The organism is Pseudomonas frederiksbergensis (genome assembly GCF_003732705.1).
GTDB lineage: Bacteria > Pseudomonadota > Gammaproteobacteria > Pseudomonadales > Pseudomonadaceae > Aquipseudomonas > Aquipseudomonas frederiksbergensis_F.
The window spans coordinates 171,983-271,796 of record NZ_MOBR01000007.1 but is presented as its reverse complement, the minus strand read 5'-3'; the positions used below and the strand labels follow the sequence as shown (position 1 = coordinate 271,796).

At 59.7% G+C, this 99,814-nt stretch carries 89 protein-coding genes and 2 pseudogenes (1 of these 91 only partly in view); 64 read left to right on the top strand and 27 right to left on the bottom strand.

Annotated elements, in window-relative coordinates:
• Both BK667_RS09060 and BK667_RS09055 read left to right on the top strand, forming a co-directional pair.
• A pseudogene (locus BK667_RS09060) lies at positions 1 to 116 on the top strand (SAM-dependent methyltransferase); the annotation flags it as partial.
• Between the two features lie 124 nt (positions 117 to 240).
• The gene (locus BK667_RS09055; RefSeq protein WP_123597400.1) at positions 241 to 1,083 is read left to right on the top strand and encodes an NAD-dependent protein deacetylase; all 843 of its coding nucleotides are present in this window, start codon (positions 241 to 243) and stop codon (positions 1,081 to 1,083) included.
• Positions 1,084 to 1,526: 443 nt separating this feature from the next.
• Here BK667_RS09055 and BK667_RS09050 read toward each other — a convergent pair whose 3' ends face one another.
• Positions 1,527 to 2,423: a LysR family transcriptional regulator gene (locus BK667_RS09050; RefSeq protein WP_123597399.1), complete on the bottom strand. Its 897-nt coding sequence runs from the start codon at positions 2,421 to 2,423 to the stop codon at positions 1,527 to 1,529.
• Positions 2,424 to 2,643: 220 nt separating this feature from the next.
• On the opposite strand from BK667_RS09050, the gene BK667_RS09045 reads away from it, so the two are divergent.
• The 3 genes from BK667_RS09045 to BK667_RS09035 are packed head-to-tail and all read left to right on the top strand — an operon-like array spanning position 2,644 to position 5,237.
• A complete protein-coding gene (locus BK667_RS09045; protein WP_123513530.1) occupies positions 2,644 to 3,342 on the top strand; it encodes a CoA transferase subunit A in 699 nt (232 codons plus the stop codon).
• A 36-nt stretch (positions 3,343 to 3,378) separates the two neighbouring features.
• Positions 3,379 to 4,044 carry a CoA transferase subunit B gene (locus BK667_RS09040; RefSeq protein WP_123513528.1) on the top strand — a complete coding sequence of 222 codons (666 nt, stop codon included), beginning with the start codon at positions 3,379 to 3,381 and terminating at the stop codon, positions 4,042 to 4,044.
• Between the two features lie 11 nt (positions 4,045 to 4,055).
• Complete coding sequence (locus BK667_RS09035) at positions 4,056 to 5,237, top strand: acetyl-CoA C-acetyltransferase (protein ID WP_123597398.1); 1,182 nt, start codon at positions 4,056 to 4,058, stop codon at positions 5,235 to 5,237.
• Between the two features lie 223 nt (positions 5,238 to 5,460).
• On the opposite strand, the gene BK667_RS09030 is transcribed toward BK667_RS09035, so the two are convergent.
• Positions 5,461 to 6,063, bottom strand: coding sequence for an NADPH-dependent F420 reductase (locus BK667_RS09030; protein ID WP_123597397.1), 603 nt, complete (start codon positions 6,061 to 6,063; stop codon positions 5,461 to 5,463).
• Positions 6,064 to 6,176: 113 nt separating this feature from the next.
• On the opposite strand from BK667_RS09030, the gene BK667_RS09025 reads away from it, so the two are divergent.
• A complete protein-coding gene (locus BK667_RS09025; RefSeq protein WP_123597396.1) occupies positions 6,177 to 7,070 on the top strand; it encodes a LysR family transcriptional regulator in 894 nt (297 codons plus the stop codon).
• Positions 7,071 to 7,182: 112 nt separating this feature from the next.
• Here the strand turns inward: BK667_RS09025 and BK667_RS09020 are convergent, their stop codons facing one another.
• Positions 7,183 to 8,505, bottom strand: coding sequence for an Nramp family divalent metal transporter (locus BK667_RS09020; protein ID WP_123597395.1), 1,323 nt, complete (start codon positions 8,503 to 8,505; stop codon positions 7,183 to 7,185).
• A 173-nt stretch (positions 8,506 to 8,678) separates the two neighbouring features.
• Complete coding sequence (locus BK667_RS09010) at positions 8,679 to 9,212, bottom strand: chalcone isomerase family protein (RefSeq protein WP_123513515.1); 534 nt, start codon at positions 9,210 to 9,212, stop codon at positions 8,679 to 8,681.
• 166 nt (positions 9,213 to 9,378) lie between these two features.
• Here BK667_RS09010 and BK667_RS09005 point away from each other — a divergent pair, with 166 nt between their 5' ends.
• The 3 genes and pseudogenes from BK667_RS09005 (at position 9,379) to BK667_RS08990 (ending at position 11,115) form a co-directional block, all read left to right on the top strand.
• The gene (locus BK667_RS09005; protein ID WP_123513513.1) at positions 9,379 to 10,164 is read left to right on the top strand and encodes a hypothetical protein; all 786 of its coding nucleotides are present in this window, start codon (positions 9,379 to 9,381) and stop codon (positions 10,162 to 10,164) included.
• Between the two features lie 29 nt (positions 10,165 to 10,193).
• A pseudogene (locus tag BK667_RS33825) lies at positions 10,194 to 10,331 on the top strand (glutathione S-transferase family protein); the annotation flags it as partial.
• Between the two features lie 217 nt (positions 10,332 to 10,548).
• Positions 10,549 to 11,115, top strand: a complete 567-nt coding sequence (locus tag BK667_RS08990; RefSeq protein ID WP_123597393.1) for a DcrB/PsbP domain-containing protein — start codon at positions 10,549 to 10,551, stop codon at positions 11,113 to 11,115.
• A gap of 4 nt (positions 11,116 to 11,119) precedes the next feature.
• Here BK667_RS08990 and BK667_RS08985 read toward each other — a convergent pair whose 3' ends face one another.
• The 3 genes from BK667_RS08985 to aotJ form a co-directional block, all read right to left on the bottom strand.
• Complete coding sequence (locus BK667_RS08985; protein ID WP_123597392.1) at positions 11,120 to 11,836, bottom strand: alpha/beta hydrolase; 717 nt, start codon at positions 11,834 to 11,836, stop codon at positions 11,120 to 11,122.
• A 167-nt stretch (positions 11,837 to 12,003) separates the two neighbouring features.
• Positions 12,004 to 13,116 (bottom strand): M14 family metallopeptidase, encoded by a 1,113-nt coding sequence (locus BK667_RS08980; RefSeq protein ID WP_123597391.1) that lies wholly within the window; start codon positions 13,114 to 13,116, stop codon positions 12,004 to 12,006.
• Between the two features lie 204 nt (positions 13,117 to 13,320).
• A complete protein-coding gene (gene aotJ / locus BK667_RS08975; protein WP_123513505.1) occupies positions 13,321 to 14,100 on the bottom strand; it encodes an L-arginine-binding protein AotJ in 780 nt (259 codons plus the stop codon).
• A 354-nt stretch (positions 14,101 to 14,454) separates the two neighbouring features.
• Here aotJ and BK667_RS08970 point away from each other — a divergent pair, with 354 nt between their 5' ends.
• Positions 14,455 to 15,096 (top strand): type 1 glutamine amidotransferase, encoded by a 642-nt coding sequence (locus BK667_RS08970; protein WP_123597390.1) that lies wholly within the window; start codon positions 14,455 to 14,457, stop codon positions 15,094 to 15,096.
• 83 nt (positions 15,097 to 15,179) lie between these two features.
• On the opposite strand, the gene BK667_RS08965 is transcribed toward BK667_RS08970, so the two are convergent.
• Positions 15,180 to 15,614, bottom strand: a complete 435-nt coding sequence (locus BK667_RS08965; RefSeq protein ID WP_123597389.1) for a rhodanese-like domain-containing protein — start codon at positions 15,612 to 15,614, stop codon at positions 15,180 to 15,182.
• 100 nt (positions 15,615 to 15,714) lie between these two features.
• Between BK667_RS08965 and ftrA the strand changes: the two genes are divergently transcribed.
• Positions 15,715 to 16,689: a transcriptional regulator FtrA gene (gene ftrA, locus BK667_RS08960; RefSeq protein ID WP_123597388.1), complete on the top strand. Its 975-nt coding sequence runs from the start codon at positions 15,715 to 15,717 to the stop codon at positions 16,687 to 16,689.
• Between the two features lie 141 nt (positions 16,690 to 16,830).
• Here the strand turns inward: ftrA and cobF are convergent, their stop codons facing one another.
• Both cobF and BK667_RS08950 read right to left on the bottom strand, forming a co-directional pair.
• Positions 16,831 to 17,586: a precorrin-6A synthase (deacetylating) gene (cobF, locus tag BK667_RS08955; protein WP_123597387.1), complete on the bottom strand. Its 756-nt coding sequence runs from the start codon at positions 17,584 to 17,586 to the stop codon at positions 16,831 to 16,833.
• Positions 17,586 to 18,158 carry a histidine phosphatase family protein gene (locus BK667_RS08950; protein ID WP_123597386.1) on the bottom strand — a complete coding sequence of 191 codons (573 nt, stop codon included), beginning with the start codon at positions 18,156 to 18,158 and terminating at the stop codon, positions 17,586 to 17,588. The genes cobF and BK667_RS08950 overlap by 1 nt, the downstream gene beginning before the upstream one ends.
• 406 nt (positions 18,159 to 18,564) lie before the next feature.
• Here BK667_RS08950 and BK667_RS08940 point away from each other — a divergent pair, with 406 nt between their 5' ends.
• The 12 genes from BK667_RS08940 to BK667_RS33225 all read left to right on the top strand — a co-directional run bounded on the left by BK667_RS08940 (position 18,565) and on the right by BK667_RS33225 (position 29,278).
• Positions 18,565 to 19,419, top strand: a complete 855-nt coding sequence (locus BK667_RS08940) for a MurR/RpiR family transcriptional regulator (protein WP_123513491.1) — start codon at positions 18,565 to 18,567, stop codon at positions 19,417 to 19,419.
• Between the two features lie 2 nt (positions 19,420 to 19,421).
• Positions 19,422 to 20,066: a cysteine hydrolase family protein gene (locus BK667_RS08935; RefSeq protein ID WP_123513489.1), complete on the top strand. Its 645-nt coding sequence runs from the start codon at positions 19,422 to 19,424 to the stop codon at positions 20,064 to 20,066.
• Positions 20,063 to 21,394, top strand: coding sequence for a type I glutamate--ammonia ligase (locus tag BK667_RS08930; RefSeq protein ID WP_123597385.1), 1,332 nt, complete (start codon positions 20,063 to 20,065; stop codon positions 21,392 to 21,394). The genes BK667_RS08935 and BK667_RS08930 overlap by 4 nt, the downstream gene beginning before the upstream one ends.
• On the top strand, positions 21,378 to 22,130 hold the full coding sequence (locus tag BK667_RS08925; RefSeq protein ID WP_123513485.1) for an N-formylglutamate amidohydrolase: 753 nt from the start codon (positions 21,378 to 21,380) through the stop codon (positions 22,128 to 22,130). The genes BK667_RS08930 and BK667_RS08925 overlap by 17 nt, the downstream gene beginning before the upstream one ends.
• Positions 22,131 to 22,208: 78 nt before the next feature.
• A complete protein-coding gene (locus tag BK667_RS08920) occupies positions 22,209 to 23,558 on the top strand; it encodes an APC family permease (protein ID WP_123513484.1) in 1,350 nt (449 codons plus the stop codon).
• A 120-nt stretch (positions 23,559 to 23,678) separates the two neighbouring features.
• The gene (gene astA, locus BK667_RS08915) at positions 23,679 to 24,695 is read left to right on the top strand and encodes an arginine N-succinyltransferase (RefSeq protein ID WP_123597384.1); all 1,017 of its coding nucleotides are present in this window, start codon (positions 23,679 to 23,681) and stop codon (positions 24,693 to 24,695) included.
• A 61-nt stretch (positions 24,696 to 24,756) separates the two neighbouring features.
• Positions 24,757 to 25,791, top strand: a complete 1,035-nt coding sequence (locus BK667_RS08910; protein ID WP_123597383.1) for an arginine N-succinyltransferase subunit beta — start codon at positions 24,757 to 24,759, stop codon at positions 25,789 to 25,791.
• Between the two features lie 353 nt (positions 25,792 to 26,144).
• Entirely contained in the window at positions 26,145 to 27,014 is an 870-nt protein-coding gene (locus BK667_RS08905) for an oxaloacetate decarboxylase (RefSeq protein WP_123513478.1), read from the top strand.
• A 288-nt stretch (positions 27,015 to 27,302) separates the two neighbouring features.
• A complete protein-coding gene (locus tag BK667_RS08900) occupies positions 27,303 to 27,482 on the top strand; it encodes a hypothetical protein (RefSeq protein WP_123513476.1) in 180 nt (59 codons plus the stop codon).
• A 171-nt stretch (positions 27,483 to 27,653) separates the two neighbouring features.
• Positions 27,654 to 28,427, top strand: coding sequence for a hypothetical protein (locus tag BK667_RS08895; RefSeq protein WP_123597382.1), 774 nt, complete (start codon positions 27,654 to 27,656; stop codon positions 28,425 to 28,427).
• Entirely contained in the window at positions 28,424 to 29,065 is a 642-nt protein-coding gene (locus tag BK667_RS08890; protein WP_123597381.1) for a transposase, read from the top strand. The genes BK667_RS08895 and BK667_RS08890 overlap by 4 nt, the downstream gene beginning before the upstream one ends.
• A 36-nt stretch (positions 29,066 to 29,101) precedes the next feature.
• Positions 29,102 to 29,278, top strand: a complete 177-nt coding sequence (locus BK667_RS33225; RefSeq protein ID WP_185058187.1) for a hypothetical protein — start codon at positions 29,102 to 29,104, stop codon at positions 29,276 to 29,278.
• 43 nt (positions 29,279 to 29,321) lie between these two features.
• On the opposite strand, the gene BK667_RS08885 is transcribed toward BK667_RS33225, so the two are convergent.
• Positions 29,322 to 30,545: a M20/M25/M40 family metallo-hydrolase gene (locus BK667_RS08885; RefSeq protein ID WP_123513470.1), complete on the bottom strand. Its 1,224-nt coding sequence runs from the start codon at positions 30,543 to 30,545 to the stop codon at positions 29,322 to 29,324.
• A 209-nt stretch (positions 30,546 to 30,754) separates the two neighbouring features.
• Positions 30,755 to 31,828, bottom strand: a complete 1,074-nt coding sequence (locus BK667_RS08875; protein WP_123597380.1) for a diguanylate cyclase — start codon at positions 31,826 to 31,828, stop codon at positions 30,755 to 30,757.
• 299 nt (positions 31,829 to 32,127) lie between these two features.
• Between BK667_RS08875 and BK667_RS08870 the strand changes: the two genes are divergently transcribed.
• From BK667_RS08870 to hglS, 6 genes are all read left to right on the top strand, one after another.
• Positions 32,128 to 33,582: a flavin-containing monooxygenase gene (locus BK667_RS08870; protein WP_123597379.1), complete on the top strand. Its 1,455-nt coding sequence runs from the start codon at positions 32,128 to 32,130 to the stop codon at positions 33,580 to 33,582.
• A 23-nt stretch (positions 33,583 to 33,605) separates the two neighbouring features.
• Positions 33,606 to 34,532, top strand: a complete 927-nt coding sequence (locus BK667_RS08865; protein ID WP_123513464.1) for an alpha/beta fold hydrolase — start codon at positions 33,606 to 33,608, stop codon at positions 34,530 to 34,532.
• Between the two features lie 70 nt (positions 34,533 to 34,602).
• A complete protein-coding gene (gene glcD / locus BK667_RS08860; RefSeq protein ID WP_123597378.1) occupies positions 34,603 to 36,102 on the top strand; it encodes a glycolate oxidase subunit GlcD in 1,500 nt (499 codons plus the stop codon).
• Positions 36,102 to 37,151, top strand: a complete 1,050-nt coding sequence (glcE, locus tag BK667_RS08855; protein WP_123597377.1) for a glycolate oxidase subunit GlcE — start codon at positions 36,102 to 36,104, stop codon at positions 37,149 to 37,151. Before glcD ends, glcE begins: the two co-directional genes overlap by 1 nt.
• A gap of 1 nt (position 37,152) precedes the next feature.
• The gene (glcF, locus tag BK667_RS08850) at positions 37,153 to 38,373 is read left to right on the top strand and encodes a glycolate oxidase subunit GlcF (protein WP_123513458.1); all 1,221 of its coding nucleotides are present in this window, start codon (positions 37,153 to 37,155) and stop codon (positions 38,371 to 38,373) included.
• Positions 38,374 to 38,461: 88 nt separating this feature from the next.
• Positions 38,462 to 39,844, top strand: a complete 1,383-nt coding sequence (gene hglS, locus BK667_RS08845) for a 2-oxoadipate dioxygenase/decarboxylase HglS (protein WP_123597376.1) — start codon at positions 38,462 to 38,464, stop codon at positions 39,842 to 39,844.
• A 67-nt stretch (positions 39,845 to 39,911) separates the two neighbouring features.
• Here hglS and BK667_RS08840 read toward each other — a convergent pair whose 3' ends face one another.
• Positions 39,912 to 40,592: a type 1 glutamine amidotransferase domain-containing protein gene (locus BK667_RS08840; protein WP_123597375.1), complete on the bottom strand. Its 681-nt coding sequence runs from the start codon at positions 40,590 to 40,592 to the stop codon at positions 39,912 to 39,914.
• A 445-nt stretch (positions 40,593 to 41,037) separates the two neighbouring features.
• Here BK667_RS08840 and BK667_RS08835 point away from each other — a divergent pair, with 445 nt between their 5' ends.
• The 12 genes from BK667_RS08835 (at position 41,038) to BK667_RS08775 (ending at position 54,089) form a co-directional block, all read left to right on the top strand.
• Positions 41,038 to 41,559, top strand: coding sequence for an Hcp family type VI secretion system effector (locus tag BK667_RS08835; protein WP_123513451.1), 522 nt, complete (start codon positions 41,038 to 41,040; stop codon positions 41,557 to 41,559).
• Positions 41,560 to 41,965: 406 nt separating this feature from the next.
• Complete coding sequence (locus BK667_RS08830) at positions 41,966 to 42,481, top strand: Hcp family type VI secretion system effector (protein ID WP_054051032.1); 516 nt, start codon at positions 41,966 to 41,968, stop codon at positions 42,479 to 42,481.
• 131 nt (positions 42,482 to 42,612) lie between these two features.
• A complete protein-coding gene (locus BK667_RS08825) occupies positions 42,613 to 44,655 on the top strand; it encodes a type VI secretion system Vgr family protein (protein ID WP_123597374.1) in 2,043 nt (680 codons plus the stop codon).
• Positions 44,600 to 45,385, top strand: coding sequence for a DUF4123 domain-containing protein (locus BK667_RS08820; protein WP_375539166.1), 786 nt, complete (start codon positions 44,600 to 44,602; stop codon positions 45,383 to 45,385). Before BK667_RS08825 ends, BK667_RS08820 begins: the two co-directional genes overlap by 56 nt.
• Positions 45,382 to 50,241, top strand: coding sequence for an RHS repeat-associated core domain-containing protein (locus tag BK667_RS08815; RefSeq protein WP_259697976.1), 4,860 nt, complete (start codon positions 45,382 to 45,384; stop codon positions 50,239 to 50,241). The genes BK667_RS08820 and BK667_RS08815 overlap by 4 nt, the downstream gene beginning before the upstream one ends.
• Before the next feature lie 15 nt (positions 50,242 to 50,256).
• On the top strand, positions 50,257 to 50,685 hold the full coding sequence (locus BK667_RS08810; RefSeq protein WP_123597372.1) for an SMI1/KNR4 family protein: 429 nt from the start codon (positions 50,257 to 50,259) through the stop codon (positions 50,683 to 50,685).
• A gap of 552 nt (positions 50,686 to 51,237) precedes the next feature.
• Complete coding sequence (locus BK667_RS08805) at positions 51,238 to 51,459, top strand: hypothetical protein (RefSeq protein WP_123597371.1); 222 nt, start codon at positions 51,238 to 51,240, stop codon at positions 51,457 to 51,459.
• A gap of 126 nt (positions 51,460 to 51,585) precedes the next feature.
• Complete coding sequence (locus BK667_RS33935) at positions 51,586 to 51,915, top strand: HYD1 signature containing ADP-ribosyltransferase family protein (RefSeq protein WP_375539165.1); 330 nt, start codon at positions 51,586 to 51,588, stop codon at positions 51,913 to 51,915.
• Complete coding sequence (locus BK667_RS08795) at positions 51,915 to 52,208, top strand: hypothetical protein (RefSeq protein WP_123597370.1); 294 nt, start codon at positions 51,915 to 51,917, stop codon at positions 52,206 to 52,208. The genes BK667_RS33935 and BK667_RS08795 overlap by 1 nt, the downstream gene beginning before the upstream one ends.
• Before the next feature lie 524 nt (positions 52,209 to 52,732).
• Entirely contained in the window at positions 52,733 to 53,119 is a 387-nt protein-coding gene (locus tag BK667_RS08785; RefSeq protein WP_123597369.1) for a hypothetical protein, read from the top strand.
• A gap of 330 nt (positions 53,120 to 53,449) precedes the next feature.
• Entirely contained in the window at positions 53,450 to 53,785 is a 336-nt protein-coding gene (locus BK667_RS08780) for a hypothetical protein (RefSeq protein ID WP_123597368.1), read from the top strand.
• Positions 53,786 to 53,825: 40 nt separating this feature from the next.
• Positions 53,826 to 54,089 (top strand): hypothetical protein, encoded by a 264-nt coding sequence (locus tag BK667_RS08775; RefSeq protein WP_123597367.1) that lies wholly within the window; start codon positions 53,826 to 53,828, stop codon positions 54,087 to 54,089.
• 445 nt (positions 54,090 to 54,534) lie between these two features.
• Here the strand turns inward: BK667_RS08775 and BK667_RS08770 are convergent, their stop codons facing one another.
• The 6 genes from BK667_RS08770 to BK667_RS08750 all read right to left on the bottom strand — a co-directional run bounded on the left by BK667_RS08770 (position 54,535) and on the right by BK667_RS08750 (position 59,875).
• On the bottom strand, positions 54,535 to 55,119 hold the full coding sequence (locus BK667_RS08770) for a hypothetical protein (protein ID WP_123597366.1): 585 nt from the start codon (positions 55,117 to 55,119) through the stop codon (positions 54,535 to 54,537).
• An 86-nt stretch (positions 55,120 to 55,205) separates the two neighbouring features.
• On the bottom strand, positions 55,206 to 55,373 hold the full coding sequence (locus BK667_RS33220; protein ID WP_185058186.1) for a hypothetical protein: 168 nt from the start codon (positions 55,371 to 55,373) through the stop codon (positions 55,206 to 55,208).
• Positions 55,374 to 55,383: 10 nt separating this feature from the next.
• A complete protein-coding gene (locus BK667_RS08765; protein ID WP_123597365.1) occupies positions 55,384 to 55,626 on the bottom strand; it encodes a hypothetical protein in 243 nt (80 codons plus the stop codon).
• Between the two features lie 62 nt (positions 55,627 to 55,688).
• Positions 55,689 to 56,744, bottom strand: coding sequence for a lipocalin-like domain-containing protein (locus BK667_RS08760; protein ID WP_123597364.1), 1,056 nt, complete (start codon positions 56,742 to 56,744; stop codon positions 55,689 to 55,691).
• The gene (locus BK667_RS08755; protein ID WP_123597411.1) at positions 56,734 to 59,205 is read right to left on the bottom strand and encodes an FtsX-like permease family protein; all 2,472 of its coding nucleotides are present in this window, start codon (positions 59,203 to 59,205) and stop codon (positions 56,734 to 56,736) included. Before BK667_RS08755 ends, BK667_RS08760 begins: the two co-directional genes overlap by 11 nt.
• A gap of 1 nt (position 59,206) precedes the next feature.
• Positions 59,207 to 59,875: an ABC transporter ATP-binding protein gene (locus tag BK667_RS08750; protein WP_123597363.1), complete on the bottom strand. Its 669-nt coding sequence runs from the start codon at positions 59,873 to 59,875 to the stop codon at positions 59,207 to 59,209.
• A 186-nt stretch (positions 59,876 to 60,061) separates the two neighbouring features.
• Here BK667_RS08750 and BK667_RS08745 point away from each other — a divergent pair, with 186 nt between their 5' ends.
• The gene (locus BK667_RS08745) at positions 60,062 to 61,012 is read left to right on the top strand and encodes a YncE family protein (RefSeq protein ID WP_123597362.1); all 951 of its coding nucleotides are present in this window, start codon (positions 60,062 to 60,064) and stop codon (positions 61,010 to 61,012) included.
• Between the two features lie 122 nt (positions 61,013 to 61,134).
• Here BK667_RS08745 and BK667_RS08740 read toward each other — a convergent pair whose 3' ends face one another.
• A complete protein-coding gene (locus BK667_RS08740) occupies positions 61,135 to 62,832 on the bottom strand; it encodes a sulfatase-like hydrolase/transferase (protein ID WP_123597361.1) in 1,698 nt (565 codons plus the stop codon).
• Positions 62,833 to 63,221: 389 nt separating this feature from the next.
• Between BK667_RS08740 and BK667_RS08735 the strand changes: the two genes are divergently transcribed.
• The 17 genes from BK667_RS08735 (at position 63,222) to BK667_RS08655 (ending at position 82,031) form a co-directional block, all read left to right on the top strand.
• Positions 63,222 to 64,574, top strand: a complete 1,353-nt coding sequence (locus tag BK667_RS08735) for a UDP-glucose dehydrogenase family protein (RefSeq protein WP_123597360.1) — start codon at positions 63,222 to 63,224, stop codon at positions 64,572 to 64,574.
• Positions 64,571 to 65,617 (top strand): NAD-dependent epimerase, encoded by a 1,047-nt coding sequence (locus tag BK667_RS08730; protein ID WP_123513420.1) that lies wholly within the window; start codon positions 64,571 to 64,573, stop codon positions 65,615 to 65,617. The genes BK667_RS08735 and BK667_RS08730 overlap by 4 nt, the downstream gene beginning before the upstream one ends.
• Positions 65,618 to 65,637: 20 nt before the next feature.
• Positions 65,638 to 66,384, top strand: coding sequence for a sugar transferase (locus tag BK667_RS08725; protein WP_123513418.1), 747 nt, complete (start codon positions 65,638 to 65,640; stop codon positions 66,382 to 66,384).
• Positions 66,385 to 67,032: a CpsD/CapB family tyrosine-protein kinase gene (locus BK667_RS08720; RefSeq protein ID WP_123513416.1), complete on the top strand. Its 648-nt coding sequence runs from the start codon at positions 66,385 to 66,387 to the stop codon at positions 67,030 to 67,032.
• A gap of 22 nt (positions 67,033 to 67,054) precedes the next feature.
• Positions 67,055 to 68,077 (top strand): polysaccharide biosynthesis/export family protein, encoded by a 1,023-nt coding sequence (locus tag BK667_RS08715; protein WP_123597359.1) that lies wholly within the window; start codon positions 67,055 to 67,057, stop codon positions 68,075 to 68,077.
• 17 nt (positions 68,078 to 68,094) lie between these two features.
• Positions 68,095 to 69,690 carry a GumC family protein gene (locus tag BK667_RS08710; RefSeq protein ID WP_123513412.1) on the top strand — a complete coding sequence of 532 codons (1,596 nt, stop codon included), beginning with the start codon at positions 68,095 to 68,097 and terminating at the stop codon, positions 69,688 to 69,690.
• Positions 69,687 to 70,781 (top strand): glycosyltransferase family 4 protein, encoded by a 1,095-nt coding sequence (locus BK667_RS08705; protein ID WP_123597410.1) that lies wholly within the window; start codon positions 69,687 to 69,689, stop codon positions 70,779 to 70,781. Before BK667_RS08710 ends, BK667_RS08705 begins: the two co-directional genes overlap by 4 nt.
• Positions 70,778 to 72,145 carry an O-antigen ligase family protein gene (locus BK667_RS08700; protein ID WP_123597358.1) on the top strand — a complete coding sequence of 456 codons (1,368 nt, stop codon included), beginning with the start codon at positions 70,778 to 70,780 and terminating at the stop codon, positions 72,143 to 72,145. Before BK667_RS08705 ends, BK667_RS08700 begins: the two co-directional genes overlap by 4 nt.
• Entirely contained in the window at positions 72,142 to 73,110 is a 969-nt protein-coding gene (locus tag BK667_RS08695) for a glycosyltransferase family 2 protein (RefSeq protein WP_123513408.1), read from the top strand. The genes BK667_RS08700 and BK667_RS08695 overlap by 4 nt, the downstream gene beginning before the upstream one ends.
• The gene (locus BK667_RS08690) at positions 73,103 to 74,239 is read left to right on the top strand and encodes a glycosyltransferase family 2 protein (protein WP_123597357.1); all 1,137 of its coding nucleotides are present in this window, start codon (positions 73,103 to 73,105) and stop codon (positions 74,237 to 74,239) included. The genes BK667_RS08695 and BK667_RS08690 overlap by 8 nt, the downstream gene beginning before the upstream one ends.
• A gap of 9 nt (positions 74,240 to 74,248) precedes the next feature.
• Entirely contained in the window at positions 74,249 to 75,250 is a 1,002-nt protein-coding gene (locus tag BK667_RS08685; protein WP_123597356.1) for a polysaccharide deacetylase family protein, read from the top strand.
• The gene (locus tag BK667_RS08680; protein WP_123513402.1) at positions 75,247 to 76,551 is read left to right on the top strand and encodes a lipopolysaccharide biosynthesis protein; all 1,305 of its coding nucleotides are present in this window, start codon (positions 75,247 to 75,249) and stop codon (positions 76,549 to 76,551) included. Before BK667_RS08685 ends, BK667_RS08680 begins: the two co-directional genes overlap by 4 nt.
• Complete coding sequence (locus BK667_RS08675; RefSeq protein WP_123597355.1) at positions 76,548 to 78,470, top strand: hypothetical protein; 1,923 nt, start codon at positions 76,548 to 76,550, stop codon at positions 78,468 to 78,470. The genes BK667_RS08680 and BK667_RS08675 overlap by 4 nt, the downstream gene beginning before the upstream one ends.
• An 85-nt stretch (positions 78,471 to 78,555) precedes the next feature.
• Positions 78,556 to 79,245, top strand: coding sequence for a GNAT family N-acetyltransferase (locus BK667_RS08670; RefSeq protein ID WP_123513398.1), 690 nt, complete (start codon positions 78,556 to 78,558; stop codon positions 79,243 to 79,245).
• Between the two features lie 4 nt (positions 79,246 to 79,249).
• Positions 79,250 to 80,455: a GNAT family N-acetyltransferase gene (locus tag BK667_RS08665; protein WP_123597354.1), complete on the top strand. Its 1,206-nt coding sequence runs from the start codon at positions 79,250 to 79,252 to the stop codon at positions 80,453 to 80,455.
• Positions 80,427 to 81,218, top strand: coding sequence for a ChbG/HpnK family deacetylase (locus tag BK667_RS08660; RefSeq protein ID WP_123597353.1), 792 nt, complete (start codon positions 80,427 to 80,429; stop codon positions 81,216 to 81,218). The genes BK667_RS08665 and BK667_RS08660 overlap by 29 nt, the downstream gene beginning before the upstream one ends.
• A gap of 114 nt (positions 81,219 to 81,332) precedes the next feature.
• Positions 81,333 to 82,031 carry a GNAT family N-acetyltransferase gene (locus BK667_RS08655; protein WP_123597352.1) on the top strand — a complete coding sequence of 233 codons (699 nt, stop codon included), beginning with the start codon at positions 81,333 to 81,335 and terminating at the stop codon, positions 82,029 to 82,031.
• Positions 82,032 to 82,808: 777 nt separating this feature from the next.
• On the opposite strand, the gene BK667_RS08650 is transcribed toward BK667_RS08655, so the two are convergent.
• Entirely contained in the window at positions 82,809 to 83,615 is an 807-nt protein-coding gene (locus BK667_RS08650; RefSeq protein WP_123597351.1) for a class I SAM-dependent methyltransferase, read from the bottom strand.
• Between the two features lie 177 nt (positions 83,616 to 83,792).
• Here BK667_RS08650 and BK667_RS08645 point away from each other — a divergent pair, with 177 nt between their 5' ends.
• On the top strand, positions 83,793 to 84,179 hold the full coding sequence (locus tag BK667_RS08645) for a hypothetical protein (protein ID WP_123597350.1): 387 nt from the start codon (positions 83,793 to 83,795) through the stop codon (positions 84,177 to 84,179).
• Positions 84,180 to 84,182: 3 nt separating this feature from the next.
• Here the strand turns inward: BK667_RS08645 and BK667_RS08640 are convergent, their stop codons facing one another.
• From BK667_RS08640 to BK667_RS08615, 6 genes are all read right to left on the bottom strand, one after another.
• Positions 84,183 to 84,725, bottom strand: a complete 543-nt coding sequence (locus tag BK667_RS08640; RefSeq protein WP_123597349.1) for a hypothetical protein — start codon at positions 84,723 to 84,725, stop codon at positions 84,183 to 84,185.
• Between the two features lie 121 nt (positions 84,726 to 84,846).
• Positions 84,847 to 86,271: a sigma-54-dependent transcriptional regulator gene (locus BK667_RS08635; protein ID WP_123513758.1), complete on the bottom strand. Its 1,425-nt coding sequence runs from the start codon at positions 86,269 to 86,271 to the stop codon at positions 84,847 to 84,849.
• Positions 86,240 to 87,733: a sensor histidine kinase gene (locus BK667_RS08630; protein ID WP_123513760.1), complete on the bottom strand. Its 1,494-nt coding sequence runs from the start codon at positions 87,731 to 87,733 to the stop codon at positions 86,240 to 86,242. The genes BK667_RS08635 and BK667_RS08630 overlap by 32 nt, the downstream gene beginning before the upstream one ends.
• Before the next feature lie 101 nt (positions 87,734 to 87,834).
• The gene (locus BK667_RS08625) at positions 87,835 to 88,875 is read right to left on the bottom strand and encodes an SCO family protein (protein ID WP_123597348.1); all 1,041 of its coding nucleotides are present in this window, start codon (positions 88,873 to 88,875) and stop codon (positions 87,835 to 87,837) included.
• Positions 88,872 to 91,679 (bottom strand): multicopper oxidase domain-containing protein, encoded by a 2,808-nt coding sequence (locus BK667_RS08620; RefSeq protein WP_123597347.1) that lies wholly within the window; start codon positions 91,677 to 91,679, stop codon positions 88,872 to 88,874. Before BK667_RS08620 ends, BK667_RS08625 begins: the two co-directional genes overlap by 4 nt.
• Positions 91,680 to 91,862: 183 nt before the next feature.
• The gene (locus tag BK667_RS08615) at positions 91,863 to 93,311 is read right to left on the bottom strand and encodes a sensor histidine kinase (protein ID WP_123597346.1); all 1,449 of its coding nucleotides are present in this window, start codon (positions 93,309 to 93,311) and stop codon (positions 91,863 to 91,865) included.
• Positions 93,312 to 94,329: 1,018 nt separating this feature from the next.
• On the opposite strand from BK667_RS08615, the gene BK667_RS08610 reads away from it, so the two are divergent.
• The 4 genes in view from BK667_RS08610 to BK667_RS08595 are tightly spaced (at most 60 nt apart) and all read left to right on the top strand, a layout consistent with a single transcriptional unit that may run on beyond the window.
• Positions 94,330 to 95,676 carry a hypothetical protein gene (locus BK667_RS08610; RefSeq protein ID WP_123597345.1) on the top strand — a complete coding sequence of 449 codons (1,347 nt, stop codon included), beginning with the start codon at positions 94,330 to 94,332 and terminating at the stop codon, positions 95,674 to 95,676.
• A 35-nt stretch (positions 95,677 to 95,711) separates the two neighbouring features.
• The gene (locus BK667_RS08605; protein ID WP_123597344.1) at positions 95,712 to 97,958 is read left to right on the top strand and encodes an Ig-like domain-containing protein; all 2,247 of its coding nucleotides are present in this window, start codon (positions 95,712 to 95,714) and stop codon (positions 97,956 to 97,958) included.
• A gap of 60 nt (positions 97,959 to 98,018) precedes the next feature.
• Complete coding sequence (locus BK667_RS08600; protein ID WP_123513772.1) at positions 98,019 to 98,480, top strand: curlin; 462 nt, start codon at positions 98,019 to 98,021, stop codon at positions 98,478 to 98,480.
• Between the two features lie 27 nt (positions 98,481 to 98,507).
• On the top strand, positions 98,508 to 99,814 hold the 5' portion of the coding sequence (locus BK667_RS08595) for a curlin (RefSeq protein ID WP_123597343.1). It continues 142 nt past the right edge of the window; the window shows 1,307 of its 1,449 coding nt (coding positions 1-1,307); it begins with the start codon at positions 98,508 to 98,510; its stop codon lies beyond the right edge, outside the window.

Genomic DNA, 99,814 nt, shown 5'->3' with positions numbered 1-99,814 from the left:
TCGGCGCCCAGGCCGGTGAGGCGCGGTTGCGCAAGGTGTTTACCGAGGCTGGGTTCAAGCATTTCCGCCGGGCGACGGAAACGCCGTTTAACTTGATTCTGGAAGCGCGTAAATAATTGTGGGAGCAAGGCTTGCCCGCGATGGCGTCCTTGAGATCGCCATCGCGGGCAAGCCTTGCTCCTACAGGGGGATCGGCAAATGCTACCCTGCAAACACTCAAGGCCTTCCGGAGTGTTGAACATGCTCGACAGCCCCATCCGCGAACAACTCGACCGACTTCAGCAGTTGATGGCCGACCAGCCGTTCGCGGTGCTGACCGGCGCCGGCATCAGTACACCGTCGGGCATCCCGGATTACCGCGACAACCAGGGCGTACGCCGGGGCCGGCAACCGATGATGTACCAGGAATTCCTCGCAGCCCCCGAATCCCGGCGCCGTTACTGGGCGCGGGCGATGCTCGGTTGGCCGCGGGTGCGTCTGGCCAGTCCGAACGGGGCCCATGAGGCGCTGGCCAGTCTGCAGAGCGCACGGCAGATCGGCGGGCTGATCACCCAGAACGTCGACACCTTGCACGACCAGGCCGGCAGCCACGACGTCATCGAACTCCACGGCAGCCTGCACCGCGTGCTGTGCCTGGACTGCGGCCAGCGCAGCGAACGGGATGCGATCCAGCAGTTGATGGAAGCACAAAACCCGTACCTGGCCGGGGTCGATGCGGTGCAGGCGCCGGATGGCGACACCCTGCTCGACCCGGCGTTTGAAGCGCGGTTTCAAGTGCCGCACTGCCCCCATTGCGGCGAAGAGCGGATGAAACCGGACGTGGTGTTTTTTGGCGAGAACGTCGCGCAGGTCACGGCGGCCAAGGCCATGGCGGCGGTTGAGAAAGCGGCGGGGTTGTTGGTGGTGGGGTCGTCGTTGATGGCGTATTCGGCGTTTCGGTTGTGTCGGGCGGTGGTCGATCAGGGGAAGCCGTTGATTGCGATCAATCTGGGCAAGACGCGGGCGGATGACATTTTGCAGATGAAGATTGAAGGTTCCTGCGAACAACTCCTCCCCCTGCTGACACAACGCCTCAATCGTTGATACCGTTAGCAGGGTGTCAAGCTCAAGATCCACCCCTCACCCCAGCCCTCTCCCCAGTGGGGAGAGGGGGAAAGGGAGCAGACCGCATGCTTTTCAAATCGGGTGTTCGACTCGGTTTTTCAGGTCGATGTAGCTCCAAGAACACCCCGGTCAGTACCCTCGCCCCTCTGGGGAGAGGGGGAAAGGGAGCAGACCGCATGCTTTTCAAATCGGGTGTTCGACTCGGTTTTTCAGGTCGATGTAGCTCCAAGAACACCCCGGTCAGTCCCCTCGCCCCTCTGGGGAGAGGGTTAGGGTGAGGGGTGGTTCCAACTGCCTACCCCAATCTTTCTCCTTGAAAATCGATCGTTCCCACGCTCTGCGTGGGAATGCCTCTAGGGACGCTCCGCGTCCAGTGACGCGGAGCGTCACGGGCTGCATTCCCACGCGGAGCGTAGGAACGATCAGTTGAGACGCTGGCCCAGGTTGGCTTCCTTGAAAATATCAAACAACGCCTGCGCCGCCGCCGACAGTTCATGCCCCGGTTTGGTCAGCACGCCAATCGCCCGTTCCACCACCGGGTCGCGCAAGGTAATGCAGTGCGCGCCCACTTCCTGCATCTGCCGCACGCACAACGCCGGCACCGCGCTCACGCCCAGACCGCTGGCCACCATTCGTCCGACCGTCGCCAGTTGATGGCTTTCAAACTCCACCGGCAGTTTCATACCGCGCGCCTGCAAATGCTCTTCCAGCATCACCCGCACCGTGGACGGCCGTTGCAAAGTGATGAACGGCTCCTTCAATAAGGTCTGCCAGTCGATATCGTCGAGTTTCGCCAGCGCTGAATCATGGGGCACCACCGCGACAAAACGGTCGATGTACAACGGCGTAAACTCCAGCGACGTGCTGTGGGCCGGTTCAAACGACACGCCGAGTTCGACCTGGCGGTCGCGGACCATTTCCAGTACCTGCTCGTTGATCACGTCGTTCACCGTGACGTTGACCTTCGGGTAGCGGGCGCGGAAAGTCTTGAGGATCGGCGGCAGCAGATTGCCGGCGAACGACGGCATCGCCGCGACGGTTACGCGTCCGCGTTGCAGGGTGAAGCGCTGGCGCAGTTCGTCTTCGGCGTTGTCCCAATCGGCGATCAGCCGACGGGCCAGCGGCACCAGGGATTCACCTTCCGGCGTCAGCGCCACGTTGCGCGTGTTGCGGCTGAACAGGCGCCCGCCCAGGCCTTCTTCCAGGGCCTTGATGGTCAGGCTTAGCGCCGATTGCGACAGGTGCAAACGCTCGCAGGCCACGGCGAAACTCAGGCTTTGGGCCACGGCCAGGAAGGCGCGGATCTGCTTGACGGTCATCTCGCTTCGCTCCAGTTGTAAGCTGTAGGAGCAAAGCTTGCTCGCGATGGCGATTTCAAGGACGCCATCGCGGGCAAGCCATGCTCCTACAAAGAAGATTGATTGGTGAGTTTTATCTATCAATCAACCTTAAAAATCAACTTAACAAATGAATACGCCAGCGCGACACTCATTCCCACTACGGCTAGCCAGCCGCCCATAAAGAATAAAAGAGGTGCATATGGCAGGTTTCGACAAGCGCGTGAGTTCCTACGAGGAAGCCCTTGCAGGTCTTGAAGACGGCATGACCGTGATCGCTGGCGGCTTCGGCCTGTGCGGGATCCCGGAAAACCTCATCGCCGAGATCAAGCGCAAAGGCACCCGCGACCTCACCGTGGTTTCCAACAATTGCGGCGTCGACGGTTTCGGCCTCGGCGTGCTGTTGGTAGACCGGCAGATTCGCAAGGTGGTGGCCTCCTACGTCGGCGAGAACAAGCTGTTCGAAGAGCAACTGCTCAGCGGCGTCATCGAAGTCGACCTGACCCCCCAAGGCACCCTCGCCGAAAAAATGCGCGCGGGCGGCGCCGGTATCCCGGCCTTCTTTACCGCCACCGGCGTCGGCACTCCGGTAGCCGAAGGCAAGGAAGTGCGCGAATTCAAGGGTCGCAAGTACTTGATGGAAGAGTCCATCACCGGTGACTTCGCGATCGTCAAAGGCTGGAAAGCCGACCATTTCGGCAACGTCATCTATCGCCACACCGCCCAGAACTTCAATCCGCTGGCCGCCACCGCCGGCAAGATCACCGTGGTCGAAGTCGAAGAAATCGTCGAACCCGGCGAGCTGGACCCGTCGCAGATCCACACCCCTGGCATCTACGTCGACCGGATCATTTGCGGCACGTTCGAGAAGCGCATCGAACAGCGCACCGTGCGTAAGTGATCCCCTGCCCCCGGACCGAATGAAGGAATAACAACAATGGCACTTTCCCGCGAACAAATGGCTCAACGCGTCGCCCGCGAAATGCAGGACGGCTACTACGTGAACCTGGGCATCGGCATTCCGACCCTGGTCGCCAATTACATCCCTGAAGGCATGGAAGTCATGCTGCAGTCGGAAAACGGCCTGCTCGGCATGGGTCCTTTTCCTACGGAAGAAACCATCGATGCCGACATGATCAACGCCGGCAAACAAACCGTGACCGCACGGATCGGCGCTTCGATCTTTTCCTCGGCCGAGTCCTTCGCGATGATTCGCGGTGGCCATGTCGACCTGACGGTGCTCGGCGCGTTTGAAGTGGACGTCGAAGGCAACATCGCCTCGTGGATGATCCCCGGCAAACTGGTCAAGGGCATGGGCGGCGCCATGGACCTGGTGGCCGGCGCAGACAACATCATCGTGATCATGACCCACGCGTCCAAGGACGGTGAGTCCAAGCTATTGGCCAAATGCAGCCTGCCGCTGACCGGCGCCGGGTGCATCAAGCGTGTACTGACCGACCTCGCCTATCTGGAAATCAAGGACGGCGCGTTCATTCTCAAAGAACGTGCGCCTGGCGTGAGCGTCGAAGAAATTGTCGCCAAGACCGCCGGTAAACTGATCGTGCCGGATCACGTTCCGGAAATGCAGTTCGCTGCCCAGTGAGGAATCATTCCATGCAAGACGTCGTTATTGTTGCCGCCACCCGTACCGCGATTGGCAGTTTCCAGGGTGCATTGGCCGGTGTGTCCGCCGTTGACCTGGGCGCTGCGGTGATCCGTCAGTTGCTGGCGCAAACCGGGCTCGACCCGGCGCAAGTCGATGAAGTGATCATGGGCCAAGTGCTGACCGCTGGTGCCGGGCAGAACCCTGCACGCCAGTCGGCGATCAAGGCTGGGCTGCCGTTCAGCGTGCCGGCCATGACGTTGAACAAGGTCTGCGGTTCGGGCTTGAAAGCCCTGCACCTGGCGACCCAGGCGATTCGCTGCGGCGATGCCGAGGTGATTATTGCCGGTGGCCAGGAAAACATGAGCCTGTCCAACTACGTGATGCCGGGCGCGCGCACCGGTCTGCGCATGGGTCACGCGCAAATCGTCGACACCATGATCAGCGACGGCCTGTGGGATGCGTTCAACGATTACCACATGGGCATCACCGCCGAGAACCTGGCTGAGAAGTACAGCCTGACTCGCGAACAACAGGATGCCTTTGCCGCCGCCTCCCAGCAGAAAGCCACGGCCGCCATCGAAGCCGGGCGTTTTGTCGATGAAATCACGCCGATCCTGATCCCCCAGCGCAAGGGCGATCCACTGTCCTTCGCCACCGACGAACAGCCACGGGCCGGCACCACCGCTGAGTCCCTGGGCAAACTGAAACCGGCCTTCAAAAAGGACGGTTCGGTGACGGCCGGCAACGCATCTTCGCTGAACGACGGCGCGGCTGCGGTGATCCTGATGAGCGCCGACAAAGCCAAGGCCCTGGGCCTGACGGTTTTGGCAACAATCGCTGCTTATGCCAACGCAGGCGTTGATCCGGCGATCATGGGCATCGGCCCGGTATCCGCCACTCGCCGCTGCCTGTCCAAGGCTGGCTGGTCCATCGACCAACTGGACCTGATCGAAGCCAACGAAGCCTTCGCCGCGCAATCGCTGGCAGTGGCCAAGGACCTGGAATGGGACCTGGACAAGGTCAACGTCAACGGCGGCGCCATCGCCCTCGGCCACCCGATCGGTGCTTCGGGCTGCCGAGTGCTGGTGACCCTGCTGCACGAAATGATCAAGCGCGACGCCAAAAAAGGCCTCGCCACCCTGTGCATCGGTGGTGGTCAAGGCGTGGCACTGGCGATCGAACGGGCTTAACCCCACACGATCGTTCCCACGCTCTGCGTGGGAATGCAGCCCGGGACGCTCCGCGTCCCAAAGCGGACGCAGCGCGTCCGGTGAGGCATTCCCACGCAGAGCGTGGGAACGATCAACGATCAAGCGTTCAACAGATAGCGCGGGGACCCACGAATATCCGTTCGCTGTCTGGCACAACACCCGGTGCGATTCACATCGCACCGGGTTCTTTTTGCGTGGCCCGTTAGCCAAACTTCACCAGATTCAAAACCGGCAGCGGCCCACCCGGGAACTGTGCCAGCCGTGCGCCAACGCTCAGCGCCCCAAGATCAATCCCGAAGAACCCCAAGCGCTCGATCAACTCAGCCACTTGAGCTTTCGCCTCAGCATCATCCCCCGACAAAAACAACACCCGCTTGCCCCCCTCTGCCGCCGGATCGCTCTCCAGCAACCGCGCCGCCAGATGATTGAACGCCTTCACCACCCGCGCCCCTGGCACCCACTCAGCGAAAACTTCGCTGGAGGTACGACCCTGCAAATCCACAGCCTTGAACGCTGGCGCTTCAATCGAGTTGTTGGCATCGATAACGATCCGCCCGCCAAAGTCCGGCAGATCCGCCAACGCCGTCGGCAATTTCGACCAGTTGACCGCGACCAGCACAATGTCCTGCGCCGCCGCTTCTTCGCGGGTGCCGGCACGGGCGGTTGGCCCGAGTTCCTGCACCAGCGCCGCCAGGGTTTGCGGCCCGCGACTGTTGGCGATGACCAATTTAATTCCCTGACGGGACAGGGCCCGGGCGAAGGCTGAGCCGATGGCGCCAGCGCCGATGATTCCGATAGTGCTCATGGATGTTCACTCCAAGTGGGTTGTCGTTGGAGTGAATACTGCACTTGCCATTAGCGCTTGATTAGCCGGTAATGATTTGAATGATCTTCAAGCATTACTAGCAGGTGCCTGCCATGGAAACCCTCGCCAATCTCGAATCCTTTGTGCGCAGCGCCGAAACCGGCAGCTTTTCCGCCGCGGCAAGATTGCTGGCGCTGACACCCGCCGCCGTCAGCCGCAACGTGGCGATGCTGGAGCGCAACATGGGTGTGCGGCTGTTCCAGCGCTCGACCCGCAAGCTGTCCCTGACCGAAGCCGGGGAAGGTTTTCTGGCGAGTATCGGCGGCAATCTGGAGGCGTTGCAGGCAGCGATCAGTGCCGTGAGCAGTGATCGCGGCGAGCCGGCGGGGCTGCTCAAGGTCAGCCTGGCGCCGACGTTTGGCATCGGGCATGTGTTGCCGCTGCTGCCAGCGTTTCTGGCACGTTATCCGTTGATTCGGCCGGAGTGGCATTTCGAAAATCGTCAGGTGGACCTGATTGCCGAAGGTTATGACGCGGCCATTGGCGGCGGCTTTGAACTGACGCCTGGGGTTATCTCGCGCAGGTTGGCGGCGGCGGATATCGTCACCGTTGCCTCACCGGCCTACCTGGCCGGACGCGCCCTGCCCGCCACCCCGGCGGACTTGCTCGGACACACCGGTATCGTGATGCGCGGCATTCGTACCGGGCGGATTCGTCAGTGGGTGATGCGCGATGAGGCGGGCCAGGAAGCGAACGCCGTCCTGAATGAAAACATCATCCTCAATGACCCGGCGGCCATGCGCGAGGCTGCCTTGTTGGGGCTGGGCGTGACGCTGCTGGTGCTGCCCGATGTGGTCACGCAGATCCAGCGCGGTGAATTGGTGCGCCTGTTACCCGACTGGCACGCCGATGCAGGGCCAATCTCGCTGTACTACCCAAGCCGCACCTTGATGCCGGCCAAAACCCGGGTGTTTATCGATTTTGTGATGGCGGCGTTTGGCGGATGACGCGCTCGTTCCCACGCTCCGCGTGGGAATGCAGCCCGGGACGCTCTGCGTCCCACTGGAACGCGGAGCGTCCCTTGAGGCATTCCCACGCAGAGCGTGGGAACGATCGGCGTCAGACCACCAACTGCAAAATCAACCACGCATTCGCCGCGCTGATCACCGTAAACAATCCCCACGCCAGCACCCGCGTCGGCAGCCGATTCACAAACGGCCCCATCAGCTTCTGGTCGTTGGTCATGCTGATCAACGGGTACAACGCAAACGGCAGTTGCAGGCTCAGCACCACCTGACTCAGCACCAACAACTTGCCAATCGCGTTGTCGCCCATCAGCCACACGCCGATGAACGCCGGGATCAACGCCAGTCCACGGGTGATCAAACGCCGTTGATAGCAAGGAATCCGCAGGTTCAGGTAACCCTCCATGATCACCTGACCGGCGATGGTCCCGGTAAAGGTCGAGCTCTGTCCCGAAGCCAGCAGCGCCACACCAAACAGCACGCTGGCCAAGGCCCCGCCCACCAGCGGATCGAGCAGGTGATAGGCGTCCTGGATGTCCACCACGTCGCTGTGCCCGGTACTGTGAAACGCAGCGGCTGCCAGAATCAGGATCGCCGCATTGACCAGCAACGCCAGGGCCAGGGAGCCAATGGTGTCGATGCGCGCCAGTTTCACCGCATCCTGCTTGCTCGCCAGGTCCTTGCCAATCATCCGGGTTTGCACGATCGAGGTGTGCAAGTACAAGTTATGCGGCATCACCGTGGCCCCGAGAATGCCGATGGCAATGTACAGCGGCGCGGCATCGCCAATGGCCGACAGTGACGGGGTAAAGCCACGGGCAACGTCCGGCCAGTAGGGTTTGATCAGCAGCAATTCGACGAAGAAACACGCGCCGATGGTGCCGACCAGCACCAGCATGATCGCCTCAAGACGACGGAAGCCCCGGTTTTGCAAGGCCAGCACCAGCAACGTGTCGAACGCGGTCAGCGCAATGCCGAAGGTCAGCGAGCAACCCAGCAGCAAATGGAACGCCAGGGCGCAGCCGAGCACTTCGGCCAGATCGGTGGCGATGATCGAGATTTCCGCCAGCACCCATTGGGTCCGTGCAGTGCGGGTGCTGTAGCGCTCCCGGGACAATTGCGCCAGATCACGCCCGGTGGCGATACCCAGGCGCGAACACAGGCACTGCACCACCATCCCGGCCAGGCTCGCCAGCAACACGACAAACAGCAAGCTGTAGCCAAACCGCGAACCGGCCTCGATGGCGGTGGCCCAGTTGCCGGGGTCCATGTAGCCGATCGACACCAGCAAACCGGGGCCGGCAAAACGCAGCAGGCGCTTGAAAAACGACGCGCCCGGATCAACCGCAACACTGCCGGCCACTTCCGGCGGGCAAAACGGCGCCGTGGCGATTTTGGGCAAAAACCTGAAATTCACTCAAACATCCAGAAACAATTGGAAAGGCGCAGCTTAGACGTTTCGACCACCCCCCGGCCATACGCATAACCTGCGTAGGAGCTGCCGAAGGCTGCGATCTTTTGATTTTGCTTTTTAAGATCAAGATCAAAAGATCGCAGCCTTCGGCAGCTCCTACGAGGATTACGATGTCCTCAAGGCTTCGTAGTACCCAGCAACTGCTGGCGCAACTCGGGATTACGGGTGCGCGGGTCGAGCCAGATGTCGAAGAAAGCGCGGGCGAATTGCGGGTCTTTCACTTCGTGTTGCAGTTGTTGACCGACAAAGAATCGCGCGCCCTGCCCCGGCAAATAAACCCCAGTGATACGGGTGCCGGCCTGGACATCGACGAACGACTGCTGCATCTGCGTCTGCCAGCCGGCCAGTTGCTCGGCACTGACCGAGGTGCCGGACAATCGCTTGATTTCATCGACGCTGGCCTTCACCAGATCGTCTCGGGAAATGCTGCGCTGGTAGATCAGCTCCAGGGCAAACGGCTGGTCCGGCGCCAGCGGCCGCGCCACACTCCAGAGCCGGGCGTTGTAGACATCGAAGCCGAATACCCGAAACTCGCCGGCACCCACGATATGCGCACCGGGCAGCGCATCTTGCCAATTGGCCAGCGCGTGAGTGCCGATCAACGCGAGTAACCAGAGGCTGCGACGAAAACGCGATCCTGATCTGTTCATGGCGACTCGATTGACGCTCAATACCTCTTTAAAACCTATACGCAAAATCAAGTTCTGTACAATTTTCAAAAGCGAGGTTTTTTGTATACAAAACCTGTCCATCCCTAGAGCAATCCACCGCGCGCAATGCTAACGTGGCCGCCTCACACAGGTCGGAGGTGCGTGCGTGCTGCTGCTCAAGTTGCTGGTGATTCCGGGATTTCTGCTGCTCATTTCCCTGGCGGGTAAACGTTGGGGGCCTAGCGTGGCCGGGTGGTTGTCGGGGTTGCCGGTGGTGGTCGGGCCGATTCTGTTTTTCCTCGCCATCGAGCAGGGTCTGGTGTTCGCCGCCCAGGCTGCAACGGCGGCCTTATCCGCGATGTTCGCGATGATTGCCTTCTGCGTGACCTACGCCCAAGTGGCGCAACGGGCCGGTTGGCCTTGGGCGCTGGCGGTGTCCATGCTGGTGTGGGCCACGGTAGCCGTCGCGCTCTCGCTGATCCCGCCGTCCCTGACGTTCTCGGTGATCGCCGCTGCGACCGCTCTGCTTGCCGCGCCTTACCTGTTCCCCCAGGTACAGCCGATTGTTTCAGGTCCCAAACCCAAGTCCGACAAACTGCTGCTGCGCATGGTGGCCGGCGCGCTGCTGACGTTGGCCGTCACACTGCTGGCCAGCACCGTGGGCGAACGCTGGAGTGGTTTGCTGGCGGTATTTCCGGTATTGGGTAGCGTGATGGCGGTGTTCTCCCAGCAAACCCGTGGCCCGGCGTTCACCGCAGCGCTGTTGCGCGCCACCGCCACCGGCATGTATTCGTTCGCGGCGTTCTGCCTGGTGCTGGCGCTGACCTTGCCCAGCCTCGGCATGACCGCGTTCGCCCTCGGCATTGCAGTGTCCGTGGGCATGCTCGGGGTGACCCGGCGCTTGCTGGCGAAACCGGCACCGACAAATCGTTCGATTACATCGAACGAGTAGACCAACTAACTTGCACGTCAATCGAACAAGTTGCGCGCCTGTTCAACGAAATCAGCGCCCGCCCGGCGACCCGGCCCGCCCATGGCCTGAAAGAGAAACGGGTGCTCAAGGCTGAATTCGACGAAGAAACCCGGCGTAATCTGTTTCCGCAGAATCAGGTGCAGTAATAGATTCAACAGATGCCCGCATCCTCTGTGGGAGCGAGCTTGCTCGCGAAAGCGGTGTATCAGTCAACGATGATGTCGACTGACACGGCCCCTTCGCGAGCAAGCCCGCTCCCACAGGTTTTGTATTTCTGCAGGTTGGTCGTCGAAACCGGGCTGGATGCCATTCAACCTCCATGGGATGATCGCCCCCTAGCGCGACCATCCCCGGAGAGTTTCAATGTCATTGTTTAGTAAAAAAGCCGTTGTCCTGTTGCTGATGGCGGTTGCCAGCCTGGGGGCGTTGGATGCTTATGCCGCCAAAGCCAAGCCCGGCGACGCCGCGCCGATCAAAGTTTCGATGCTCAGCGGCAAGTTCACCTTCACTCTGCCCAAAGGCTTCGTCGCCAATCCGCTGCCGCCAGGCGCAACCGGGGCGACGGGCACCATGTACGCCAACGAAACCACCAAGACCGTGGTGATCGCCGCTGAAAACAACCTGGCGCCGGGCGTCACCGTCAAAGACAACGACGGCGAGTTCCTCGACAGCACCGCCGCCGACTTCGATGTGGCCGAACACAAGAACCTGCCGGATTTCACCAAGCTCAGCGAAAAAAGCCTGACCATGAAAGGCACCGGCCTGGGCCTGCGCCAAGTGGACAGCACCGCCACCCAAGGCGGCGGCAAGACCCTCAACACCACGCTGATGGCCGGTTCCGGCAACCGGATGGCGGTGATTCAGATCATCTCGCGCCCAAGCGACAAGGATGGCCATGACACGCTGGTCAAACAGATCACCGGCAAGTAAAAACTCAGGGATTGAGCCGTTGTAACCAGGCGTTCAAATCCTGGATTTCGGCGGCGCTGATGCTGTGGCCCAGGCCTTCGTAGGAATGAAACTCAGGCTTGAGTGACAGCTTCTGCAACAGGCTGTTGGCCGCCGTGCCGTCGACCAACGGCAAGCGTTTGTCCTCGGTGCCGTGACCGATGAAAATCGCCAGTGGCTGGCGTTTTTCATCCGGTTTCAGCTCGGCTTTGAGCACAGGCAATATCCGTCCGCTCAACGCGGCAATCCCGCCCACCGCTTCGGGATGACGCAACGCCACCTCGTAGGTCATGATCGCGCCCTGACTGAAGCCCACCAGGAACACCTTGTTGGCGTCGGTGTGATATTTCTTCGCCGCTTGTGCGATGAAATCCAGCAACACCTTGGCGCTGGTCTTCAGGTCATCGGTCTCACCGTTGTAGGCGCCTTCGCCTTTCTTGCGAAACCACTGGTAACTGTCGGCATCCAGGGCCACCGGCGCCTGCACCGACAGGTAGTTGTACTGCGCCGGCAATTCGTCCTTGATCCCGAACAGATCCCGCTCGTTACTGCCATAGCCGTGGAGGAAAATCACCAGAGGCTGGTTGGACGAATCAGGGTTGGCTTGCTCCAGGTATTTGAGCGGCAGATCGGTGTGCAGCGGGGTTTGAGCGTGGGCCGTGGCGGATGCCAGGAGCATGAACAGAGCGAGAAACTTCAGCATAAACCTTCCTTCACAGGGGGCAGGATTCGGGGGTTACCCTAACATTGCCGAGATTTTTGGTGTGGCTGATACCGCCTTCGCGGGCAAGCCTCGCTCCTACAATGTATCCCCCGTAGGAGCGAGGCTTGCCCGCGAAGAGGCCATCACAGCCAACGAATTAATCTGGATCAATCGTTAGTCAACTTCCCAACCCGAAATGGCTCGCGCCCCGCGACTTTCGCCTGCCAAGTCCCCGGCTGGGTGTAGCGCCCACGATCAATCGCAAATAACACACCGCTGGTGCCGGCGCGCACGGTCGTCACTCGGTCACTCAACGGATCGACCACTTCAAACAGTGCATCGCCCTGCTCCACCCACTCGCCCGCCTCGCGCAGGAAGCTGACCACGCCGTGGTGCGGGGCGAACAGGTATTCGGTGCCCGCGAATGGCATGCCTTCGCAGCATTCGCTGGGTGCCGCCGGCCAGGTGCCTTTGATGAAACCCTGTTCGGCGAGAAAGCCCAGAATCGCCTCGCAATGGGCCTGGGCCTGATCGACCCGGGTGTCGCCCATGCTGCCCAGCTCCACGGTCGTTGCCAGGTTCGCCAGCGGAATCGCCGCCTCAGGGAAGGCCTGCGCCAGGCGCAACCACGGCGTCGAACAGGACTCGTCGAACGAACTGCCGCCGGAATCTTCACTCAACAATCCCACGCCCGCCCTCAAGCGCGCGGCCAGGGATTGCCACTGCGGCCACTGTTGCGGCAAGGCGTAAATGTGAATCGCCGCGTCGAAATCGCAATGCAAATCCAGGGTGATGTCGGCATCGCAGGCATGGCGCAACAGCAAGCGGTGCATGGCTTCCAGTTGCGACGCGGGCGCCGGCAAACCCTCGAATACCTGCCCCATGGCTTGGCGAATCAGCGCGATATTGGCCTCGGCATCGTCGCCCAATTGAGCACCGATCAACGCGGCCACCGGCGCGCTCAGTTCGACGAACGCGCGGTTGAAGTTCTTGCCGCTGCCGAGTTCGAAACGCCCCATGTGCGCGCCTTGCAGGTGCTGGTCGAGGCCGATCGGGTTGGCCACCGGCACCAGCTCGATAACGCCTTGCAACTGACCCTGGGCTTCGAGTTCGGTCAGGCGCTGCTTCAGCTCCCATGCCGTGCGCATGCCCGGCAATTCGTCAGCGTGCAGGCTGGCCTGGATGTACACCTTGCGGGTGCCGGCGCCAAAACGAAACACGCTGAGGCTGCGTTCGGTGCCCAAATGGCTCCAGGGCAGCGGGTGGTCGATGCGTTGCATGGGTAACTCCTGAATATCAGGGTAGTGAGGTCCCCTGTGGGAGCGAGCTTGCTCGCGATGAGGCCCTGTCGGTCAACATTGATATTGCCTGACAAACCGCCATCGCGAGCAAGCTCGCTCCCACAGGGGATCTCATTCCAATTGAAAAGGGCACAAAAAAAATGGCCACCGCGTCAACGGTAGCCACTTTTTCATTCGGCTGGATTATTCGCCGTAAACATCAAAATTGAAGTACTTGTCCTGTACTTGCTTGTACTTGCCGTTGGCGCGGATCTCGGTGATGGCGGTGCTGAATTGGTCTGCCAGCGCCTTGTCACCCTTACGCACGGCGATGCCGGCACCGCCGCCGAAGTACTTGGCGTCTTCATAGGTCGGGCCGACGAAAGCGAAACCTTTACCGGCGTCGGTTTTCAGGAAACCGTCGTCCAGGTTGACCGAGTCGGCCAGCATCGCGTCGAGGCGGCCGGAGACCATGTCCAGGTTGGCTTCCTGCTGGGAACCATAACGCACCAGGATAATCCCGGCCGGTTGCAGCACTTCAGTGGCGAAGCGGTCGTGGGTACTGGCGCGCAGAACACCGACTTTCTTGCCCTTGAGCTCGGTCAGCGGATCCTTGACGTCGGTGCCTTCCTTCATCACGAAGCGCGCCGGGGTGTGGTAGTACTTGATGGTGAAGTCGACGTTTTTCTTGCGGTCGTCGGTGATGGTCATGGACGACAGGATCGCGTCGATTTTCTTCACTTTCAGGGCCGGGATCAGGCCGTCGAACTCTTGCTCGACCCACACGCACTTCACTTTCATCTGCTCGCACAGCGCGTCGCCGATATCCACGTCGAAACCGGTGAGTTTGCCGTCAGGGGTTTTCATCGAGAATGGCGGGTAACCGGCTTCGATACCGATGCGAATCGGCTTGGCGTCTTCGGCCACAGCGGTCAGGGACAACATCGACAGTGCCAGGGCACCGAACATCACTAGCTTCTTCATTTATAACTCCTGTGTGCGGAGGCTTTTATTGGCAGCTTTCGATTGGCAGTTTCGGCGGTGCTCTTATTGGAGAACCCCGAAGAGGCCGGCAGTCTAGAGCGGCTACAGGCGGGCAAATTATGTTTAAGCGACAAATACTTATAGAAAAGTAACTGACCGATTGGACTGTTTAAAAGCGTGCGCCATGGCGGTGCAAAGACTGTAGGACAAGTCCTGTTTTCAGATAAAACCTACGGGATTTCGGTGGTAATCCGACTCATAAGTCCTACAGCCAATGACGTCTCGAGGTCACTGGCGATGAAGGCTGTTTTGCGGCACATTGAACGCCACCTGCCGCCCGCAAGAGAACCCCCGATGCCCGAGCTGAACCTGATCCAGCACCACCCCGCCGAAGGTCCCGGTGCCATTGCTGAATGGGCGCAGTTGCGAGGGATCACACTGAACGTCTTTCGTGCCGATCTGGGGCAGTTGCCGACCGTGGGTGCGGGGCCGGTGATTGTGCTGGGTGGGCCTTATGAATCCAACGCCGGGCCCCGGTGGCTGGAAGCTGAGCGCCAGTGGCTGGCGGCCAGCCTGGAGCAAGGCGCGGCGGTGTTCGCCATTTGTCTGGGGGCGCAGCTGCTGGCGTTGAGCCTGGGCGGGAAGGTGCGGCGCATGGCTCGTCCTGAAACCGGCTGGACTCGTGTGAGCTTCGCGGATGGCCAGCAGTTGAACGTGCTGGAATGGCATGAGGACGCGATTGATTTGCCGCCCGACGCGCAGTTACTGGCCAGCAGCGAGGCGTGTGAGCAGCAGATGTATCGGGTTGGGCCGACGCGGGTGGGATTGCAGTTTCACCCGGAGTGGAATGCTGAATCAGTGAAGCTGCTGAACGAGCATTTTGGCGATGAGTCGCCGTTGCCACGGGGGCAGGATGACAGCGCGGCGCATGCGGCGGTGTTTGGCTGGTTGCAAGAGACGCTGGATCATTGGTGGGTAGCGCCAGGCTTTTCGTAGGAGCAAGGCTTGCCCGCGATAGCGATCTCAAGGACGCCATCGCGAGCAAGCTTTGCTCCTACGGGTACGGTGTTGTGTCTATGTCAGCACTCGCAACTGACCACCGCGCCGGCCGGCCGCGCTACCTCGACACTCAATTCAAACCCCTCATCCAGCCACCCCGTCACCCCGCCGATCATCTCCTTGACCGGGTAACCCAGCGCCGCCAGTTTCACCGCAGCCTTGTTCGCGCCGTTGCAGTGCGGGCCGGCGCAATAGACCACGAACACCGTGGACGTGGGATAAACCGCCAACGCATCAGCAGTCATCAGCCGCCCCGGAATATTGATTGCCCCCGGCACATGCCCCCGCTCATAGGCCAGCGGGCCGCGCGTATCCACCAGAATAAAATCCACCTCGCCGGCCTGCTGGCTGCCGTTCACGTCGGAACAATCGGTTTCAAAGGTCAGGCGATTGCTGAAATGCATCAGGGCAATGGCGGACGGGGCTGCAGGAATGGCGCGAACCAGGCTGGTCATGGGTGTAGTCCTAAGTCTCAGTGGGTGTAGGCAGACTTTATCTGTGCGGCACTTGCCGCTACAGTGGCGCACAAGACACTCACCGGGAACTTTCCGCCAAATGCAGCCCAACCCTGGATTAGTCGCGATCCTGGCCTACGACGGCCTGTGTACATTCGAGTTCGGCATCGCCGTGGAGATCTTCGGCCTGGCCCGGCCGGAGTTCGATTTCCCGTGGTATGAACATCAAATCGTCGCCGTGGATGCGGGCCCGATGCGCGCCATGGGCGGCATTCAGGTGCTGGCCGACGGCGGCATGGAATTGCTGGAAAGTGCCCGGACCATCATCGTCCCCGGTTGGCGCGATCGGCAGGCGCCCGTGCCCGAAGCATTGCTCGCCGCGTTGCGTCAGGCCCATGCACGCGGCGCGCGGTTACTCTCGATTTGCTCCGGGGTGTTTGTGCTGGCGGCCACCGGTCTGCTGGACGGCCACCGCGCCACCACCCATTGGCGCTACACCCGCGAACTGGCCGAGCGCTTCCCGAACATTCTGGTGGACCCGGACGTGCTCTACGTTGATTCGGGCCAGTTGATCACCTCGGCCGGCAGCGCTGCGGGCATCGATGCCTGCCTGCATCTGGTGGCGCGGGACTTCGGCACCCAAGTGGCCAACTCGGTGGCGCGGCGACTGGTGATGTCGCCGCAACGCACCGGCGGTCAGGCGCAGTTTATTCCTACACCCGTCAGTCCGACGCCCCGCAGCGATTTGTCTCGTGTCATGCAATGGGCGCGGGAACGCTTGCACGAACCGCTGGAAGTGCGCGACCTGGCCAGCGAGGCGGCGATGAGTGAACGCACCTTCCTGCGCCGCTTCACCGAGGTCAGCGGCCAGTCACCCAAGACCTGGTTGCAGCATCAACGCCTGGCCCGGGCCCGAGAGTTGCTGGAGAGCACGGGCGACAACACCGAGCAGATTGCCGAACGTTGTGGTTATCGGTCGGTGGAGAGTTTTCGGGTGGCGTTTCGCAGCGTGGTCGGGGTGCCTCCGTCGGTGTATCGGGAGCGGTTTGGGCGCGGCGAACAGGCTGTTTTTTGAGGTGTTCTCTCAGGCCTCTTCGCGGGCAAGCCTCGCTCCTACAGGATCACCGCCAACCCGTACGAATGCGTCAGCCCAGACACCGCCAACCCGTAGGAGCGAGGCTTGCCCGCGAAGGCGTCAGCCCAGACACCGTCAACCTCACGGCTTACGCAGCAAATAGGTATCCATAATCCACCCATTTGCCAACCGCGCCGCTTTGCGCACCCGCTCAATCTCATCCGCCACATCCTTGAGCTTGCCCGAGATCAGGATCTCATCCGGCGTGCCCAGGTAGGCCCCCCAGTAAATCTCTGTCTCCTGATCCGCCACGTGATGGTAGGAATCTTCTGCATCAAGCATCACCACCAGACTGTCGGCATCACTCACCTGCCCCGCCGCCAGCCGCCGGCCCGTGGTGATTTCAATCGAGCGGCCGATGCGGTTCAGCGGCACTTTGTGTTGCGCCGCCAACGCCTGGACGCTGGTGATGCCGGGGATCACTTCGAACTCGAACTCACAACGACCCGAGGCCAGAATCGCCTGCAAGATGCGCACGGTGCTGTCGTACAACGCCGGGTCGCCCCACACCAGGAAACCGCCGCATTGGCCGTCGGACATTTCCTCGTTGATCAGGCGTTCGAAGGTGTGCTGCTTGGCGAGGTTCAGATCGTCGACACTGGCCTTGTAGTCCACATCCCCACGTTCCCGCTCAGGACTGTGGGCTTCGACGAAACGGTAATCGTGATCGGTGATGTAGCGTTCGCAGATTTCGCGGCGCAGGTCGATCAGTTTGTCTTTGCTCTGGCCCTTGTCCATGAGGAAAAACACGTCCGCACGATTCAACGCCTTCACCGCCTGCATCGTGACGTAGTCCGGGTTACCGGCGCCAATACCGATGACCAGCAACGTTTTCATCAAAAGCCTCCGTCAGCATCAGTGCTCATCAAGCGTAACCGCCAGCGTCCGGTGAACCGAAGTTCGATGGCCGATAACGGTTCGACGTCGATCAGGTTGAACGCCGTGCTTTGCAGCACATGGGTCAGCACGGCGCGCACAACATAGGGATGGGTAATGGCGATGATGTCGCCCGGCGTCGTCTCCAGTGTCGTCAACCATGCTGCCACACGCTCACCGAGTTGCACCACCGACTCGCCGCCGTGGGGTGCGGAATGCGGGTCTTCGAGCCAGGCGTTCAGCGACTCGGGCTCGGTTTTTTGCAGTTCACTGATGCGCTGACCTTGCCAGCGACCGAAATCGCAATCGCGCAAGGCATCGACAACCTGCGCATCACTGCCGAACAGTTCGGCGGTCTGGCGGGTCCGGGACTCAGGACCACACAACAGGCGTGGCGGAATTTTGGAGGTCCCGCGCCGGGAACACTTGGCCGATTGCCAGACCATTTCCACCGGTTCATCCGTAGGAAAACGCGCCAGTTTTTGTGCGACGGTTCGGGCGTGGCAAATCAGAGTCAATCGGGTCGCCTGCACGGGCAATTACTCTTTTTATTGGGTGGCAAACGGCAACACGCCGCAAACAATTACTCGATTGTGCCGCAAGACGTTCAGGTAAAGCACAAAACCTTGTGGGAGCGGGCTTGCTCGCGAAGGCGGTGAGTCAGACAACATCAACGGTGACTGACACTCCGCCTTCGCGAGCAGGCTCGCTCCCACAGGGATTTCGTCGTACTAAAAGGGCGATCTCCGACACTGAAATGGACAATGTCCTACACACCCAGTCGACATCCGTGTAGCCCTTATTACACGGACATTTCGCCTCATTTGGGGGCTTGCCCTCTGCTAGCAAAAATTCACTAGACATGTAGCGTAAGTTACATAAATACTGTTTTAGCGAATTGTGAAGCAAAATCGACACACCCATCCAGCAGGAGCCCGGATGCCCCCTCTCAGAGACCTGATCACCGATCCCGGCCTGGACCTTACGCCGTCGGAACGCAAAGTCATCCGCGCCTTGCTGGACCAGTACCCGCGTAACGGACTGGGCCCGATGTCGCGTCTGGCCGAACATGCGGGTGTCAGCGATCCGACCATCGTGCGATTGGTGAAAAAACTCGGTTTCGGCGGTTACGCCGAATTCCAGGACGCCCTGCTCAGCGACATGGATCATCGCTTGCGCTCCCCCAGCACCCTGTTGCAACCCCGCTCCCACCTGCAAAAAGACGATCCATGGAGCCATTATCTGGAGCAAACCCACCGCTCCATGGTGGAAACCCAGGCCCTGACGCAACCCGAAGATGTACGAATCCTGGTGGCATGGCTGCTCGACGTGCGCCATCAGGTGCATTGCTTCGGCGGGCGCTTCAGCAGTTTCCTCGCCAACTATTTACTCAACCATTTGCGCCTGCTGCGCCCCGGCTGTTTCGCCCTGGAAGACAACGCCCAGTTGCCAGACCGATTGTTCGACGTGCAGCGCCAGGACGTGGTGCTGGTGTTCGACTATCGCCGCTACCAGTCCCAGGCGCTGCGAGTGGCCAGTGCAGCGAAAAATCGCTATGCACGGGTGGTGTTGTTTACCGACATCTATACCTCGCCATTGCGGGAAATGGCCGACCTGATCATCAGTGCGCCGGTTGAATCCGTCTCGGCGTTCGACACCCTGGTCCCGGCACTGGCCCAGATCGAAGCACTGATCGCTTGCCTGACCGTACGCAGCCCCGAACTGGCCGATCGCCTGGAAGGCATCGATGCCCTGCGCGCCGACTTCGACACCCACCTGCTGGAGGAAAAATAAGGATGTTTACGCTCCCCCACCGCTCGCCACGTGACTTGCCCTTTGTCACCGGCCACACCGCACTGCTGCTGGTCGACATGCAACGGGCCTGGCTCGAACCGCAGTTCGACCCGCACCTCAACGACCCCGATGCCGAGTACTTCCTGACCCGCGCTCACATGCAAGTAGTACCGAATCAGCGACGGTTGCTCAGCGCTTTTCGCAGTGCCCGGCAGAACGTGTTGCACACCCTGATCGAAAGCCTCACTGCCGATGGCCGCGACCGCTCCCTGGACCACAAACTCTCGGACATGCACCTGCCCAAGGGCAGCCCGCAGGCGCGGATCATCGACGACCTGACGCCGACAGAAAACGAAGTCGTGCTGCCCAAGACCTCCTCAGGGGTCTTCAACTCCACCAACATCGACTACGTGCTGCGTAACCTTGAAGTCCGGCATCTGGTGATTGCCGGCGTCGTCACCGACCAGTGCGTAGACATGGCCGTGCGCGATGGCGCCGACCGCGGCTATCTGGTGACACTGGTGGAAGACGCCTGCGCGACCTACACCCCGGAACGCCATCAGGCCTGCCTCAACGCAGTCAAAGGTTACTGCTGGATCGCCGACACTCAAACCGTGCTCGGCCGCTTGCAGGAGATGCAGCCATGAGTGCGCGCCTGTTGCCAGTGCCGATGACCACGATCGTCACCACTGACCTGATCGGCGTGACCCGCGGCCGCTCCTTTCCCACTGACGAACTGGAACACTATCAAGCCGCCGGTTGCGGCTGGGTTCCGGCCAACAGTGCGTTGACCCCGCAAGACGTCATCGCCTCGACCAGTCCGTGGGGCGCCTACGGTGATTTGCGCTTGATTCCGGACTTGAGCAGTCGGGTGACGGTCAACAATGGCCCGGACGCCAGCGCCCCGGCCCTGGATTTCATCCACGGCGACCTCTGCGAAACCGATGGCCGCCCATGGGCGACTTGCCCGCGCACGCTGTTGCGCAACGAAGTGGAGCGTTATCGGGCCGAGCTGGGGGTGCAGGTCAACGCCGCGTTCGAACACGAATTCAACCTGGGCAGCGGCGATGCCGACCGTCGCGCGTTTTCCCTTGAGGCCCAGCGCCAGGGTGCCGAATTCGGCGGCTGGTTGCTCAGCGCCTTGCGTGCGGGCGGCGTGGAGCCCGAGATGTTCCTGCCGGAATACGGCAAGCATCAATACGAAATCACCTGCCGTCCGGCACTCGGTGTCGCCGCGGCAGACCGTGCGGTGAACGTGCGGGAGATCACCCGGGAAATCGCCCGGCAAATGGGCCTGGACCTGAGCTTCGCGCCCAAGACCTCCGAGCACGCGATGTGCAACGGCGTGCATCTGCACATCAGCCTGCAAGACCTGGCCGGGCAACCGCTGCTGTACGACGCGGGCACCACCAATGGTCTGTCGACTCTCGGCCAGCACTGGGCCGCCGGGATCCTGCATTACTTGCCGGCACTCTGCGCCATTACCGCGCCGACGCCCGTGTCCTACCAGCGTTTGCTGCCCCATCACTGGAGCGCCTCTTACGCCTGCCTCGGACAGCGCAACCGCGAAGCGGCGCTGCGGATCTGCCCGACAGTGAGCCTGGGCAGCAAATCCGTGGCGGCACAATACAACCTGGAATTCCGCGCCATGGACGCCACCGCCTCGCCGCATCTGGCCATGGCCGCACTGCTGATCGCCGGGCGACTGGGCATCGAGCAACGCCTGGCGCTGAACGCGATCACCGATGAAATCCCTGATGCCCTGAACGAAGAACAACGTCAGGCTCGCGGCATTGTTGCCCTGCCCGCTTCACTGCCCCAGGCCCTGGACTGCCTGCGCAACAGCGAGGCGCTGATCGAAGCCTTGCCCCAGGCACTGCTCGACTCTTATTTCGCCCTGAAAACCGAGGAACTGACGCTGACGGAACAGCTCTCGCCCGCCGAACTTTGTGAGCACTATGCCCGTTTGTACTGATTCCGTTGAACTGGGGCTGTATACCGAGCCCCCGTACACCCTGAGCCGGGAGGCCTCCGAGCACCCGTTGATTCTGGTGTGCGAACACGCCAGCCGTTTTATCCCGCCGGCGTTGAATGACCTGGGCCTGGACTTTGAGGCCGCCCGCGAACACATCGCCTGGGACATCGGCGCCCTGGCGCTGGCCCAGCGTTTGTCCGAAATCCTCGGTGTAACCCTGTTGGCGGCCAATTATTCGCGACTGCTGATCGACCTCAATCGACCGCGCCATGCCCCGGACAGTATTCCGGGCCAGAGCGAGATCTATCAGGTGCCGGGCAACCAGCATCTGGATGAAGCCACTCGGGAGCATCGTCGGCAGGCGCTGTTCAAGCCGTTTCACACGCGTTTGCAAACCTTGATCGATGAACGTGTTGCCCGAGGACAAGCGGTCCGCGTCGTGGGCATTCACAGTTTCACCCCGATTTATTACGGTCAGCCCCGGCCACTGGAAGCCGGAGTGCTGTTCGGCGAAGCCCGGCAATACGCCCAACGGGTAATAGACGGACTGAGCCGGCATCCGCTTAAAGTGGCCGGCAATCAGCCGTACAAGATTGACCCGCTCGGGGACATGACCGTGCCGGTACACGGCGATGCCCGTGGGCTGGAGTCGGTGTTGATCGAGGTGCGCAACGATCTGCTGCGCACACCCGAAGCGATTGAACGCTGGGCCGGCTACCTCGCCCCGTTGCTGTAGGAAAAAACTGAAACGCTGTGGTTGCACCGCTATAAAAACCAGAAAACCGACCGATGAGATGGCAAGGAGAGTGGCTTCATGGAAATAGAAGAATTCGGCTACAAGCAGGAGTTGAAACGTAGCCTGACACTGACGGATCTGGTGGTGTACGGGATGATTTTCATGATCCCCATCGCCCCGTTCGGCGTGTATGGCTACGTCAACGCCGAGGCACCGGGAATGGTGCCGCTGGCCTACATCATCGGCATGGTGGCGATGCTGTTTACCGCCCTGAGCTACGGCAGCATGGCCCGGGCCTTTCCGATTGCAGGTTCGGTTTATTCCTACGCTCAACGGGGTTTGAATCAACATGTCGGATTTATCGCCGGTTGGCTGATGCTGCTCGATTACCTATTGATCCCGCCGCTGCTGTACGTCTACGCAGCCATGGCGCTGAATCACCTGTACCCGGACATCCCGAAAGTCGGTTTCATCCTGGCGTTCCTGGTCAGCGCGACTTTCGTCAACCTGCGCGGCATCACCTTCACCGCGCGGATGAACATTGTGTTTCTGCTGGCGCAACTGGTGGTGCTGGGGATTTTCCTGTTCTACGCCTGGAATGCCCTGCACAGCGGCGGCGGTCACGGTGAACTGACCCTGGCGCCGTTGTACAACCCGGAAACCTTCAACTTCGCCCTGCTGATGCAAGCCGTGTCGATTGCGGTGTTGTCGTTCCTCGGCTTTGACGCGATTTCCACCCTGGCCGAAGAGATCAAGGGCGACCCGGGCCGCAGCGTCGGCAAGGCTGCGTTGATTACCCTGGTGGTGATGGGCGTGATCTTCGTCGTGCAAACCTGGATTGCCACCGACCTGGCCGCCGGCATGGGCTTCAAGTCCGCCGACACGGCGTTCTATGAAATTGCTGAAATCGCCGCCGGCAGCTGGCTGGCGACCCTCACTGGCGTGGCCACGGCATTGGCTTGGGGCGTGGCGGTGGCGATCACCTCGCAAGCGGCGGTGTCGCGACTGCTGTTCGGCATGGCGCGGGACGGCAAACTGCCGAAAGCGCTGGCCAAGGTCCATCCGAAACACAACACGCCTTACATCAGCATTTACCTGGTGGCGGTGTTGTCGCTGGTGATCTGCTACCTGTTCATCAACTCCGTGGACACCCTCACCTCCCTGGTGAACTTCGGCGCCTTGAGCGGTTTCATGCTGCTGCACCTGACCGTGATCAACTACTACTGGCGCCGGCAGAAATCCGGCCAGGTGATCCGTCACCTGCTGTGCCCGGTGGTCGGCTTCATCATCGTCGCCGCCATCATGTACAACATGGGCGTCGATGCACAGAAACTCGGTCTGATCTGGATTGCCCTGGGTCTGGTCTACCTGTTCTTCCTGAATAAGCTGGGCGCCAGCACGACGCTGCCCGACCCGAGCAACGTCTGACAAGAAAAAGGGCGGCGTCTGACAACAGTTCAGGCGACCGCCGCTTCCGCGCGTGGAAACCGACAGTGATAGTCAGGTTCGACGGCAAACCGCCGAACCCTTTGATACAGGAGTGCAGCCATGCTGGTCTTACGCCCAGTCGAGTTAACTGACCTGCCCCAGTTGCAACAACTGGCCCGTGACAGCCTGGTGGGCGTCACGTCCCTGCCGGATGACAGCGAACGCCTGCGCGAGAAAATTCTCGACTCCTGCGACTCGTTCGGCAAAGACGTTGAGGGCAATGGCCCGGAAAACTACTTTTTCGTCCTCGAAGACCTGACCACCCAGCGTTTGACCGGGTGCTCGGAAGTCCTCGCCACCGCCGGTTTCAGCGAGCCGTTCTACAGCCTGCGCAACCGCCACTTCACCAGCGCCTCCCGAGAACTGAACATCGAGCACGGCGTGCCGGCGCTGTCTTTGTGTCACGACCTCAGCGGCCACACCTTGCTGCGTGGCTTCCACATCGATGCCGAACTGGCGCGTACCCCGTTTTCCGAGCTGCTGTCACGGGCACGGCTGTTGTTCATCGCGGCGCACACGGCGCGTTTTTCCGATTCGGTGATCACCGAAATCGTCGGCTATAGCGACGAGCAAGGCCAGTCACCGTTCTGGGATGCCTTGGGCAAACACTTTTTCGACCTGCCTTACGTCGAGGCCGAAAGGCTCTGTGGTCTGGAAAGCCGGGCCTTTCTGGCCGAATTGATGCCGCAATACCCAATCTACGTACCGATGCTGCCCCAGGCCGCACAGGATTGCATCGGGCGGATCCATCCCGACGGCCAGGAAGCGTTCGACATCCTGGAACGCGAAGGGTTTGAAACCAACAGCTACATCGACCTGTTCGACGGCGGCCCGACGCTGTATGCGCGCACCGCCAACATTCGCTCCATCGCCCGCAGCCACACTGGCGCCGCGCAAGTTGTCGAGTCGATCGATGCCCGTGGCAGCTATCTGGTGAGCAATGATTCGCTGAAGGACTACCGGGCCATCGTTGCCGAACTGGCCTACACCGTCGGACAACCGGTGGGCCTGAGCGCCGAGATGTGCGCCGCCCTGAACGTGACCGACGGCAGCCCGATCCGGTTGATCACCCTGTGAGCATCACCTGGCCCCGTGCCCAACGACAGCGCCCGAGCACGCGCGCAATAGGAGTTGCATCATGATTGTCCGTCCGGTTCACGTCAGCGACCTGCCCGCCCTGCTGGCGCTGGTGCAAGAGGCCGGCCCCGGGTTCACCACCCTGCCGGCCAACGAGGAACGCCTGGGCCACCGTGTGCGCTGGTCCCAGCGGACCTTCGCCGAACAGGTCGAGCGTGCCGACGCCGATTACCTGTTTGTGTTGGAAGACGACGATCAGCGTGTGGTCGGGGTGAGTGCCCTGACGGGTGCCGTCGGTATGCGTGAACCCTGGTACAACTACCGGGTCGGGCTGACGGTCAGTTCGTCGCCGGACCTGGGCATCCAGAAACAGATTCCGACCTTGTTTCTGAACAACGAAATGACCGGCCAATCGGAACTTTGCTCGCTGTTCCTGCACCCCGAGCAGCGCTACGACAACAACGGTCGATTGCTGTCCCTGGGGCGACTGCTGTTCGTCGCCGAGTTCCCGCAACTGTTCGGTGAAAAACTCATCGCCGAACTGCGCGGCAGTGCCGACGAACAAGGCTGTTCGCCGTTCTGGGAGAGCCTGGGTCGGCACTTTTTCCAGATGGATTTCAGCTACGCCGATCATTTGTCGGGGCTGGGTCATAAATCCTTCATCGCCGAACTGATGCCCCGCCAACCGCTGTACACCTGCCTGCTCACCGAACAGGCCCAGGCCGCAATCGGCAAAGCGCACCCGAACACGCAACCGGCGCTGAAAATCCTCAACGCCGAGGGTTTTACCCACAAGGACTACATCGACATCTTCGACGGCGGGCCGGTGATCGAAGCCCAGGTCTCGAAAATCCGCAGCGTGCGCGACAGCCAGCCGCTGGTGCTGGGCATCGGCACCCCGGATGACCAGGCCCCGGTGTGGCTGATCCACAACCGACGCATGGAAAATTGCCGCATTACCACCGCCAAGGCGCGCTTGGTGGGCAACAGCCTGATCGTCGACCGCCTCACCGCCAAACGCCTGCAATTGCAACCGGGGAACTCGGTTCGGGCCGTGCCGCTGTTGAATCAGGAGCAACAGGCTGTGGCGGCCTGAGCGGATCTTGAGACCTCCCCACACCCTGTGGCGAGGGGGCTCGCCCCCCGTTTAGCTGCGTAGCGGCGCCAAAACCTGCCACCTCGTTCTTCAGTCATATCGCATTCACCGCTTGGCGACTGCTTCGCAGCCGAACGGGGGCAAGCCCCCTCGCCACAAGCACGCTCCCTCGCCACAGGTTATCCGTCTATTTCTCGATTGACTGCATCAGCCCCAGCCACATGCTGCGGTATCGTTTCACCCATCTGTAAATTCGTCATCCTATTGACCCCGCCCGCGTGATAGCCTTTTGTTCCTTCGGCGTTGACACTTTTGCTCAAGCCCTTCCATTCCAATGCAGTGGTGGAACTCATATGTCCAGGCTTTCCCATCAAGATTTGCGCCGTAACTTTCGCCAATTGCTGGCTTCCGACACGTGCTATCACACCGCTTCCGTGTTCGACCCGATGTCGGCACGTATCGCGGCTGACCTGGGTTTTGAAGTCGGGATCCTCGGCGGCTCGGTGGCTTCGTTGCAGGTATTGGGCGCGCCCGACTTCGCGTTGATCACCCTTAGTGAATTCGCCGAACAGGCCACCCGCATCGGCCGCGTGGCCCAGTTGCCGGTGATCGCCGACGCCGATCACGGCTACGGCAACGCCTTGAACGTGATGCGCACCATCGTTGAACTGGAACGCGCCGGCATCGCCGCGCTGACCATCGAAGACACCCTGCTGCCGGCCCAGTTCGGCCGCAAGTCCACGGACTTGATCGGCGTGGCCGAAGGCGTCGGCAAGATTCGTGCAGCGCTGGAAGCCCGGGTCGACAAGGAAATGGCCATCATCGCCCGCACCAATGCGGGGATCCTGCCGATTCAGGAAATCATCAGCCGCACCCAGCAATACCAGAACGCCGGGGCCGACGGGATTTGCATGGTCGGCGTACAAGACTTCGACCAACTGGAAAAAATCGCCGAACACCTGAGCGTGCCGCTGATGCTGGTCACCTACGGCAACCCGGCCCTGCGCGACGACAAACGCCTGGCAGAACTGGGTGTGCGCGTCACCATCGACGGACATGGCGCGTACTTTGCGGCGATCAAGGCCACTTACGACAGCCTGCGCGAACAGCGGCAGATCTTTACCCAGGCCTCGGACCTGAGCGCGACGGAACTGACGCATACCTATACCCAACCTGAGGATTACATTCGTTGGGCGGAAGAGTTTATGCGCGTCAAGGAGTGAGTCCTCCCGACCTCGGCGCCTGATGCAACTCGTGATTCGGTCGGTAGACGCAATGTCACCGACTGGGTTGCAAGGGCTCTTGGGCCAAATAACTTTTATCTGTTTCCAACAGGAAACACACACTTCAAAACAAACATCAATATTTAATAACAACTCCAGAGTTGATGTAAGACACCCCCTCCTTTAATCTTCAAATCGTTAAATAACAAAAACTATTTAACACTGAAAACACACCCCTAATAACGAGTAAAATAACTTCACTCCATCCAGAACGACAAGGAAGTACTGATGCAAACAACTACCAGCACCTGGCAAAATGTTCCTGTATTACGTGCCGAAACTAAAGTAATCACCACCCCGACACACTCCAGCCATGCCGCCAACTGCCCCGGCTGGGATGGGCTGCGTTTTAATATCGGGAACATCCACGAAATCAAGAAAATCAGGGACGTGACCGCCGGGCGCTAAGACCTCTATAAGGCTTATCTGGCTTGTGCCAGGTGTCAGCGGTCGCAGCACTCAACCGCTGACGCCTGGTTAAACCAACGGGGTTGATAAATGACAACTGAACGATTTTATTTTCTCAAGACACTCGTTCCGCCTCACTATTAAAACCCATAGAAACAAAGAAAAATCTTCATGATAAAAACTTTGCTCAACCCTGAGATGACGCCTTCACAATTGATTAGCCGCATCAAGACACTGAACATGAGTGTCGAAATAAAAAAACTGACGGAACAGCTTCCTAAGCAATCAGCGATTATGGATTCGACGTATCGTGCCGACATCCTAAGGCTGACAAACACCCATACCGGGACGTTGACATTACATTACAACAACAGTGGCAATATCAGCCTCAAGGTGCCTGATAACGCACCGGCGTCTGAACATCTCTATTCCGTACCCGGCAACAGTGTTTTATTTGCGATCAACGCTGAATCGTTTTCCATTCAGCTGTACGAGCTCGAAGATGAACATCTGACCCCCGCACAGCGGGTCACTGTAGATGCCAGTAATCCGTTGTTTATCGATGGCACGAAGGTGCTGTTCGACAGCAATCCAACCGGAAACGGGCATCCGGCATTTATCGGCAGTATCAACCTGCCGGACAGGAGTGCGGACATCAGTGTCTTTGATCGCGCCACATTGAACAAAATCGCCTGGTTTCCCCATGACGATAGCGCCGCACGCTACCTGGTGAGCCTTGAGTTGCTTGAAGCCGCACAGGATCCAGGTTCACGCAAAGTGGCCGAAGAGTTGATCTATCACTACCACCCCGCCGTTGCCTGGAAGTCATTTCAAATGCTTCACCAAACGGATCCGCAGGCCGCACTGAGTTACGTGCCTATGTTGAAAAACCTGCAAAACAGCCGCTTGAATCTTTTACTCGACCCACTCAGTGACCCCACATGAAATTGAAGACGTTTGTCGAGCGTATGACCGCTTACCATTTGGAACGTGATAAACCAAAGATCATAGAAGATCTGCGTCAACTGGCCACTAACCGCACCTTATTGAGTGAACATCTTTATTCAACTATTCAGCAGCAAGGTTTCAGTACCAAAAGCAGCCTCTACAACGCTTACGCATTTGTACTGCACAGCAATGACGTGTTCACTGTTCGCTTGGGTTTCTGGGCACCGGTCTTGTCTCAAGACGAACGTGAAACGTTTATCTACGACCTGAATCACAGCCACGACTTCGAAATCTATGCCGTGGGTTATTGCGGCGACGGCTATACCACCGTCACACGAACAATACTTGATAAGACCCCCATTAAAATGGGAATAAAACCAAGACTCGGCGAGGAACGCATACTTAAACTCGCTCCCGGCGAAGTCATGCATATGCTGCCGCTGAAAGAAGTACACAAGCAACTTCCACCCCAAAGAATGTCTGCTTCGCTGAGTGTGATCATTCATCCTCCACGAACAACTAAAGCTGAAGAAGCCTGGTGCTTCGACGACAACCACGTGCCGACTTATCCCGGCATAGCAACGCAGGAAACAGCCCTCTACGAAGAGACGCTGTCACTACTAAATCGCGAGTAGCTTTCACTAGCGCACTTATCAGAAAAGGAAATCTGTATGAACAAGTCAATGAACAACTGGAACCAAACCCCGCTGCTGCGCGCCAGCACCAACGTGATTGGCACGCCAGTCAAAACAGCAATGGAAGCGCCATGTGCCGGGTTCATGCCTCGCTATAACGTGGCTAACATCCACAAAATCAAGGAAATGTGGGGGACGCCGGCCCAAGGCTGACGCACTCTCTGAGCGTTCCCACAGAGTGGGAACGCTCAGTGGCTTAGCGCTTGGCCAATTCCATAATCATCCGCGACAGCAGGTAAATCCGCGGCGTCACGCTCTCCACTTCCGCGTATTCCTCCGGCGTATGGATATTGCCGCCGACAATCCCGAACCCATCCAGCGTCGGCGTGCCAACACCGGCCGAAAGACTCGCATCCGCCGCCCCACCGCTGCCTTCTTCGGTCAACTTGCGGCCAATTTCGCCGTAAATGCCTTGGGCCATGGCCATCAGGCGATCCGATTCCGGCGTCTGCGGCATTGGCGGCAAGCCGCGTTGCAGGGTGGTGGTGACTTCGGTGTCCGGGATCAGTTTGTCCTTGGACACCCGCGCCAGGTCCTTCTCGATCCGGTCGAACTCTTCCGGCACCGCCGCGCGTACGTCGGCCTTGGCGGTGGCTTGGTCCGGGATCACGTTGGTGCGGTCTCCAGCCTTGAGCACGGTGAAGTTGATGGTGGTTTTTTTCGCTTCGTCACCGAGTTTGCCCAGTTGCAAAATCTGGTGCGCCGCCTCCATTGCCGCGTTACGCCCCAGCTCCGGCGCGACGCCAGCGTGGGCGGCTTTGCCTTTGACTTCGACAACAGCGGTGGCGCTGCCCTTGCGCCACACCACCAGGCCATCGGCCGGGCGACCCGGTTCGAGATTGAGGGTCACGTCGTGGCCCTTGGCGGTTTTCTTGATCAGGTCGGTGGCGACGTCCGAGCCGGTTTCTTCGCTGGCATCGAGCAGGAAGGTGATCTGGGCGTAGTCTTTGAAGTCGAGGTTTTTCAGGACTTTCAGCGCGTAGATCCCGGCGACGATGCCGCCCTTGTCGTCCATCACGCCCGGCCCGTAGGCGCGACCGTCCTTAATGTGGAACGGTCGCTCGGTGGCCGAGCCTTCCTTGAACACGGTGTCCATGTGCGCCATCAGCAGGATTTTTGCCTTGCCGGTGCCTTTGAGGGTGGCGATCACGTGGCTGCTTTTATCCGGGGTGTTAGGCACCAGTTCGATGCTGAAGCCGAGTTTTTTCAGCTCATCGACGGCGATGTCGCGGACTTGGGTCAGGCCGGGTTCATAGCCGGAACCGGAGTCGATGTTGACCAGTTTCTCCAGCAACTTCAGGGCGTCGGCCTTGTATTGCTCGGAATCGGCGAGGACTTGTTTGTTGGGTTCGGCGAAGGCGGCAGGGGCGAAAGCGCCGAGGGCGAGGGTCAGGGCGAGGCTGGTGAGTTTGAACGTCATGAATCGATCCTTGTTTCTTGTCGGGGGGTAGTCGAACCCTACCTGACTGTGGCGCAAGGCTCTATACCGGATGCGACATTGGGCATTCGGCTTTGGCCCCATGTGGGAGCGAGCTTGCTCGCGATGGCGGAGTGTCAGGCGACATCGATGTTGGATGTGAAGGCCTCATCGCGAGCAAGCTCGCTCCCACAGGGAATGAGTTGAACCCGTCAGACCGAGTCCAGCAACTCATGCCGGGGCTTGCCGTCGCTGCAGCAGATGACACGATTGCGCCCAGTGGTTTTGGCTTCGTAAAGCGCCTGGTCCGCATCGTTGAGCCACAGGGTCGCATCGGTATGCGCCGGGTTGAACGCCGCCAACCCAATACTCAGGCTGACTTTCAGCGCCGGATTTTGCTCGTAGCCGAGGGTGGCGAAGCGATCGCGCAAGGCGTCCATCGCAGCGGCGGCACTGTTCAGGGGCAAGTCCGGGAGGATCACGCAGAACTCGTCGCCACCGTAGCGCCCGGCGACATCCGCCGCGCGCAGGTTTTGCTTGAGCATTTTGCTTAGCTGACGCAGGACGATGTCCCCGGCGACGTGGCCGTAGGTGTCGTTGATGGTTTTGAAATGGTCGATGTCGATCAACGCAATCGCCCCGCCCTGGTTCTGCCGCTGACAGCGCTGGAATTCGACTTCCAGTTGATCCTTCCAGGCGCCGTGGTTCAGCAGGCCGGTGAGGCTGTCGGTGCGGCTCAGGGCCAGCAATTCACGTTTTTGCCGGCCGAGGGTAATGGCCTGGCGAAAGCAGATCCAGCCCAGCGCCAGCGGGTACAGGCACAACAAGGGTAAGCAGGCGTAGAGCTGCAACGGACTGGTGTGGGGGATAAACGCGGGGGTGAAAATCAGCAGGCCGACGCCAACCCCGAGGATTTGCGCCACGGTGCCGGCCAGGAGAAAACGTAAGCCGCCAATGGCCACGTTGTTCATCGCCATCATGGAAATGGTGGTGGCGCTGGGCAATGGATTGAACTGCATGGCCGCGACCCAGACGCCACCAAGAAAGGCGTCCACCAGCAGGTTACGGTGTTCGGCGTGGTACGGAAGTGTGGCGCGGCGGGCCCATTGGTAGGCCAGATGCGGCCAGACAATGGCATTGAACAGCATCACGACCCAGACCCACGGCGCCGGGTTGAGCGGGTACATCGCCGCGCTCACGCACATCAATCCCAGGGCCAAACCCAGGGTGCGCGACGTGTATAGCCTCCTGGCCAGTGAAAGTCCCTTTCCTCCCGTTTTTGCCATAGAGGCCTCTACCACTGAACGGAATCTGATCACACCGGGGGTTGCGGGTGTGAACGGAGTCTATCAGGGCAACGGCGAATAGCCATCACCGGCTGGCGGTGAATGCCCGGACATATGTCTCTCCCCATAACCCTGTGGGAGCGGGCTTGCTCGCGAAGGCGTAGTGTCGGCCAACCTCTATGTTGAATGTGACGGCCCCTTCGCGGGCAAGCCTCGCTCCTACAAAAGCGGCGGCATCGACTTACAGATTGGCTATACATGATGGGAGGGTTCGATAAACACCGATAAACAGGAGGCCCATGCAAACCTTTCAAGTGTTGATCATCGGCAGCGGTTTTGGCGGCCAGTGTGCGGCGATCAATTTGCTCAAGGCCGGCATCAGCGATTTTCGCCTGCTGGAGCGGCGGGACTTTTTCGGCGGCACCTGGTGCCAGAACACCTACCCCGGTGCGGCCGTCGACGTGCCCTCGCCGCTGTATTCGCTGTCCTTCGCGCCTTACCAGTGGACGCAGATGTTCGCCGAACAGGCCGAACTGCACCGCTACACCCAATACGTGGTGGAGCACTTCGGCCTGCGCGACAAGGTCGAGTTGGACACCAACGTTGAAGCCATCGAATGGGACGAAGCGAATAAACGCTGGGCCGTAAACACCGCCAGCAAGGGCACGTTCTACGCACAGTTCCTGATTAACGCGACGGGGCCGCTGAGCCAACCGGTTGTCCCACACTTCGACGGCCAGGAACGCTTCCAGGGCAAAACCATTCACACCAACAATTGGGATCATTCCTACGACTACAAAGGTAAACGCGTCGCCGTCATCGGCAGCGGCGCCAGTGCGGCCCAAGTGATCCCGGCGATTGCCCCGGACGTTGAGCACCTGCATGTGTTCCAACGCACGGCCCACTGGGTGCTGCCCCGTGCCGATCGTACCTTCGGCCCTTTCCAGCGCTGGCTGCTGGGACTGAAACCGGCCTACAAGCTGCTGCGCTGGACGATCTACTGGTTATTCGAAACCCGGGTGATTGCCTTCAAGTATTCAAAACCGGCGATTCACCTGGTTCAGCAACAGGCCCTGCGCTTCCTCAAGCGCCAGGTGCCCGATCCCGAACTTCGGCGCAAGCTGACCCCGGATTTCACCATCGGCTGCAAGCGCGTGGTGGTGTCCAGCACGTTGTACCCGGCGCTGGGCCGGCCCAATGTGACGCTGCACAGTCGCGAACAAGGCATCGTTTCCCTCGACGAAACCGGTATCAACACCCTGGACGGTCAGCACATCGACGTCGACCTGATCGTTTGGTCTACCGGTTACGACGCCACCGACGGGGTGATTTCCTACCCGGTCACCGGCAAACACGGCAAGCGCCTGAAGGACTTCTGGGCCCAATACCCACGGGCCTACCTGGGCACCAGCCTGCCGGACTTTCCCAACCTGTTTATCGTCACTGGCCCCAACACCGGCATAGGCCACACCTCGGCGCTGTTCATCATCGAATCCCAGATGAATTACATCCTCGGCTGTATTCGCATGCTAAAAGAACGGGGCCTGCACAGCATTGAAGTGCGCCCCGAGGCGGAACGTACCTACACTGAAATGATCCACCGGGAAATGCAGCGCACCGTGTGGAAGTCCGGTGGCTGCCACAGTTGGTATCAAAGCAAGAGCGGTCATGTCATCGCCATGTTTCCGGGGTTCAGTTTCAGTTATCACCGCTTGACCCGAACACTCAAACCCGCCGACCACATACTGTCCTGATCACGTCATAAGGAAGATGCCTGATGCTTTTGTTGGTAGTTGCGATTGCGGTTTTCGTCGCCTGGAGCTGGCTCAGTTACCCGGCCGTTGGCCATTGGATATACGACTTGAGCATGGCCCTGGAAGCCAAGCTGTACCGGCTGCACAAGATCGTCGTGCCGATCAGCGAAATGACTGTTTCGACCTGGCAAGGCGGCCCGTACGAAGCCTCCAGCAGCATCTTGATGCTGCACGGTTTCACCGCCGACAAGAACCTGTGGCTGCGCTTTGCCCGGCACTTTGTCGACGACCACCGGGTGATCATCCCCGACCTCGCCGGCCATGGTGAAACCGGGTTCAAGGCCGGTGGCGGCTACGACATCGGCCTGCAAGCCAAACGGATGATCCAGTTGCTTGACGTGTGCGGGGTCGAGAAAGTGCACGTGATCGGCAGCTCCATGGGCGGCTACGTTGCCGCGTGGCTGGCGGCGACTTACCCCGAGCGCATTGCCTCGCTGGCGCTGCTTGACCCGGCCGGCGTGACGGCCCCGGAAATCAGCGACATGGATCGCCAGATCAACAAGGGGCACAACCCGTTTTTGATCCACTCAAGAGAAGAGTTCGAGTACTTCTACAGCATGTCCATGGCCAATCCGCCGTGGGTGCCGGGTGTGGTGATGGCCGCCATCGCCCAGCGTTACGAACAAAGCCGCGATGCCTTTGCGGAGATCTTCAAGGACTTCCGCGCCAGCCCGCCGATGGAGCCAAAACTCCCCGACATCAAATGCCCGGCGCTGCTGGTATGGGGGCGCAAGGACCGGATGATCGATGTCAGTAGCGTTGCGGTGTGGAGCAAGGGTATTGATAACTTGCGGGTGGATATCTGGGAAGGAATTGGCCATCTGCCGATGGTTGAGCAACCGACGCGGGCGGCACGGTTGTATGAGGAGTTTTTGGGCAAGAAGAATTGATGAGATTTCCTGTGGCGAAGGGGCTTGCCCCCTCGCCACAAAAGTACAGGGTGACTAAAGGATCATCGCGATGAACATTCTTTATGACGAACGCATCGACGGCGCCCTGCCCGACGTGGACAAAGCCGCCCTGCTCAACCTGCTGCACCAGCAAGTTCCCGACCTGGATTTGCTGTGGCGCGAAGAGGAACTCAAGCCCTACGAGTGCGACGGCCTCTCCGCCTACCGCACCACGCCAATGCTGGTGGCCCTGCCCCGGCGTCTGGAGCAGGTGCAAAAACTCCTCGAAATCTGTCATGCCCAACACGTTCCGGTGGTCGCTCGCGGGGCCGGCACCGGGTTGTCCGGCGGTGCCTTGCCATTGGAAAAAGGCGTGCTGCTGGTGATGGCGCGCTTCAACAATATCCTGCACATCGACCCCGCCGCCCGCACCGCAAGGGTCCAGCCAGGGGTACGCAACCTGGCGATCTCCCAAGCTGCGGCGCCGTTCGGCCTGTATTACGCGCCGGACCCATCGTCACAAATCGCCTGTTCCATCGGCGGCAACGTCGCGGAAAACGCTGGCGGCGTGCATTGCCTCAAGTACGGCCTGACCGTGCACAACCTGCTGAAACTGGAAGTGCTCACGGTCGAAGGCGAGCGCCTGACCCTGGGCTCCGAAGCCCTCGACTCACCGGGTTTCGACCTGCTGGCATTGTTCACCGGGTCTGAAGGCTTGCTCGGGATCATCACCGAAGTCACGGTCAAATTGCTGCCCAAACCCCAGGTCGCCAAGGTCTTGCTGGCGAGTTTCGATTCGGTGGAAAAGGCCGGTCGCGCCGTCGCCGACATCATCGCCGCCGGGATCATCCCCGGAGGCCTGGAAATGATGGACAACCTGGCCATTCGCGCCGCCGAGGACTTCATCCACGCTGACTACCCGGTGGACGCCGAGGCGATTCTGCTGTGTGAATTGGACGGCGTCGAAGCCGATGTCCATGACGACTGCCAACGGGTGCGCGAAGTGATGCAACAGGCCGGCGCCAGCGAAGTGCGCCAGGCCCGGGACGAAGCCGAACGCGTGCGCTTCTGGGCCGGACGCAAAAATGCCTTCCCGGCGATCGGTCGCCTGTCGCCGGATTACTACTGCATGGACGGCACCATTCCTCGCCGTGAATTGCCCGGCGTACTGGAAGGCATCGCCCGCCTCGGCGCCGAACATGGCCTGCGAGTGGCCAACGTATTTCATGCCGGCGACGGCAACATGCACCCGCTGATCCTGTTCGACGCCAATCAACCCGGCGAACTGGCCCGGGCTGAAGCGTTGGGCGGGCAGATCCTCGAACTGTGCGTGAAGGTCGGCGGCAGCATCACCGGCGAACACGGCGTGGGCCGGGAGAAAATCAATCAGATGTGCGCGCAATTCAACAGCGACGAGTTGACCCTGTTTCACGCGGTAAAAGCCGCATTCGACCCGCAGGGGCTGCTCAACCCCGGCAAAAACATCCCGACCCTGCATCGCTGCGCAGAATTCGGCGCGATGCACATCCACGCCGGGCAATTGCCGTTTCCTGAACTGGAGCGTTTCTGATGGCGGACTTCGATGCCAGCGAAGCGTTGCTCGCCCAGGTCAACCAGGCCCGGGAGAACGCCACGCCGCTGCGGATCCAGGGCAGCAACAGCAAGGCATTTCTCGGCCGCGAGGTGGCCGGGGAAGTGCTCGATACCCGCGCTCATCGCGGCATCGTCAGCTATGACCCGACGGAACTGGTGGTCAGCGTTCGCGCCGGCACGCCGTTGAGCGAACTGCTGGCAGCGCTCGATGCCAAGGGACAAATGCTGCCCTGCGAGCCGCCGTCGTTCGGCGAAGGCGCCACGGTTGGCGGGATGATCGCTGCAGGACTGTCCGGGCCACGGCGGCCGTGGTCGGGTTCGGTGCGGGATTTTGTCCTCGGCACCCGAGTGATCACCGGCCTGGGCAAACACCTGCGCTTCGGCGGCGAGGTGATGAAAAACGTCGCCGGTTATGACCTGTCACGCTTGCTGGTGGGCAGTTATGGCTGCCTCGGCGTACTGACGGAAGTCTCGCTCAAAGTGCTGCCAAAACCCCGGCAATGCCTGAGCATCAGCCTGGAAATCGACAGCGCCCGGGCTTTGGTCAAACTCGCCGAATGGGGTCAGCAACCGTTGCCGACCAGCGCTGCGAGCCATGATGGTCAGCGCCTGTTTCTGCGGCTGGAGGGTGGCGAAGGTTCGGTGACGGCCGCCCATCAACGGCTGGGCGGCGAGCCGCTGGATTCGGGATATTGGGCTTCGTTGAACGAACAACAGTCAGGGTTTTTCGATGAAGGCATGCCTTTGTGGCGGCTATCGCTGCCCAACAATCTCGGACCTTTGTCGTTGCCCGGCGAGCAACTGATCGACTGGGCCGGCGCGCAACGCTGGTTGAAATCCGAGGCCAGTAACATTCAATCGTTGGCCCATGAGCTGGGCGGCCATGCCACCTGTTTCAGTCACGGCGTCAGCGACACACCGTTCCAGCCGCTGGCCCCGGCGCTGCTGCGCTACCACCGGCAACTCAAGGCGCAACTGGACCCGCAAGGGCTGTTCAACCCTGGCCGGATGTACGCGGAGTTCTAGCATGCAAACCACCCTCAGCGAACAGTCGCGCAAACTCCCGCGAGCCGAAGAAGCGGAGAAGATCCTGCGCACCTGCGTGCATTGTGGATTCTGCAACGCCACCTGCCCGACCTATCAACTGCTGGGGGACGAACTGGACGGTCCGCGCGGGCGGATTTATTTGATCAAACAAGTGCTGGAAGGCGCCCCCGCCACGGCGAAAACCCAACTGCACCTGGACCGTTGCCTGTCGTGCCGCAACTGCGAAACCACCTGCCCGTCCGGGGTCGATTATCACAACCTGTTCGACATTGGTCGGGCGGTGGTCGATCAAGCGGTGCCGCGTCCGATGGGTCAGCGGCTGTTGCGCGAAGGGTTGCGGGCCTTGGCGCCGAATCCGAACCTGTTCAAATCGCTGCTGCGGATCGGCGCGACGTTCCGTCCGTTATTGCCACGCAATGTTGAAGCGAAGCTGCCCCACGACTTGCCCGCCACCGGCGAGCGCCCTGCCCCTCGGCATTCGCGGCGCGTATTGATGCTCGAAGGTTGCGTACAACCCGGCCTGTCGCCCAACACCAACGCCGCCACGGCGCGGGTGCTGGATCGATTGGGGATCAGCGTCATCCCGGCGCCTGAGGCCGGCTGCTGCGGTGCGCTGGATTATCACCTCGACGCTCAGGCCAAAGGGCTGGACCGCGCCCGGCACAATATCGACGCCTGGTGGCCGCACCTGGAAAACGGCGCCGAAGCCATTGTGCAAACCGCCAGCGGTTGCGGCGCGTTCATCAAGGATTACGGGCATTTGCTGGAGGACGATCCGGCGTATGCGGCCAAGGCGTTGCGGGTCAGTGCGCTGGCGCTGGATCTGGTGCAAGTGTTGGCCGATGAACCGCTGGAGCGAGTCTGCGCCGCCACTGACCAACGCATCGCCTTCCATTGCCCCTGCACCTTGCAGCACGCGCAGAAACTCGGTGGTGCGGTGGAAGCGGTGTTGACCCGATTGGGCTTCAATCTCACGGCAGTTCCCGACAGTCATTTATGTTGTGGTTCGGCCGGCACTTACTCTCTGACCCAACCGGAACTGGCCCGGCAACTGCGGGACAACAAGCTCAACGCCCTGGAAAGCGGCCAGCCGTCCCTGATCGTCACCGCCAATATCGGCTGCCAGAGTCACCTCGCCAGCGCCGGGCGAACCCCGGTCCGGCACTGGATCGAACTGGTGGACCAGTCGCTGGGAGAATGAAGTCCGTAGGAATCTTCGTTTGTCGGCGCCGCAGAAGGCTGCGATCTTTTCCCCCATCCTCTCTGTCACCGCGCCAGGAATTTTTTTCATGAGCCACCCCGACTTCGTCAGCCCCGACCTGATCCGCCAACGCTTCTCCAAAGCGATGTCCGACATGTACCGCGAAGAAGTGCCGCTGTACGGCGCGCTGATGGAACTGGTGGAGCAAACCAACCGCCATGTGCTGGCCAGCGATCCACAGATTGTCCGTCAGCTCGAAAGCACCGGCGAAATCCAGCGCCTGGACCTGGAACGCCACGGCGCGATCCGCGTCGGCACCGCCACCGAACTGGCGACCCTGGCCCGCCTGTTCGCGGTGATGGGCATGCAACCGGTGGGTTATTACGACCTGACCCCGGCGGGCGTGCCGGTGCATTCCACGGCGTTTCGCGCGGTGCATGAAGCGGCGTTGCAGGTCAGTCCGTTCCGGGTGTTCACCTCGCTGCTGCGCCTGGAGCTGATTGAAGATCCGGAACTGCGGGCGTTTGCCCAATCGGTGCTGGATAAACGCTCGATCTTCACCCCGACCGCGCGGGTGTTGATCGAGCAAGCCGAAAACCAGGGCGGGCTCACGGAAAAGCAAGCCTGGGACTTCGTCGAACAAGCCCTGGAAACCTTCCGCTGGCACCACAGCGCCACCGTCACTGCCGCGCAGTATCAGCAACTCAGCGCCCAGCATCGACTGATCGCCGACGTCGTGGCCTTCAAAGGGCCGCACATCAATCACCTGACCCCGCGCACCCTGGACATCGATATCGTCCAGGCGCAAATGCCCGCCCACGGCATCACCCCCAAAGCTGTGATCGAAGGCCCACCGCGCCGCCAGTGCCCGGTCCTGCTGCGCCAGACCAGTTTCAAAGCGCTGGACGAGCCGATCGCCTTCACCGATCAAGACCAGACGCGCGGCAGCCACAGCGCCCGTTTCGGTGAAATCGAGCAACGGGGCGCTGCCCTCACGCCCAAAGGCCGGGCGCTTTACGATCGTCTGCTCAATGCGGCCCGGGATGAATTGAAGGATTTCCCGAATGAAGCCAATGCCGCGCGCTACAACGAATTAATGGCCCAACACTTTGGCGAATTCCCTGACACGCTTGAGGGCATGCGCCGACAGGAACTGGCGTACTTTCGTTACTTCGTGACGGAAAAAGGTTTGGCGGCGGATGGGTTGGACGGCGTGGCGCTTGAGGATTTGCTTAGCGCCGGGTACGTGCGGGTTGAACCGCTGGTTTACGAGGACTTTTTACCGGTGAGTGCGGCGGGGATTTTCCAGTCGAACCTGGGGGATGCGGCGCAAACGCACTACGGCGTGCACTCGAATCAGCAGGCGTTCGAGCAAGCGCTGGGGCGCAAAACGATTGATGAGTTGGGGTTGTATGCCGAGACGCAACAGCGGTCGATTGAGGAGTGTCTGACAGCACTTAAGCGCGGATAAAACCTGTAGGAGCACGGCTTGCCGGCGATGGCGCCCTTGAGATCGCCATCGCGAGCAAGCTCGGCTCCTACATTTTCAACTTCGCCAACAACGCCTCAGCCGTCGCCTCTGAAGACGCCGGATTCTGCCCGCTCAGCAACAACCCATCCGTCGTCACATAGCTCGCCCAATCCTCGCCTTTCGAATAAATCCCGCCCTTGGCCTTCAACTCATCCTCCACCAAAAACGGCACCACATCGGTCAACTGCACGGCCTCTTCTTCGCTATTACTGAACCCGGTCACCCGCTTGCCTTTGACCAACGGCTGACCATCCGCATCCTTCACATGCCGTAACACACCTGGCGCATGGCAAACGGTCGCAACCGGTTTGCCGGCCTTGTAAATCGCCTCGATCAGCGCGATGGAATGCTTGTCTTCTGCCAGGTCCCAGAGTGGGCCATGGCCGCCGGGGTAGAACACGGCATCGAAATCTTCAGCCTTGACGCTGCTCAGCACCACCGTGGATGCCAGTGCGGATTGCGCAGCCGAGTCCTTGTGGAAGCGATCGGTGGCGGCAGTTTGCGCGTCTGGCTCGTCGCTTTTCGGGTCCAGCGGTGGCTGGCCGCCCTTGGGTGAAGCCAGGGTCAACTGAGCGCCGGCGTCCTTGAACGTGTAATACGGCGCGGCGAATTCTTCCAGCCAGAAGCCGGTTTTCTTACCGGTGTTTCCCAATTGATCGTGGGACGTTAGAACCATCAGGATTTTCATGTCGTTCTCACTTGATATCAGGGATTGATCATGCGCTCAACGGCGCACCAGGGTCTGTGAAGCTGACCAACCGGCACGCTGGTTTGTTCACCGAAGACGCTGAATGGTCCCGTTAACTATCCGATTGCACGACCCGTTAGTGGCCGATGGCCTTGATGCGCAAGAGTTTGCGCAATTCCCGCCAAGAATTAACCACACGTTGCGCTGGATGCCTGATGCAGCAATGCCTCCAGCCCGGTGCGCAAGAAGTTGCACAAGGGTGCGCAACTTCTTGCACACATTTCCTGCCAATCCTCTGACGGCCGTTTAAAAACACACAACAAGATCACGCAACACCATGATTTAACTGTGTTTTTTTATCTTGGCACGCACCTTGCCATGCCTTGGACACCCTCAGAGGGCACCGCCTCTCGGGCTCTAATATGTAATTCAAAAAGGAGCAACCATGGCTACACCAGCGTACATGTCCGTCATTGGGGAAAAGTCCGGCAACATCACCGAAAACGCCTACACCCCTGACTCTGTCGGCAATACCTATCAGGAAGGTCACGAAAACGAGGTCATGGTTCAGGCTTTCAACCACAACGTCATCATCCCGCGAGACCCGCAGTCAGGTCAGCCAACCGGCCAGCGCGTGAACAATCCCGTTGTGATCACCAAAGTATTCGACAAGGCCTCCCCCCTGCTGATGGCCGCGCTGACGTCGGGCGAACGCATGACCACAGTTGAGATCAAGTGGTATCGAACCTCTGCCCAAGGCACCCAGGAGCACTACTACACCACCACCCTTGAAGACGCGATCATCGTCAACATCAAGGACTACATGCACAACTGCCAGGACCCGGCGCACGCGCATTTCACCCACCTGGAGGACGTGCATTTCACTTACCGCAAAATCACCTGGACCCATGAGGTATCCAATACCACGGGTTCCGATGACTGGCGTGCTCCGGTGGCGGCTGCTTGAGTTCGGCACAATCGCTTCGAGTATCGACCGGCTCTGCAGGCATTTCGGCAAGCTGCACCACAACAGTCGTAGAAAGAACTTGCTGAAACCCTGCAGTGATGGCTCATGGCCTTGATGTGCAAGAAGTTGCGCAGTTGATTCGCCAGAATGAACGCTCAACCTGCTGGAGACGCTGAATACCACGGCCTCCAGCGCAGTGCGCAAGAAGTTGCGCACCACTGCGCAACTTCTTGCGCACATTGGTGATTTTTCCTACAAGGAACGGGGGAAATTTCACACATAGCCCGCATAACAACTTGATTTAATTTGTTTTTTTATTGTTGGCACAAAGTTTGATATACCTCTGGCACCCACCGGGCGATACCGCCTCCCGGGCACCCTAAATTTTTCAGCAAGGAGCACATCCATGGCTACTCCAGCGTACATGTCCGTCACTGGCGAGAAACAAGGTCTGATCACTGCCGGCGCATTCACCGCCGACTCGGTTGGCAACACTTATCAAGAAGGTCACGAAGACCAGGTCATGGTTCAGGCTTTCAGCCACGACGTGATCATCCCGCGTGACCCACAGTCCGGCCAACCAACCGGTCAGCGCGTTCACAAGCCAGTTGTGATCACCAAGGTCTACGACAAGGCTTCGCCACTGCTGCAAGCTGCTCTGACCTCCGGCGAGCGCATGAGCGAAATCGTTATCCAGTGGTACCGCACTTCGGCTCAAGGTACCCAAGAGCACTACTACACCACCAAACTGGAAGACGCGATCATCGTCGCCATCAACAACAAAATGCACAACTGCCAGGATCCGTCGAACTCCCACTTCACGCACCTGGAAGAAGTACAGTTCACCTACCGCAAAATCACCTGGACCCACGAAGTATCCGGTACTTCGGGTTCCGATGACTGGCGTCAGCCAGTCGCTTAATCGCGGCTGACCGCTACACGCATCGGCCAGCTCTGCTGGTCGATGTTGTTTACGCCTTTCCAGAATTTTGCGTCTGCCGGTTCCTTATTCAGGTCTTGGCGAACGCCGCTGCACAGCACGAGGAACAAGGGATGTTCGCGCCGGCCAATCAGACTCACTTTGCCCTGACTATCGAAGGTCTGGATAACGATCTCCAGGTGCTTGCCCTGCAAGGTCGGGAAGCCATCAGCCAGCCTTTTGTGTTTGAGGTGGATCTGGTCAGTGAACAGCCGTCCCTGGACCTCGAGACCCTACTGCACAAACCGGCCTTTTTGCAGCTCTCGCCTGACGGCAGCGGCATTCATGGCCAGATCTATCGCGCCGCCCAGGGTGATTCCGGCAAACGCCTGACCCGCTACGCGGTGACCCTGCGCCCGCAACTGTCCTACCTCGCGCACCGCATCAACCAACGCATCTTCCAGAACCTCAGCGTGCCGAAAATCGTCGGCATGGTCCTCGAAGAGCATGGCATCCAAAGCAACGCCTACGAATTCAAGGTAGGGGCGACTTATCCCGAGCGCATCTACTGCGTTCAATACGATGAGTCGGACCTGCAGTTCATCCAGCGCCTGTGCGAGGAAGAAGGTATTCACTACCACTTCCAGCACAGCGCCACGGCCCACAAACTGGTGTTCGGCGATGACCAGACAGTGTTCCCGAAACTCGCGCCAGTGGCCTATCAGCAGGACTCCGGCATGGTCGCCAACGACCCGGTGATCAAGCGCTTCGACCTGCGCCTGGAAACCCGCACCAGCCGCACCACCCGCCGCGACTACGACTTCGAAAAACCACGCCTGACGCTGGAAAGCGAAAACCGCGGCGATGCCCTGCCCGACCTCGAAGACTACGACTACCCCGGTCGCTTCATCGACCGCGAGCGCGGCAAGCATTTGGCCAAACGCGCCCTCGAACGGCACCGCAGCGACTTCCAGCTGGCCGAAGGCCGCAGCGACCAGCCGATCCTGGTCAGCGGCCACTTCCTGGCCCTGACCCAACACCCGAAAGCCAAATGGAACGACCTGTGGCTGCTCACCGAAATCCTCCACGAAGGCAAACAGCCGCAAGTGTTGGAAGAATCGGTGACCAGCAACACCACCGCGTTGAAGGATGACTTCCATCAAGGCTATCGCAACCGCTTCCAGGCCACGCCCTGGGACGTGCCGAACCGCCCGCCGCTGAACCACCCCAAACCGCGAATCCTCGGCAGCCAGAGCGCCGTGGTCACCGGTCCCAAAGGTGAAGAAATCCACTGCGACCAGTACGGCCGCGTCAAAGTGCAATTCCACTGGGACCGTGAAGGCCAGGCCGACGACAAGACCAGCTGCTGGCTGCGCGTCTCCTCCGCCTGGGCCGGCGCCCACTATGGCGGCATCGCCATCCCGCGCATCGGCATGGAAGTGCTGGTGTCATTCCTTGAAGGCGACCCCGACCAACCGCTGATCAGCGGCTGCCTGTACCACAAGGAAAACGTCGTCCCGTACGACCTGCCGGCGAACAAAACCCGCAGCACCTTCAAGACCCTGAGCTCCCCCGGTGGCGGCGGTTACAACGAACTGCGCATCGAAGACAAAAAGGGCCAGGAACAAATCTTCCTGCACGCCCAGCGCGACTGGGACGAAAACGTCGAACACGACCAGAAAATCCGCGTCGGCAACGAACGCCACGACACCGTCGAGCAAAACAGCTACAGCGAATTCAAAGCCGAAGAACACCACACCGTCTACGCCGACCGCAAAGTCGAAACCCGCGCCAACGACCACCTCACCGTCGGCGTGAACCAGCACATCAAGGTCGGCACCGGCCAATTCATCGAAGCCGGCCAGGAAATCCACCTGAGCAGCGGCATGAAAGTCGTGCTCGAAGCCGGCAGCGAACTGACCCTCAAGGGCGGCGGCAGCTTCATCAAGATCGACGGCAGCGGCGTGACGCTGAGCGGGCCGGTGATCAACATGAACTCCGGGGGCAGCCCGGGGAATGGGACTGGCGCGGCACCGTTGATGCCCGGCGTGCTGAAACAGGCCGACGCCGACACCGCTGGCCAGGTACTGACCCCGGCGCAGATCAATACGTTGAAGCGCAATGCGCCGTTTTGTGAAGAGTGTGAAAAATGCAAGGCAGGTGCTTGTGCGATCTGATCTTTTGACCCCGCAGGCATGGCTTGCCGAGCGACCGTTACAAGCGGGTGAGCGCCTCTATTTGGTCATTAGCGCCGCCAGTGATGCCGAACCGCTCAAGGCCTTTTACCAACAGGACATGGCCCCGGAGTTGACTCCAATCTGGAGCGGCACGCCTTACGCCGATTGGCAGCCCGTCATGCCCTACCTTGCCGAACTAAAACCCAACGCTGGTTTTCTTCAGTGGATTGCCGAAACAGATGCCCAGGATTGGGGTTGGCTGGCGGTGTCCTCCAGCACCCCGGACGTCGTGTTTGAACATCTTCGCAGTTTGACTCAGGTGTTCATGCCTGACGGAACCGAGGTGTTTTTTCGGTTCTGGGATGGGCGGCATATTTTTCCGATTCTTGACGGACTCGGTGCCGGGGCTGGTGAAGTTTTGCCAGTGTTCGACCGCTACCTGATCAATGGCCAGGCACTGGACGTGGGACCGAGGGGCGTGCCACCGCCGAAGAAGTGGCCTTGGTGGGAAGTTCCACAGGCATTAGTCGACACGCTGGCCGAGAAAGACCACACCACCGTCGTCGAAAACTTGATGCAGTGGTTGGCAGAGGACTGCCCGGAGTTGTTCTTCGCCTTCCCCGAAAGAAATCTGCGCCACAAGGTCGAGCGCTTCGTGCGCCAACAATCCAATACAGAAGATATGGCAGAGCGTCTGGCTGCTGAGCTGACAAAGGAAGTCACGTCATGATTGATCCCATTGGTAATTTGGTCCTGCGCGTGCTGGACGCCAAAACCCCGGACGTGAGCCTGATTCTCAAGGACTTCAATAATTGCCTGAGTGACTACAAAGACTGGGCCGATGGTTTCTGGACCGGCTGGGCGCTGGATGTGGATCAGACCTTCAAGGTCGGCAACGAAGTGAGCGTCACCAAGCGTAAGACCAAGACGGGACCGGTTGAAACCTATGCCACCTGCCCGTTGGTAGGCGACTTCACGTTGATCCACATGTTCGAGTCGGCGCGCTTCGTGCCTATCGGTAACACGCCCGTACGCCTTGAGCCGGTAACCAAAGGCACCTTCTACGACGAAGTAACTGGTCCTGTCATTGAAACAACAATCGGCCCCAGCGGCATCAAGGTTATCGACGGCTGCAAGAAAGGCCAGATGTATCGCATCACCTTTTTCCCAAACGTATCCCAAAGTAATGTCAAAGCGCTCTATGACTCTTACCAGGGTGTCATCGGAAATCTCAATGGCTGGTTGCAAAGTGAATGGGCAGGCAAGTTTCAGCCACAGTGGGCCAGCTACTCCGCTGCTGATCGCTTGGGCCGTTCCGTTATCCTATTGAAACAAGCGATGGAAGGCTTTGAGAAAGCCCTACTCAGGCTGTGGGATGACATTAAAAGCCTGTTCGAACTGCTCGCGAACCCTGAAATAGAGGAAAACCTCAAAAGACTTCGCAACTTCCTGTCGGATGCCGACATTGAGAAGATTTATGCTGCATCCAAGGAATCGCTTGCCTCAGGCCTTTTGATCCTTAGTGACGAACCGCTGATGTTCATCTACGTTTCGGCGATAGTGGCGTGGGTCGGCATGTTGCCGCCGCAGGTCATCGTCGACGTGGTGAGCGCCATGGCATCGGAATTCCTGATCAACGTGGTAATGGGCATCTGCCTCACTGGCGGGGTTGGGCTCGCAGTTCGGGTGGGGACTAAAGCCCTCTCCACGGCCAAAACCGGTACAGCGATTAAATATCTTGAAGAGCTAGCGGCGAAACTGACGACGTTGAGCAGCAAGCACAGCCTGCCAACGCACGCCGAAGTGTCGAAGCCGTTGATTGCCAGCGCCAATAACGTGCCGATGAAGTCGGCTAAAACGGCGGCGCTAAAAATCGATGAAGCTGCGGCCAACGGATCTAAAAGTCAGGTTCCAAAAACCACAGATACACCGAAGCAAGAAGTGAAAGACGCTGCTTCGTTTCCTCGAAAAAAGGCAGAGCAGCAAACCAGCCTTCAACCAAAGGAGAAGCTGGACGACGTTTCGACTCAGTCCAAAACACCGGACGACAAAAGCACCACCTGCGCCAAGAAAACCTGCACCAACAACTGCCCTGTTTCCATGGTTACAGGAGAAGAGCTGCTGACCCTTACCGATGGTGAGCTCGGTGGACCGCTGCCGTTCAGCTGGACGCGCCTCTACCGCACCAGTGCCGCGGAAATCGATTGCGGTCTCGGTTACGGATGGAGCCATGCTTTGGCACAACGGGTTGAAATCAAGGACGACGAAGTCGTTTGGATCGACCACGAAAATCGCGTCACTACGTTCCCATTACCCAGTGTGCAGCGCCCAGCAATCACCAATATGCTCTCCGAAGCAGCGATTTTCATCGGTGACGATCCTTCCGAACTGATCCTCACTCAGGCCGACGAACGTACGCTGTTCTACCACTTTCGCTACAACAGCAAGGGCGCCACGCTGATCGCGATCAGCGACGACTATGGCAATCGCCTGTATATCACCCGTGATATTCACGGTCGGATCAAACGCGTCGACAACGGTGCCGGTCGTGGTCTGTTCCTTCGTTATGACCGCAAACACATCATCGCCGTCGATTATCAGCAGTTCAGCCCTGCGGACAATCTGGAAGATGGCTGGAGCAGTGTCCAGACCCTAGTCACCTATAGCTATGACGCTCAGCACCACCTGATCGAAGCCAAAAACGCTGCGGGCGAAGCCGAGCGTTATGCCTACAACGACCAGAATGTCATTCTTGAGCGGCAACTCGCTGGCGGCGCCAGTTTCTACTGGGAATGGGAAAAAGAAGGTAAATCGGCGCGATGCATCCATCACTGGGCAAGCTTCTCGCAAATGGACGCGCACTACGCCTGGGATGACAAAGGCAGCGTCACGGTTACCAATGCTGACGGCAGCGAAGAGGTCTACACCCACGACGATAAGGCGCGACTGGTCGCCAAAGTTGATCCGGACGGTGCGGAGCACCTCAAGGCCTACGACGACAAAGGTCGCCTGATCGCCGAAAAAGATCCACTTGGCGCAATTACCGAATACAAGTACAACGAAGCCGGTCGCCTGGTTGCGGTAATTCCTCCGGAAGACGTCGCCACCACTTATGAGTACTACCGAGGTTTTGTCCGTGTTGTGAACCGTGGCCCGGCAAAGTGGACTTACTGGCGCAACGATCAGGGCGACATCACCGAACAAGTCGATCCGAACGGCAACTCAACTCACTACAGTTACAATCGCCAAGGACGTTTGCTGGAGATCCGCCACCCGGATGGCAGTCGCCATCAGCTAGGCTGGAATAATCTCGGGCAATTGCTCGAAGAACACCTTCCCGACGGCGGCCAGCGCAAATATCGCTACGACGTATTAGGTCGGCTGATCACTCGTCAGGATGAGAACGGCGCGATAACCCATTATCAATGGGATGCTGCCAGCCGCCTTGCGCGCACAACCCTACCCGGCGGCGCCACTCGCGCCTTCACCTACAACGCCTACGGCAAAGTTACTGCCGAACGCGATGAGCTAGGGCGCGTCATTCGCTACGAATATGCCGACAATCTGCACTTGGTCAGCCGTCGTATCAACCCGGATGGCAGCCAGCTGCGCTATCACTACGACAACTCGCGACTGCTCCTTAGCGAAATCGAAAACGAACGGGGCGAACGCTACCACCTCGATTACTACTCAAATGGACTGATACAGCAGGAAACCGGCTTCGATGGTCGTCGCACCGCCTATGAGTATGACCTCAACGGTCAGTTGTTAAAGAAAATCGAATTCGGCGACGACGGCAGTGAGCTGATTACTGAGTTCAAACGTGACGCCACTGGCCGGTTGCTGGTGAAAACTCTGGCTGATGGTGAAGAGATTCATTACAGCTACGACGCCCTTGGTCGCTTGGTAAACATCGACGATGGGCACTGGCCCCTCGCCTACGAGTACGACCGGCAAAACCGCCTGATCACAGAACACCAGGGTTGGGGTACGCTGCGTTACGAGTACGACAAACTTGGCCAGTTGAGCCACTGCCGCCTACCCGATGGCAGCAAACTCGACTATCACCACCAAGCCGGCGGCCGCCTAAGCAGCATTGAGCTCAACGGCTCGCGCCTGACCACCCACCAGTTCAGCGCCGGTCGCGAGCAGCAGCGCCAACAAGGACTTTTGCTCAGTCAATACCAGTATGACGAGCAAGGTCGCCTGCAAGCCCACAGTGTTAGCCAACAGGATCGCAACCTGTTCCAGCGCCGATACGCCTACGATGCCAATGGCAACCTCGCCGGCATCGATGACAGCCGCAAAGGCAACCGCAGCTACCACTACGACCCGCTCGATCGGCTGATCAACGTCCGCGGCATCACTCCGGAAAGCTTCGCGCACGATCCAGCAGGTAACCTTTTAGGCCAGGGCAGCCAACCAACTGCGAATTTGGCCAACATCAAAGGCAACCGCCTGCTGATGCAAGGCGACCGTCATTACGACTACGACGCCTACGGCAATCAGATCCGCGAAAGCCGCGGCACGGGCCAGAAACTCGTCACCGAATATCGTTACGACTGCCAGCATCGATTGGTCGGCGTCAGCCTCCCCGGCGGTAGTGTTGCAAGCTACAAGTACGACGCTTTTGGCCGCCGAATCGCCAAAACCGTCGATGGCCAAATCACGGAATTCCTGTGGCAAGGCGAACGTCTCATTGCCGAAAGCGCAGAAAACCGCTATCGCAGTTACATCTACGAGCCCGGCACATTCCGTCCCCTCGCGATGCTCGACGGCGAAGGACCACTAAAAGCCGAGCCGTTTTACTACCAACTCGACCATCTCGGCACGCCACAGGAACTCACGGACTACAGCGGCGAGATCATGTGGTCAGCGAAGTATCGCGCTTATGGCAACCTCGCGACCCTCGACGTCGCCGAAATCGACAACCCCTTGCGCTTTCAGGGCCAGTACTTCGATGCAGAGTCGGGTTTACATTACAACCGGCATCGCTACTACAATCCAGGCATAGGGCGGTTTTTGACGCCGGATCCGATCAAGCTCGCAGGGGGATTGAACAACTACCAATATGTACACAACCCCACTGCATGGGTTGATCCGTTGGGGTTGGATCAGTGCCCTGGGGCTCCGGGTTGTAAGCCTAGTATTAAGGGGGCGGAGGATCCGCCAGCGTTAAACCGCGACGAAGCTTTAAGTGGTATGGCAACACCATTAGACCCCCATGCTTATAGCGTTTTGTACGAGACCAAAATTGGCCCAGATGTGCTATCTGTTCCAAATCGCGCAGAACACTTTAAGGTTGCAAATGAAAGCCTTTTAAAAACCGCCGATACCGATGCTGATTTCAATAAAATCATGGAAACCATGGTGCCAGGATTCAGGCGTGTGAAGGGCACCAAGATCCCTACCAAAGGCATTAGCCCTGGCAAAGAAGTCACATGGCATCACGTACCGGGAACAGATACACTCCAGCTGGTATGGCGCTATCAACATGAACAATCAAAAGGCCCTCAGTGGAATGCTCTTTGGCAGAAGCTATTTCATCCTGGAAACAAAGGGGGATTTGCAGATGGAAAAAAATAAATACGGGAGTCTGACATGAAATTCGACTGGAGCTCTTTTGGGATTGAACAAGGTTCCTCAGTGAACGGCAACACGATTACCCAAGTACAAAAATTACTTGGCGTAGCTTTTCCAGAGTCATACTTGGACTTGGTCAAGTATTCCGACGAAGCCTCTCCAGAAGTATCGTCATTCCCGTATGGGAACGAAGGTACCTGTATAAGTGAGTTCTTTTCGTTCTCGCCGGATGCAACTCCATATACCATTTCATGGTACTTAGGTGCGGGAACCCCCCCAGGGCTTCCCAACGGAATGGTCCCTATAGCAAGGGATGCAGGTGGATATCTGGTTTGCCTGAACTTTAAAGTGCCTTCAATAGCTGTTGAAATTTTTGATCCGAGTTCTGGTAGCACTTACTTTGTTGCTAGTGATTTTGACGAATTTGTTAATTTGTGGAGTGAATAGAGGGAGGAACAAAATTGTCACGCAAATCCTCGCTTCGGTTTTGCATACTTGTAGATGCCGATCGAAAGCTAACCCACTCTGCTTATTGCAATTTGATCTAGGGTGGGTTGCTGAAGGCAGATTTTATGCCTTGTGTCCTCTTGTTCGAAAGCGGAATGGAAAAAGTTGAACACTTAGGTCAGTTTTCAGTCGGTAGATCAGCCTTTACTAGGGTAGTTTTCGGTCAGCCACTACACTCTAAAGAACCGGAGCTAGCAGGTACCTAACCCTGCCATTGAGAGTGCATCGCCCAGCAAGCCGGTCACGGCAAAAAAAGGGGACAGATTTATTTTCTACCCACAGCTGGCTGACAAGTCTTTCAATATCTATCCAGCGACGAGAGATGAGCATCTTTACAGGTGGCACGGTGGTAATTTCCAAAATGAGACAATAGAAAAAAGGGACAGATTTATTTTTCTACACGAAAATAAATCTGTCCCCTTTTTTTTGCAAATCGGGTAATCCCACTGTTATCAAAGTGGATGAAGTCACGATTTTGCCGGAGAAGTAACAGTGCTGACCGATCTAGAAACGCGCGTAGCGCTCAAAGAACTAATTGAAAAATACCTCAAGGGACGTGATCCGGATTACGACCGCCTGATTGAAATTGTTCAAGACCCTACTCGACAAGTTCCTATCAGAGGTGTGCTTGAGGACATCAGGCGGTACAACAAAGCTCAGTACACACAACAGGAGCTTGAACTGATCGACGACCTTTTGTACATGTATGGATGAAGCACCCTCCGCCCTTAAGACTACCGTCCAGGAAGGAGGCTCTGTAGGCGAAACTTACAGCATAAAAGACCCAGCTAGAGCTGGGTCTTATTTTGCGAACTATTGCAGCGGCCAGTTGGTCTGGCCGTGCGCAATCACACTAGGCGTACGACCGTAGAAAAAAGAGGGACAGATTTATTTCTCTACACTGTCTCGTCCTGCGAAAATAAATCTGTCCCCTTTTTTTCTCAAGATAACAACCGAGTTTATGTTGAGCCTGCTAGCAAGAAAGCGCAAAACCAGCTCACTGCTGAAGAAAAATATCAAATAGGAAGAGGTCGGGGTCGAGACTACATCGAGACAGATGTGCCAAAATCCCAACTAGAATGGGTCAAGAACCCAAGATATGGCACGATGGAACTAACTATCAAAGGAAATGTAAAGCTAGAAAATCCAACTTTCATGAGAAGAAAATAATGTTAGAAACAAATAAGAAAATCGTAATACCTGGTGATTCTTTGCTAGAAGCGTTGGCCGAGATAGAGTTCATTTTAATTTCCTTGCACAAGATGGGCAGCTTTTACAGCGACAAACCAACGGAGGACTACCAACGTGCCACCACCGAGTTTATCGACAATGAGAAAGTCACCCAAAAACTTGCCAAAGTACGGCGAATCCTGAGCGAAAATTTCGACAACTCACTTGGCCCTGATGAAATGGACGATATCGAAAGACGGATGGAAAATATTGAGTTCTGGAAACCCCAATAAAAAACACAGACAGAACGAGAAAAAAAGGGGACAGATTTATTTTCTACACTCGAAAATAAATCTGTCCCCTTTTTGCACTATGAATATCTTCAGTTAAAGGAAGTGAATCGCCCCTGGTTTATTGGAGGCGTCCGACTGGTTCATTTGGCCAAAATCAGCCAGAGCCTTATTGTCGGATAGAAAAAAAGAAAAAAAGGGGACAGATTTATTTTCTACACTCAGGACAGGGCTACCATAACGAGGTTTATGCGAACAAACCGGTAAAACCACAGGATGCCATAGGAAAATGGCATGAGTTTTTAGGTGAAGGTCCGTATACCAATACCCATCCACGAACGGGGCTTCCAGATAATGACCGATTGGTTTCTGCTGATGGGAAAAGAAGCATTCGGTATGGAGCTCACGAAATGAACAGCAAGCCGAACAAACATCACTATCATGAAGAGACATGGACGCTTGACCTAACGAACAACGTTATGAATGTTGACAATACTGTTGTCCGCGTCCCTTTAGGTACTAAATAGATGAAGATAGCGATACTAAAAATCATCGAGCTAACCGATCTCGGTGCTTATGTAGAATTTTCTAGTCCTTATGGGATAGGATTATCTTTTTTTGTTGGATCAGACTTACAAGAAAACCAGACGCATGATATCGAGCTAAGTATCGACGACAATTTTGTTTGGGGTGACAACATCAAACTCTCTGATAAAACGTCACCCTCAATAGGATACCTATCGAAAGAGCTAAGCATCACCGCCGAAATAATCGCGATCGAAGATGATGGTTGTAGCGCATTAAGAATAGGAAGCTCGATCACGCTAATTTCTGTCGACAAAAAAAATCACCCACTACCTTTTTTCGTTGACCTAACTGCTGGGGAAACGTCGCTATATGGGACGAATATCTAACACGCTATTAAAGTGCCGCATCGACGCGTTGCTATGCCAACGAAATAAAAGAGACAAAAATAGCAAAGAAAAGCAAGAAAAAAGGAACACAGAAGGATCAACGAAAAAATAAATCTGTCCCCTTTTTTGAAAACAAAAAGCGTCTGCTACAAGACTGAAAAAGCATGGATGCACTACCGAACTCGAATCCCTTTGACGTTTGAACCAAATAAAACGAGTAAAGAAAATAAAGGGGGGACAAAATAAATGGACAGATTTATCTTCTACGCTCGAAAACAATTCTGTCCCTTTTTTCACACAGCTAATTTTCAGTAGAAGTCAGGATATCCAATGGACAATAATCCAATAAAAGCCTACGTCACCCAAGCAGACGGCAATTACATCCGCATAAAAGTTCTTGATAAATCCTTAATAACAATCCTGTTCAACCTTGGTTTTTCCTCTGAAACGGACGCCAGCGAATACGCCATCCCCACCCCAAACAACGCCACCAAAGCAACCATCTTCACTCAACTGCAAACCTTAAACGTATGCTTCACCAGCGGCCGAGAATGGTGCCCCTCCGAAGTATTCCAGCACCTTCGGGACCTCGGGCTCCTGAGCGGCGGCTTCAGGAAAATCAGTTGGACCCGCCCTAACCACTTCACCGTGACAGACGAAAAATAACCTCCTACCCTACCCGGCACCTAAAAACCCCGGCATCCAGATGAAATTCCAAGACATCGCCATCAACCACACGGAATATTTCAGCATCGGCCAGGAAGCCGACTCCGGCAAATTCTACCTGTCCATCCCGGTCAGTAACGGCCTCGTTGACTACGAGGAATATTATGAAATCGACAAGCTTTCCTTCGATCAATATCTGGAAGACTCATCCAAGGCGCTGGATTTTGTCGAACAGTGTCGTAACCGGCGAATGGACCATTTGCTGATGTTCCAGACGGGAAGCGACCGGGGATCTGCTTGCTGAACGGCGGCATATTCTTGATATGACAACCGCTATTTAAACCACTGCTCAACACTACACTGTCGACAGCAGCCACGACCGGTTTCAGGTTGATGTTGCAGCGCAACGTCGGAGTTAACGAGTTAGTGGATCAGTTTGAAGGAGTGGGATGGCAGTCGCGTAGTGTTCAAGGACAAGGCCTATCGCACTTAAAGAAGGTGTTCGCCCAGTGTAATGGCCTGGCAATCCATGCACCGGTAAAGAGCCCTGACACTGGGCGAACGAAAGCATTTTAATATAAGCCGCCGAATATGTCCGCATACATAAATATGAAATTTATGCACACAACTTCAGTGGATATTTATCGAGATCAAACTTACAAACACTAAACTCACCAGCTAGAACATTAGAGTGATTATTCTTATACAAGAATCTATACAAGAATAATCACCCTATATAGAGTTAATACTCAACTTTCGTGTTGACTTGTCACTTTCAAGATATCGGTGTAGGTCACAACAACACTTTGCCCGATTTTCAAATCCTTTAATTTCGCTTGAACTTCGGGTTTCACAACGTCGACGGTTTTCGATTGGCCGGCCGGGTTTTCGAAGGTGACCTGGTTTTTCTTCACGTCGATTTTGGTGATTTTCAGCTGCACTTGCACTTGGCGGAAGGCTTCGCCGCCGGGATTAGGGTTGTCTTTGGTGGCGCGGATGTCGCCGGTGCGTTCGGTGGAGCCTGGCAAGCCTTTGTCGACGTCGGTGTCGAGGTAGGCGGCCACTGAATGGATGACTTCAATGTTGACCAGGTCGCCGACCTTGAGATTGCCGAGGTCTTTGGCCTTGTCGCTAAGTTGTACATGAACTTGACGACCTTCTTTACCTTCCAGGACGACCTGGTGTTTGGCAGCATCGACAGACAGGACTTTAACCGTTTCCTGATCGGCTTCTACGGCAGCAGACAGTGGAATGTCGGCAGCGATGGCGCTGAGGCTGGCGGCGGACAGGAGTGTGGCGAGGGTGATGGCTTGGGCCAGTGTGTTGAGCTTCATAAACAGTACATTCCCTGTGATTGATGGCAGCGCACGGCTCTGGATCAAGGGTCCGCTCCGTGCGTGCCGATGAGCATAGACGCTGATCAGGGAGTGTTGGCAGTTTCTTGCGCGGTGGATTCGCCGCTGTCGGTGCCCTGGCTCTTTTCCTTGCGCTTGTTCGGATCGGTGGGGCGCAGGGCGTCATTGTCGCGCTCGGTTTCGCCGGGTGGCCGGGGTTCGTCGGGGTGTTCGGATTCGGTAATCGGTTTCATTGGGTGCTCCTCAGGCTTCGGGGTCGTCAACTTCCTGGGCGACGTTCACGGCGGGCGAGTCCTTGTGGGATTGCTCGGCCTTGGCTTTCAGGGTTTGCCATTGTTCGAGGTCGATGGCGCCCTGCCCCAGCAAGTCGTCGGCCATCCGCAGCAGTTCGGTGTAGTGGGCGTCAGGGGACTGTTGCCAGTAGGCCTTGTCGTCGAACAGGCGCTGCCATGTGTCGAGGTCTGGGGGTTTGAGGTCGTCGCTCATGACGGACTCCAGTGAACGGGGTTCATAACGTAGGAGGACGCCGTTCCGTCGAGAGTTCCGACTTAATACCCGGTCATCTCCAGATACCCCTGCCCCGCATGACTGCCACTCAGTCGCACCGGTCCTTCCCAATATGGAATGCGCAAATCCATCCATGCATTCGGATTCAGTGCCGTGGTGGTGATGTCGAGGTGTTTGCCGGGGATTTTGATCGACCAGCGCACTGGCATCGATCGCCCGGCGACTTTGGCGGTTTCCCCAGGCGCGAGGCTGATGTCGTCGCCGTGTAACAATTGAGTTTGCCCTTGGGCATCAATCCAGGTACCCGTCAGGTACGGCGCGCCGTCCTTTTGCCGCATGCGGTAGAGCATCACCTGTTCGCCGCTGTCCAGGTGCAGGGAAAACCAGTCCCAGCCGCTCTGGTTGGCGGTCAGGGGTTGGCTGCTCCATTCGCGATCGAGCCATGCGGGGCCGCTGATCGTGTAGGTTTTGCCATCGATTTCCAGCGAGCCATTGGCCTGGAAAAACGGCTGGCTGTAGTAGTACGACGCCTGGCCCTGTTCGGATTTCTGACTGAAGCCTTTATCCCCTTGCAGCACCAGCGGACGTGTGGAAACCAGCCGCAATTGATAGCTGAATCCCTTGTCCCGCGCGCTGAGATGCATATCCGCCAAAGGACCGCTGAACCGCCAATCATCGATCCACGCATTGAACGGCGCCACGCTCACCCCGGCCTGGCCCACACCGCCCCGAGCGTAACGTTCAGCCGCGTGATGCACCGTTGCAGACGTGACCGCCGCATGCCCGAGCCAGATCGTTTGATTGCTCCAACCGGCCACCTCCGGTGTCGCTTTCAACGCGCTACGAAACAACGTCCACTGCACGCCAAACTCGTGCCCCTGATCGTCCTTGAGGTTGGCGGTGACGTACCACCATTCGATGCGAAAACCATCGTGCGGCCCGTGATCCGCCGGAAAGCTGAACACGCGACCGGGCACCACCGGGGTAAATGCAGCAGCCTCCCCGCCGAGTCCCGCGAAGCCTTTTTCAACCGGCGCCGAGTTATCGCAGCCGCTCAACAATGCCAAGAGAATCAGCAACCCGACCTTAGTCCTCATGAGCAAACGTCCTCAGCAGATCCGCCGGTTGGGTGCGGTACAACGTGTACAACGGCCACGCCGACGCCAGTAACGTGGCGAGCAGCGCCAGCCCCATCAATTGCAAAAGTTGCAGGGGAAACACCCGCAACGGCAGGCGCCAGCCAAAAGCCTGGACGTTGATCACCGTGTCCAGACACCACGCCAGTGCGATGCCCAAGGGCAACGCCAGAATCAACGTCAGCAGCGCCAGCAGCCACGTTTGCCCAAGGTTGAGCAGCATCAGTTGCCGGCGCGTCACGCCCAGCGCCCACAGCGGCGCGAGTTGCCCGAGGCGGCTCTGGCTCTGGGTCAACAGACTGATAAACAGCGCCACACCGGCCACGCCGAGGGTCAGGCTGTTGAGGGCGGCGGTGGCGGCGAAGGTGCGTTCGAATACTTGGGTGGACCAGCCCTTGAGCCGCGCTTGATCGACGACTCGGCTATCGTCCAGCGCGAATCGCGCTTGCAGTGCCGTGAGGAACGGCGGGATGGCCGCCGGGTCGATGCGCAGGTTGAAACGGTTGGGCGTCAGTTGCGGCCAGCCGCGCAGCAAGTGGTTGACGTTGACCAGCACGTGGCCCTTGGGATTGCCGTAGTCGGCGTAGATCCCGACGACCCGTGGTGACCACGAACCGTTGGGCGTCGGGATGGTCAGGTGATCACCCAAGTGCACCTTCAGGCGCCGCGCCAGTTGTTCGCTGAGCATCAAGGTGTCGTCCTTGGCCAGGCGCTCCCACGGGTTGTCGCCCAAGGCTTCCAGCAGCGGCCAGTGTTGGCGATAGCTCGGATGATCGATCACGCCGTAGATGTCCGCTGGCCAGCCCTGCAACTGGATCGACACTTGCCAGTTAGGCAGCACCGCCGTGACCTGCGGCTGCTGTTTGAGCCAGGTGAGCAGTTCTCGGGCCTGGGCCGGGTTTTGTGGGTTGAGGTAGAGCTCGGCGGTCAGGCGTTGTTCGAGCCAATTATTGAATGTCTGACGGAAACCGGCGGTCATGCTGCCGGCACCAATGTTGGCCGCCAGCGCCAGTAGCAACGCCATCAGCGCCAGGCTCAGGGCCGGCAGTTGTTGCCGGCAATCGGCGAGAAACCATTGACCGAGCACGCTATGACTGCGGTGCAAAACCAGATTGAGCACGGTGTTGAGCAGCACCGGTAACGCCAGCGCGGCGCCGAGCAACAGCGCGGCCATTAACACAAAACCGCTGGCCAGGCTGTCGCCCCAGATCAGCGCCAGCAGCGCGATCACCGCCGCCGTCGCGGCGACCCAACCCTGACGCCGTAACCATCGCGCATGGGCCTGATGCCAGGCTTGTGGATTGGCCAGCGCCAGCAATGGCAAACGCGCCGCGCGTAACAGGCTGTTGGCGCCGGCCAGCAACGCCCCCAGCAGGCTCAGACCGACGCCACTGAGCCACCACAGCGGACTCAAGCTCAACTGCCCCCCCACTTCCGCACCGTACAAGCCGCGCAGGCTGGCGGCGACATCCGGCAACAACACGCTCGCCAGCAGATAACCGCTGATGACGCCGGCGATCCCGCCGATCAATGCCAGGGCACCCAATTCGACCGTGAGGCAGGTGATCAACATCCGCGCACTGACCCCGCAGGCGCGCAGGGTTCGCAGCAAGCCTCGGCGTTGTTCCAGTGCCAGGCCAATCGCTGCGTGCACGATAAACAGGCCGACCACGAACGACAGGAAACCCAAGGCATCGAGGTTCAAGTGGAAGCTTTCGGTCAGACGCGCGAGGTTGTTTTCTTCACCGCTGCTCTTGAGTTGGAGTTGGCCTTTGAATTGATCAGGTAACACAGCATTGAAATCCTTGGGCAGCAGCAGGCGCGAGAGTTGCTCCGGCAGGCCGAGGATCTGCTGGGCGAAGCCGATATCCACCAGTAGCACGCCGGGGGCCATGTCGGGCTGGGCGTGCAGCGGCGGCAAGGTCTGCCCGCTCTCCGAAACCGGCGTTTCACCTTCGTGCAAACCCAAGGATTGCAAAGTCTGCGGCGCAATCCAGGTACTGCCCGGCGGGCTGAAAAACTCGACGATGCGTTCCATGGCCAGTGCCTGCCCCGCCACCGCTGAACCGGCAGGCAACGACACCGGCTCGATGCCCATCAGTTGCAAGCGCTGATCGTCGTGGCCTTTGAGTGTCAGCCGACCTTGCAGCACCGGCGATACCGGCCAGCCCGCCCGACGCAGCTCGACAAACAATCGCTGGGAAAACACCCCGCCACCGGGCGCACTCAGGCTGGCCTGGGGTTCGCCGCCGATCAGTTGACTGGCCCGGGCGTAGCTTTCCCGCGCCTGACTGTTCAGCGCTTGCACGCCGGTCAGCAAACTCGTGGCGAGCCACAGGCCGGTCAACACGCTGAAAAACTGCACCGGGTGTTGACGCCAATGGCTCAGCAGCGCGCGCAAGGTTTCACGAAAGACCCGCACCTCAGCGCACGTCCGCGTCAGCCAGACGGCCATGGTGCAGCACCACTTTTTCCGCCAGGCGCGCAGCCACCCGTGGGCTGTGGGTGACCATCAACAAGGTCGTCGGCGTGTCGTCGAGCAGTTCCAGCAATAACTTCAACACTTCATCGCTGGTGGCTTCGTCGAGGCTGCCAGTGGGTTCGTCCGCCAACAGCAGTTTCGGTTGCGAAGCCAGGGCCCGACCGAGTGCAACCCGTTGTTGTTGCCCGCCGGACAACTGCTCCGGGTAACGCCGCAGCAAATCGCCCAAGCCCAGACGCCGCACCAGATGTGCTTGCCAACGCGCATCGTGGCGCCCGGCCAAACGTGCTTGGAATGCCAGGTTGTCCTCCACCCGCAAACTGCCGATCAGGTTGAATTGCTGAAACACCAGGCCAATTTCCGTGCGCCGCCAGTTCGCCAGCTGCCCTTCGTTCATCTGGTCCAGACGATGCTCGCCGCTGCTGATACTGCCGCGATCGACCTTGTCCAGTCCGGCGATCAAGTGCAGCAAAGTGCTTTTGCCACTGCCCGACTCGCCCATCAGCGCCAGGCTGCTGCCGGGTTTCAAGGTGAGGTCGATGCCTTGCAGCACTGGCAGCGGACCTTGAGGGGTGGCGTAGCTTTTGAAGACGCCCTGGACCTGCAGCATGGGGAAACCTGATTGATGAGCGTGAGCCAAGGATAGCGGACGAGGGCGTGCCCCATCGGCCACCTGTTAGTTCTTACAGTAGCGGTCGAACGGGTGCGGGTATCTAATAACATCACACAAGGAGTGTTTGATCGCGTTGATGGAACCGATTGCCTCATGGCGTTGCACAGGACAGGCGCGGGGATCATGAAAACCACGGTACAGAGTCCTCGAAGCCCCGACGCGGGAACCGTCGGCAAGGGACTGCGCACGCCCGTTATCATCGCTGTCGTTGAAGTCGGCCGTGAGCCAGCCTGCCTGGCGCTGGCCGCCCAGGGATCAGTGGCCTGCGTCTGCAACACCGAGGACAGCACGCTGATGCTGGTCGACACCACGGCCCATCGTGTGAGCGCCGTGATATCCCTGCCGATCCGCCCGCTGGCCGTGGTCATTGACCCTACAGGCACCCGTGCCTACGCGGCCGGGCTGGGCAAACCGCTGGTGGTGGTGATTGATATCCCGGCCCGTAAAGTCATCGGCACGATCGCCGCCAGCGAAGGGCAGGCAATGGCGATCAGTGCCGAGGGTGAGCGTATCTACATCAACGCCAACAGCCCCACAAACGGCCAGATAGGTGTCATCGATACCGCGTCTGCCAGGTTGCTCGATACGATCGACTCCGGGCCGTTTACCAGTGCGGCCGTCCTCAGCGAGGATGGCCGCCTGTTTCATTGTGACTACCTGCATCATGAACTGAAGGTGATGGATACGCTGACCGCCGAGGTCTCCACCGTACTGTCGCTACCCGAGCCTTTTGAGGAAATGGCCCTCAGTCCTGAGGGGGATTTTGGGTATGTGCCTTATCGCACAACTGCCGGGATTGTCGTGAAGATTGATCTGTCGAGCTACGACGTGGTGGATTGGCTACCCGTCCCTGCGTTGCCCCATGGCTTCACCCTCAGCCCGGACGGTGGCCTGGCGTGCTGTTGCAGTGCGGCTGAGCGGAGTGTCTCGATTATCGACACCGGCACGTGGCAGGTCATCAGCCGTTTTCAAGCGGGTGAATATCCGCAGGCGCCGGTGTTCAGTGCCGACGGCAAGCGTTTGTATATTTGTGATTCATCCGGGGATGCGGTTTGGGTGATTGCGCTGGATTGAATTGAACGACCTGTGGGAGCGAGCTTGCTCGCAATAGCGGTGGATCAGCCAACATCAGCTTTGAATGTACCGTCGCTATCGCGAGCAAGCTCGCTCCCACAGGTTTCAGGGTGATCCAAGACTCACTGCCCCACCGCCACACTGCTCGCCGCCTGCCCCGGCGTGACGATGGTCTTCAGATCAATATGCTTCCACTCCGGCTTCGCCCCCAGCCGCGCATTGAACCGATAGTTGAAGGTGAACTCATCCGCCGTCGCCACGCTCAGCGGTTTGCCATACACCGCCTCAACCCCCGCCAGGTCATAGCCCATCAACTGCAGCAACGTCGGGAAGATGTTGTAGTGACTCGACCGATCCTTGTTCCCGGCCAATTGCGCCGACCAGTCCAGCGTCTTCAATCCGCTGCCCTGGATCACCACCAACGGCACCAGCCCTTCCTCTTCCACCGGATCGCCACCGCAGTGGGTATTGAGCCCGGGGTTGCCGCGTTCATGCAGGTCCTGCCCGTGATCCGAGGTGTAGATCAACGTTGCGTTGCTTAAATCCGCCTGGGCAAACACCCGTGAGAAAAACTCCCCGACATTCCACAGCAGCGTGTTCTTGTAGGCGTTGCGGTACAGCACCCAGTCATCCGGCTGACCATTGAAGCCGTCACGTTTGCCGGTGTCCGCCACTTCGACAAACTGCCCACGGGGCAAGGTCGGGCGGTAGGCCATGAAGGCGTCCGGGTATTTGTCGTGCACCGGGAAATGCGCGCCCACCTTGTTGATCACCACCAGTTCCGGCTTGTCGTTATTCAGCAGCTCGATCAGCTTGGTCGCTGCCGCCATGTCGCGGTCGCGCACGCTGGTCTGATCGAATTGCACAAACTCGTCGACGTCCTTTTTCTCGGCAGCGTTCATCAGGTTCTGCAGGTTGCCACCGGTGCGCTGGGCGTCGATGTAGACAGTGCGCAGCCCGGCCGTTTTCGCGTACTGCCAGATCGACGGCAGCGTGGTGTTGATGCGCATGTAGTCGGCGCGGGTGCCACCGTAGCGCAGGGTGACGTTGGTGTCGGCGCTGCAATTGGCGATGGACGCGGCGTAGCCGTAATTGAAGATGTCCACGCCGGGGCGCGCTTCCTTGAGGTTGCTGTGCACGCCGAACGGCGTGTTGATGTCCAGGTAGTTGCCGGAAATGCTCTCGTCGATGATCAGCACAATGTCGTGGCCCACCGGTTGATCGTTACGCGCCAGTTTCACCGGTTCCCGCGGGCCGACGGTGTTGTGCAGCGACTCATAGGCAAACAGGTTCAGATAGGCCAGCGGCGTGTACATGATCGGCAGGCCCCGGGCGCCCTCGCCGGCCCGCACAAACAACACCGCGCTGAGCAGCAACACGCCCAACACGGGCGCCGCCACCAGCAACGCCCCCGGCAACGGCAACCGCCGACGGGGTTTGAGCCCGATCCCGAACAGCAGCAACAAGCCGCTGACCAGGCCACTGATCAGCGGGTCACGGTACTGATACGCCGCTTCCTGGATGAAACCGCCGGAATACACCAACGATACAAAGCTGCTGTAAGTCAGGTAATCGGCGGTCACCCGGGTATAAACGTCAAAGAACACGGCCGATACAAACAGCGTTATAGCGAATAGATGCCTAATAAGCGGCTGGCGGATATACGCGGTCATAAACAACGCCGCCGTCAGCACGATAAACATCGCGCCAAATAGCAGCACGGCAACGCCAATACCCATGGCATTCAGGCGTTCCAGGTAATAGTCGTAGTTCTTGAATAAATAGAGAACTAACAGCAGTTCTTTTAAGTATCGAATCATAGTATTTACGCTGCTCGTCGAAGGCATCTGGCCAATAGTTTGTCGGCCATTTTTTGACACTAGCACCGGGCCATCAAACCGCAAGAAATGCCCGACTTTTCTCCAAAGCGTCAAAAAAACGTTGACTCAAATCTGACACAGTCACGGCGCTACAGCCCTTGTAATTCAAGCCTCTCGACCGTTTATCGTTTTCTTCCAAATGTGAAAAACCCGTCAAAACCGCGGCAAAACCAGCAGCAGCAAGCCTTTGATGGCCAATCGCCCCCAAAAACGGGGGTGTTCTAGCATTGCAACATGTCATTTTGCTGACACGGTTTGCCACGGCTGGGCTATACCCCTTTTGACAGTCTAATTCCTGATCTTTCCACCGTCTTACGAGGCACGCCAATATGGACGTGAGCGTATTTGGTACGGGCTACGTTGGCCTGATTCAAGCAGCCGCACTGGCCGATGTCGGACATCGCGTGCTGTGTGTCGATATCGATCCGAACAAGATCAAGCAGTTGCAACAGGCAGTTCCACCAATCAGTGAACCTGGACTTTCCGGAACACTGGAAGAGAACATCAAGGCCGGCCGTTTGTTGTTCACGACCCAGGCCAGCGATGCGGTCGAACATGCCGAGTTGATCTTCATTGCGGTCGGTACGCCAGCCGATGAAGACGGTTCCGCCGACCTCAGCCATGTGCTGAACGTGGCCCGGCAAATCGCCAGTTTCATGGAAGCCGATCGCACCCTGATCATCAAGTCCACCGTGCCGGTCGGCACCGCGGACAAGGTCGCCGAAACCGCCAATGAAGAACTGCACCGCCGGGGCAAAGACGCGCTGACCGTTCGGGTGGTGTCCAACCCCGAGTTTCTCAAGGAAGGCAGCGCCCTCGCCGACTGCATGCGCCCGGACCGGATCATCGTCGGCACCAACGACGAAACCGCGCGCACCCAGTTGAGCGAACTCTACGCGCCGTTTTGCCGCAACCATGAAAAGCTCATGTTCATGGACAACCGCAGCGCCGAGCTGACCAAGTATGCAGCCAACGCGATGCTCGCCACCCGCATCAGCTTCATGAACGAACTGGCCAACCTCACCGAACTGCTGGGAGCCGACATCGAAGCCGTGCGCAAGGGCATCGGCTCGGACCCGCGCATCGGCTATCACTTTATCTACCCCGGTTGCGGCTTCGGCGGTTCGTGCTTCCCCAAGGACCTGCGCGCCTTGCTGCACACCGCCGAACACAACGGCATGCCATTGCGCCTGCTGCGCAGTGTCACTGAGGTCAACGACACGCAGCGGCACATCCTGTTCAGCAAACTCAAAGCCCAATTCCCCCAAGGCCTGGCCGGCAAATCCATCGCCGTCTGGGGCCTGGCCTTCAAGCCCAACACCGATGACATGCGTGAAGCGCCCAGCCGTTACCTGATGGATGCGCTGTGGGCCGAAGGTGCGAGTGTGCAGGCCTATGACCCGGAAGCCATGTCCGAATGCCGGCGCATCTACGGCTATCGCAATGATCTGCACCTGTGCGCCACCCGCGACGACACCCTGGAAGACGCCGATGCACTGGTGATCTGCACCGAGTGGAAGAATTTCCGGGTGGTGGATTTCGATCTGCTGGCGAGCAAGTTGCGCGCCAAGGTGATCGTTGACGGACGCAATCTCTACAACCCGGAACATGTCGCCGCCGCCGGTTTGCACTACAGCGGTATCGGCCTTCGGCACATCGTTCCAGAGGTGCTGCGCCCATGAATATTCTGGTGACTGGAGCGGCGGGATTCATTGGTGCCCATTGTGTGTTGCGGCTGTTGCGCGACGGGCATCGGGTGTGCGGACTGGATAACTTCAACGACTACTACGACCCGCAACTCAAGCACGATCGCGTGCGCTGGGTGCAGGAGCAAGTCGGCAGTTTCCCTCTCGCACAGATTGACCTGGCCGACGCCCCGGCCATCGAAGCCTTGTTTGCCCGTGAGCAACCGGACGCGGTGATTCACCTCGCCGCCCAGGCCGGGGTGCGCTACTCGCTGGACAACCCGAAGGCTTATCTGGACAGCAACCTCAGCGGTTTCCTGAACATTCTCGAAGGCTGCCGCCATCATCCGGTCAAGCACTTGATCTACGCCTCGTCCAGTTCGGTATATGGCGCCAACCAGCACACGCCCTACTCGACCCATGACGGCGTCAATCACCCGCTGTCGTTGTACGCGGCCACCAAGAAAGCCAATGAGTTGATGGCCCACAGTTACAGCCACCTGTTCGGCATTCCCAGCACCGGCCTGCGGTTCTTCACCGTTTATGGCCCCTGGGGCCGGCCGGACATGTCGCCCATCCGTTTCGCCCAGGCGATTGTCGAGGGTAGCCCGCTGAAGTTGTTCAACTACGGCCAGCACCAACGCGACTTCACCTACATCGACGACATCGTCGAAAGCATCGCCCGTCTGGTCGATCAACCACCGAGCACCGCGCCGGATTGGGACCGTGAACAACCGGACGCCGCCAGCAGCATGGCGCCGTGGCGGATCTACAACATCGGTGGCGAACACCCGGTGGAACTCAAGGATTACCTGGCCCTGATGGAAAAACACCTGGGCCGCAAAGCCAATGTCGAGCTGCTTCCCCTGCAACCGGGCGATGTGCTCAACACCTGCGCCGATGTCCACGAACTGGAACGTGACACCGGTTTCCACCCGCGCATCGAGCTCGACGAGGGTCTTCGCCGCTTCGTCGCCTGGTTCCGCGATTACTACCCATTGCACGCCCATGCGCCGCTTGCGGCTGAGCAACAGGGCTGAGAGCTACAGCGGAGGAGTCTATGACTGGACATGAAAAAGGTGTGCCACTCCAGAATTTGCGCCGTGACAAACGCCTGGACCCCGAGCACCGAATGCGCCTCGACACCGCGATCCACATGCAGGGTCGTGGTTGGATTACCGGTCGCGACGGTGGTCGGCCCTGGACGTTGTCACGCACCAATCGGGTCGTGGCCTGCTTCGGAGCCCTGGTCATTCTGGTGCTGATTTCGCCGCTGTTGCTGGGCCTGGCCCTGGCGATCAAATTCAGCAGCCCGGGCCCGATCATGTTCGTGCAAAAACGCACTGGCTATCGTGGCCGCGTGTTCGGCATGTACAAGTTTCGCACCATGGTGGCCAACGCCGAGGAGCTCAAGGAGTCCCTGCGCCACCTCAACAAACACGGTGCCGACGCCATCGATTTCAAGATCGACAAGGACCCGCGCATCACCCGCATCGGTGGTTTCCTGCGGCGCAGCAGCCTCGATGAGCTGCCCAACCTGATCAATGTCTTTACCGGCGACATGCGCCTGGTCGGCCCTCGGCCCACCTCGTTCAACGCCTACCGCTACAAGGATAACCACCTTGCACGCCTGAGCATCTACCCCGGCATGACCGGCCTGTGGCAGATCTCCGGACGCAGCAATATCGACTTCGACCAGCGCGTTGAGTTGGACCTCAGCTATATCGCCGAGCAGAGCCTTTTGCTTGATCTGAAGATCCTGTTGAAAACCCCCTTCAAAGTATTCAGCGGCCACGGAGCGAGTTAAATGGACGGTTCATCGAATAAAGCCCTAAGCATCGCCAACCCGAGCGAGTCCAACCTGACCTCGACCGTGCTCGATCAAGATCTGCGGATCCTCTTCCTGACCGCCGCCAACCCCGGCGCAGGCACCACCACCAGCGCCCTGGTGCTGGCCAGCCAACTGGCTCAGATGAGCAGCGGCCAAGTGCTGCTGGTCGACGCCAGCCAGTCGGCGACCAACCTCACGGCCCAGCTCAACCTGCAAAAAGAGCGCGGCTTTCGCGATCTGCTGTTCAGCACCGGCACCCCGCCGTTGTTGCAGGATTGCGTGATGCAGGTCTCCAGCCTGCCGTTCGATGTGCTGCCCAACGGCCGGCACGTGCGCGGCAACGAGCACTTGACGGCTGAACGTCTGAGCCCGCTGCTCGACCAGTTGGGCAGTCGCTATCGCTTTGTGGTGATCGACGGCGACGCGGTGTATTCGGCCGCCGACACCCTGGTCATCAGCACCCAGGTGGACGGCGTGATCATCGTCGTGCGCTCCGAGGACACCCGCTGGGAAGTGGCCCAAGCCGCCGTTCAGCGCCTGACCCAGGCCGGGGCGAAACTGGTCGGCAGCGTGTTCAACCGACGCAAGTACTACATGCCCAAATGGCTTTACAAAAACCTGTAAGCAACCAGAAAAGGATGACGCCATGAACGCCAGATTGCTTCTCCTGCTGTTGCTGCCGCTTGCGGGTTGCTCCAGCACTTCCGAAACCAACATGCCGGTGAATATCCTCACGGCCACGCCGGCCAATGCCCAGGCCACCGACATGCCCAAAGTCGAACAGACTTTGCGGCCCCAGGATGTGCTGGACGTGATTTTCCACATCAGCACCAGCGGCTCAAGCGCCTACCGCGTGCAGTCCGGTGACACCATCGGCCTGAACTTCACGGCCGCCAGCCAGCTCAACGGCAATCAACTGGTGCTGCCTGACGGCACCATCGAACTGCCAGGTGCGAATGAGGCGGTGAAAATCGAAGGGTTGACGTCCGAGGAAGCGAAGACCGAGATCCAGCGTGTGTATCAGCGCAAACAACTGTTCCAGCCCAACCGCAATCAGCTGACGGTGCAAATCATCAGCCCGCTGAGCAACGAGTCCAACCTCAAGAGTTCGCTGAACCACCCTGGCACCGGCATGAGCCGTGAGATCACCGTGGGCACCGACGGGTATGCGAGCTTCCCGGAAATTGGCGCCGTGCCACTGCAAGGCATGACGGTCAACCAACTGGAAACCTTCCTCAACAAACGCTACGCAACCTTGCCGGGGCGGATGACCGTCGATGTGCTGCTCAAGTCCACGGCGGGCAATGAAATCTACGTACTGGGTGAAGTCGGGCAACCGGGTTCCTACCCGATTCGCCGGCCGGTCTCGGTACTGGAGGCACTGACCCTCGCCCGTGGCGCCAACGTCAAGGCACGGCTCGATTCGGTGGTGATCATGCGCCGCAACGGCAATCAAGTTAAGGCCGTGCGCTACGACGTGGAAAAAGCGCTGTCCGGCGATGCCTCGCAGATCGCCTATCTGCAACCCGACGACATGCTCTACGTGCCCAAGACCAAACTGGCCAGCGCCGGTGAGCTCGCTCGGCAATTGGCGGACGTGGTGTTGTTCCAGGGTGTGGGCCTGAGTTTCGGCTACCGCCTCGACAACAAAAGCGATAACAGCAACTAACTCTCAGGTGATCTGACATGAATCCAAAAGAAAACTACCTGCACGAGTTCTTCAGGATCTTCTTCGCCAACAAGCAGATGGTGAAGCGCGTCTTCCTGGTCTTTGCAGTCATCGCCCTGCTCTTGCCCCTGGTGCTCAAGCAAAGCTTCGACATCACCGCGCAAGTGATCGTCCAGTCGAAAAAACTCTCCCAGGGCGACGCGACAACGTCCCTGACTCAGGAAAATGCCAGTTTCATCCCGCCGTCACTGGCGGACATGGAAACCGAGAGCAATATCCTGCGTTCGCCGGCGCTGATTCGCCAGACCATCAGCGAGCTGCGGGATAAAGGCGAGTACACCCCCAGCCCCGGCATGCTCAACAAACTGGTGTCCGAGCCACTGAAACGCTTTGTCACCGCGCCGCTGCGCCAATACGTGATCAACCCGGTGAAATCCGCCCTCGGAATGGAGACCGATCCGGTGCGCGACACGGTTCTGGATGGGCTGACCCAGGAGGCCATCGACAAGCTCAAAATCGAAACCCTGCCGGGCTCCAACGTGATCTCCATTACCTACAGCTTTGGCGATCCGGCGCAGGGCACCAAATTTGTCGCGGCGTTGCTGCAAAACTACCTGGTCAGCCGCCAGGAACTGCAGTCCATCGACCTGCCGCAAAGCTTCTATGAAACCAAGAAGCAACAATACGAGGTGCGTCTCGATGGCCTGGAAGGCAATCGGCTGGCGTTGCTGGAGGCCATCGGTTCGTCCGATCCGAAGGAAGAAATTACCTTCCGCCTCAACGCCATCAACACCGAGGAGCAAGCGCTCAACCTGTATCAGGATCGCCTGCTGCAAAGCCAGCGCTGGCTCGACTATCTGAAGTCCGCCCTGGCCGCCGCCAGCAGTAACTCCAGACTCAACGACTACACCTTCCCCTACACCTTTACGACCACAGTGGACAACGTCGCCTTTGAAGATCGCGAGATCAAACAGATGGGCGAGGCACTGACCACGCAAGTCAGCCGCTACATGAACGACCTGGCGGTGTTCCAGCCGGGCAGTGAACCGATGCTGCTGACCCGTGAGCAAATCTCCCGCACCCGCCAGCAGTTCTTGAAAGTGGTGAGCAACCGGATTCAGGAACGCACCACCGACCTGGCCGTTGTCAGCTCGGTGATCGCCCAGAAAACCGCGCGCATCGCCGACTTCAAGAACCGCATCCACCAGTTGCAGGAAACCCAGAGCAAGCTGCGGCAGATGGACACCGAGATCAACGCCTTGCACGCAGCGTTCGGTACCTACGCCCAACGCTTTGCTGAAAGCAGCTCGGTGCGCTCGCTGGACAACGACCTGTCGAACGCCCGGGTCCTCAGCCCGCCGTTTGAACCGACCGCCCCGGCGTTTCCCAAGCCGTTCCTGATCATTCCGTTCGGCTTGTTCACCGGGCTGTTGCTGGCGATTGCCCTGGTCTATGTGCGTGAGTTCTTCGATCACCGCTTCAAGCATCCTGCGCAAATCACCCACGAACTGGGCCTGCCGGTGCTGTTGGTGATCAACGAACAGAACATGCTGCCGAGCAATCCGCACAAAAACTGGACCGTGCCAAGCTTCGTGCATTGGGTGCGCAATTGAACGCGCCGCTCAATCCTTCCAGCGCCCTGCCGATCATTCATTTGCTCAGCAGCGGCGGCTTCTATGGGGCTGAGCGGATGCTGCTGGACCATTGCCTGGCGACGCCGGGGCAGCACCAGGTGCTGTTTCTCAATGCGCCGCCAGTCTTGATCGAACGGTTTCGCGAGGCCGGGGTGGACTGCCAGGGTTGCGCGGGGCTGGGGGCGTTGTTGGGGCATTTGCGTCAGCGGCGGGCGGAACAACCGCTGATCAATGCGCATAACTTCAAAGGCCTGTTGTTTGGCTGGGTCGGCGCGACGCTGTTGCGCTTGCCACTGGTGATTACCCAGCACGGTTTCACGCCGCGCAGCCGCAAGCAGAAATTCTACACCTGGCTGAGCCTGCAACTGTGCCGCACCGCGTCGGTGAACCGCGTGGTCTGCGTTGCTGAAAGCATCGCCACGTTATGCCGCCAGGCCAGTGTCCGGTCGGAGAAACTGCAGGTGATCCCCAATGGTTTGCCCGCAGCCAAAGGTCTGCTACCGCACCGCGTCAATCGCCAGCGTTGGCTGGCCGGTTACGTCGGGCGACTGAGCAGTGAAAAAGGCCCGGACCTGTTTCTCGATGCGCTGATTCCGTTGTGTCAGCAACACCCCCGACTGGACGCCGTGATGCTCGGCGACGGCCCGGAACGGGACAGCCTGTTGGCACGGATCAACGCCGCAGGTTTGCAGGACCGCATCACCTTGCCGGGTTATCAGACCGACATGACGGTGTGGTGGCGCCGACTCGATGCGCTGGTGATCAGCTCGCGCACTGAAGGCACGCCGATGATTCTGCTTGAAGCGATGCAGGCCGGAGTGCCGGTGGCCGCGTTCGGTGTCGGCGGGATTCCCGATGTGCTGCAAGAGCGGCACAACGGTTTGCTCGCCACGCCGGCCGACAGCATCGCCCTCGCCCACCAGATCGGCACCTTGCTGAGCGAACCGGCCCTGGCCCGGGAACTGAGTGACAACGCAAAACGTACGCAACTGGATCGCTACGACCTAAAGGCCCTCGCCGAACGTTGGTCGCAGCTTTATATCCGTACTGCACGGGAGGCACGCGCGTGATCTTTCCACTCTCGATCATCAGTCTGCTCGGCCTGGTCTGCCTCGGTTTGCTGGCCAGCCCTTATCCGTTTCTGGCACCGGGCGCGGTACTCGGCCTGGTGGGTGTCGCGGTGCTCTACCGCAAACCCACGTGGGGTCTGCTCGGCATTGTCGCGCTGTTGCCATTTGAAGGTCTCTTCAAGGACAGCGCGTTGTCCGGCTCCAAGTTTCTCGGCCTCTCACTGGTGCTGATCCTGATGCTGCAACTGGCCATTCACCAGCTTCCGCCCGAACGGCTGCGCAGTAACATCTGGCGCTACCTGATCTGGTTCATGCTGTTGTACCTGCTGAGCACGCTCAATACCGATGACATGGCCATGTCGATGGGGCATCTGCGGGAACTGAGCGTCGGCCTGGTTCTGTTTGTAATCGCGCTGCTGATCGGTCGCGATTTGAACCTGGACCTGTTCGCCAAACTGGTGACGCTCAGTGTCACGATGACCTGCGTATTGGCGATTTTTTCCATCAAGTACCAGGACCAGGGCCGCGCCACCGGCCTGCTGGAAGACCCGAACGGTTTTGCCATGCTGATTGCCTTCGCCGTTCCGCTCGGTTTGCTGCTGGTGATCCGCAGTCCGAACCTAGTGCACCGGTTGTTTTGGGGTGGGTGCTTCGTGTTGCTGCTGGGCGGCATGACCAAGACCGAATCCCGTTCAGGGCTGGTGGTGCTGTTTCTCAGTATGGCGATTGGCGCCTGGCACTACCGCGTCGAGCTCAAACGCATCCGCCCGCGGCATTTGGGGTTTGCCATGCTCGGCATGGTGATCGTGATTCCGCTGGCCATTTACGCGATGCCGCCCGGTTACATCGCGCGCATCCAGTCCTTGAGTATCTTGAGCGCCGGCGCCAAGAGCCAGGACGAATCCCTCGGTCGCCGCGCTTCGTACATCGTGGTCGGCAGCCAGATGATCAGCGAGAACCCATTGCTGGGGACCGGCCCCGGGACCTTCCCGATGCACTACGCCACCACCGGTTATGCCAAGGTTTTTTCGGCCAACCGCAAAGTCGGTGATCTGTACCGCCGCGCCCACAACACGTATCTGGAAATCTTCAGCGAGCTGGGAATTCCTGCCGGCCTTTTGTTCGTCGGCATGCTCGTCCTCGGCTTGTACAACCTGATTCGCGCCCGGCGCGCCTGGCTGCAGCGAAACAACCGCGAGCAGGCTGATTTGCTGACGCACCTGGGCATCAGTTTTCTATCGCTGACCCTGTTTTTGATGTTCCTCAGCGCACCGAACCAGAAGTACGTGTGGATCATGCTGGCCCTGACCAGCGTGCTGCGCCTGAAAGCGGAAGAAGCCCCAATGCAGGAGGCCAAGGCATGAATCGGATCAGCATTGTCATCCCGATGTTCAACGAAGCCCGACACATCGGCCGGACCTTGCTCGCCGCACAAAAGGCCGCCGATGCCGCGGGCCTGGACTGTGAGCTGATTGTGGTCGATAACGGCTCCAGTGATCAGGGCCCGCAGATTGCCCGGCAGTTCGGTGCACAGGTATTGGTGATGCCCGGTTTGCTGATCGGAGCACTGCGCAATCGCGGTACGGCCGTCGCCACCGGGGAATGGCTGGCCTTCATCGACGCCGACATCGAGCTGCCCGAAGACTGGCTGACTCTGCTGCTTGAACTCGAGGCCCAGGGCCAGGGTGAATTGTTCGGCCTGGACCTGCACACGCCAGCCCAGGCGCCGTGGTATGCCGATGCCTGGCAACGCCGCACACTGCACCCGACCAGCCACACCCTGCACCCGGTGCAATGGCTGCCCACCTCCAACCTGTTTATGCGCCGATCCTGGTTTGACAAGGTCGGTGGCTTTGAAGAAACCCTGCGCACCGGCGAGGACAAGGATTTCACCATGCGCCTGCGCGAAGCCGGCGCGCGCGTGCTGGCGGTCAATCAAAGCGTTGCCCTGCATTGGGGGTATGAAGCCAGTTGGCGCGAGTGGATGGGCAAGGAAATGTGGCGCCAGGGCAGTCATCTGCAACTGCTGCGTACCCACGGATTCAGCCTGCGCCTGCTGCGCTTTCCCCTGCTGTCGCTGGTGGTCTGGCTGCTGGACTTCATGGCGATCTCCGCGCTGCTGGACGGCTTCCCGCACCACGCGGCGATCATGGTGATGATCACCTCGCTGCCGGGGCTGATCCTCAGCGTGCGCCAAAGCTTCAAGCAACACGATATCCGCCTCACGCTGCAACTCTGGGGCCTGCATTGGGTGCGCCTGCACCTGGCCGGCGCCGCGTTCATTCTCAATCTTTGTCATTGGAATGCCAGGAGGCCCGCCCGTGGCTGAGTTCATATTCTGGTTGTGCCTGTTGCTACCGGTGTACGCCTACCTGGGTTACCCGCTGCTGCTGACAATCGCTGGACCGTTTTTTCCTCGACACACGCCGCCTCCCTTGCCTGCGCAACGGGTCAGCGTGGTGGTTGCCGCGCACAATGAGCAACGCAATATCGAGAATAAACTGCGCAATCTGCTGGCTCAGGACTATCAAGCCGCCCGTTTGCAGATCATCGTCGCCAGCGACGGCTCCACCGATCAGACCGTGGCCCTGGCGCGCACCTTCGACGACCCGCGCATCGAGGTGTTCGACCTGCCGCGCCAAGGCAAGAACAGTGTGCTCAACGCCGCTGTCAGCCACTGCACCGGCGATATCCTGGTATTCACCGATGCCGATGTTCACTGGATCGACGGTACGTTGCAGTGGCTGCTGGCGCCGTTTGCCGACCCTGAGGTCGGCGGTACCGTCGGCAACATGAACATCCCCGTCCCAGGCAAGGGCCTGAGCGTGGGCGAAAGTCTGTACCGCCACTACGAAGCCTGGCTGCGCCGGGTGGAAAGCCGCACCGGCTGCACGGTCTCGGCCGACGGCGCCCTGCAGGCGTTGCGCCGCGAGCTGTACCAACCGATTCCAGCCCTGGTCAACGACGATTTCTATATCAACACCTGCGCACCGGTCGCGGGCAAACGTGTGGTCTATGTCGACGACGCCAAGGTGCTCGATCAAGGCGTGGACGAGCCCGACCGCCAGTTCAGCCGCCGCCAGCGCGTCACCGTCGGCGGCCTGATCAGCCTGGCAGCCCGACGTGAACTGCTCAACCCGCTGCGCCATGGCCTGTACGCCATCGCGTTGATCAGCCACAAACTGATCCGCCGGCTGGCGCCGGTCCTGTTGCTGCCCTTGCTCGTGGCCAATCTCTGGCTGCTCGATGAGCATGGTTTCTATCGCCTGACTCTGGCCGCCCAGTTGCTCGGCTACGCCTTCGCCGTGGCCGGCCTGCTGGACGTACGTCACCGCTTGCCCAAGCCGTTCCGCCTCGCCGCGTTCGTGCTGGTGACGCTGGCCGGCATGAGCGTCGGCGTGTGGCAGTTCTTGCGCGGGCACAGCTACAACCAATGGAACCCCGACCAGACTCGATGAGTGCCTGACATGCCGATCAAGACCAGTATCAAACGTGCCAGTGGCTGGTTGTACCTGAATTCCCCACTGGGCCGCCGTCAGCTGCGCGGCTCCGGGGTGATTCTGATGTTGCATCGGGTGCTGGCCAACGACCGTGCCGCCGACCTGCCCCACCGCAATGAATTGTGCGTCGGGCCCAAAGCGTTCGAGCACTTGCTGGTCTGGCTGAAAAAACACTTCGACTGCGTGCCGTTGATGGACATCCTGCACCCCGGCACCCAACACTCGGAACGGCCCAGGGTGGCGTTGACCTTTGATGACGGCTGGCGCGACAACGCGGTGAACGCCTTCCCGCTGCTGCAAAAATACCAAGTGCCGGCGAGCATCTTTCTCTCCACCGATTTCATCGGCAGCCGCCAGCGCTTCTGGTGGGAAAGCCTCGGCGAAACCCTGTGGGGCAGCCATGGCGAACAGCCGCGGATGCACCTGATCGAATGCCTGCAACAGGTCGGCCGGCCCCTGCCGGTGTTGATGGATGACGTCGACGTGGACCGCCGCAGCCTGACCTTGCTGCACTACCTGCAAAGCCTGAAAACCCTGGCGCCGGACGACTTGAGCCGCCTGACCGATGAATGCCCCGAAGAGTCATTGCCCCAAGCGCTGGACTGGCAGCAAGTGCGCGCGCTGGAAGCCTCCGGGCTGGTGCGTTTCGGTCCCCACGGCGCGAGCCACGCGATTCTCACCGGCCTCGACGATCAACGTCTGAATGAAGAACTGAGCCGCAGCCATGATGCGCTGTTGAACGGCTGCAACCGGCCGCTGCCGGTCTACTGCTACCCCAACGGCGATCACGATGCACGCGTCCGGCAACAGGTCGCCGACCACGCCTTCCCCTATGCCCTGGGCACCGGCACCGGCATCTATCGCGGCGCCAGCGATCCATTGGCTTTGCCGCGCTTTGGTGTCAGCCAGCGCACGGCGCGTAATCCGGAATTGCTGTCGTGGCGCATCTACCGTGGGGCACAGCCATGAGTCGCAGCCATTATCTCAAGCACCTGGCCCTGAGCATGGGCACCAAACTGGCGATGATCGGCCTGCGTTTACTGCGCAACGTGTTGCTGGCGCGGATTCTCGGGCCGAGCGAACGCGGCTTGTTTGCGCTGCTCAGCACCCTCCCCGACCTGATCAGCGCCGCCACCAGCGGCGGTTTGAACTCGGCGGTGGGTTATCAGGCCGCCAAGCAACGGCCGATGGGTTTGCTGCTCAGCCAAGTGCTGGTGTTCGGCTGTCTGCTGGCGCTGCTGCTGACCTTGGTGGTGGTGGCGCTGACCCGGGAATTCGGCAGCGAACTGGACATCACCACGCAACTCGGTTTGCTCGCCTGGCTGCTGTTGCTGGCGGTGCCGCTGACCGTGCTCAAAAGTGGCTTGCTGACCTTGCACAACGCATCCGGCGGCATCGTCGCTTTCAATGCCTTGCGCCTGGTGGAATCCCTGGCGCCGTTGCTGCTGTTCCTGGCGCTGTTCTGGATGTGGAAAACCGCCGCCCTCGAAGCGGCGCTGATCAGTTGGCTGGCGGGCATCAGTCTGGTGGTATTGACCGGTTGGGTCTGGCTCAAGCGCAATCAGCCGCTGACCCTGCAATGGGACCGCGCCGGTCAGAATGAACTGCTGCGCTACAGCGCCCGCAGCCATCCCGATCTGCTGTTCCAGCAAGTGATCCTGCGCTCCGATTACCTGTTTATCGGTGCCCTGCTCGGCAGCACCGCGCTGGGACATTACGCCATGGCCAGCGCCGCCGCCGAGTTGCTGCTGATCGTCCCGGAAGCGGTGACCACGCCCCTGATGAAACGCCTGCTGCAACAGGAGGAAGGCATCGACAAGCTCACGCCACTGGCCCTGCGCCTGACCGCCACGGTGATGCTCGGCGCGTGCCTGACCATGGCAGTGATTGGTGAATGGCTGATCGTCACGCTGTTCGGCGTTGCTTATCAGCCGGCTTACCCCGCATTGCTCGCCTTGCTGCCGGGGCTGTTCGGCCTGTGCTACGCGAGCATCCTGCGCCTGGACTTGCTGGGCAAGAATCGCCCCGGCACGATCTCACTGATGATGGGCATGAGTGCCCTGCTCAACCTGACGCTGAACGTGCTGTTGATCCCGACTTACGGCATCGTCGGTGCGGCGGCGGCCTCGTCCATCGCCTACCTCGCGGTGACCCTCGCGTTGCTGGTGTTGTATTGCCGGTTGAGTGGCGTGCCGGTGTGGCAAACCCTGATCATCCTGCCCAGCGACATCGCGCCGATGCTGCTGATGCTGCAAAGGAAATCGGCATGAAACGCCTGGTGCTGCTGTTGAGTCTGGGCTTTGCGCTCGAAGCTCAGGCGGCGTCGATGCGTTGGGCCGACATTCGCGACGGCAGCCTGTACTTGCAAGCGGACCGTCCCGATACCGTGACCGTGCGCTGGGTTCCGGCGTGGCAGGCGGATGCCAACGAAGAACACATTTACCTGGTCGATGGACGAGGCAAACTAGCGGGCGAACGCCTGATCGCCGCCAGTGAAACCAGTGGCAGTCAGAGCTGGCCATTGGCACCCGGCGCCGCCAGTTATCAGCTGGAGATTCCGGGCTACAGCTTCCGTCGCTACAAGGTCGAGCACGACGAACACACGGTGGCACTGTTCGCCCCGGCCAAGGTGCATTTCAGCGCCGAAACCCGTGACGGCGACGAGATGTATTTCAAGGTCGCGCCGGGGGAACACGCGGTGCTGGCGGGCAAGTTCCACGGTGGCGTCGGTGCCCTGCAAGCCCAGCGCGTGGGTGACAACCAACAACTGCTGCTGGCCCTCAAACCCTATCGCGCCTATTGGCAGTTCGATCAGGTCGCACTGCCGGTGAGCGACCGCGAACAAGTCTGGCGCCTGCGCCTGCGTGGCAGCGGCAAAGTGGCGTTCTGGCTCGACGGCACCGCCAACCTGTTCGCGCAGAACCCGCAGCAACTCAAACCGCTGCGAGAGGACGATGGCCAGACCCGCCTGACGCTGCACAACGAAGTGCTCGGCCCGACCCCGAACCTGGGTGTCGCCCTGCCCTATGTGATGCCGCCGCCCTCCAGTTTTGCGGTGCTCGATGCGCTCGGGCCGCGGGCGGCCAGTTACTACAGTTTTGTCGACATTACCCAGGGCAGACCCCAGTACGAAGACGCGTTCCGCCGGCTTTACCAGGACCGGTTCGGCATCACCCAGGACATCACCTTGCTCGCCGGCAGCCAACGCGTCCATGACCTGCGCGTCGGCACCATGAGCAACAGTGGCCTCGACGCCTGGCTCGCCAGCACCCGCGCGCTCGGCGGCAAGGGCATCCACTACATCGGTTTTGCCGACGAGCCGAACCTCAACTACCCCGATTACGCTGACTATCAAAACATCTTCAACAGCATGGCCCGGCAAGTGCGCAGCGATCCGGCCAATGCCAAGGCCGGCGTGCGCATCGCCATGCCTGCCAGTTCGCGGCTGGTCAACGGCCCATTCGCCGACAACGCGGCGGACAAGCGCGGCATCGATTGGGCCCGGCGCCTGCTGGCGGAATCCGGTGACCAGATCGACGCCCTGGCGTGGCACGAATGGATGATTCGCGACCTGTTGGCGACCCGGGTCTACCGCGACAGCGTACGCCGTGCCGCCGACCTCGTCGGGCTGGACGCCAATGGGCGGCCACGCAAGGCGTTGCTGCTGGACCAGACCAACATGTCCAGCGGTTCAAGCCTGAGCCCCTACGATCAGGAAACCCATTTCGCCTCGATGTGGTGGGCCTCGGTGGCGATCAATTCGGCCCAGGACGGTTTGCTGGAAATGCTCAACTGGTTCCAGGCCGACGACGAAAAACCGTACTACCCCAAGGGCATGTTCAAGGTTCTGGATGACGATCATTTCGAGCTGAAACCGGTGGGCATGGCCCAGCAGTTCATCCAGCAGCATTGGCTTCGCAATGTGATGCTCCTGGAGAACGACGCGTTCGAGGTCGACGTATTGGCCATGGCCACCGACCTGCAACGCGGCCTGCTGGGGGTCAACAAAGGCACGCGCTTGCAACGTATCGACCTGAGCGGGGCGAACTGTCCGTTGGCCAAAGGTTCATTGCGCTACTTCGGCGCCGACAACCGCAGCCGCGACGCGCCCTTCCACTGCCAGGACGGTCGTATCAGCTTCGAGCTGCCCGGGGAAACCCTGTTCGCCCTGAGCTGGATCGCGTCATGACCGTCATCGAATACTTTGCCGCGCAGGCCTGTCGCCGCGCGTTGCATCACTCCACCCACGGCCGATCCCGTCAGGAGTACATACCATGAGTATTTTGAAAAAACTCAGCGAACACATTAGACAAAAAGGCCTGCGCGCCACCCTCGGGAAAATCTGGAAGCACTACGTGTTTTCCCATCAGGAACTGATCTGGATGGAGCGCGACCTGGTCACCCCGATCCCGCCGCATAAACTGCGGCCCTACACGCCGCTGCGCCTGGAAACCATCACCGCGCAAAACGCGATTGCCTTCGGCAAACACTTCGGTGATCGCGTGGGCACCATGGCCGAGCTGGCGAACGAAGGGCATACCGGGCACATGTACCTCAATGAAGACGGCGATGCCGTGGCCTTCATCTGGGGCAGCAAACGCAATTACCACGACCGTCACTATTACGGCTGCTGGTTTCCGGTGAAGGCTGGCGAGTTCTTCGAATTCGGCGGTGAGCAGATCCGCGCCTACTGGGGCACCACGCTGTCGGTGGATTTTCAACTGAACCTGTGGAAAGCCATGGCCGATCAAGGCTGCAACAAAGTGGTGGATGTCTGTGAATACCACAATATCCCGGCGCTCAAGCTGCACATTCGCATGGGCTACAAGGAGCAAGGGCGGATCATGAACGTCTACGAGCTATTTGGCCGCTGGCGCTTGTACCGCGAAACCCGCTACAGCGGTTCACGTCTGGATGCCTTGCGCAAACCGACGCCGGCCCCTGTTGCAGCAGAGGCGACCTGACCTGATGGCGACGCGATTCCAATGGTGCACTTCACTGTGCGCCCCGGACTTTCCGGCAGTGGCTTATGAAGCACTGCGCCTGCGAGTGACGGACCACACGCCGTTCAACACCTTGGCCTGGCTGGGCGCCGCGGAACAGGCGCTCAAGGATGGGGAACGCCTGCACGTGCTGCTCGGCTGGCAGGGTGATGAACTGGCGCTATGCCTGCCGTTGGTGGCGTCGCGCGAACGTTTTGGCGGGTTGCCGTTCCGGGTGTTGCATCACCTCGGCTATCCGCTGACCGATCGCCTGGCGCTGCTCGCCTGCCTGGATTCCGAAAGTATCCGCAAGGCATTGATCGTGATTCGCCGTCGCTTGCCCCACGCGTTGTTGCAACTCAACGAGTTGTCCGAACCTACAGGCGAAGAAAGTGCCCTGACGGTGTGGATGGCTCACAGCTCCACCGGTGAACGGCGCCTCAGTTGCAAGGTGCCGGTGCACCTGATCAGCGAAGCGGATCGCCAGGAAGTCTCGGGCGATCCGCGCTACAAACTGCGTCGCGCGCGCAAACGCATCGCCGCGTGTGGCGCCCAGGTGCGGCGCATCACCCCGGACGCCGCGACCATGGGCCCGCTGTTGCAGGCCATCAGCGAAGTCGAAGCGGTGAGCTGGAAAGGCGATGAAGGCGTCGGCATTTTCGTCGACGAACGCCATCGACGATGGATGGACCGCGCCTTCACCGCCCTCGCCGCCCGGGGTCTGGTGCGGGTGGTGATACTGGAGCTGGACGGCCGCTGCATCAGCTATCGCCTCGGCTTGCTGGAACAGGGTCGGCTGTACGATTACAACCTGGCGTTCCTGCCGCAGTACGCTGACTTGGGCAGCGGTCGAGTGCTGCTCGAAGAGTGGATTCGCTGGGGCCTGGACGACAACTGGCGCTGGATCGATGCCTCGCGGGTCAGCCTGGAAAACTCCAGCCATCAACTCCACGAACGCATGACCGGGCAATTGGAGCACTGGCGCTGGAGTTTTTATTCCTGGCGGCCGAGTGGGCTGGTATTGGGTTTGGCATTGCGCGTCTGGCAGCGGCTCAAGCCGGTCTTGCAAAACTGGCGAGAGAAACGGGCAGCAGCGGTGGTCACGGTTTCTACGCCGGCGACCCCGCCTCAGGCGCCTATTGAAAAAACCACGGAGGGCGAACATGCCGCACCAAGTCATAGTCAACGCTGACGATTTTGGCCTCAGCCCGTGCGAAAACGCAGTGATCCTTGGCGCCTTCCAGGCCGGGGTCATCAGTTCCGCCACGGCCATGGCCAACATGCCGGCGTTCGAAGCCGCGTGCCTGATGGCCCAGCATCCGCTGCTCAAGGGGCGGATCGGTTTGCACTTCAACCTCACCTATGGCCGGCCGTTGAGCCAGGGCATTCTCGAACGCTCGACGTTCTGCGACAGCCAGGGCGAGTTTGACCTCAACCTGCCCCGCCATACCCTCTGGCTCAATCGCCGGGACCGTGAAGCGGTGATGGACGAACTCGAAGCGCAATGGCAACGCTGCGTGGACAACGGCGTGCGCCCCAGCCACCTCGATTCCCACCAACACGTGCATAACATCTGGCCCATCGGTGAGATCGTCGCGCGCTTTGCCGCCCGGCAAGGTGTAGCTGTGCGCCTGGCGCGCAACCTTGGGCAAAACCTGAGCCTGCCCAAACGCGTGTTCAAGGGTTTGCTCAATCGGCGCCTGCATACATTGGCCGGGGCGACGGCGGACTATGTCTGCACGCCGGTGGACCTGCGTAACGCCCCCGTGCCGACCGACGGTCTGCTGGAAATCGTCGCCCATCCGAACCAGCTCGGGGCGGATTTTGGTGATGCGTATCTGAATCCCGGCGAGTCGCTGACGCAGGTGCTAGAGCGGCGCCTTGCGGGTATTGAGCGGGTGTCTTATGCGGTCGTGAGCAGGGATTTTCAGGCCGGTACCGCTGCACTCGAATGATTTACACACATTGCAACACATTCAAAGCTGGCGCTTTGACATGAAGTTGCAACCTTCATCTATACCCATCAAAAGCCTCCCCACAACACCCTGGCCCTGGCTAAGGAGAGCGTCATGAATGTCATCGAAAAACTGCGCGAACGCATCAGGCAAAAAGGTCTGGGCAACCTCTTTCAGGCCTTCTGGAAACGCTATGTGTACTTCCATTGGGAGCTGCTGTGGATGGAGCGCGATCTGGTCACTCCGGTGCCGCCGCACAAATTGCGGCCCTATTCCGGCTTGCGTCAGGTGACCATTACCGAAGACAACGCGATAGCGTTCACCAAGCACTTCAGTGATCGCGTCGGGACCATGGCCGAACTCGCCGCCGAAGGCCACACTGGGCACATGTACCTGGACGAGGAAGGACATGCCGTCGGATTCATCTGGGGTAGCATCCGGAATTACCATGACCGCCACTATTACGGCTGCTGGTTCCCGGTGAAGCCGGGTGAGTTCTTCGAGTTCGGTGGCGAAATGACCCGCGCCTATTTCGGCACCAGCCTGTCGGTGGATGTTCAAGTCGCCCTCTGGGAAGCCATGGCCGCCCAGGGCTGCAACAAAGTGGTGGATGTCTGCGAAACCCATAACATTCCAGCCCTGAAACTGCACATCCGCATGGGCTACCACGAACAGGGCCGAGTGACTCACGTCCATGGTCTGTTCGGCGGTCGCTGGCGCTTCTACCGCGAAACCCGTTACCAAGGCTCGCGCCTCGACCCACTGCGCAAACCGGGTCGGCCAGTGGTGTCAGGGGCAACGGCCGGGGCTTGAAACGATAAGTCAGGCGTAACACCCGATCCTCTGTAGGAGCAAGGCTTGCCCGCGATGGCGTCCTCGAAATGGCCTTCGCGAGCAAGCTTTGCTCCTACATGGTTGTGTGTCGTTCACAAAATCTGTGCCTGGACCGAATTCCTTGTAGGAGCGAGGCTTGCCCGCGAAGGCGTCCTCGAAATGGCCTTCGCGAGCAAGCTTTGCTCCTACATGGTTGTGTGTCGTTCACAAAATCTGTGCCTGGACCGAATTCCTTGTAGGAGCGAGGCTTGCCCGCGAAGGCGTCCTCGGGATTGCCTTCGCAAGCAAGCTTTGCTCCTACATGGTTGTGTGTCGTTCACAAAATCTGTGCCTGGACCGAATTCCTTGTAGGAGCAAGGCTTGCCCGCGATGGCGTCCTCGAAATGGCCTTCGCGAGCAAGCTTTGCTCCTACATGGTTGTGTGTCGTTCACAAAATCTGTGCCTGGACCGAATTCCTTGTAGGAGCGAGGCTTGCCCGCGAAGGCGTCCTCGGGATTGCCTTCGCAAGCAAGCTTTGCTCCTACGTTGGATTGGTGTCGTCCACAAAATCGGCGTCCAGACTGAATTCCTTGTAGGACCTGCCGAAGGGGAATGAGTACATCCGTTTCATTGCAGTTGGCTGTTAGGCCGCCATCGCGAGCAAGCTCGCTCCCACAGTGGTTTTGTGTTGTTCACAAGAATCGGTGCCCAGTCTAGGTCCTTGTGGGAGCGAGCCTGCTCGCGAAGGCGTCAGTCGAAGCAACACATTCTTCAGCTCAAACCCTCACCGCCACCCACGTAAAACACAACGGCAACTGTGCCACCTGCCGTTCATACCGGTCATACAACTCTTCGCGGTTGGAATGCGGGTATTCCTTGAAGTGGCTGATCTGCAAACCGGCGTCAAGGGCGCCGGTGAAGATGGCGCCGAGGGTGTGGGCGAACCAATAGGACGCGGCCGCCGGTTGTTCGACTTTGCCTTCGTAGACGATCGGCTGATGCTGCACGAACGGTTCGCTACGAAAGTACGAGCTGTCCAGGCGATAAGGGTCGGTGGCTTCGGGGTCGAGCATTTCCAGGAACGGGTGGGTTTCGTAGATCACCAGCGCGCCGCCGGGTTTGAGGGTTTGCGCGACGTGCCGGAAGAACTCGGCAATGTCCGGCATCCAGTTCAAGACACCGATTGTGATCAGCGCTACGTCGAAACGGTTGTGCAACTTCGTTGGCAGGTGATGGATATCCGCCTCGATGAACTCAGCCGCATGAGGCGAGCGCGCCGTCAGTTCCCGGGCCTGTTCGAGAAACGCTGCGGACTGATCGACCCCCACCACCCGCCGCGCGCCCAGGGCAAATAGTGAAAGACTTTCACGGCCGTTGTTGCAGCCCAGTTGCACCACGTCCTTGCCCTCGACGCCCACCTGCTCCAACACACCGCGCAACGTGTCATCGATGCAGCAAAAATCAGTCTGACTGACGGCGTTGAGCACGGCCTGCCATTCGGGCTTGTCTTTGTGGTGCCTTGCAGAATCGTTCCAGGCCTCGCGGTTGCTGGCGATGGCTTGTTGTTGGGTCGGCATGTCCATTGCGCACTCCAGATCTCGATTTTATTGACGCGCACGAGTCTAGATCAGCAACTTGAGAAACCACATCAAGGCTTTGTTGCGATCTTGTAATCGGACCGTCGCAAACGCGTGTCCGCACGGCAGCTATAGTTAATAGCCTTGGGGAAATGCGGGAAAACCGAATACGCAGGTGCCGCCATGAAACAAACCGAACTGTCGCTGTGCTTTATTGCCCTTCTCTACGCCGCCAGCGCTGTGCATGCGGACGAAAGTCCCATGCAGACCGAGAGTTCCAGCAGTGCATTGATCTACTACGGCCCTGACCAGCCCTTCGCGCGTCCGGCACCGCCGACCTTTAGCTCAGTGCCGCCGCGCACTTACATCCCGAGCGCGCCTCAGGACTTCATCCCGATTGCCAGCGAGCACGTGTTCTACGATTCGCAACTGCCCACCGTGGCGGATGCCAACGTGCGGGTGTTTATCCGTTCCTACGATCCGGAACGCGGGATCTACGTCAACGACGAGGTGCTCGACCCCTCGTGCCTGCTGGCCTGCCTGACCCGTCAGGAACAGGCGATGCCTTGAGTGTCAGTCGCAGGGCCACGTATGGCGCAGCGCCGCACGGCGGTCGATGGCGTCGCGCAGGCGGCGTTTCTGGGTTTCCCAGACCTCGCTGTCCACCTTGCTGGAACGCATCATGTCCAGCACGGCTTGCTTGGCGTTCAGGTACTCGTCCCAGGCATCCTGACGCTTGAGTCGAAGCGTCTCCTCCCCGGACATTTCCATATGACGCAGGGCCAGTTCGCAAGGATCATCCAGCACCACTCCCACCGTCCGTTGAATGCGATGGGGGGCGCGGAATTCGGACTCCGTGGTGAGGATCGCCTGGGCGCGCGTGCAGCCCCATGCCAAGGCTTTCGCCAAACAAGGATGGCCCTCGCGGTCATAAAATTCTTCCGCCAGCGCAGCGCCATCGCGGGCATACACGCCGATGAACACTTGGGTCACCTGCTCACGATTGAACCGCGCCTGCACCTCGATCTGCGTACCGTCGGCCAACACCTCATCGTGGCTGCGACTGTGTAATTGGCGATTACTCCAGAGCCAGAATTGCGTCCCTCTACGCCGCATAGCCCGCTTCTCCATCAAAGGGGAAAAATCAGTTAGGCACAGCCTCCGTGGATTTTCCACCGAGCGTACCCACCTCTCGTCGTCCTCTGACAAATTACCGACCATCAGTCAATCGATGCACCTACCACTGACGCTTGTCCGGCCGTGCGAGGCCGAGTTTTTCGATCCGGTAACGCAGCATGTCGCGGCTCAGACCCAGCAGGCGCGCAGACTTGGTGACGTTCCAGTCGGTCTTGTCGAGCATCTTGCGCACCATGTCGCGCTCGACTTCCGGCAGGTTCATCGATTCGACGTTGTGGCTCGGCCGGGGTTCGAAGTATTGCGTCTCGGGCAGGACCAACGGTTCATCCACCAGGCTTAGGCAGACGTTCAATTGGTGCGCGGCAATGGTGTCGCTCTGGGCCAGCAACACGGTTTGCTCCAGCATGTTGCGCAACTCGCGCACGTTGCCGGGCCAGGTGTAGCTGAGCAGCAACTCTTCGGCCTGGTCGCTGAAATACAAGTGCGGTTTGCCATAGCGTTTGCCGTGGATCGCCAGGAAGTGCCGGGCCAGCAACAGCACGTCTTCACCGCGAGCGTGCAGGCGCGGCACCTTGATCGAGATGATCCGCAAGCGGAAGAACAAGTCACGCCGGAACTTGCCCTGCTGGACCATCTGCTCCAGGTTGCAATTGGTGGCGCTGATCACCCGCAAATCGACTTTGCGTTCTTTCACCGACCCCACCCGGCGAATGGTCCGGTCCTCCAGCAGCTTCAGCAATTTGGCTTGCAGCAACAGGTCCATCTCGCCGACTTCATCGAGGAACAGCGTCCCGCCATCTGCGGCTTCCACCAGCCCGACCCGGCGATCCTTGGCGTCGGTGAAGGCGCCTTTCTCGTGGCCGAACAGTTCCGATTCCACCAAATTGGACGGGATCGATGCGCAGTTGAATTCAATAAACGGACCCTTGGCCCGCGGACCGTCAAAGTGCAGCGCCCGGGCGACCAGTTCCTTGCCGGTGCCGGTTTCGCCTTCCACCAACACCGGAGGCAAGTCGGTGTTGGCCATCCGGCGCTCGGCGTCGAGCAATTGGCCGATGGTGTCTTTCAGGTAGTGCATCGGTGCCGACTCGCCGATCAACGCCTGCACCCCGGACTTCTGTGCCTCGCGATCCTGATAGAACGACAGCGTGCGTTCCATGCGGTCGGTGGCCAGGGCCTTGTCCAGCAGCAGCTTGAGCTCGGGCAGTGCCACCGGTTTGGTGACGTAATGGAACGCGCCCTCTTTCATCGCCACCACGGCGTCTTCGACGTTGCCGTAGCCGGTCATCATGATCACTTTCAGATCCGGCGCGCTGATGCGCAGCTTCTGGATCAAGTCGTGACCGCTCATGCCCGGCAGCGAGTTATCGGTGAGCACCACGTCCGGGACAAAAGTACTCAATTGCTCCAGTGCGTCTTCGGCCGAGTGGCAGACTGTCACCTCGAAGTCCTTGCGCTCCAGGTATGTCTGAATATTCTCGGCGAGGAGTTCATCATCCTCGACCAGCAGTATGCTGTGCTCCATATTCCCCTCCCGTTGCCACTTTAAAGGTGAGACAAACGCGGGTTCCTTCCTGCTCCTGACTGGTCAGTACGACCGAGCCCTGGAAGCGTTCCATTATTCGTTTGACCAACGCCAGGCCGACGCCCAAGCCGCCCTGTTTGGTGGTGAAAAACGGCTTGAATACCATCTGTTGCTGCTGTTTGGTCATGCCCTTGCCGGTATCGGTCAGGGTCATCGCCAACTGCCCAGGTTCAGGCGAATCGATATCAACGCTCAATACGCCGCCCTTGGGCATGGCCTCCAACGCATTGGCGAACAGGCTGTTGAGAATCTGTGTGAGCAGCACTTGCTGGCTGACCACCGGCGGAAAACTTTGCGGGGTAAAGCGCACCTCGACGTTCGAACGTCTGATCAGCGGGTCGAAGGCGCTCAGGGCGTCGTCGATGGCCAGCACCAGGTCTACGGATTCAGAGTCGTCATTCATCGGCCTTAGCGATACCAACAGCTCGCGGACCCAACGGGACATCCGATCGACCTGGTTGATGATGTCGCCAATGTTCTTTTGCGCGCCCTGGCTCGCCACTTCCTGAGCGAGTTCGGCGCTGGAGCGGATGGTAGCCAGTGGGTTGCGCAAGCTGTGGGCGACCGCCGAGGACATTTCCCCCAGGGCAACGAAGGTTTCGTTGCTGATCAGTTGTTTCTGCTGGCTCTGCAGCAGTGTCGCGGCGCGCCGCACGATCCAGAACAGCGCCAGGTAAATCGCCGCGCCGCCGAGCAGGGTCGCGATCCAGATCGACTTGAAGCCGCGCTCAATGCGCTCCACCAGATCAGCGGGCTCTTTGTAGATCTCCACCATGGCGATCACTTTGCTCTTGTCGGCGTTGAACATCGGGATGTAGTTCTCGATAAACAACAGCTGCGGCTCGCGCAACAGCATCTGCTCGGGGCGTTCTTCGTCGATCTTGTGGTAGCTGGAGGACACCGGCACCTTCATTTCGAAGGATTCGTCCAACTCCTCGTCGTCCTCGAAACGCATGCCAATCATCGCCGGGTTGGTCGACCAGATCACCGTGCGGTCGAGGGCAAAAACCGTGGCCAGCAAAATATCCGGCAGGTGCTCCACATGGTCGAGGAATTCGAGACGCGCCGCGGCACGCGACCCCGGGTCCACGTCGGGGTAGGCGTGGTCAATCCGCGGATCGAGCATTTCGCCCATGGTTCTGTTCGGATTGATCGAGGCATGGCGAATTTCGGCATCGCCGATGGATTGAATAAACTGCGCCGTCAGCAAGGCGTCACGCTCAATACTTTCGGTAACCACGAAACGCGTGGAAATGTAGCCCAGACCCAGCGCCACGGCGGCGATGATGAAAAAACTGGCCAGGGAAAACCAGCGCAGCAGATTGAACTGACCGCCCCAGCCCTTGCGCGCTGCTGCCGGCATAGGCGGCGCAGGTACTTTTTGTTGTTCTGATAGCTGCATGGGTATGTCCTGGTTGCTTGCCTGAAGCCTTTCTAGCCATTGTCACGAAGAGTGTAGGTGGCATTGAACGTGGCCGACGGACCAATGATGTTATTTAGCCGCTAGTTCGTCTGGCTTACCTCTGGCGCCGGGTTCGCCAAGGGCTGTTGGCGATCGGTTTCTTCCTGCAAGAAGTCGATGATCGTCTGCGCGGAATGCTCATCCAGGCGCAGGTTGGGCATCGAAATCTTGTCGAAACGCTGGTACAGCTCCAATGCAACCGGGTCTTTCTCCGCGAGCATGCGGTCCGGCTCGCGAATCCAGCGGTTGAGCCAGGCCGGTTCGCGCAGACGGGTCACGCCGATCAGGTCCGGGCCGATGTTGCGCATGCCGATGCCCTGCCCGTCTTGCGGCCCCAGGCTGTGGCACGAGGCGCAACGGGTGCGAAACAGCTCTTCGCCATTGCTCGGCGGGCGAATCTGCGGGGCGTTGGCGTAGCTTTCCTCGATGCTCGGTTGTTTCCAGTTCTGCAAGGTGTTGGCCAGTTGATCGGCCAGAATCCACGGATTCTCGAACGGTGAAGCTTTCATCCAGCGGCCGGTTTGCTGATTGCCGACGATCAGGCTCAGGTTGTGGTCCTTGCTGCGGCCGTTGTCGACGCCCTCGATAAACAACCCGAGCTTTTTGCGCAGCTCGGTGACGTCGGCGAATTCGCCGGTCAAAAACTTCCAGCCCGGCCCGACCTTGAAGCGTTGTGCATAGGCCTTCAGCACCTCAGGCGTGTCGCTGAGCGGGTCGATGCTGATGGAGTAGAAGAAAATGTCCTGCCCCACCCGGTCGCCAAGCAGTTTCTGCACTTGGCGCAGACGCGCGGTTTCCAACGGACATGAATCACTGCACGACGTGAAGATGAAGTTGATCACCACCACTTTGCCTTTGATCAGGTCATCGAAAAAATGCACCTGCTGGCCGTCCTGGTCGGTCAGCAACGTGTTGGGGAAGTAGTCGCCACCCCACGGGGTGGCGGATTCCTGCGGTGACAGTTCATGGGCGAGCAGCACCTGACTGGCCAGCAAACAAGTGACCAGAACCAGTATCAGGTGCATGCCCAGGGCGCGGGAGCGCGGCGTATGCAGTGTCATGTCGGCTCCCCGGCGGTTCATTTTTTCACCGCCACTTGTGGACCAAAGCCATCGCCGGTGCGGAAGGTTGGCAGCGCGGCGGAGTTGACGTAGCGCACCCCGTCCCAGCTCGGCAGTGGGGTCGGCATCAACTGGAATTGCCCGGGTTTCTCAATGTCCCAGCGCAGCAGCATCGAGTTGTCCTCATGCTGAGTGTTGTGACAGTGCTCCATGTAGGTCCCGGCGAATTCGCGGAAGTTGATCGCCATCTCGACGTTGTCCAGGCCATCGTTTTCCGTGCCGATGCGGTACACGTCTTTACGCGCCCATTTTTCCCATTCCGGTGGCGCCTTGCCGCCACGACTGAGGATGATCCCTTCCTCGAAGTGCACGTGTACCGGATGGCTCCAGCCCTTGCCGCCGAGCCTGATGTTCCACACCTCGAGGGTGCCGAAGCCCGTGGTGCCGGCATCGGTCGGGCCGGTTTTCAACTGGGTGGCTGTGTTCAAGCGCCGAGGGTCCATGTGGAAGCCGAAGCCGCCATCGGTCTTGACCGTCCACGGTGCTTCATCGGTGCCGTCGGAACGGCCGAAGATGAAGGTGCGGTGACGAGCCTGGGCCAGCAGCGCCTTGTCGGCAGCGTTGTCGCGATGGATCTTCAGCGGGATCATCACCAGGCCTTCGGCTTTGCCCGGTTTGGCCGGTTCGTACGCTGCCGGGTCCATGGCCAGGTCCTGACCGGTGTAGGCTTTGACATTGAGTTGCAAGACCTTGCCCACTGCCGGATCGCCCTTGTCCCACTGCGGTCCTTTGCTGGTTTGCTTGATCACCGCCAGGTACTTCTCGGACAGTACGTCAGCCAGGGCGATGGGTTCTTTCGGGCCTTTGCCGTCGTCGTGGACCAGCAGGTTGACGAAGAAGATCTTGTCCCCCGGCTTGATGCCGTTTTTCGCAAAGTTGACGATGATGTCGAAACGCTCGGCGATGCCCTGCGTCGGCAGGATCGCGTTGTGGTTCTGTTTGTCGCCGTCGGCGTCCAGGTCCATGGTGCCGTCGAACGGTACGCTGTGTTCCATGATGTTGCCGTCGTTGGCAATCATGTGGAACGGCACGCGGGCATAGGAGACACCTGAACCTTTGGGCCCCTGGAACTCGCCACTGGTGCCCTTGATTTCACGCACCAGCGCCAGTTTGTAGTAACGCGATACCGAACCGTTGAGCATGCGGAACCGATAGCTGCGAGCACGTACATCCAGGGTCGGTTTCCACTGCCAGTTGACCAGCACTTGGTCACCGAGGAAGCCGTCGGTGTTGAACGGGTTGAACCACAGCTGACCGTTCTGATCCCAGGCCTTGTCGGCGAACACCAGGTTCACGTCGTAGTCGCGGTTACCCCATGGCAAGGCGCTGCCGCTGGGGAAACGCAGGTTGACGCCATCGTTGACCGACTCGTTGCCACGGTCCAGAGCGCTGTAGTAGTTCATCATCGCCGCGTTGCCCTTGTAGACGTTCTGCGCGGTGAAATCGAGCATGTGGTCGTGGAACCAGTGGGTGCTCATGGTTTCGCGCCAGTCGCCACGGATCTTGATCGTGCCGTGGTCGCAGGTCTTGCGGCTTGGGCTCAGGTCGTTGGTCCACAGGGTTTCGCCCGGCGCGCACGGAAATGCCGCGCGCGGATCATGAGCGTCGGTGTTGATGCTGTCGTAACCGGCCAACTGGATTGGCCAGCGATAGTCGTAATACTGCCCGGGGAAGAAAAACGCGTTGGCATAGCCGTCGCTTTCCGCTGGCGCGTGACCATTGTGTTCGTGGGTCGTGATGGTGTGCAGGCCAAAACCCATGTTGGCCGCCGGATCGATCGGTAAACCGTTGTAGTGACGCATCATCACCGGTTGACCGTAACGCACCATCAACAGCTTGGGCGGCAAGGTGCCGTCGAAGGTCCATACCGAGTTGTGGTTCTGCACGGGCATGTTCGGGTGGAAACGCGGATCGACGCCTTTGGAGGTGCCATCGGTGGCCGGCACACCCGCCACGTTGTGATACAGGCCGCCGGGGCCGAATTCGCCCAAGGCATAGCCGTGCATCTGATGGCTGTCACGCCAGCCGCTGTTGAGCCTCGCCCCGGTCTGCACGGTTTTGTAGGCCACTTGCGGGTAGAACTCGTTCCAGCGCTGGTGCGACCAGCCCTTTCCTGGCGGACGACCTTCGGCCGACGAGCCGATGTGCCGATTGAGGAACACCTCGATCTGCGCCTGCCACGGGTTGCGGTCCACCACATTGGAGAACTGGCTGGGGAATGGCGTCAGCCCCGGTTGGCGCATAAACGCGTCAAGTGCCGCGCTCGGCGGCGCACTGCGGGCGACGTTGTTCGGGTCCTGCTGGGGCAACGGACCCACGGCGGCCGGTGGAAAGCTCAGCGGCGCTGCGGGGGTGGTGGGGTCGAGTTTTTCCGGGCCGAACTCCTCAAACAGCACCAATTGCTGCGTGAACGGTTGGGCTCCGAACAACGGGCTCGGCTTGCCATTGGTGGGGTAATTGAAACTGGTCTGCACTGTCGGTGGCAGAACGTTTTCCTGCCGTGTGACGTCGCGGCTGCCTTTGACGCCATTGGGCAAGTCGAAGGAATCCTTGTTGGCCTCCGGCATGGTCAGAATAGCGTTCAGGGCGGCTGGTTCATCAGCCGGTTCGTCGTAGTAAGCCGAAGGGTCGGAAGGCTCGGGCTGGCGCTCATCGTCGATCGGACTGGCGCGCAGCGGGGTTGTCCCCAGCGTCATCGTCAGGAGGATACTCAGTGGGGTCAACAGGCCAAACCACTTGCAGGGGTGCCGCGCTTTTCTGTCCATCACCAGCCGCCTCGAAGTCGTGAAGGGGTGATGGGGGTTTTGCAATTACCTCGCCACACTTTGAAACAATTTAAACCAAAGTATTAATACCTGAGTTAACAATGGCTTATGAACATCACCAGGCCACTATCGGCGAATGACTGGGCCATGACACCCGCTAACGGGGAAAGTTCATCCCCGTTTTCAGGGGGTTAACTTGAACGACAGGCGAACGCTAGTGCCCTCGCCTTCCCGGCTGCCAAGGGCCACCGCACCGCCGAAACGTTCCATGATGCGCTTGACCAACACCAGCCCGACGCCGAGCCCGCCGGCCTTGGTGGTGAAGAACGGGCGGAAGGCCATGTTGCGCTGCTCTTCGTTCATACCTTTGCCGGTGTCGCTCAGCACCACGCAGACGCCACGGGCATTGGTCGGTTCCAAGGTGACGGTCAGTGTGCCGCCCTTGTCCATGGCTTCCAGGGCGTTGGCCATCAGGCTGTTGAGGATCTGCGTCAGTTGCACCGACTGGCTTAGCACCATGGGTGTCTGTCGGGGATTGAACACTACGCTGACTTTCGCCCGGGCAATTTGCTGTTCGAACGCCGTGAGGCTGTCGTGGATCGCCGCCACCAGGTTCACCGGCTCGGGGTCGTCGTTGAGCGGACGCAAGGATTGCAGCAGTTCGCGTACCCACTTCGACATGCGATCGACCTGGCCAATGATGTCGTGGATATTCTTGTGCGCCGACCCGCTGTCGAACTCCAGCGCCAGCTCGGCGCTGGAGCGGATCGTCGCCAATGGATTGCGCAGGCTATGCGCAACCGCTGACGACATCTCGCCTAGGGCGACAAAGGTTTCGTTGGTGATCAGTTGCTTCTGCTGTTGCGCCAGCAGGATCGCGGCCCGGCGCACGATCCAGTACAAACCCAGGTAAATCAGCCCGCCGCCCAGTGCGGTGGCCAGCCAGATCAGCGCCAGGCCGCGCTCGATGCGGGTGATCAGGTCCTTGGGTTCCTTGTAGATCTCGACCATGGCCGTGACGTTCTTGCCGTCGGCATCGAACAGCGGAATGTAGTTTTCGATAAATATGAAGTCGGGCGGTACGACGAATTTCTGCTCCATCCGCCCTTGGTCGACGTTGTGATAACTGGCCGACACCGGAATCTGGAACTCGAAGGCGTGGTCCAGATCTTCGTCGGCGTGAATCCTGGTGCCCATGAGTGCCGGGTTGGTGGACCAGATCACCGTGCGGTCGGGGGCATAGACGTTGGCCAGGATCACGTCCGGCAGGTTGGCGATATGGTCGAGGAATTCGTCCCGGGCATTGGCCCGCGCCGCCGGATCGACGTCGGGAAAGTCCTTGTCCTGGCGCGGGTCGACCAGCTCGCCCATGGTCCGAATATGGGGGATCGCTACATGGCGCACCTCCGCCGAGGCAATCGCCTGGATGAATTGCGCCGTCAGCAGGGCATCGCGCTGCACGCTTTCGGTAATCACAAACTGCGTGGACACCGCCCCCAGCGCCACCGCCACGGTCGCGATCACGGCCATACTGATGAGCGAAAACCAGCGCAGCAGGTTGAACGGCTGCTTGCGCGTGCTCAGGCGAATATCGCCATCCTCGGGCCGGTGCGGCGGTACGTACATGTTCATTGGCGATGATCCAGACGATTCCCCTATAGAGGGGGTATAGCCCAGTGTTCGGGGTTTGACCCAATGCAAGCAAGCTAAGCAAATGGCCCCGTAGGAGCAAAGCTTGCTCGCGATGAACGATGACGCGGTGGTGTGTCAGGTCCGACGCCTTCGCCGTAGGAGCGAGGCTTGCCCGCGAAGAACGATGACGCGGTGGACCAGACCTGACGCCGTCACCGTAGGAGCAAAGCTTGCTCGCGATGAACGATGACGCGGTGGTGTGTCAGGTCCGACGCCTTCGCCGTAGGAGCGAGGCTTGCCCGCGAAGAACGATGACGCGGTGGACCAGACCTGACGCCGTCACCGTAGGAGCAAAGCTTGCTCGCGATGAACGATGACGCGGTGGACCAGACCTGACGCCGTCACCGTAGGAGCAAAGCTTGCTCGCGATGAACGATGACGCGGTGGTGTGTCAGGTCCGACGCCTTCGCCGTAGGAGCGAGGCTTGCCCGCGAAGAACGATAACGCGGTGGACCAGACCTGACGCCGTCACCGTAGGAGCAAAGCTTGCTCGCGAAGAACGATGATGCGGTGGTGTGTCAGGTCCGACGCCTTCGCGAGCAAGCTTTGCTCCTACAGGGGATGTGCCCGATTTTTGTGTGTAGGAGCGAGGCTTGCCCGCGAAGAACGATAACGCGGTGTGTCAGATCTGACGCCTTCGCGAGCAAGCTTTTTTTCCAGAAAGAACGCCATCGCCGATTTTGGGGCTGCTGCGCAGCCCGGCGGGAGCAAGCTCCCTCGCCACAGAGGTTGGTGATACTGGCATCGAGATTTTCCCCATCCCCACCTGCCCCAATCACCCCCAACTCTGGGGACACTCGCCCGCCCCGACATCCAGTCCTCAATCCCCCTCCACCACCCTCAACCCCCATACCCCGGCCCTCTCCCGCCTGTTCCCCCCGATTGGTATGCAATTTGCGCTAGCCCTAGCAACTGGCCCGTCTCCAAGGGACAGGCATTCCGATAGAGGGATTAACTCATGCACCCTTTACTGTCCAAAACTGCGGCCGCGCTGGTCGTTACCGCTCTGGCCCAAGGCGTTGCCCAGGCGGCTCTGTTTGCAGTCGATTCAGGCCCTTACCTGCCCGCCAACGGTGATTTCGCCGCCTGGTATCAGGACACCCACGGCCGAACCCTCGACCTGTGCCTGTCCAAAGCCGTCAGCTCACGGGTGGCCGGCGCGCCAGGCGCGCCGACCTATATGTGCTCGCTGATCCCGGCTCCGGGAATTTTCGACGACACCAAACCGTTGGTCTTCCCGACCAACTTCCCCGACGAAGCATTCTGGTTCACTGCCGACAGCACGATTGTCGATGCGGCCAGGGGCATCAACCTGAACTACGTCAGCGGCCTCGAAGCCGCCTTCAGTGGCGGCGACCCGGTGGATGGCGACCAGATCAGCTTCGCCCGCATCCGTATTCGGGTCGACGTGCCCACCGCTGGCACGTACATCATCACCCACCCTTACGGCGTCGAAGCCTTCACCGTGGACACTCCCGGTCGCAAAGCGATCAACATGACCCGGGACATCGGTATCGGCACCCCGAAAACCTACGACGGCGCCCTCAAGGGTGACATCGGACCGTTCCTGCGCAGCGTCAACGGCCCCTACACCGAAACCAACCCGGTGACCGGCCAGGCTGAGAAATTCATCGGCGACCCGAACCTCTCCGAAGCCGTGACCGGCAGCCCGTTCAATACCAACTTCCTGCGCATCGAAGGCCCTAACGGTATCGACCTGCGGACCACGGTGTTCGCGGTGTCCGGCAAGTTGTCGACGGTGGTCCGGCCGACACCACTGATCACCCAGCGCGGCACCTATTCGCGGCATGCCGGCGCCAGCGCTCCGGTGGCCCAACAGGATGTGTTCGTGATGGCGCCACCGCCACCGGCCACCGTGACGCTGGACAGCAACAACCCGGCGCTGCACCTGACCGAAGCCGACACCACCGGTAACTGGTACGCCCAGTCACCGGTCAACCCAAGTTTGCCGAGCACCTTACAAGTGACCGCCGACAACCACCTGGCCATCGCCACCAGCACGCCAACCACCCTGAGCATGCCGCTGACGGACCTGGTGGTGATTTCGCGCGCCGAGTACAGCCTGAGCACCGGGCAACTGACGCTCGTAGCCTCGACCAGCGATGAAACCTCGCCGCCGGTACTCACTGCCACGTCCGGCAGCGGTGTCGCCATCGGCGCCCTGAGCGGCGACGGCGCAGTGAAAACCCTGGCCACCGGGATCTCGCCGATTCCACCGGCCAAGGTTCGGGTGACGTCATCCAATGGCGGCAGCGATACCGAAGAAGTGGTCATCGTGCAATGAACGCTCTCATGCCCAGATCCGTATCAGGAGGCATCATGAACAAGTGGCCACGCCTGGCGCTCAACGCCCTGGGACTGACTCTATCGCTGTCGGGAAGTGCTTTCGCCCAACTGGCGGCAGTCGATCCCGGCCCCTACACCTTCGCCACCGGGAAATTCCCGATGTGGTATCAGGACAACAATCTGCTGTCGATGGAACTGTGCCAATCCCGTGCCGTCAGCACGCGGGTGCCGGCCGCAACGCCACCGGCCTACATGTGCACCTTGCTGCCGACCCCGGGGATTTTCGACGACACCTTGCCGATGGTGTTCCCGGACAACTGGCCAGACGAATCCTTCTGGTTCCTGGCGGAAACCAACATACCCAACAACGCCGCGGGCTATGGGATGGACGCCTACGTGGCCGGGATCGAGGCGGCATTCGCCTCGGGCAACCCGGTCGACGGCGATCAGCAAAGCTTCGCGCGGATTCGCATGCGGGTGAACATTCCTACCGCCGGGACTTACACCATCACCCACCCGTTTGGTGTGGAAACGGTCAACGTCACCACCCCCGGCCGCCGCGCCATCAACATCACCAAAGATGTCGGCATTGGTGCCCCTGGTGATTTCAGCGGCGCCCTGGCCGGGGCCATCGGGCCATTCCTGCGCAGCGTCAACGGTCCCTACACCGAAGTGAACCCGGACAACGGCGCCGTCGAAACCTTCGTCGGCGACCCGAACCTCACCGAAGCGGTGACCGGCAGCCCGTTCAACACCAACTTCGTGCGCATCCAGGGGCCGGCCGGGACCATCCAGACCAGCCTGTTTACCCTCGCCGGCAAAGTGCTGGATAACCGCGCGCAAACTCCGGTGGAAATCAGCCGCGCCACTTACCGCCGCACCACGTCGGGCACAGGCAGCAACACGCGGGTGGAAGTGTTTGCCTCGGCGAGCAACAGCTCGACCCTGTGCTTTCGCGAGACCCTCGCCCTGGTGGTCGGCCCGCCGGCTTCGCCGTGCCAGACCAACCTGACGGGCGACAACACCGGCCTGTACTTTGGCCAGCACCTGATCACCGGCGCCTTGCCAAAAGTGGTGGTGGTCACCGCGACCAACCCGGCCGGCACCACACGCCCCACCGCCGTGTCCAGCAAACTCACGGACCTGGTGAAAATCCAGACCGCACGCTACAGCTGGAGTAACCACAGCCTGTTGATCGAAGCGACTTCGACTGATGAAGTGGCCGTGCCCGACATGGTTGCCCAAGGCTACGGACGCCTGTCGAAATCCGGCACCCTGCAGCGCATTACCGTCGCAGATTTGACCCAGCCACCGGCCACCGTCACGGTCAAGTCCGCTGCGGGCGGCAGCGATACCGAGGCCGTCGTGGTCGTCGGCACCGCACCGGACACCGGCGAGAACCAGGCGCCGATTTCGGTCGCCGATACCGGCGCCACCAGTTTCGGTGTGCCGATCACCCTCAACCTGCTGACCAACGACAGCGATCCGGACGGCAACGTGCCGTTGAGCATCAGCGCCCTGACCCAACCGGCCGCCGGCCAAGGCACCGTCGCGTTGAGCGGCACCACGGCGGTGGTCTACACGCCGCCCGCCGTCGTCACCACTCCGCTGACCACGACCTTCACCTACAAGGCGCAGGACGTCAAAGGCCTGGCTTCGACCACCGCCGCGACCGTGACCATTACCGTGGCGCCGAACCGGCCACCGGTGGCGGTCAACGACAGCGTCGCGACCCTGGGCGTGGCGATCCCGATCAGCGTGCTGGCCAACGACACCGATCCGGAAGGCAACGTGCCGCTCGGCGTCGCCAGCCTGACTCAACCGGCAGCCGGTCGCGGCACCGTCAGCACTGACGGCACAGTGATCACCTACACCCCTCCGGCCACGGTCACTACGGCGTTCACCACGACCTTCACCTACTTCGCCAAGGACAGCTTCGGCGCTGTATCGACGGCACCGGCGACGGTCACCGTGCAAGTCTCGCCAAGGCCCGCAGCGGAAACCTTCACCGTGACCACCGCCACGGTCCAGGCCCGCTCCAACAATCGCTTCAACTGGGACTTCGCCGGGACTTCATCGGTGACCACCGGCAACACCATCACCATCCAGGTGTCCACCCCGACCGGGCTGGTAACCCTGGGCACCACCACGGTGCCGGTGACCGGACGCTGGCGGTTGACGATCAACAACAGCACCACCGTGGCGCCATCGGCTAACCCGACGGCAACCATCCGCTCGTCCCAAGGCACCGTGCGTTCGGTGTCGGTGACCACGCTCTGAGCCCCCGCCCCAGCGTTCGATTCGGACGCTGGGGCAGGCCCATTCCCACAGGACAACGCCATGCAAACGCCGACCGCCGCCCTGCTCTGCCTGCTTCTGCTCTGCAGCAGCGCAGGGGTGCGCGCCGACGATTTGATGGACAACGACGACCTGGCCCCCAGCGCCGACCTCGGCGAGTTGCCCGCGCCGATTGGCCAGCAAGCGCTGATCAATCAGCTCGGCCAGGCCAACGTCGCGTTGTTGCAACAGAACGGTCAGGGGTTGCTCGGACGCATCGTCCAGTCGGGCAGTAATCAGGAAGCCTACATCCTGCAACAGGGCAGCGACCTGATGGCCCAGATCACCCAGCAAGGTTCGGGCAACGACGCCTCGATCACGCAAAACGGCAGCCACAACCGCGCGCAGATTTCCCAGAACGGCAATAACAACGACGCCAGCATCGACCAGGCCGGTACGGGGCTTTCCAGCGCCGTGACCCAGTCCGGGAACGGCATGAGCGTTTCGGTCAAACAATATCGCTAAGCACTGCAATACCTTGGAGGTTTCATCATGTTCAAATTGACGCCCCTCACCGCTGCCATCCTGGTCATTGTCAGTGCCCAGGCTTTGGCCGACGACAGCGTTTCCACGCAGAATCAGGTCGGTACTGCGAACATCGCCGACGTGAAACAGACCGCGGCGCCGTTCAGCACCGCCACCCAACAACAACTCGGCCAGGGCAACGACGCGGCCGCCGTGCAAGACACCGCCACCAGCACCATCGACCAGACGCAAGTCGGTGATTACAACGCCGGTTACGCCGAGCAGTTGTTCGAAGACACCAGCACCATCACCCAGCAACAGGTCGGCAGCTACAACACCAGCCACGCCAGCCAGTCGATCGGCAGCGGCGAAAACCAGGTGCTGCAACAACAGCAAGGCAGCGGCAACTTCTCGTTCGTCTATCAGGACTCCCAGGAAGCCACCTCGGGCCAAACCTTCCAGTTCGGTGACAATAACGAAGCCAACATCGAGCAGATCCAACTGGGCGTCGCCAACAACGCGATGATCATCCAGTACGGCAACACCAACTACGCGACCGCCGAACAAGTCAGCCACATGGGCGGCCAGATCGGCATCAACCAGGCCGGCGAAGGCAACTACGCCTACGGCGACCAGCGCAATGGCATCGGCGGCAACCTGAACATCAACCAGTTCGGCGACTTCAACGCCAGTGAAGTCTGGCAGGATGGCCAGACCGCCAGCCAGGCCACCGTCAACCAATACGGGCAGACCAACGAAACCGTGGTGGATCAGAGCTTCGGCGAAAACAACGTGGCGCAGGTGCTGCAAGTCGGCGACCTCAACGCCATCTACGCCGACCAGTTCGAGTCCATGGGCTCGACCGTCGCGCTGTATCAGCAAGGCAGCGGCAACGTGCATTTCACTTATCAAAGCGGTGAAAACCATGTGCTCAACGCCACCTCCGTGGGCAACGGCAACAAGGTCTACGCCAGCAACTGGAAAGGCCCGCAACTGGGCGGCCAGTTCGGCAGCAACCAACGCGCGACCATCACCCAGAACGGCACCAACAACGTGGCGAGCTTCACCCAGGATGGCGTCGGCCACATCATGACCACGAACCAGACCGGCACGGGCAACAAGACCACCGTCAGCCAGGCCGACTCCTACAACGAGCTGTACTTCGATCAGAACGGCAGCGACAACATCCTCATCGCCGACCAGCGCGGTACCACCAACCTGGCTCAGGGTTCTTCCAATGGGTCGGGGAACAGTACCGAGTTCGACCAGTCCGGCACCGGCAACCAGGCGTTCACCACGCAGTTGTATGGCAGTGATAACCAAATCACCGTGAA

Excerpts from the sequence above, each read along its gene's own strand:
- BK667_RS09055 (WP_123597400.1), top strand. The coding sequence starts at position 241 with ATGCTCGACAGCCCCATCCGCGAACAACTCGACCGACTTCAGCAGTTG.
- BK667_RS09050 (WP_123597399.1), bottom strand. The coding sequence starts at position 2,423 with ATGACCGTCAAGCAGATCCGCGCCTTCCTGGCCGTGGCCCAAAGCCTG.
- BK667_RS09045 (WP_123513530.1), top strand. The coding sequence starts at position 2,644 with ATGGCAGGTTTCGACAAGCGCGTGAGTTCCTACGAGGAAGCCCTTGCA.
- BK667_RS09040 (WP_123513528.1), top strand. The coding sequence starts at position 3,379 with ATGGCACTTTCCCGCGAACAAATGGCTCAACGCGTCGCCCGCGAAATG.
- BK667_RS09035 (WP_123597398.1), top strand. The coding sequence starts at position 4,056 with ATGCAAGACGTCGTTATTGTTGCCGCCACCCGTACCGCGATTGGCAGT.
- BK667_RS09030 (WP_123597397.1), bottom strand. The coding sequence starts at position 6,063 with ATGAGCACTATCGGAATCATCGGCGCTGGCGCCATCGGCTCAGCCTTC.
- BK667_RS09025 (WP_123597396.1), top strand. The coding sequence starts at position 6,177 with ATGGAAACCCTCGCCAATCTCGAATCCTTTGTGCGCAGCGCCGAAACC.
- BK667_RS09010 (WP_123513515.1), bottom strand. The coding sequence starts at position 9,212 with ATGAACAGATCAGGATCGCGTTTTCGTCGCAGCCTCTGGTTACTCGCG.
- BK667_RS08990 (WP_123597393.1), top strand. The coding sequence starts at position 10,549 with ATGTCATTGTTTAGTAAAAAAGCCGTTGTCCTGTTGCTGATGGCGGTT.
- BK667_RS08985 (WP_123597392.1), bottom strand. The coding sequence starts at position 11,836 with ATGCTGAAGTTTCTCGCTCTGTTCATGCTCCTGGCATCCGCCACGGCC.
- BK667_RS08980 (WP_123597391.1), bottom strand. The coding sequence starts at position 13,116 with ATGCAACGCATCGACCACCCGCTGCCCTGGAGCCATTTGGGCACCGAA.
- aotJ (WP_123513505.1), bottom strand. The coding sequence starts at position 14,100 with ATGAAGAAGCTAGTGATGTTCGGTGCCCTGGCACTGTCGATGTTGTCC.
- BK667_RS08970 (WP_123597390.1), top strand. The coding sequence starts at position 14,455 with ATGCCCGAGCTGAACCTGATCCAGCACCACCCCGCCGAAGGTCCCGGT.
- BK667_RS08965 (WP_123597389.1), bottom strand. The coding sequence starts at position 15,614 with ATGACCAGCCTGGTTCGCGCCATTCCTGCAGCCCCGTCCGCCATTGCC.
- ftrA (WP_123597388.1), top strand. The coding sequence starts at position 15,715 with ATGCAGCCCAACCCTGGATTAGTCGCGATCCTGGCCTACGACGGCCTG.
- cobF (WP_123597387.1), bottom strand. The coding sequence starts at position 17,586 with ATGAAAACGTTGCTGGTCATCGGTATTGGCGCCGGTAACCCGGACTAC.
- BK667_RS08940 (WP_123513491.1), top strand. The coding sequence starts at position 18,565 with ATGCCCCCTCTCAGAGACCTGATCACCGATCCCGGCCTGGACCTTACG.
- BK667_RS08935 (WP_123513489.1), top strand. The coding sequence starts at position 19,422 with ATGTTTACGCTCCCCCACCGCTCGCCACGTGACTTGCCCTTTGTCACC.
- BK667_RS08930 (WP_123597385.1), top strand. The coding sequence starts at position 20,063 with ATGAGTGCGCGCCTGTTGCCAGTGCCGATGACCACGATCGTCACCACT.
- BK667_RS08925 (WP_123513485.1), top strand. The coding sequence starts at position 21,378 with ATGCCCGTTTGTACTGATTCCGTTGAACTGGGGCTGTATACCGAGCCC.
- BK667_RS08920 (WP_123513484.1), top strand. The coding sequence starts at position 22,209 with ATGGAAATAGAAGAATTCGGCTACAAGCAGGAGTTGAAACGTAGCCTG.
- astA (WP_123597384.1), top strand. The coding sequence starts at position 23,679 with ATGCTGGTCTTACGCCCAGTCGAGTTAACTGACCTGCCCCAGTTGCAA.
- BK667_RS08910 (WP_123597383.1), top strand. The coding sequence starts at position 24,757 with ATGATTGTCCGTCCGGTTCACGTCAGCGACCTGCCCGCCCTGCTGGCG.
- BK667_RS08905 (WP_123513478.1), top strand. The coding sequence starts at position 26,145 with ATGTCCAGGCTTTCCCATCAAGATTTGCGCCGTAACTTTCGCCAATTG.
- BK667_RS08900 (WP_123513476.1), top strand. The coding sequence starts at position 27,303 with ATGCAAACAACTACCAGCACCTGGCAAAATGTTCCTGTATTACGTGCC.
- BK667_RS08895 (WP_123597382.1), top strand. The coding sequence starts at position 27,654 with ATGATAAAAACTTTGCTCAACCCTGAGATGACGCCTTCACAATTGATT.
- BK667_RS08890 (WP_123597381.1), top strand. The coding sequence starts at position 28,424 with ATGAAATTGAAGACGTTTGTCGAGCGTATGACCGCTTACCATTTGGAA.
- BK667_RS33225 (WP_185058187.1), top strand. The coding sequence starts at position 29,102 with ATGAACAAGTCAATGAACAACTGGAACCAAACCCCGCTGCTGCGCGCC.
- BK667_RS08885 (WP_123513470.1), bottom strand. The coding sequence starts at position 30,545 with ATGACGTTCAAACTCACCAGCCTCGCCCTGACCCTCGCCCTCGGCGCT.
- BK667_RS08875 (WP_123597380.1), bottom strand. The coding sequence starts at position 31,828 with ATGGCAAAAACGGGAGGAAAGGGACTTTCACTGGCCAGGAGGCTATAC.
- BK667_RS08870 (WP_123597379.1), top strand. The coding sequence starts at position 32,128 with ATGCAAACCTTTCAAGTGTTGATCATCGGCAGCGGTTTTGGCGGCCAG.
- BK667_RS08865 (WP_123513464.1), top strand. The coding sequence starts at position 33,606 with ATGCTTTTGTTGGTAGTTGCGATTGCGGTTTTCGTCGCCTGGAGCTGG.
- glcD (WP_123597378.1), top strand. The coding sequence starts at position 34,603 with ATGAACATTCTTTATGACGAACGCATCGACGGCGCCCTGCCCGACGTG.
- glcE (WP_123597377.1), top strand. The coding sequence starts at position 36,102 with ATGGCGGACTTCGATGCCAGCGAAGCGTTGCTCGCCCAGGTCAACCAG.
- glcF (WP_123513458.1), top strand. The coding sequence starts at position 37,153 with ATGCAAACCACCCTCAGCGAACAGTCGCGCAAACTCCCGCGAGCCGAA.
- hglS (WP_123597376.1), top strand. The coding sequence starts at position 38,462 with ATGAGCCACCCCGACTTCGTCAGCCCCGACCTGATCCGCCAACGCTTC.
- BK667_RS08840 (WP_123597375.1), bottom strand. The coding sequence starts at position 40,592 with ATGAAAATCCTGATGGTTCTAACGTCCCACGATCAATTGGGAAACACC.
- BK667_RS08835 (WP_123513451.1), top strand. The coding sequence starts at position 41,038 with ATGGCTACACCAGCGTACATGTCCGTCATTGGGGAAAAGTCCGGCAAC.
- BK667_RS08830 (WP_054051032.1), top strand. The coding sequence starts at position 41,966 with ATGGCTACTCCAGCGTACATGTCCGTCACTGGCGAGAAACAAGGTCTG.
- BK667_RS08825 (WP_123597374.1), top strand. The coding sequence starts at position 42,613 with ATGTTCGCGCCGGCCAATCAGACTCACTTTGCCCTGACTATCGAAGGT.
- BK667_RS08820 (WP_375539166.1), top strand. The coding sequence starts at position 44,600 with ATGCGCCGTTTTGTGAAGAGTGTGAAAAATGCAAGGCAGGTGCTTGTG.
- BK667_RS08815 (WP_259697976.1), top strand. The coding sequence starts at position 45,382 with ATGATTGATCCCATTGGTAATTTGGTCCTGCGCGTGCTGGACGCCAAA.
- BK667_RS08810 (WP_123597372.1), top strand. The coding sequence starts at position 50,257 with ATGAAATTCGACTGGAGCTCTTTTGGGATTGAACAAGGTTCCTCAGTG.
- BK667_RS08795 (WP_123597370.1), top strand. The coding sequence starts at position 51,915 with ATGTTAGAAACAAATAAGAAAATCGTAATACCTGGTGATTCTTTGCTA.
- BK667_RS08785 (WP_123597369.1), top strand. The coding sequence starts at position 52,733 with ATGAAGATAGCGATACTAAAAATCATCGAGCTAACCGATCTCGGTGCT.
- BK667_RS08780 (WP_123597368.1), top strand. The coding sequence starts at position 53,450 with ATGGACAATAATCCAATAAAAGCCTACGTCACCCAAGCAGACGGCAAT.
- BK667_RS08775 (WP_123597367.1), top strand. The coding sequence starts at position 53,826 with ATGAAATTCCAAGACATCGCCATCAACCACACGGAATATTTCAGCATC.
- BK667_RS08770 (WP_123597366.1), bottom strand. The coding sequence starts at position 55,119 with ATGAAGCTCAACACACTGGCCCAAGCCATCACCCTCGCCACACTCCTG.
- BK667_RS33220 (WP_185058186.1), bottom strand. The coding sequence starts at position 55,373 with ATGAAACCGATTACCGAATCCGAACACCCCGACGAACCCCGGCCACCC.
- BK667_RS08765 (WP_123597365.1), bottom strand. The coding sequence starts at position 55,626 with ATGAGCGACGACCTCAAACCCCCAGACCTCGACACATGGCAGCGCCTG.
- BK667_RS08760 (WP_123597364.1), bottom strand. The coding sequence starts at position 56,744 with ATGAGGACTAAGGTCGGGTTGCTGATTCTCTTGGCATTGTTGAGCGGC.
- BK667_RS08750 (WP_123597363.1), bottom strand. The coding sequence starts at position 59,875 with ATGCTGCAGGTCCAGGGCGTCTTCAAAAGCTACGCCACCCCTCAAGGT.
- BK667_RS08745 (WP_123597362.1), top strand. The coding sequence starts at position 60,062 with ATGAAAACCACGGTACAGAGTCCTCGAAGCCCCGACGCGGGAACCGTC.
- BK667_RS08740 (WP_123597361.1), bottom strand. The coding sequence starts at position 62,832 with ATGATTCGATACTTAAAAGAACTGCTGTTAGTTCTCTATTTATTCAAG.
- BK667_RS08735 (WP_123597360.1), top strand. The coding sequence starts at position 63,222 with ATGGACGTGAGCGTATTTGGTACGGGCTACGTTGGCCTGATTCAAGCA.
- BK667_RS08730 (WP_123513420.1), top strand. The coding sequence starts at position 64,571 with ATGAATATTCTGGTGACTGGAGCGGCGGGATTCATTGGTGCCCATTGT.
- BK667_RS08725 (WP_123513418.1), top strand. The coding sequence starts at position 65,638 with ATGACTGGACATGAAAAAGGTGTGCCACTCCAGAATTTGCGCCGTGAC.
- BK667_RS08720 (WP_123513416.1), top strand. The coding sequence starts at position 66,385 with ATGGACGGTTCATCGAATAAAGCCCTAAGCATCGCCAACCCGAGCGAG.
- BK667_RS08715 (WP_123597359.1), top strand. The coding sequence starts at position 67,055 with ATGAACGCCAGATTGCTTCTCCTGCTGTTGCTGCCGCTTGCGGGTTGC.
- BK667_RS08710 (WP_123513412.1), top strand. The coding sequence starts at position 68,095 with ATGAATCCAAAAGAAAACTACCTGCACGAGTTCTTCAGGATCTTCTTC.
- BK667_RS08695 (WP_123513408.1), top strand. The coding sequence starts at position 72,142 with ATGAATCGGATCAGCATTGTCATCCCGATGTTCAACGAAGCCCGACAC.
- BK667_RS08685 (WP_123597356.1), top strand. The coding sequence starts at position 74,249 with ATGCCGATCAAGACCAGTATCAAACGTGCCAGTGGCTGGTTGTACCTG.
- BK667_RS08680 (WP_123513402.1), top strand. The coding sequence starts at position 75,247 with ATGAGTCGCAGCCATTATCTCAAGCACCTGGCCCTGAGCATGGGCACC.
- BK667_RS08675 (WP_123597355.1), top strand. The coding sequence starts at position 76,548 with ATGAAACGCCTGGTGCTGCTGTTGAGTCTGGGCTTTGCGCTCGAAGCT.
- BK667_RS08670 (WP_123513398.1), top strand. The coding sequence starts at position 78,556 with ATGAGTATTTTGAAAAAACTCAGCGAACACATTAGACAAAAAGGCCTG.
- BK667_RS08665 (WP_123597354.1), top strand. The coding sequence starts at position 79,250 with ATGGCGACGCGATTCCAATGGTGCACTTCACTGTGCGCCCCGGACTTT.
- BK667_RS08660 (WP_123597353.1), top strand. The coding sequence starts at position 80,427 with ATGCCGCACCAAGTCATAGTCAACGCTGACGATTTTGGCCTCAGCCCG.
- BK667_RS08655 (WP_123597352.1), top strand. The coding sequence starts at position 81,333 with ATGAATGTCATCGAAAAACTGCGCGAACGCATCAGGCAAAAAGGTCTG.
- BK667_RS08650 (WP_123597351.1), bottom strand. The coding sequence starts at position 83,615 with ATGGACATGCCGACCCAACAACAAGCCATCGCCAGCAACCGCGAGGCC.
- BK667_RS08645 (WP_123597350.1), top strand. The coding sequence starts at position 83,793 with ATGAAACAAACCGAACTGTCGCTGTGCTTTATTGCCCTTCTCTACGCC.
- BK667_RS08640 (WP_123597349.1), bottom strand. The coding sequence starts at position 84,725 with ATGCGGCGTAGAGGGACGCAATTCTGGCTCTGGAGTAATCGCCAATTA.
- BK667_RS08635 (WP_123513758.1), bottom strand. The coding sequence starts at position 86,271 with ATGGAGCACAGCATACTGCTGGTCGAGGATGATGAACTCCTCGCCGAG.
- BK667_RS08630 (WP_123513760.1), bottom strand. The coding sequence starts at position 87,733 with ATGCAGCTATCAGAACAACAAAAAGTACCTGCGCCGCCTATGCCGGCA.
- BK667_RS08625 (WP_123597348.1), bottom strand. The coding sequence starts at position 88,875 with ATGAACCGCCGGGGAGCCGACATGACACTGCATACGCCGCGCTCCCGC.
- BK667_RS08620 (WP_123597347.1), bottom strand. The coding sequence starts at position 91,679 with ATGGACAGAAAAGCGCGGCACCCCTGCAAGTGGTTTGGCCTGTTGACC.
- BK667_RS08615 (WP_123597346.1), bottom strand. The coding sequence starts at position 93,311 with ATGAACATGTACGTACCGCCGCACCGGCCCGAGGATGGCGATATTCGC.
- BK667_RS08610 (WP_123597345.1), top strand. The coding sequence starts at position 94,330 with ATGCACCCTTTACTGTCCAAAACTGCGGCCGCGCTGGTCGTTACCGCT.
- BK667_RS08605 (WP_123597344.1), top strand. The coding sequence starts at position 95,712 with ATGAACAAGTGGCCACGCCTGGCGCTCAACGCCCTGGGACTGACTCTA.
- BK667_RS08600 (WP_123513772.1), top strand. The coding sequence starts at position 98,019 with ATGCAAACGCCGACCGCCGCCCTGCTCTGCCTGCTTCTGCTCTGCAGC.